Annotated in this window: 100 protein-coding genes, 5 tRNA genes, 4 pseudogenes and 2 riboswitches (2 of these 111 only partly in view); of the genes and pseudogenes, 33 read left to right on the top strand and 76 right to left on the bottom strand. The window is 72.4% G+C overall.

Annotated elements, in window-relative coordinates; translation table 11 throughout:
* Positions 1-1080, bottom strand: partial view of a DAK2 domain-containing protein gene (locus tag GL259_RS27505; RefSeq protein ID WP_159535984.1) — the 5' portion only. The gene continues 810 nt to the left of window position 1, outside the view; the window shows 1080 of its 1890 coding nt (coding positions 1-1080); its start codon is at positions 1078-1080; its stop codon lies off the left edge, out of view.
* Positions 1081-1346: 266 nt separating this feature from the next.
* Here GL259_RS27505 and rpmB point away from each other — a divergent pair, with 266 nt between their 5' ends.
* Entirely contained in the window at positions 1347-1532 is a 186-nt protein-coding gene (rpmB, locus tag GL259_RS27500) for a 50S ribosomal protein L28 (protein WP_003993230.1), read from the top strand.
* Between the two features lie 200 nt (positions 1533-1732).
* Here the strand turns inward: rpmB and thiD are convergent, their stop codons facing one another.
* Both thiD and GL259_RS27490 read right to left on the bottom strand, forming a co-directional pair.
* The gene (gene thiD / locus GL259_RS27495) at positions 1733-2572 is read right to left on the bottom strand and encodes a bifunctional hydroxymethylpyrimidine kinase/phosphomethylpyrimidine kinase (protein WP_159535983.1); all 840 of its coding nucleotides are present in this window, start codon (positions 2570-2572) and stop codon (positions 1733-1735) included.
* A complete protein-coding gene (locus GL259_RS27490) occupies positions 2569-3534 on the bottom strand; it encodes a thiamine-phosphate kinase (protein ID WP_159535982.1) in 966 nt (321 codons plus the stop codon). The genes thiD and GL259_RS27490 overlap by 4 nt, the downstream gene beginning before the upstream one ends.
* A 211-nt stretch (positions 3535-3745) precedes the next feature.
* On the opposite strand from GL259_RS27490, the gene GL259_RS27485 reads away from it, so the two are divergent.
* Positions 3746-3979, top strand: coding sequence for an Lrp/AsnC ligand binding domain-containing protein (locus GL259_RS27485; RefSeq protein WP_037933238.1), 234 nt, complete (start codon positions 3746-3748; stop codon positions 3977-3979).
* Positions 3980-3999: 20 nt separating this feature from the next.
* Entirely contained in the window at positions 4000-4500 is a 501-nt protein-coding gene (locus GL259_RS27480; RefSeq protein ID WP_159535981.1) for a DUF3515 domain-containing protein, read from the top strand.
* A gap of 16 nt (positions 4501-4516) precedes the next feature.
* On the opposite strand, the gene GL259_RS27475 is transcribed toward GL259_RS27480, so the two are convergent.
* The 3 genes from GL259_RS27475 to GL259_RS27465 all read right to left on the bottom strand — a co-directional run bounded on the left by GL259_RS27475 (position 4517) and on the right by GL259_RS27465 (position 7666).
* Positions 4517-5674 carry a D-alanine--D-alanine ligase family protein gene (locus tag GL259_RS27475; protein WP_159535980.1) on the bottom strand — a complete coding sequence of 386 codons (1158 nt, stop codon included), beginning with the start codon at positions 5672-5674 and terminating at the stop codon, positions 4517-4519.
* Between the two features lie 82 nt (positions 5675-5756).
* The gene (locus tag GL259_RS27470; RefSeq protein ID WP_159535979.1) at positions 5757-6767 is read right to left on the bottom strand and encodes an NAD(P)H-dependent glycerol-3-phosphate dehydrogenase; all 1011 of its coding nucleotides are present in this window, start codon (positions 6765-6767) and stop codon (positions 5757-5759) included.
* A complete protein-coding gene (locus tag GL259_RS27465) occupies positions 6764-7666 on the bottom strand; it encodes a lysophospholipid acyltransferase family protein (RefSeq protein WP_159535978.1) in 903 nt (300 codons plus the stop codon). The genes GL259_RS27470 and GL259_RS27465 overlap by 4 nt, the downstream gene beginning before the upstream one ends.
* A 188-nt stretch (positions 7667-7854) precedes the next feature.
* Between GL259_RS27465 and cofC the strand changes: the two genes are divergently transcribed.
* A complete protein-coding gene (cofC, locus tag GL259_RS27460) occupies positions 7855-8493 on the top strand; it encodes a 2-phospho-L-lactate guanylyltransferase (RefSeq protein ID WP_159535977.1) in 639 nt (212 codons plus the stop codon).
* Positions 8494-8502: 9 nt separating this feature from the next.
* Positions 8503-8705 (top strand): annotated as a pseudogene (locus tag GL259_RS27455) (hypothetical protein).
* A 129-nt stretch (positions 8706-8834) separates the two neighbouring features.
* Here GL259_RS27455 and GL259_RS27450 read toward each other — a convergent pair.
* The 4 genes from GL259_RS27450 to leuC form a co-directional block, all read right to left on the bottom strand.
* On the bottom strand, positions 8835-9473 hold the full coding sequence (locus tag GL259_RS27450; RefSeq protein ID WP_159535976.1) for an HU family DNA-binding protein: 639 nt from the start codon (positions 9471-9473) through the stop codon (positions 8835-8837).
* A gap of 136 nt (positions 9474-9609) precedes the next feature.
* Entirely contained in the window at positions 9610-9840 is a 231-nt protein-coding gene (locus GL259_RS27445) for a hypothetical protein (protein ID WP_159535975.1), read from the bottom strand.
* Between the two features lie 276 nt (positions 9841-10116).
* The gene (gene leuD, locus GL259_RS27440) at positions 10117-10710 is read right to left on the bottom strand and encodes a 3-isopropylmalate dehydratase small subunit (RefSeq protein WP_159535974.1); all 594 of its coding nucleotides are present in this window, start codon (positions 10708-10710) and stop codon (positions 10117-10119) included.
* Positions 10711-10716: 6 nt separating this feature from the next.
* Positions 10717-12147 (bottom strand): 3-isopropylmalate dehydratase large subunit, encoded by a 1431-nt coding sequence (gene leuC, locus GL259_RS27435; RefSeq protein WP_159535973.1) that lies wholly within the window; start codon positions 12145-12147, stop codon positions 10717-10719.
* A 195-nt stretch (positions 12148-12342) separates the two neighbouring features.
* Between leuC and ndgR the strand changes: the two genes are divergently transcribed.
* Positions 12343-13056 (top strand): IclR family transcriptional regulator NdgR, encoded by a 714-nt coding sequence (gene ndgR / locus GL259_RS27430; protein ID WP_159535972.1) that lies wholly within the window; start codon positions 12343-12345, stop codon positions 13054-13056.
* Between the two features lie 131 nt (positions 13057-13187).
* Here ndgR and GL259_RS27425 read toward each other — a convergent pair.
* The 9 genes from GL259_RS27425 to GL259_RS27385 form a co-directional block, all read right to left on the bottom strand.
* Positions 13188-13260 (bottom strand) — tRNA-Glu (locus GL259_RS27425).
* A gap of 27 nt (positions 13261-13287) precedes the next feature.
* Positions 13288-13359: transfer RNA gene (locus GL259_RS27420), tRNA-Gln, on the bottom strand.
* A 21-nt stretch (positions 13360-13380) separates the two neighbouring features.
* Positions 13381-13453, bottom strand: a tRNA-Glu gene (locus tag GL259_RS27415).
* Positions 13454-13514: 61 nt separating this feature from the next.
* Positions 13515-13587 (bottom strand) — tRNA-Glu (locus GL259_RS27410).
* Between the two features lie 39 nt (positions 13588-13626).
* A tRNA-Gln gene (locus GL259_RS27405) sits at positions 13627-13698 on the bottom strand.
* Between the two features lie 92 nt (positions 13699-13790).
* Complete coding sequence (locus GL259_RS27400; RefSeq protein ID WP_159535971.1) at positions 13791-14522, bottom strand: HAD family hydrolase; 732 nt, start codon at positions 14520-14522, stop codon at positions 13791-13793.
* A 193-nt stretch (positions 14523-14715) separates the two neighbouring features.
* Positions 14716-16134: a glutamate--tRNA ligase gene (gltX, locus tag GL259_RS27395; RefSeq protein WP_243762393.1), complete on the bottom strand. Its 1419-nt coding sequence runs from the start codon at positions 16132-16134 to the stop codon at positions 14716-14718.
* Positions 16135-16230: 96 nt separating this feature from the next.
* A complete protein-coding gene (locus tag GL259_RS27390) occupies positions 16231-17016 on the bottom strand; it encodes a fumarylacetoacetate hydrolase family protein (RefSeq protein ID WP_159535970.1) in 786 nt (261 codons plus the stop codon).
* Between the two features lie 281 nt (positions 17017-17297).
* Positions 17298-17486, bottom strand: coding sequence for a hypothetical protein (locus tag GL259_RS27385; protein ID WP_166461411.1), 189 nt, complete (start codon positions 17484-17486; stop codon positions 17298-17300).
* A gap of 603 nt (positions 17487-18089) precedes the next feature.
* Between GL259_RS27385 and GL259_RS27380 the strand changes: the two genes are divergently transcribed.
* The 8 genes from GL259_RS27380 (at position 18090) to GL259_RS27345 (ending at position 28622) form a co-directional block, all read left to right on the top strand.
* On the top strand, positions 18090-21821 hold the full coding sequence (locus GL259_RS27380; RefSeq protein WP_159535969.1) for a nitrate- and nitrite sensing domain-containing protein: 3732 nt from the start codon (positions 18090-18092) through the stop codon (positions 21819-21821).
* Between the two features lie 9 nt (positions 21822-21830).
* Entirely contained in the window at positions 21831-22244 is a 414-nt protein-coding gene (locus GL259_RS27375) for a roadblock/LC7 domain-containing protein (RefSeq protein WP_005479910.1), read from the top strand.
* A 111-nt stretch (positions 22245-22355) separates the two neighbouring features.
* Complete coding sequence (locus tag GL259_RS27370; RefSeq protein ID WP_159535968.1) at positions 22356-22751, top strand: DUF742 domain-containing protein; 396 nt, start codon at positions 22356-22358, stop codon at positions 22749-22751.
* Positions 22732-23322, top strand: a complete 591-nt coding sequence (locus GL259_RS27365) for an ATP/GTP-binding protein (protein WP_159535967.1) — start codon at positions 22732-22734, stop codon at positions 23320-23322. The genes GL259_RS27370 and GL259_RS27365 overlap by 20 nt, the downstream gene beginning before the upstream one ends.
* Before the next feature lie 389 nt (positions 23323-23711).
* A complete protein-coding gene (locus tag GL259_RS27360) occupies positions 23712-26969 on the top strand; it encodes a nitrate- and nitrite sensing domain-containing protein (protein ID WP_166461569.1) in 3258 nt (1085 codons plus the stop codon).
* A 10-nt stretch (positions 26970-26979) separates the two neighbouring features.
* Positions 26980-27393, top strand: a complete 414-nt coding sequence (locus tag GL259_RS27355) for a roadblock/LC7 domain-containing protein (protein ID WP_004983065.1) — start codon at positions 26980-26982, stop codon at positions 27391-27393.
* A gap of 94 nt (positions 27394-27487) precedes the next feature.
* The gene (locus GL259_RS27350) at positions 27488-28060 is read left to right on the top strand and encodes a DUF742 domain-containing protein (RefSeq protein WP_159535965.1); all 573 of its coding nucleotides are present in this window, start codon (positions 27488-27490) and stop codon (positions 28058-28060) included.
* A complete protein-coding gene (locus GL259_RS27345; protein ID WP_159535964.1) occupies positions 28041-28622 on the top strand; it encodes an ATP/GTP-binding protein in 582 nt (193 codons plus the stop codon). The genes GL259_RS27350 and GL259_RS27345 overlap by 20 nt, the downstream gene beginning before the upstream one ends.
* Before the next feature lie 182 nt (positions 28623-28804).
* Here the strand turns inward: GL259_RS27345 and GL259_RS27340 are convergent, their stop codons facing one another.
* From GL259_RS27340 to GL259_RS27325, 4 genes are all read right to left on the bottom strand, one after another.
* Positions 28805-28999 (bottom strand): acyl-CoA carboxylase subunit epsilon, encoded by a 195-nt coding sequence (locus tag GL259_RS27340; protein ID WP_159535963.1) that lies wholly within the window; start codon positions 28997-28999, stop codon positions 28805-28807.
* 57 nt (positions 29000-29056) lie between these two features.
* The gene (locus GL259_RS27335; RefSeq protein ID WP_159535962.1) at positions 29057-30640 is read right to left on the bottom strand and encodes an acyl-CoA carboxylase subunit beta; all 1584 of its coding nucleotides are present in this window, start codon (positions 30638-30640) and stop codon (positions 29057-29059) included.
* A 154-nt stretch (positions 30641-30794) separates the two neighbouring features.
* Positions 30795-33074, bottom strand: coding sequence for a polysaccharide lyase 8 family protein (locus tag GL259_RS27330; RefSeq protein WP_159535961.1), 2280 nt, complete (start codon positions 33072-33074; stop codon positions 30795-30797).
* 92 nt (positions 33075-33166) lie between these two features.
* Complete coding sequence (locus tag GL259_RS27325; protein ID WP_159535960.1) at positions 33167-34036, bottom strand: SDR family NAD(P)-dependent oxidoreductase; 870 nt, start codon at positions 34034-34036, stop codon at positions 33167-33169.
* A gap of 328 nt (positions 34037-34364) precedes the next feature.
* Between GL259_RS27325 and hpnR the strand changes: the two genes are divergently transcribed.
* Together hpnR and GL259_RS27315 are read left to right on the top strand one after the other, a co-directional pair.
* Positions 34365-35864: a hopanoid C-3 methylase HpnR gene (hpnR, locus tag GL259_RS27320; protein WP_159535959.1), complete on the top strand. Its 1500-nt coding sequence runs from the start codon at positions 34365-34367 to the stop codon at positions 35862-35864.
* 24 nt (positions 35865-35888) lie between these two features.
* The gene (locus tag GL259_RS27315) at positions 35889-36770 is read left to right on the top strand and encodes a DMT family transporter (protein WP_159535958.1); all 882 of its coding nucleotides are present in this window, start codon (positions 35889-35891) and stop codon (positions 36768-36770) included.
* Positions 36771-36790: 20 nt separating this feature from the next.
* On the opposite strand, the gene GL259_RS27310 is transcribed toward GL259_RS27315, so the two are convergent.
* Positions 36791-38059, bottom strand: a complete 1269-nt coding sequence (locus GL259_RS27310; protein WP_159535957.1) for a glycosyltransferase — start codon at positions 38057-38059, stop codon at positions 36791-36793.
* A gap of 145 nt (positions 38060-38204) precedes the next feature.
* Between GL259_RS27310 and GL259_RS27305 the strand changes: the two genes are divergently transcribed.
* Together GL259_RS27305 and GL259_RS27300 are read left to right on the top strand one after the other, a co-directional pair.
* Positions 38205-38816, top strand: coding sequence for a YceI family protein (locus GL259_RS27305; RefSeq protein ID WP_159535956.1), 612 nt, complete (start codon positions 38205-38207; stop codon positions 38814-38816).
* A gap of 380 nt (positions 38817-39196) precedes the next feature.
* On the top strand, positions 39197-39343 hold the full coding sequence (locus tag GL259_RS27300) for a hypothetical protein (protein ID WP_347814626.1): 147 nt from the start codon (positions 39197-39199) through the stop codon (positions 39341-39343).
* 38 nt (positions 39344-39381) lie between these two features.
* Here GL259_RS27300 and GL259_RS27295 read toward each other — a convergent pair whose 3' ends face one another.
* From GL259_RS27295 to ureA, 9 genes are all read right to left on the bottom strand, one after another.
* Positions 39382-40722, bottom strand: coding sequence for a hypothetical protein (locus GL259_RS27295; protein WP_159535955.1), 1341 nt, complete (start codon positions 40720-40722; stop codon positions 39382-39384).
* A gap of 95 nt (positions 40723-40817) precedes the next feature.
* On the bottom strand, positions 40818-42422 hold the full coding sequence (gene cimA, locus GL259_RS27290; protein ID WP_159535954.1) for a citramalate synthase: 1605 nt from the start codon (positions 42420-42422) through the stop codon (positions 40818-40820).
* 302 nt (positions 42423-42724) lie between these two features.
* The gene (locus GL259_RS27285; RefSeq protein ID WP_159535953.1) at positions 42725-43177 is read right to left on the bottom strand and encodes a PD40 domain-containing protein; all 453 of its coding nucleotides are present in this window, start codon (positions 43175-43177) and stop codon (positions 42725-42727) included.
* Positions 43167-43340, bottom strand: coding sequence for a hypothetical protein (locus tag GL259_RS27280; protein ID WP_159535952.1), 174 nt, complete (start codon positions 43338-43340; stop codon positions 43167-43169). Before GL259_RS27280 ends, GL259_RS27285 begins: the two co-directional genes overlap by 11 nt.
* Before the next feature lie 131 nt (positions 43341-43471).
* A complete protein-coding gene (locus GL259_RS27275; RefSeq protein WP_159539025.1) occupies positions 43472-44017 on the bottom strand; it encodes a TetR/AcrR family transcriptional regulator in 546 nt (181 codons plus the stop codon).
* 53 nt (positions 44018-44070) lie between these two features.
* The gene (locus GL259_RS27270) at positions 44071-44364 is read right to left on the bottom strand and encodes a hypothetical protein (RefSeq protein ID WP_159535951.1); all 294 of its coding nucleotides are present in this window, start codon (positions 44362-44364) and stop codon (positions 44071-44073) included.
* A gap of 9 nt (positions 44365-44373) precedes the next feature.
* The gene (locus tag GL259_RS27265; RefSeq protein WP_159535950.1) at positions 44374-45423 is read right to left on the bottom strand and encodes an agmatine deiminase family protein; all 1050 of its coding nucleotides are present in this window, start codon (positions 45421-45423) and stop codon (positions 44374-44376) included.
* 8 nt (positions 45424-45431) lie between these two features.
* Positions 45432-47102 carry an urease subunit alpha gene (locus GL259_RS27260; protein WP_159535949.1) on the bottom strand — a complete coding sequence of 557 codons (1671 nt, stop codon included), beginning with the start codon at positions 47100-47102 and terminating at the stop codon, positions 45432-45434.
* Positions 47099-47794 (bottom strand): urease subunit gamma, encoded by a 696-nt coding sequence (ureA, locus tag GL259_RS27255; protein WP_159535948.1) that lies wholly within the window; start codon positions 47792-47794, stop codon positions 47099-47101. Before ureA ends, GL259_RS27260 begins: the two co-directional genes overlap by 4 nt.
* Before the next feature lie 143 nt (positions 47795-47937).
* Here ureA and GL259_RS27250 point away from each other — a divergent pair, with 143 nt between their 5' ends.
* The gene (locus tag GL259_RS27250; protein WP_159535947.1) at positions 47938-49398 is read left to right on the top strand and encodes a cytosine permease; all 1461 of its coding nucleotides are present in this window, start codon (positions 47938-47940) and stop codon (positions 49396-49398) included.
* Between the two features lie 74 nt (positions 49399-49472).
* On the opposite strand, the gene GL259_RS27245 is transcribed toward GL259_RS27250, so the two are convergent.
* From GL259_RS27245 to GL259_RS39365, 3 genes are all read right to left on the bottom strand, one after another.
* A complete protein-coding gene (locus GL259_RS27245; RefSeq protein ID WP_159535946.1) occupies positions 49473-50561 on the bottom strand; it encodes a branched-chain amino acid aminotransferase in 1089 nt (362 codons plus the stop codon).
* 250 nt (positions 50562-50811) lie between these two features.
* Positions 50812-51855, bottom strand: coding sequence for a 3-isopropylmalate dehydrogenase (locus GL259_RS27240; RefSeq protein ID WP_159535945.1), 1044 nt, complete (start codon positions 51853-51855; stop codon positions 50812-50814).
* Between the two features lie 69 nt (positions 51856-51924).
* Positions 51925-52053, bottom strand: a complete 129-nt coding sequence (locus GL259_RS39365; protein ID WP_279578634.1) for a hypothetical protein — start codon at positions 52051-52053, stop codon at positions 51925-51927.
* Positions 52054-52446: 393 nt separating this feature from the next.
* On the opposite strand from GL259_RS39365, the gene GL259_RS27230 reads away from it, so the two are divergent.
* Positions 52447-52653 carry a DUF5988 family protein gene (locus tag GL259_RS27230; protein WP_159535943.1) on the top strand — a complete coding sequence of 69 codons (207 nt, stop codon included), beginning with the start codon at positions 52447-52449 and terminating at the stop codon, positions 52651-52653.
* 137 nt (positions 52654-52790) lie between these two features.
* Here the strand turns inward: GL259_RS27230 and pruA are convergent, their stop codons facing one another.
* Positions 52791-54422, bottom strand: a complete 1632-nt coding sequence (gene pruA / locus GL259_RS27225) for an L-glutamate gamma-semialdehyde dehydrogenase (protein ID WP_159535942.1) — start codon at positions 54420-54422, stop codon at positions 52791-52793.
* 51 nt (positions 54423-54473) lie between these two features.
* Positions 54474-55400, bottom strand: a complete 927-nt coding sequence (locus GL259_RS27220; protein WP_159535941.1) for a proline dehydrogenase family protein — start codon at positions 55398-55400, stop codon at positions 54474-54476.
* Positions 55401-55549: 149 nt separating this feature from the next.
* Here GL259_RS27220 and GL259_RS27215 point away from each other — a divergent pair, with 149 nt between their 5' ends.
* Complete coding sequence (locus GL259_RS27215) at positions 55550-56791, top strand: helix-turn-helix domain-containing protein (RefSeq protein WP_159535940.1); 1242 nt, start codon at positions 55550-55552, stop codon at positions 56789-56791.
* Between the two features lie 156 nt (positions 56792-56947).
* On the opposite strand, the gene GL259_RS27210 is transcribed toward GL259_RS27215, so the two are convergent.
* The gene (locus GL259_RS27210) at positions 56948-57529 is read right to left on the bottom strand and encodes a TetR/AcrR family transcriptional regulator (protein ID WP_159535939.1); all 582 of its coding nucleotides are present in this window, start codon (positions 57527-57529) and stop codon (positions 56948-56950) included.
* Between the two features lie 95 nt (positions 57530-57624).
* Between GL259_RS27210 and GL259_RS27205 the strand changes: the two genes are divergently transcribed.
* Entirely contained in the window at positions 57625-59169 is a 1545-nt protein-coding gene (locus tag GL259_RS27205; protein ID WP_208026527.1) for an MFS transporter, read from the top strand.
* A gap of 69 nt (positions 59170-59238) precedes the next feature.
* Here GL259_RS27205 and serA read toward each other — a convergent pair whose 3' ends face one another.
* The 6 genes and pseudogenes from serA to GL259_RS27175 form a co-directional block, all read right to left on the bottom strand.
* Positions 59239-60828: a phosphoglycerate dehydrogenase gene (gene serA / locus GL259_RS27200; RefSeq protein WP_159535937.1), complete on the bottom strand. Its 1590-nt coding sequence runs from the start codon at positions 60826-60828 to the stop codon at positions 59239-59241.
* A gap of 265 nt (positions 60829-61093) precedes the next feature.
* Positions 61094-62092: a ketol-acid reductoisomerase gene (gene ilvC / locus GL259_RS27195; RefSeq protein ID WP_159535936.1), complete on the bottom strand. Its 999-nt coding sequence runs from the start codon at positions 62090-62092 to the stop codon at positions 61094-61096.
* Between the two features lie 119 nt (positions 62093-62211).
* The gene (gene ilvN / locus GL259_RS27190) at positions 62212-62736 is read right to left on the bottom strand and encodes an acetolactate synthase small subunit (RefSeq protein ID WP_030216544.1); all 525 of its coding nucleotides are present in this window, start codon (positions 62734-62736) and stop codon (positions 62212-62214) included.
* 39 nt (positions 62737-62775) lie between these two features.
* Positions 62776-64623, bottom strand: coding sequence for an acetolactate synthase large subunit (locus GL259_RS27185; protein WP_159535935.1), 1848 nt, complete (start codon positions 64621-64623; stop codon positions 62776-62778).
* 230 nt (positions 64624-64853) lie between these two features.
* Positions 64854-67846 (bottom strand): annotated as a pseudogene (locus tag GL259_RS27180) (EAL domain-containing protein).
* A gap of 393 nt (positions 67847-68239) precedes the next feature.
* Positions 68240-69190: a 2-hydroxyacid dehydrogenase gene (locus GL259_RS27175; RefSeq protein WP_159535934.1), complete on the bottom strand. Its 951-nt coding sequence runs from the start codon at positions 69188-69190 to the stop codon at positions 68240-68242.
* Between the two features lie 76 nt (positions 69191-69266).
* Between GL259_RS27175 and GL259_RS27170 the strand changes: the two genes are divergently transcribed.
* Positions 69267-70265, top strand: coding sequence for an aldo/keto reductase (locus GL259_RS27170; RefSeq protein WP_159535933.1), 999 nt, complete (start codon positions 69267-69269; stop codon positions 70263-70265).
* Positions 70266-70402: 137 nt separating this feature from the next.
* The gene (locus GL259_RS27165) at positions 70403-71551 is read left to right on the top strand and encodes a PQQ-dependent sugar dehydrogenase (RefSeq protein WP_159539023.1); all 1149 of its coding nucleotides are present in this window, start codon (positions 70403-70405) and stop codon (positions 71549-71551) included.
* 16 nt (positions 71552-71567) lie between these two features.
* Here the strand turns inward: GL259_RS27165 and GL259_RS27160 are convergent, their stop codons facing one another.
* The 7 genes from GL259_RS27160 to GL259_RS27130 form a co-directional block, all read right to left on the bottom strand.
* On the bottom strand, positions 71568-71774 hold the full coding sequence (locus GL259_RS27160) for a DUF6191 domain-containing protein (RefSeq protein ID WP_159535932.1): 207 nt from the start codon (positions 71772-71774) through the stop codon (positions 71568-71570).
* Positions 71775-71811: 37 nt separating this feature from the next.
* A complete protein-coding gene (locus tag GL259_RS27155) occupies positions 71812-74877 on the bottom strand; it encodes a LuxR family transcriptional regulator (protein WP_159535931.1) in 3066 nt (1021 codons plus the stop codon).
* Between the two features lie 263 nt (positions 74878-75140).
* Entirely contained in the window at positions 75141-75326 is a 186-nt protein-coding gene (locus GL259_RS27150; RefSeq protein WP_159535930.1) for a hypothetical protein, read from the bottom strand.
* Between the two features lie 204 nt (positions 75327-75530).
* Positions 75531-76079: a hypothetical protein gene (locus GL259_RS27145; RefSeq protein ID WP_159535929.1), complete on the bottom strand. Its 549-nt coding sequence runs from the start codon at positions 76077-76079 to the stop codon at positions 75531-75533.
* A gap of 59 nt (positions 76080-76138) precedes the next feature.
* Positions 76139-76708 carry a GNAT family protein gene (locus tag GL259_RS27140; protein ID WP_159535928.1) on the bottom strand — a complete coding sequence of 190 codons (570 nt, stop codon included), beginning with the start codon at positions 76706-76708 and terminating at the stop codon, positions 76139-76141.
* The gene (locus GL259_RS27135; protein ID WP_159535927.1) at positions 76686-78926 is read right to left on the bottom strand and encodes an MMPL family transporter; all 2241 of its coding nucleotides are present in this window, start codon (positions 78924-78926) and stop codon (positions 76686-76688) included. The genes GL259_RS27140 and GL259_RS27135 overlap by 23 nt, the downstream gene beginning before the upstream one ends.
* 247 nt (positions 78927-79173) lie before the next feature.
* The gene (locus GL259_RS27130; protein WP_159535926.1) at positions 79174-79527 is read right to left on the bottom strand and encodes a hypothetical protein; all 354 of its coding nucleotides are present in this window, start codon (positions 79525-79527) and stop codon (positions 79174-79176) included.
* 187 nt (positions 79528-79714) lie between these two features.
* Between GL259_RS27130 and GL259_RS27125 the strand changes: the two are divergent.
* Positions 79715-80526: pseudogene (locus tag GL259_RS27125) on the top strand (methyltransferase domain-containing protein).
* Between the two features lie 71 nt (positions 80527-80597).
* Here the strand turns inward: GL259_RS27125 and gatB are convergent.
* The 10 genes and pseudogenes from gatB to GL259_RS27075 all read right to left on the bottom strand — a co-directional run bounded on the left by gatB (position 80598) and on the right by GL259_RS27075 (position 92378).
* Positions 80598-82112 carry an Asp-tRNA(Asn)/Glu-tRNA(Gln) amidotransferase subunit GatB gene (gatB, locus tag GL259_RS27120; protein ID WP_159535925.1) on the bottom strand — a complete coding sequence of 505 codons (1515 nt, stop codon included), beginning with the start codon at positions 82110-82112 and terminating at the stop codon, positions 80598-80600.
* Between the two features lie 15 nt (positions 82113-82127).
* Positions 82128-82367 carry a hypothetical protein gene (locus GL259_RS27115; RefSeq protein ID WP_159535924.1) on the bottom strand — a complete coding sequence of 80 codons (240 nt, stop codon included), beginning with the start codon at positions 82365-82367 and terminating at the stop codon, positions 82128-82130.
* A complete protein-coding gene (gene gatA, locus GL259_RS27110) occupies positions 82364-83857 on the bottom strand; it encodes an Asp-tRNA(Asn)/Glu-tRNA(Gln) amidotransferase subunit GatA (RefSeq protein WP_159535923.1) in 1494 nt (497 codons plus the stop codon). The genes GL259_RS27115 and gatA overlap by 4 nt, the downstream gene beginning before the upstream one ends.
* Positions 83858-83862: 5 nt before the next feature.
* Positions 83863-84159, bottom strand: coding sequence for an Asp-tRNA(Asn)/Glu-tRNA(Gln) amidotransferase subunit GatC (gene gatC / locus GL259_RS27105; protein WP_031117542.1), 297 nt, complete (start codon positions 84157-84159; stop codon positions 83863-83865).
* A 309-nt stretch (positions 84160-84468) separates the two neighbouring features.
* Entirely contained in the window at positions 84469-86709 is a 2241-nt protein-coding gene (locus GL259_RS27100) for a bifunctional diguanylate cyclase/phosphodiesterase (RefSeq protein ID WP_159535922.1), read from the bottom strand.
* 259 nt (positions 86710-86968) lie between these two features.
* Positions 86969-89163: pseudogene (gene ligA, locus GL259_RS27095) on the bottom strand (NAD-dependent DNA ligase LigA).
* 14 nt (positions 89164-89177) lie between these two features.
* The gene (locus tag GL259_RS27090; RefSeq protein WP_159535921.1) at positions 89178-90179 is read right to left on the bottom strand and encodes a methionine synthase; all 1002 of its coding nucleotides are present in this window, start codon (positions 90177-90179) and stop codon (positions 89178-89180) included.
* A 142-nt stretch (positions 90180-90321) separates the two neighbouring features.
* Positions 90322-91020, bottom strand: coding sequence for an SDR family oxidoreductase (locus GL259_RS27085; protein WP_159535920.1), 699 nt, complete (start codon positions 91018-91020; stop codon positions 90322-90324).
* Positions 91021-91038: 18 nt separating this feature from the next.
* On the bottom strand, positions 91039-91578 hold the full coding sequence (locus tag GL259_RS27080; RefSeq protein ID WP_159535919.1) for a TIGR00730 family Rossman fold protein: 540 nt from the start codon (positions 91576-91578) through the stop codon (positions 91039-91041).
* Positions 91575-92378 carry a class I SAM-dependent methyltransferase gene (locus tag GL259_RS27075; protein WP_159535918.1) on the bottom strand — a complete coding sequence of 268 codons (804 nt, stop codon included), beginning with the start codon at positions 92376-92378 and terminating at the stop codon, positions 91575-91577. Before GL259_RS27075 ends, GL259_RS27080 begins: the two co-directional genes overlap by 4 nt.
* Positions 92379-92452: 74 nt before the next feature.
* Between GL259_RS27075 and GL259_RS27070 the strand changes: the two genes are divergently transcribed.
* Both GL259_RS27070 and GL259_RS27065 read left to right on the top strand, forming a co-directional pair.
* Positions 92453-92776: a DUF427 domain-containing protein gene (locus GL259_RS27070; RefSeq protein WP_159535917.1), complete on the top strand. Its 324-nt coding sequence runs from the start codon at positions 92453-92455 to the stop codon at positions 92774-92776.
* 80 nt (positions 92777-92856) lie between these two features.
* Complete coding sequence (locus GL259_RS27065) at positions 92857-93636, top strand: alpha/beta hydrolase (protein WP_159535916.1); 780 nt, start codon at positions 92857-92859, stop codon at positions 93634-93636.
* Positions 93637-93665: 29 nt separating this feature from the next.
* Here GL259_RS27065 and mnmA read toward each other — a convergent pair whose 3' ends face one another.
* A complete protein-coding gene (gene mnmA / locus GL259_RS27060) occupies positions 93666-94796 on the bottom strand; it encodes a tRNA 2-thiouridine(34) synthase MnmA (protein ID WP_159535915.1) in 1131 nt (376 codons plus the stop codon).
* A gap of 60 nt (positions 94797-94856) precedes the next feature.
* Here mnmA and GL259_RS27055 point away from each other — a divergent pair, with 60 nt between their 5' ends.
* Positions 94857-95528, top strand: coding sequence for a peptidoglycan recognition family protein (locus GL259_RS27055; protein WP_159535914.1), 672 nt, complete (start codon positions 94857-94859; stop codon positions 95526-95528).
* A gap of 85 nt (positions 95529-95613) precedes the next feature.
* A riboswitch (TPP riboswitch) is annotated at positions 95614-95792 on the top strand.
* A 57-nt stretch (positions 95793-95849) separates the two neighbouring features.
* Here the strand turns inward: GL259_RS27055 and GL259_RS27050 are convergent.
* The 3 genes from GL259_RS27050 to GL259_RS27040 form a co-directional block, all read right to left on the bottom strand.
* Positions 95850-97019, bottom strand: coding sequence for a cysteine desulfurase family protein (locus tag GL259_RS27050; RefSeq protein ID WP_159535913.1), 1170 nt, complete (start codon positions 97017-97019; stop codon positions 95850-95852).
* A gap of 87 nt (positions 97020-97106) precedes the next feature.
* Entirely contained in the window at positions 97107-97373 is a 267-nt protein-coding gene (locus GL259_RS27045; RefSeq protein ID WP_159535912.1) for a DUF4190 domain-containing protein, read from the bottom strand.
* 54 nt (positions 97374-97427) lie between these two features.
* Positions 97428-97610, bottom strand: a complete 183-nt coding sequence (locus tag GL259_RS27040; RefSeq protein ID WP_166461410.1) for a hypothetical protein — start codon at positions 97608-97610, stop codon at positions 97428-97430.
* Between the two features lie 99 nt (positions 97611-97709).
* On the opposite strand from GL259_RS27040, the gene GL259_RS27035 reads away from it, so the two are divergent.
* On the top strand, positions 97710-98372 hold the full coding sequence (locus GL259_RS27035) for a TetR family transcriptional regulator (RefSeq protein ID WP_159535911.1): 663 nt from the start codon (positions 97710-97712) through the stop codon (positions 98370-98372).
* Positions 98373-98442: 70 nt separating this feature from the next.
* Here GL259_RS27035 and GL259_RS27030 read toward each other — a convergent pair whose 3' ends face one another.
* From GL259_RS27030 to GL259_RS26985, 10 genes are all read right to left on the bottom strand, one after another.
* On the bottom strand, positions 98443-99303 hold the full coding sequence (locus GL259_RS27030) for a thioesterase family protein (protein ID WP_159535910.1): 861 nt from the start codon (positions 99301-99303) through the stop codon (positions 98443-98445).
* 83 nt (positions 99304-99386) lie between these two features.
* Positions 99387-100043, bottom strand: coding sequence for a trimeric intracellular cation channel family protein (locus GL259_RS27025; protein ID WP_159535909.1), 657 nt, complete (start codon positions 100041-100043; stop codon positions 99387-99389).
* A gap of 121 nt (positions 100044-100164) precedes the next feature.
* The gene (locus GL259_RS27020) at positions 100165-101535 is read right to left on the bottom strand and encodes an oligopeptide/dipeptide ABC transporter ATP-binding protein (protein ID WP_159535908.1); all 1371 of its coding nucleotides are present in this window, start codon (positions 101533-101535) and stop codon (positions 100165-100167) included.
* Entirely contained in the window at positions 101532-102533 is a 1002-nt protein-coding gene (locus tag GL259_RS27015; protein WP_159535907.1) for an ABC transporter ATP-binding protein, read from the bottom strand. Before GL259_RS27015 ends, GL259_RS27020 begins: the two co-directional genes overlap by 4 nt.
* 6 nt (positions 102534-102539) lie before the next feature.
* Entirely contained in the window at positions 102540-103499 is a 960-nt protein-coding gene (locus GL259_RS27010; RefSeq protein WP_159535906.1) for an ABC transporter permease, read from the bottom strand.
* A gap of 1 nt (position 103500) precedes the next feature.
* Entirely contained in the window at positions 103501-104505 is a 1005-nt protein-coding gene (locus GL259_RS27005) for an ABC transporter permease (protein ID WP_159535905.1), read from the bottom strand.
* A 113-nt stretch (positions 104506-104618) separates the two neighbouring features.
* Complete coding sequence (locus tag GL259_RS27000; RefSeq protein ID WP_159535904.1) at positions 104619-106289, bottom strand: ABC transporter substrate-binding protein; 1671 nt, start codon at positions 106287-106289, stop codon at positions 104619-104621.
* 446 nt (positions 106290-106735) lie between these two features.
* A complete protein-coding gene (locus GL259_RS26995; RefSeq protein WP_166461566.1) occupies positions 106736-107524 on the bottom strand; it encodes an enhanced serine sensitivity protein SseB C-terminal domain-containing protein in 789 nt (262 codons plus the stop codon).
* Between the two features lie 171 nt (positions 107525-107695).
* Positions 107696-108466 (bottom strand): enhanced serine sensitivity protein SseB, encoded by a 771-nt coding sequence (locus GL259_RS26990; protein ID WP_159535903.1) that lies wholly within the window; start codon positions 108464-108466, stop codon positions 107696-107698.
* Between the two features lie 66 nt (positions 108467-108532).
* A complete protein-coding gene (locus GL259_RS26985; protein ID WP_159539017.1) occupies positions 108533-109201 on the bottom strand; it encodes an AAA family ATPase in 669 nt (222 codons plus the stop codon).
* A 220-nt stretch (positions 109202-109421) separates the two neighbouring features.
* Positions 109422-109522: riboswitch (glycine riboswitch) on the top strand.
* A gap of 190 nt (positions 109523-109712) precedes the next feature.
* On the opposite strand from GL259_RS26985, the gene gcvT reads away from it, so the two are divergent.
* The 4 genes from gcvT to GL259_RS26965 form a co-directional block, all read left to right on the top strand.
* The gene (gene gcvT, locus GL259_RS26980) at positions 109713-110831 is read left to right on the top strand and encodes a glycine cleavage system aminomethyltransferase GcvT (RefSeq protein WP_159535902.1); all 1119 of its coding nucleotides are present in this window, start codon (positions 109713-109715) and stop codon (positions 110829-110831) included.
* Between the two features lie 124 nt (positions 110832-110955).
* A complete protein-coding gene (gene gcvH / locus GL259_RS26975) occupies positions 110956-111333 on the top strand; it encodes a glycine cleavage system protein GcvH (protein ID WP_159535901.1) in 378 nt (125 codons plus the stop codon).
* 14 nt (positions 111334-111347) lie between these two features.
* Positions 111348-112607 (top strand): serine hydroxymethyltransferase, encoded by a 1260-nt coding sequence (gene glyA / locus GL259_RS26970; protein ID WP_159535900.1) that lies wholly within the window; start codon positions 111348-111350, stop codon positions 112605-112607.
* A 156-nt stretch (positions 112608-112763) separates the two neighbouring features.
* Positions 112764-113433: the 5' end (the start) of an L-serine ammonia-lyase gene (locus GL259_RS26965; protein ID WP_159535899.1), read on the top strand. It continues 698 nt past the right edge of the window; the window shows 670 of its 1368 coding nt (coding positions 1-670); it begins with the start codon at positions 112764-112766; the stop codon falls past the right edge of the window.

Below are 113433 nucleotides of genomic sequence, written 5' to 3'. Positions count from 1 at the left end.
CCCGTCGCCGCCGACCACGACGAGCGAGTCCCCCAGCCCGTCGAGCCGCTCCCGCAGCCGCGCCACGGCCGCGTCGTCGGCCTCCAGGAGATAGATCACCTCGAAGGCGGGCCCGCCGGGCCCCGGGACGGCCCCGCCGTCGGCGCACTCGCCGACCTCGGCGGCGCCCGGGGGGAGAGCGCCCGGCGCCTCCGCGGACGCGCGGCGCTCCTCCGCGTCCTCCGTGTGCCCCGTGTCCCCCGCGTCCTCCGTGTCCCCCGCGCCCTGCGCCTTCCCCGCCGCGCCCTCGGCGGGTACCCCGCCCACGTGGTGCAGGCGCGCGTGCAGCACGGGGTCGGTGGCGCGTACGGAGCCGCTCCACGGGCCGCCCACCGCGGGCATCGCCCGCGGCGCCCGCCCCGTGAACGTCTCCACCAGGGCCGCGAGCACCGCCACCAGTCCCCTGCCGCCCGCGTCCACCACGCCCGCGCGCCGCAGGACGGCCAGCTGGCCCGGCGTCGCGGCGAGGGCCGCGCGGGCGCCCTCGTAGGCCGCGCGCGCCACCGTCCCGCAGTCGCCCTCCGCGCCGCCGGCCGCCTCGGCGGCCGCCGAGGCGACGGTGAGGACCGTGCCCTCGACGGGGTGGGCGACGGCCCGGCGCGCGGAGTCGGCCGCGTGCCGCAGGGCCAGCCGCAGCCCCTGCCCGTCGGCGCGGGCCGCGGCCTCCTCCCCGGCCAGCACCTGGGCCATCCCGCGCAGCAGCTGGGCCAGGATCGTCCCGGAGTTCCCGCGCGCGCCTATCAGCGCCCCGTGCGCCATCGCCCGCAGCGCGTCGGCCAGCGTCGGCCCCCCGCTCACGCCGCCGGGGGTCCCGCCGGGACGCGTGGCGTTCCCCGCCTCGTGCCCCGTGAACACCGCCTCGACCGCCGCGGCCGCCGACTCGACGGTCAGGTAGAGATTGGTACCGGTGTCCCCGTCCGCCACCGGGTAGACGTTGATCGCGTCGATCTCCTCACGCGACCGTCCCAGCGCCTCCAGCGCGAGACCGCACCAGGCACGCACCGCGAGAGCATCGAGGAATGTCTGCGGCACCTGCGCCACCTGCGCCTCCCTGAGCTGCTGGACGTGGCACGCAGCGTAGACCTTGGGGCGTCGCCCACCGGAAGAGGGCCGGGGGCGGGCCCCTGAGCTGCCATGGTAGTTTCGTTCTACGGGCGCAGCCGTTGTATGCTGCTCCGGTTGCCCGATCCGATCGGGCCTCTCCCCTGGCAGCGCCACTCAGATCCTCAGGGCTCCTCGAGTCCTGGATTTCGGTTCCGGCATGCCGGGATCAACCGTAAGTGCATCTGAAGTCTTTGGAGTGACCCGTGGCTGCCAACTGCGACGTCTGCGGCAAGGGGCCGGGCTTCGGCAACAACATCTCGCACTCGCACCGCCGTACGTCCCGCCGCTGGAACCCGAACATCCAGCGTGTGCGTACCGTGGTCGGCGGGACGCCGAAGCGCGTGAACGCCTGCACCTCGTGCATCAAGGCCGGCAAGGTCTCGCGCTGACGCTTCCGCTGAGCGCGCGGCCACAACCGGTTTCGCCGCACAAAGCCGGTCCACCTCGTGTGGGCCGGCTTTTTGCCGTGTCCTGACGGCGGTCCGCGGCCGCACGGGCGCGGCCCGCCCGCGGCCGCCGTCACCACGGGACGCCGGCCGGCCACCGCCGCGACGGGACCTCGGCCGGCTCCGGCCGCCCCCTCGGGACGTCAGCCGGTCCCGGCCGCCCCGTCGCGGGTCCGCCGCCCGAGTTCCCAGCCGTGGTCCACCGGCCCGATGCCGCCGCCCAGGGCGAACCCGGCCGCGATCGCCCCGGTGACGTACTCCTTGGCCTCCGCCACCGCCTCCGGCACCGACCGCCCCTTCGCCAGCTGCGACGCGATCGCCGACGCGAGCGTGCAGCCCGTGCCGTGGGTGTGCCGGTTGTCGTGCCGGGGAGCGCGCAGCCAGTGCTCCCGCGAGCCGTCCGTCAGCAGGTCGACCGCCCGGTCCGCCCCCGCCGCGAGATGGCCGCCCTTGATCACCACCCAGCGCGGCCCGAACGCCAGCACCGCCCGGGCCGCCCGGCGCATGTCGGACTCCGATTCGACCCGCAGGCCCGTGAGTTGCTCCACCTCGTCCAGGTTCGGCGTGGCCACGGTCGCCACCGGCAGCAGTCTGGTCCGTACCGAGTCCAGCGCGGAGGCGGCCAGCAGCGGGTCCCCGTGCTTGGAGACCCCCACCGGATCGACGACCGCCGGCGCGTCCGTGCCGGCGATCAAGTCGGCCACGGCCTCGACGAGTTCGGCGGAGGCCAGCATGCCGGTCTTGACCGCCTGCACGCCGATGTCGTCGACGACGCTGCGGTACTGGGCCCGCACCGCCGCCACGGGAAGCTCCCAGGCTCCCTGCACGCCGAGGGAGTTCTGCGCGGTCACCGCGGTCAGCACGCTCATGCCGTGCACGCCGAGCGCGAGCATCGTCTTCAGGTCGGCCTGGATGCCCGCGCCGCCGCCCGAGTCGGAGCCGGCCACGGTGAGCACCCTGGGCGGGGCGGTCCGGCCGCTCACGACTCGATGTCCCCGAAGTGGTCCCAGCCGCCCTGGGTCGTCCAGGGCGCCCCGTCGACCGTCACCTGGGGCAGCGCCGAGGGGTTGAGCACCTCGCCGATCACCTTCCAGCGGGCGGGCAGCTTCACGTCCGGCGGGAAGGTGGCCACGATCGCGTGGTCCTCTCCCCCGGTCAGCACCCACTGCATGGGGTCGACGCCGACGGCCTGACCGATGTCGTTCATCTGCGAGGGGATGTCGATCGCCCCGGAGCGGATGTCGATGCGCACCTTGCTGGCCTCGGCGATGTGCCCGAGGTCGGCGATCAGCCCGTCGCTCACGTCGCACATCGCGGTGGCGCCCAGCCCGGCGGCGGCCGGACCCGCGTGGTACGGCGGCTCGGGGCGCCGGTGCGCCTCGACGAAGGCGCGCGGCGAGCGGAAACCGCGGGAGAGCACCGCGTACCCGGCCGCGGACCAGCCCAGCCATCCGGTCACCGCGACGAGGTCGCCGGGCTGCGCGCCGGCCCGGGTGACGGGCTCCTGGTTGCGCAGGTCGCCGAGCGCGGTGATCGACACCATGATCGTGTCGCCGCGTACCACGTCACCGCCGACGACCGCGGCGCCCGCGACCTGGCACTCGTCGCGCAGGCCGTCCATCAGCTCCGAGGGCCAGGTGACGGGCAGTTCCGCCGGGACGACCAGGCCGAGCAGCAGCGCGGTCGGCACGGCGCCCATGGCGGCGATGTCGGCGAGGTTCTGCGCGGCGGCCTTGCGGCCGACGTCGTAGGCCGTGGACCAGTCGCGGCGGAAGTGCCGGCCCTCCACCAGGATGTCGGTGCTGGCCACGACCCTGCGGTCGGGCGCGGCGACCACCGCGGCGTCGTCACCGGGGCCGACCCGGACCGCCGGGGTGGTGGTGAGACGGGAGGTGAGCTCCCTGATGAGCCCGAACTCCCCGAGCTCACCAACAGTGCCCTTCATGTCCCTCGCTCCCCTTCTGTCCTGTCCCCGACCGTGCCCGGTCGCGAGCCGTCCGTGCGCTCGTTACGGTCGAAGTGACCGTCAACTTCTCTCGTGCCTGCACCCCGACGCGCAAGGCCCGGTTCCCGCAGGTCTCCCCGCGACGAGCGACGACGCGATACCGTGGCGTTCCTTTTCCCCACATGATCCTCGTGGCCGCCCTGGAGGTTCCGTGGTACAGGCGTACATCCTGATCCAGACGGAGGTCGGCAAAGCGTCGACCGTCGCCGAGCTGATCGGCAAGATCCCTGGAGTCATCCAGGCCGAGGACGTGACCGGACCGTACGACGTGATCGTGCGCGCCCAGGCCGACACCGTCGACGACCTGGGCCGGATGGTGGTGGCGAAGGTCCAGCAGGTGGACGGGATCACCCGTACCCTGACCTGCCCGGTCGTCCATCTGTAGCCCCCGTCTACCCTGTGCCGGTGAACTCCTTCCGTCACCGGCACGCCGTCCTGTCCGCCCTCGCGGTGCTGATCACCGCCGCGGGCTGCTCCTCAGCAGACGACAGCGCGTCCGCGGCGGTTCCCAGCCCGGACGCGAAGGTCACCAAGCTGTGCCAGAACCTGGACGAGGCCCTGCCGGCGAAGGTGGACGGTGAGAGTCGCGACGATCCCGAACCCGCGTCCGAACTGACCGCGGGCTGGGGCGGCGTGGCGATCATACTGCGGTGCGGTGTCGAGCGGCCTCCGAAGATGGCCGACCCCAAGGTGGCCAACGGCCGCGACGCCGACGCGGTGCCGGGCGGGGTGAACGGCGTCGACTGGCTGATGGAGAGGCGGGACGGCGGCACCTACCGCTTCACCACCGCCAACCGCGAGGCGTACGTGGAGGTGGAGGTGACCGGCGGGCGGGACGGCACCGGCGTGCTGATCGACCTCGCCCCGGCCGTCAAGAAGGCGATCCCCGAGGGGATCGCCTTCTGAGGCGTGCGTCCGCCGCTCAGCGCAGTCCGGTGGACCGCCGCAGCGCCGCCTGCACCAGCCGGTCCACCAGCTCCGGGTAGCTCACCCCGGTGGCCTGCCACATCTGCGGGTACATCGAGATCGGCGTGAAGCCGGGCATGGTGTTGATCTCGTTGATCACGAAATCGCCGTCCTCGGTGAGGAAGAAGTCCGCGCGGACCAGTCCCTCGCAGGAGGCCGCCTCGAACGCCTCCACCGCGAGCCGGCGCACCTCGGCCGTCTCCTCCTCGGTCAGCGGCGCGGGCACGATGCCGGGCGTGGAGTCGATGTACTTGGCCTCGAAGTCGTAGTACGCGTGCGCCTCGGGCGGCGGGATCTCGGCGGGCACCGAGGCGCGCGGACCGTCCTCGAACTCCAGCACGCCGCACTCGATCTCGCGGCCGCGCAGCGCCGCCTCGACGAGGATCTTCGGGTCGTGGCGCTGGGCCTCGGCGATCGCCTCGTCCAGGCCGGAGAGGTCGTCGACCTTGGTGATGCCGATCGAGGAGCCGGCCCGCGCGGGCTTCACGAACAGCGGCCACCCGTGCTCGCCGGCGAAGTCGACGATCCTCTTCCGGGCGGCGGACTCGTCCTGCCGCCACTCGCGCGGCCGGATCACCAGGTACGGGCCGACCTTGAGCCCGAAGGAGGTGAACACCCGCTTCATGTACTCCTTGTCCTGGCCGACGGCCGAGGCGAGCACGCCCGAGCCGACGTAGGGGACGCCGGAGAGCTCCAGCAGGCCCTGCAGGGTGCCGTCCTCGCCGTAGGGGCCGTGCAGCACCGGGAAGACCACGTCGACCTCGCCGAGCGCCTTGGGCACCGAACCGGGCTCGCTGTAGACGACTTCGCGGCTGGCGGGGTCGACGGGCAGCACCACACCGCCCTCCGCCGACTCGGCGAGCTGGTCGACGCTGGGGGTGCGGCGATCGGTGATCGCCATGCGTTCCGGCTCGTCGGCCGTGAGAGCCCAGCGGCCGTCCGTGGTGATGCCGATCGGCAGGACGTCGTACCTGGTCCGGTCGATGGCCTTGAGGACGGCTCCGGCGGTCACCACGGAGATCCCGTGTTCGGAGCTGCGCCCGCCGAACACGACGGCCACACGCGGTTTGCGCGGCGGCTGCTCGGGGCTCTGGGGGAGGTTCTCGGTGCTCATATCGCGATGAGAGTACCCGTTGGTAGAGCGGGGAGACAGCGCCCGCAACGCCGCGCGTGGGCCGAACGGAGGGGGTCGTCGCTCAGCGTCGTTCGGGCTTCGCGCTGCGCGACATCAGCTCCTTGACGGCGACCGCGGGGGGCTTGCCCTCGTGCACGATGGAGACGACCGTCTCGGTGAGCGGCATGTCGACGCCGTGCCGGCGGGCCAGATCCAGCACCGACTCGCAGGACTTGACGCCCTCGGCGGTCTGCTTGGTGACCGCGATGGTCTCCTCGAGGGTCATGCCCTTGCCGAGGTTGGTGCCGAAGGTGTGGTTGCGCGACAGCGGCGACGAGCAGGTGGCCACCAGGTCGCCCAGCCCCGCGAGTCCGGAGAAGGTCAGCGGGTCGGCGCCCAGCGCGACCCCGAGCCGGGTGGTCTCGGCGAGGCCGCGGGTGATGAGCGAGCCCTTGGCGTTGTCACCGAGCCCCATGCCGTCCGCGATGCCGACGGCCAGCCCGATCACGTTCTTCACGGCGCCGCCCAGTTCGCAGCCGACGACGTCGGTGTTGGTGTACGGCCGGAAGTACGGCGTGTGGCAGGCGGTCTGGAGCCGCCGGGCGACGGCCTCGTCGGTGCAGGCGACCACGGCGGCGGCCGGCATCCGGGCGGCGATCTCGCGGGCCAGGTTGGGCCCGGTGACCACGGCGATCCGTTCGGGCCCCACCTTGGCGACGTCCTCGATCACCTCGCTCATGCGCATGGCGGAGCCGAGTTCGACGCCCTTCATCAGCGACACGAGGACCGTGCCGGGGGCGAGCAGCGGCGTCCACTCGGCGAGGTTGTCGCGCAGCGTCTGCGAGGGGACGGCGAGGACGGTGAAGTCGGCGTCGCGCGCGGCCTCGGCGGCGTCCGCGGTGGCCCGCACGTTCTCCGGGAGTTCGACTCCGGGCAGGTAGTCGGGGTTGGTGCGGGTGGAGTTGACCGCTTCGGCGAGTTCGGGGCGCCGCCCCCACAGCACGACGTCGCAGCCCGCGTCGGCGAGGACCATGCCGAAGGCCGTGCCCCATGATCCGGTGCCGAAGACGGCCGCCTTGACCGGCTTGCTCACGTGTCCAGCCCCTCTTTCCGCGTGGCGGCCCTGCTCTGTGCCTGTTCCTTGCGAGCCGTCGGCGTTCCCGACGGCCGGTCTGCCTGCGGCTGCGCGTCCGACGGCCGTGTGCCGGCCGGCTCCGCGTCCGACGGCTGCGTGCCGCGCCGTCCCGTCCGCCGCTTCTGCGCCCGGGTCCTGCGGCGCTGTTCGATGCGCTCGCGACGCGGGTCGTAGGGCGTCTCGGGGGCCTTCTCGCCGCGGATCTCCTCCAGCAGGCGGGTGATGGCCGCCATGATCGCCTCGGTCGCCTCCTTGAGCAGTTCCGGGGTCATCTCCCGGTCGTAGAAGCGGTCCAGGTCCACCGGCGGCCCGGCCAGGACCCGGTGGGTCTTGCGCGGCAGGAGGTGGGGCTTCTTGGCGTACGGCGGCAGCAGTTCGTTGGCGCCCCACTGGGCGACCGGGATCACGGGGCACTTGGTCTGCAGCGCGACGCGCGCGGCACCGGTCTTGCCGGTCATGGGCCAGCCGTCCGGGTCGCGGGTGAGAGTGCCCTCGGGGTAGAAGGCGACGCATTCGCCGCGCTCCACCGCGTCGATCGCGGCCCGGAAGGCGCTGAGCGCGTCCGTGCTCTCGCGGTAGACCGGGATCTGCCCGGTGCCGCGCATCGCGGCGCCGACGAATCCCTTGTTGAAAAGCCCGCTCTTCGCCAGGAATCGCGGAACACGTCCGGTGTTGTACTGAAAGTGCGCGTAGGCGAAGGGATCGATGTGCGAATTGTGGTTCACCGCGGTGATAAATCCACCCTCGGCCGGAATGTTCTCCATTCCGCGCCAGTCCCGCTTGAGGAGAACCACCAGCGGCGGTTTGCAGATCACCGCGGCGAAGCGGTACCAGAAGCCGATTCTGCGGCGCGGCACAAGGACACCTTCCTCTTGGTCCTGTCTTTCGTATCACCCCGGGGCCACGGGCTCGGACCGGAGGCCGGGCGGGCCGCACAAGTGTCGCCCCGGGCCACCGGTCTGTCGAGAACACGGTACGCCCCGACTCCTCGGCCACCGGGTGCTCAGGGTGACAATGGCCGCGACAAGAGAGGGACGTAACACTCGTGCAGTGGACCTTGGTGGTGCCCCTGAAGCCGCTGGACCGGGCCAAGAGCAGGCTGTCGGACACCGCGGACGACGGGCTGCGCCCGGGCCTCGCGCTCGCCTTCGCCCAGGACACGGTGGCGGCCGCGCTGGCGTGCCCGGCGGTGCGGGATGTGGTGGTCGTCACGGACGACGCCCGGGCGGGCCGCGCGCTCGGCGCGCTGGGCGCCGGGATCGTCCCCGACGAACCGGGCAGCGGCCTGAACGCCGCTCTCGCCCACGCGGCGGCGGTGGCGCGCGCGTTCCGGCGCGCCGGCCGCGTGGCGGCCCTCAACGCCGATCTCCCGGCGCTCCGCCCGGCGGAATTGGCCCGCGTCCTCGATACGGCCGCCGAATTCCCGCGCGCTTTTCTCGCGGATACCGCCGCGATCGGCACGACCCTGCTGGCCGCGTCCCCGGACCGGGAATTGCGCCCGTGCTTCGGACCCGGTTCCCGGGCCCGGCACCGGGCGTCCGGGGCCGTGGAGCTGTGCCTGGACGCGGTGGATTCCGTGCGGCAGGACGTGGACACCGGCGACGACCTGCGGGCGGCGCTGGCGCTGGGGGTGGGCCCTCACACGGCCGCGGCCGCCGCGCGGTTGCCGGTACCGGAGCAGTAGGCTGCCGCCATGCAGGCCACCGCGTACACCTACGACCCCGTCAGCCGCAGCGGTCAGGTGCTCCTGGACGACGGCACCCCGGTGTCCTTCGACGCTCCGGCGTTCGACGCGGGGGTCTGAGGCTGCTGCGCCCCGGGCAGCGGGTGCGCATCGAGACCGAGGGCGAGGGCGAGGGCCGGCGGATCACGCTGGTGACGCTCCAGACGTTCTGACCGGTCGCCCTCCGGGCGCCGTCCGGCCGTCGGCACCCCGGACACGCCGCGGGCCGGGCTCCCCGTCGGAGTCCGGCCCGGCGCGTGAGTACCGCTTGCCCCCGGCTACTTCTTGCGGGCGGGCCCCGGCTACTTCTTGCGGGCGGTGGTCTTCTTGGCGGTGGTCTTGCGGGCGGTGGACTTCTTCGCGGGCGCCTTCTTGGCCGTCGCCTTCTTCGCCGGGGCCTTCTTGGCGGTCGTCTTCTTCGCGGCGGTGGTCTTGGCGGCCGCCGCGGTCTGGGCGGGCGCCTTCTTCGCGGTGGTCTTCTTGGCCGCCGCCGTCTTGGTGGCGGCCTTCTTCGCCGTCGCCTTCCTGGCCGTCGTGGTCTTCGCCGCACCCGTCGCCTTCTTGGCGGCGGCCTTCTTCCCCGCCGCCTTGGAGATGGTGGGCGGCGGGCCGGAGAGGCTGCCCTTGGGGGCCTTCTTGACGGCGATGTCGTGCTTCGGGAGCTTCTTCGACCCGCTGACCAGGTCCTTGAACCCCTGTCCCGCGCGGAACCGCGGGACGGAGGTCTTCTTGACCCGAACCCGCTCGCCCGTCTGGGGGTTGCGGGCGTAGCGGGCCGGACGGTCGACCTTCTCGAACGAACCGAAACCGGTGACCGAGACCCGGTCACCCGCGACCACCGCGCGGACGATGGCGTCCAGGACCGCGTCGACAGCATCGGCGGCCTGCTGACGACCGCCCATCTTGTCGGCAATCGCTTCTACGAGCTGCGCCTTGTTCACGTCTTCCCCTTCGGAGACATCGCCAGAACGAAAGTGTTCAAGCTTTTTCGCACGTTAGGCAGATATATACCGCAAATCAAACACGAAACGGGCTAATCACCCTTGTGCCGCAACAGACTCGACCGTCCCGACTGGTTCAGCGTTCCTCTTCGGGGAATCGCCCCTCGTCGAGGTCCGCGATGAACCGTTCCAGACGCCTTGCCGCACCGGCGAGATCGTGCTTGGCCGCGGCCGTAATGACCAGCAGCTTCCGGGTCAGCGCCATCCGTACGCCCTCCGGGACTTGCAGTGCGCGCACCCTCGAGTGCGCTTCCTTGAGCCGGACCGCGACCGCCGCATAGAGCTCGAGTTGGCCGTCGTGTCCCATGCACAGATTGTGCCATCTGGGGCGAGTTGTCGCCCGCCCAGGTGGTAACTGTGGCCTCGGACGGTCTTCCCGACACCTGAGGAAGTCGTGGGTACATGACGCACGTACCCCAGCAATCACCTGCGTAACGTGGGAAGTTGAGGGACCCCGAGGCGGCGCGCGCGGCCGGGCGGACGCAGAGACGCCCGTACCCCCGATCGGGCCGATCGGGGGTACGGGCGGGTGTCGGGGGTGGCCGAAAGTCGGCTTCCGGCAGGACTTCGCCTGCGGTAGGCCTCAGGCCGTGAGCGTGCGCGGCTTGAACGACGGACGCCTCGCCTCGTAGGCGGCGATGTCCGCCTCGTTCTGCAGCGTGATGGAGATGTCGTCGAGCCCGTTCAGCAGTCGCCAGCGGGAGTTCTCGTCGAGCTCGAAGGAGGCGGTGACGCCCTCGGCGCGCACCTCGCGGGCCTCGAGGTCGACGGTGATCTCCGCCGTGGGGTCCTCCTCCGTGAGCTCCCACAGCGCGTCCACGATCTTCTGGTCGAGGACCACCGTGAGCAGGCCGTTCTTCAGCGAGTTGCCGCGGAAGATGTCGGCGAAGCGGGAGGAGATCACGGCCTTGAAGCCGTAGTTCTGCAGGGCCCAGACGGCGTGCTCGCGGGAGGAGCCGGTGCCGAAGTCGGGGCCGGCCACCAGCACCGTGGCACCCTGCCGCTCGGGCCGGTTGAGCACGAACTCCGGGTCCTTGCGCCAGGCCTCGAACAGACCGTCCTCGAACCCGTCCCGCGTCACCTTCTTGAGCCAGTGGGCGGGGATGATCTGGTCGGTGTCGACGTTGCTGCGGCGCAGCGGGACGGCCCGGCCGGTGTGGGTGGTGAATGCTTCCATGACTGATCAGACTCCAGCGGGCGTACGGGCGTCGGCTGCGGCGAGGTCGGCCGGGGAGGCCAGGTGGCCGAGGACCGCGGTGGCGGCGGCGACCTGCGGGGACACCAGGTGGGTGCGGCCGCCCTTGCCCTGCCGGCCCTCGAAGTTGCGGTTGGAGGTGGAGGCGGAGCGCTCACCGGGGGCGAGCTGGTCGGGGTTCATGCCCAGGCACATGGAGCAGCCCGCGTGCCGCCACTCGGCGCCGGCCTCCTTGAAGACCACGTCCAGGCCCTCGGAGACGGCCTGCAGACCCACCCGGGCGGAGCCCGGGACGACCAGCATCCGTACGCCGTCGGCGACTTTGCGGCCCTTGATGACGTCCGCCGCGGCGCGCAGGTCCTCGATGCGGCCGTTGGTGCAGGAGCCTACGAAGACGGTGTCGACCTCGATGGAGCGCAGCGGCTGGCCGGCCTCCAACCCCATGTACTCCAGGGCCTTTTCGGCGGCGAGGCGCTCCGAGGCGTCTTCGTACGAAGCGGGGTCGGGGACCGAGGCGGACAGCGGCGCGCCCTGGCCCGGGTTGGTGCCCCAGGTGACGAACGGGGACAGCTCGGCGGCCTCGATGACGACCTCGGCGTCGAACTCGGCGTCCTCGTCCGAGCGCAGCGTCTTCCAGTACGCCACGGCGGCGTCCCAGTCCTCGCCCTGCGGGGCGTGCGGACGGCCCTTGAGGTACTCGAAGGTCGTCTCGTCGGGGGCGATCATGCCCGCGCGGGCGCCGGCCTCGATCGACATGTTGCAGATGGTCATCCGGGCTTCCATCGAGAGCTTCTCGACGGCCTCGCCGCGGTACTCCAGGACGTAGCCCTGGCCGCCGCCGGTGCCGATCCTCGCGATGATCGCCAGGATCAGGTCCTTGGCCGTGACGCCCTCGGGCAGCTCGCCGTTGACCGTGATCGCCATGGTCTTCGGGCGGGTCATCGGCAGCGTCTGGGTGGCCAGCACGTGCTCGACCTGGGAGGTGCCGATGCCGAACGCCAGTCCGCCGAAGGCGCCGTGCGTGGAGGTGTGCGAGTCGCCGCAGACGACGGTCATGCCGGGCTGGGTCAGGCCCAGCTGCGGGCCGACGACGTGCACGACGCCCTGCTCGACGTCGCCCAGCGGGTGCAGCCGGACGCCGAACTCGGCGCAGTTCTTGCGCAGCGTCTCCAGCTGGACCCGGGAGACCGGGTCGGCGATGGGCTTGTCGATGTCGAGGGTCGGGGTGTTGTGGTCCTCGGTGGCGATGGTGAGGTCGAGGCGGCGCACGGTGCGGCCGCTCTTGCGGAGGCCGTCGAAGGCCTGCGGGCTGGTCACCTCGTGCAGCAGGTGCAGATCGATGAAGAGGAGGTCGGGCTCGCCCTCGGCGCGCCGGACGACGTGGTCGTCCCAGACCTTCTCCGCGAGTGTCCTACCCATCGCTGTCCCTCCGGCCGGCACAGGGTGCGCCGGTCCAACTAGATCTGTGGGGAGACGGCGCCCGCACCCCTGATTCCGGGCGTCCGCCGCCAGGCCCGGTGGTCCACGGGCCGCGTTGCTTCCGTGTCTCCAGAGTGGCGGGTTCCACGGAAAATTGAACTTGCGTTTCACAGAGTGAGACGCAAGTATCGTTGCATGGACAACAGTAGCGGCGTCGGCGTTCTGGACAAGGCGGCCCTCGTCCTGAGCGCTCTGGAGTCCGGCCCGGCCACCCTCGCGGGGTTGGTCGGCGCCACCGGACTGGCACGACCCACGGCCCACCGCCTGGCCGTGGCGCTGGAGCACCACCGCCTGGTGGCGCGCGACATGCAGGGCCGCTTCATCCTCGGCCCGCGCCTGGCCGAACTGGCCGCGGCGGCGGGCGAGGACCGCCTGCTCGCCACGGCGGGCCCGGTGCTCACCCACCTGCGCGACGTCACCGGGGAGAGCGCCCAGCTCTACCGCCGCCAGGGCGACATGCGCATCTGCGTCGCCGCGGCGGAGCGCCTGTCGGGCCTCCGGGACACCGTCCCGGTGGGCTCCACGCTGACGATGAAGGCCGGCTCCTCGGCGCAGATCCTGCTCGCCTGGGAGGAGCCGGAGCGGCTGCACCGCGGTCTGCAGGGCGCCCGTTTCACGGCGACGGCCCTGTCGGGCGTGCGGCGCCGCGGCTGGGCCCAGTCGATCGGCGAGCGCGAGCCAGGTGTCGCGTCCGTCTCCGCGCCGGTGCGCGGACCCTCGAACCGCGTGGTGGCCGCCGTCTCCGTCTCCGGTCCCATCGAGCGCCTGACCCGCCACCCGGGCCGGATGCACGCGCAGGCCGTCATCGACGCCGCCACCCGCCTCTCCGAGGCGCTGCGCCGCTCCTGACCCCCGCCCCCGTCGGGAACGGGCCCGCCTCAACGCCGCGGCAGGCCCCTTCCCGGCACGCACCGGAGGTCCGCGCCACCGAGTCCCGGTACGCCGAAGGCCCTCCACCGAGGTGGAGGGCCTTCACTGTGTACCCCCGACCGGATTCGAACCGGCGCTACCGCCTTGAGAGGGCGGCGTGCTAGGCCGCTACACAACGGGGGCGTGGATCATGCGTTTCCGCAGATCCTGCTGGTCTACCTGGACTCGAACCAAGACTAACTGAACCAGAATCAGTCGTGCTGCCAATTACACCATAGACCAATGATGGTTTAGACCAGTCAGTACCCCCGACCGGATTCGAACCGGCGCTACCGCCTTGAGAGGGCGGCGTGCTAGGCCGCTACACAACGGGGGCCCTAGCGATCCTGCATCGAGAACAGCGGGAGCTACCCGACTGTCCCCGCGAGAAGGATCTGTACCCCCGACCGGATTCGAACCGGCGCTACTGCCTTGAGAGGGCAGCGTGCTAGGCCGCTACACAACGGGGGCTTGCGGATGTGATCCGCGGTTGCAGATGAGCTCTGCGAGCTGGCCTACCTGGACTCGAACCAAGACTAACTGAACCAGAATCAGTCGTGCTGCCAATTACACCATAGGCCACTGGAACGCAAGCCCCTGAGGGGGATCTTGTTCTAGTTCTGCGCTGTGGGGTTCCGGCCTTCCGGCCCGCTCCCCTCGGCGCAGGAAGAACATTACCCGAAGGTGGACGGGGCTCCAAAACGAGTATCGGCGGCGAGTATCGCGGGAAGTTCGGCGAGGGACGCGATGCGGCGCGGCCCCACGGGCGGTTCGACGGCCACCCACGCCTTGCCGCGGTCGATCCACACCGACAGCAGCCCGGCCTCGGCGGCGCCCCGGCCGTCGATCTCCGGGTGGTCGCCGACGTACGCGACCTGCTCCGGAGGCAGCGCCAGGGCCTCGCAGGCGGCGAGGAAGGCAGCCGGCTCGGGCTTGGAGACGCCCAGCTCCGCGGCGCACAGGATGGCCTCGAAGCGGTCGTGGACGCCGAGGACGCGCAGCTTGCGGTCCTGGACGTGGAGGCTGGAGTTGGAGAGCACCGCGTGGCGGTGGCTGGAGGCGAGGGCGTCGAGGACGGGCAGCACGTCCGGGAAGAGGCTCCAGGCGGCCTCGTAGTGGACCAGGTAGCGCCGGAACCAGTCGTCCGCCTCGGCGTCGGTCAGGTCCCGGCCCAGGAAGACCCGGGTGCGGTCACGGCGCTGGGTCTCGAAGTCCACCTCCCCCGCGGCGAACCGCGCCCACTGCAGGTCGGTGATCTCCCGCCAGTGCAGCAGCGCCTCCTCCGCGGAGGCGTACCGGGAGAGCAGTCCCTCGGCCAGCAGGTGGGCCCGTATGCCCTCGCGGTCGGCGGTGGTGTAGTCGAAGAGGGTGTCGTCCACGTCCCAGACGACGGCTCGGATCGCCATGCTCCCGACAGTACCGTCGCACCGGCCGGGGCACCCGGGATCGTCCCGGAAGGACACCGGGCCGGGGCGGGTGCCGTCCACGTCCCGGACGGCGGCCCGGATCACCGTGCCGCCGGCCGCCCGGACACGGCGAGGGGGCGCCGGCCGGAAGCCTCCGGGCGGCGCCCCCTCGTCCGTGCGGGCCTCGCGGACCCTACCCGGCGAGCCTCGCCAGGGCCGCGTCGATGCGCGCCAGGGTCTTCTCCCTGCCCAGGACCTCCAGGGACTCGAAGAGCGGCAGGCCGACCGTGCGGCCGGTCACGGCGACGCGGACGGGGGCCTGGGCCTTGCCGAGCTTGAGGCCGTGGGCCTCGCCGGCGGCCAGGACGGCCTCCTTCAGCGACTCGGCGGACGTCCAGTCGGCCGCTTCCAGCTTCTCCCTCGCCGTGCGCAGCAGGGCGTCGCTGCCCTCCTTCATCGCCTTGGTCCAGGACGCCTCGTCGAAGACCGGCTCCGGCAGGAACAGGAAGTCGACGTTGTCCGTGATCTCGGAGAGGACCTTCAGGCGGGTCTGCGCGTGCGGGGCGACGGCCTGCCACCTGGCCTCGTCGAAGTCCTCCGGGGCCCACGGCGCGAAGGGGGCCCTGAGCCAGGGCGCGCAGCGCTCCGCGAAGTCCTTCGCGTCGAGCATGCGGATGTGGTCGGCGTTGATCGCCTCGCACTTCTTCAGGTCGAAGCGGGCCGGGTTGGGCTGCACGTCCGCGACGTCGAAGGCGGCGACCATCTCCTCGATCGAGAAGACGTCCCGGTCGGCGGAGAGCGACCAGCCGAGCAGGGAGAGGTAGTTGAGCAGGCCCTCGGGGAGGAAGCCGCGCTCGCGGTAGAGGTTGAGCGAGGACTGCGGGTCGCGCTTGGAGAGCTTCTTGTTGCCCTCGCCCATGACGTACGGCAGGTGGCCGAACTGCGGGATCCCCTTGGCGACGCCCAGCTCGATCAGCGCCTTGTACAGGGCGATCTGCCGCGGGGTGGAGGAGAGCAGGTCCTCGCCGCGCAGGACGTGGGTGATCTCCATCAGGGCGTCGTCGACCGGGTTGACCAGCGTGTACAGCGGGGCCCCGTTGGCGCGCACGATGCCGTAGTCCGGGACGTTGTCCGGGGTGAAGGTCAGCTCGCCGCGGACCAGGTCCGTGAAGGTGATCGTCTCGTCGGGCATGCGGAAGCGGACGATCGGCTCGCGGCCCTGGGCCCTGTACTCCTCGACCTGGGCCTCGTTCAGGTCGCGGCAGTGGCCGTCGTAGCCGGAGGGCCGGCCGGCGGCGCGGGCGGCCTCGCGGCGGGTGTCCAGCTCCTCCTGGGAGCAGTAGCAGTGGTAGGCGTGGCCGGCGTCCAGGAGCTTGCGGGCGACGTCCTTGTAGATGTCCATGCGCTGCGACTGCCGGTACGGCGCGTGCGGGCCGCCGACCTCGGGGCCCTCGTCCCAGTCGAAGCCGAGCCAGCGCATCGCGTCGAGCAGCTGGGCGTAGGACTCCTCGGAGTCGCGGGCCGCGTCGGTGTCCTCGATGCGGAAGACCAGGGTGCCGCCGTGGTGCTTGGCGAACGCCCAGTTGAACAGGGCGGTGCGGACCAGGCCCACATGGGGGTTACCGGTGGGCGACGGACAGAAACGGACGCGTGGGGGTACCCCCTGTCCGAGCGGGTTCGAGGACTTGGGGAGGGAGTGCCGGATGCGCTAGCCACGCTTGACAACCTTGTTGGTGAGAGTGCCGATGCCTTCGATGGTGACGGCGACCTCGTCGCCGACGTTGAGGGGGCCGACCCCAGCCGGGGTGCCGGTGAGGATGACGTCGCCGGGGAGCAGGGTCATGGCCTCGGAGATGTTGACGACCAGGTCCTCGATGGAGTGGATCATCTCGCTGGTGCGGCCGAGTTGGCGCTGCGCGCCGTTGACCGTGAGCTGGATGGTCAGGTCGCTCGCGGCGGCGACGTCCAGGTCCGTCTCCACCCAGGGGCCGAGCGGGCAGGAGGTGTCGAACCCCTTGGCCCGGGCCCACTGCTTCTCGCGCTTCTGGACGTCGCGCGCGGTGATGTCGTTGGCGCAGGTGTAGCCGAAGATCACGTCCTTGACGCGTTCGCGCGGGACCTCGCGGCACAGCCGGCCGATGACCACGGCCAGCTCGGCCTCGTGGTGCACCTCCTGGGAGAAGGAGGGGTACTGGATCTCGTCGCCGGGGCCGATCACCGACGTGGCGGGCTTGAAGAAGGCGAACGGGGCGTCGGGCACCTCGTTGCCGAGTTCCCGCGCGTGCTCGGCGTAGTTGCGGCCGAAGGCCACCACTTTGTTGGGGAGCACCGGGGGCAGCAGCCTGACCTTGCTCAGCGGGACCTTCGTGCCGGAGAGCTCGAAGTCCGTGAACGGGATGCCCTTGATGATGTCCAGGACGAGCTCGTCCTGCCGGTCGCCCTCGACCGCGCCGAAGGCGACGTTCCCGTCGATGGAGAATCTGGCGATGCGCACGGGATGCTTGGCCCCTTGACTTAGGCGGCTGGAGTCTGACGCTCCAGGCTAACGCGGCACGGCGTCCCGCCCGCGCCCATCACGTGCGCCGCCGCCCGGCGGGCGCCGTCCCCGTGCGCGTGCCGGGGCCGGTCCGCCCCGCGCACGACGAGGGGCGCCCCGGTGAGACCGTGGGCGCCCCTCGTGGTGCGTGGTGGACGGGCTCCGCCGTCCGCGCGCGGCGGCGTTGAGCGATGTGCGGCCGGCGCACGTACTGACCGGTGTGATCGGTGTGATCGGTGTCAGCCGGCGGTGTCGGCCGCGACCGGGACCTCCATGAGGACGGTGCGCCTGGGGTTGGCGGTCTGGGCCGGGAGTTCGACGGAGTGCTCCTGCTGGACCGGCGCCTGCAGTTCGTCGGCGCCGTTCAGGTGCGCCAGCGTGGTGCGTCGCGGGTTGGCGATCTTGTGGAACATCATCGTCGTCTTCACTGTTTACTTGACCCTGTCCTGTGCGCGGCGCCCGCAGGGGTGCGAGGACCCGGTCCGGGCGCGGGTTGTCGGTTTTGCCATCCCTGTAAAGCGTCAGGCTAAACATGCAATTCCCCGGCGGCGGCCTTCGAAGACCGTGATCTACGTGTGAGTTTGCTCACGAATCGATGGACAAATCGGCCAATCCGGCCATACTCCCCGCACCCCGGAAACGGACATTCGGCCCCTGAAGCCACCATTCCGCTCCTGATCATGGCGACTGGGACACCCGGAGCGCGCGACCGGTTCGCGAACATCCGCCCGTTTTGGGCGAGCTCACTTTCCACCCGCGGTGATCCGCCACTCACGTGGTGTCACGTATGTCACGGGTAGACCCACGGGCCTTGTTGGAGATCCTGCACTGTGCTGGAATTCCACGGACCGCCGCAGGATCGAGCCGGCGCGCAGGGGGCGCACAAACGCGCCGAGTGGCGGCGAGACAGGGGGAACCAGCGCCGGTCACTCACGACCACCACGGGGGCGTATTCAGGGCGCTCCTATGACGCCGACACCGTGCCCAGCCGTTCACGCGGAGGGGTGCCTGGTCCAGAGGTTGCGACGCTAGTGCAGGGACGTTTCAAGAGGGATGGCAGCGCTTCGGCGGAGCCGGAGCCGCACGGCGGGACTGGCCCCATGGCCGTCAGCTCCTCGCCCCAGCACGCCCAGAACCAGGGCCCGGCCGCGGCCGGTGACGGCGGTGAACGAACCGGTCGCCCCGGTGCCTCCGGGCCCGCGGGTCCGGACGCCGAGAGGGCGCCGAAGGGCCCGACCGGCCCCGGGCCGCGAATAGCCCTGCGCAACTGGCGCATCTCGACCCGTCTGGTGTCGCTGCTCGCGCTCCCCGTGGTCGCGGCCACCTCGCTGGGCGCGCTGCGCATCAACCAGTCGATGGACGACATCCAGCAGCTCGACAACATGAAGCTGCTGACGGACATGACCAAGCAGGCCACCGAACTGGCCGCCGCGCTCCAGGAGGAGCGCGACCAGTCGGCCGGCCCGCTGGCGCACGGCGGCAAGGCCACCGACTTCACGGTCAAGGGCTACCGCGAGAAGACCGACCGTGCGATGGACAACTTCATCGACAGCTCCGAGGAGATCGACAACGCCGCCAAGGACGGCAACCTCAAGGGCGTCCGCGACAACCTGGTCCAGCTCACCGGCGACCTGGGCGACATCGCGAAGATCCGCAACACGGCCTTCGCCTCGGAGCGGAACTCCACGCAGACCGTCGAGGCCTACCACCGTCTGATCGAGAACCTGATCGACCTCTCGCAGGACATGGCCGAGGCGACCAGCAACCCCGAGATGATCCAGCGCACGCGTGCCCTGGCGTCCTTCTCGGCCGCCAAGGAGTACGCCTCGATCCAGCGCGCGGTCCTCGCGGCGGCCCTGCCGGCCAGCAACACCACCGTCGGCGAGCTCTCCGAGAACGACCGGCTCTACGCCGAGTCGGCGCTGACGAGCCAGAAGTCCGAGATCCGCAGCTTCAAGAGCATCTACGGCGAGATCCCCGCCACCGAGCTGCTCCTGCCGATCGAGGACGGCAACAACACGATCAAGGCCACCGACGAGTACGCCGGGCGTGCCCTGGCCTCGGAGTTCGGCCTCAGGTCGGTGGGCAAGCGGTCCTACCGGGACTGGCTGGACGACAGCTCCACCAAGATCCAGCAGATGAAGAACATCGAGCTGCACCTGCTCGAGGAGATGGAGCAGAAGGCCCGCGAGCTGCGCAGCGCCACCGAGCGCGACGCGATCGTCTCCGGTGTGCTGATCCTGATCGTGCTCGGCGTCTCGCTGGTCGGCGCCTTCGTCGTGGCCCGCTCCATGATCCGCTCGCTGCGCCGGCTGGAGGAGACCGCGACCAAGGTCGCCCAGGAGCGTCTGCCCGAGCTGGTCAAGCAGCTGTCCGAGTCCGACCCGCAGGACGTCGACACGTCCGTGGAGTCGGTCGGTGTGCACTCCCGGGACGAGATCGGCCGAGTGGCCGCGGCCTTCGACGACGTGCACCGCGAGGCGGTCCGCCTCGCCGCCGAGCAGGCCCTGCTGCGGGGCAACGTCAACGCGATGTTCACCAACCTCTCGCGCCGCTCCCAGGGTCTGATCCAGCGCCAGCTGTCGCTGATCTCCGAGCTGGAGTCCCGCGAGGCCGACCCGGACCAGCTGTCCTCGCTGTTCAAGCTGGACCACCTGGCCACGCGTATGCGCCGTAACGGTGAGAACCTGCTGGTCCTCGCGGGTGAGGAGCCCGGCCGCCGGTGGACCCGCCCGGTCCCCCTGGTCGACGTGCTGCGTGCCGCCGCCTCCGAGGTGGAGCAGTACGAGCGCATCGAGCTGGCGTCGGTGCCGAGCACCGAGGTCGCCGGCCGCGTCGTCAACGACCTCGTGCACCTGCTCGCCGAGCTGCTGGAGAACGCGACCTCGTTCTCCTCGCCGCAGACCAAGGTCAAGGTCACCGGTCACGCGCTGCCCGACGGCCGTGTGCTGATCGAGATCCACGACACCGGTATCGGTCTGTCACCGGAGGACCTGGCGGCGATCAACGAGCGGCTCGCCTCGCCGCCCACCGTGGACGTCTCCGTCTCCCGCCGCATGGGTCTGTTCGTGGTCGGCCGTCTGTCGCAGCGCCACGGCATCCGCATCCAGCTGCGCCCGTCCGACTCCGGTGGTACGACCGCGCTGGTCATGCTGCCCGTCGACGTCGCCCAGGGCGGCAAGAAGCCCCAGGGCAAGCCCGGCCAGCCGGGCGCGGGTGGCGGTGGCCCCGCCGCCGCGCAGGCGGCCGCCGGTGCCGCCGCCGCACGGCGCGCCGCCGGTGCCGGCCAGTCCGGTGGCGGTGCCCTCGGCGCCGGTGCGCCCGGCGGCGGCCGGCTCGGCACCGGTCAGGGTCCGCGGGCCGCGCTGCCCGGACGGGACGGCGGCGGCCGGCCCGGTGGGGCCCGGGGCCCGCAGGGCCAGCCGGGCAACTCCACGCCGTCGCTGTTCGACCAGGGTGCTCCCTCCGCGGCGCCGCAGAACCGTCCGGCTCCCGCCGGCGCCGGCTTCGGAGGCCAGGCGCCGGGCGCCCCGCAGGGGACGCAGTCCGCGGGTCCGGGCGCGGCGCAGGACCGGGACGCCTTCGGCGGCGGCCGGGGTCAGGTGCCCCCGCAGCGCGGCAACGGCAACGCCGAGCGCGGCCGTCGTCCGCAGCTCCCGCCGCGCGGTGGTGGTGCGCGCGCCGAGCTGCCCGGCGGTGACCAGCAGCAGCCGCGCGTGCCCAGCTGGAGCGACGAGAACGCCCAGCCGCCGGTCCCGCGCGCCTCGCTGGACACCCCGCGCGGCCACGAGGAGCCGGACGTCTCCCGGACGTCCGCCGTGCCCCGGTTCGACGACCGGCAGGGGCCCGGCTCGACGGCGGAGATCCCCCGGTTCGACGACCGCCAGAACCCCGGCGCGCCCGGTTACGGCGTCCCCGGCGCGGACATCGCGCAGGACACGGGCCAGTACGCCCAGCCCGGCGTGAACGGTGCTCAGAACACGGGCCAGTTCGCCCGCGGCGACGTCTTCGGCGCCCCGCAGGGCTACGACAACGGCTCCACCGGCCAGTACCCGGTGCCGGCCCAGGACAACGGCGCCACGGGGCGGCACTCCCTCCCGCAGCGTCCGGACGCCGCGGACCCGGCCGTCACCGGCCAGTTCGAGCGTCCGCAGGGCAACGGCGCGCACGGTGCCGACCTCGGCGCCCCGCGTCCGCCCGCCCCGCAGCAGCAGCGGCCGGTCCGCCACGAGCCGGACAACGGTGGCGCCGCGCGGGGGCCGGGTGACGGCTGGGCGCTGCCTCCGGCGTCCGGTCCCGGCGACGGGCGCACGCCGCTGTACGACACCCTGGAGACCAACTGGTTCCACGGTGGCGGCGGGCAGGAGCAGGGCAACGGTTCCGCTCCGGCACCGCAGCAACAGCCCCAGCAGTCCCAGCAGTCCCAGCAGCCGCAGGGGCCCACCGGCCCCCAGCGGTCCGCATCCCCCGCCTGGCGCAGCTCGCCCAACGACGAGCTGATCCGGCAGGCCGAACGCGTCCGGCAGCCGGCCGCGGGCGGCGTCACCACCTCCGGCCTGCCGCGCCGGGTGCCCAAGGCGAACCTCGTCCCGGGCACGGCTCAGCAGCAATCGCACCAGAGCGGTCCTCAGGTCTCGCGCGCCCCCGATGACGTGCGCGGCCGGCTGACCAATCTCCGTCGGGGTATCGCGCAGGGTCGTCAGGCCGGCTCCACCCAGACCGGCAGCTTCCCGCAGTACCCCACTCACCAGCAGGAGCGTTAGTTGAGCCCGATGAGCCAGGCGGCACAGAACCTCAACTGGTTGATCACCAACTTCGTGGACAACACCCCCGGGGTGTCCCACACCGTCGTCGTGTCCGCCGACGGACTCCTCCTGGCGATGTCCGAGGGCTTCCCGCGCGATCGCGCGGACCAGCTCGCGGCCGTGGCGTCGGGACTGACCTCCCTGACGGCCGGCGCCTCCCGGATCTTCGAGGGCGGCGACGTCGCCCAGACCGTCGTCGAGATGGAGCGAGGGTTCCTCTTCCTCATGTCCGTCTCGGACGGCTCGTCCCTCGCCGTCCTGGCGCACCCCGAGTGCGACATCGGCCTCGTCGGCTACGAGATGGCACTCCTGGTCGACCGCGCGGGGGCGGTCCTCACCCCGGACCTGCGCGCCGAACTACAAGGAAGTCTGCTCCACTGATCGGCCCCGGCACCACCCGTCTCACCAAATCACCGTCCGGCCGCCACATTCCCCCCACCGGCCCCGTCAGACGGCTTGACTGACCGACTTGCTGTCCCGCCCGGAGGATTCATGACCCCGCCCACCGCCTCTCATGATCCGTACGCGGAGCCGTACGAGGACGAGGGCGACCAGCCGCTGGTCCGTCCCTATGCGATGACCGGCGGCCGGACCAGGCCGCGCTATCAGCTGGCCATCGAGGCACTGATCAGTACGACGGCCGACCCGGCAGCGCTCATGGGGCTCCTCCCGGAGCACCAGCGCATCTGCCATCTGTGCCGTGAGGTGAAGTCGGTCGCCGAGGTGTCGGCGCTGCTCAACATGCCGCTGGGTGTGGCCCGGATCCTGGTGGCGGACCTCGCGGAGGCGGGTCTCGTCGCCATTCACCAGCCGGGCGGCGACGAGACGACCGGCGCCCCGGATGTGACACTGCTCGAAAGGGTGCTCAGTGGACTTCGCAAGCTCTAGCGGCGGGACGGTCTCCGACAGCCGTTCCACCACGTCCGCAAAGATCGTGGTGGCGGGCGGCTTCGGCGTGGGCAAGACCACGTTCGTCGGCGCCGTCTCGGAGATCAACCCGCTGCGCACGGAGGCCGTCATGACGTCTGCTTCGGCGGGCATCGACGACCTCACCCACACCGGGGACAAGACGACCACGACGGTCGCCATGGACTTCGGCCGCATCACGCTCGACCAGGACCTGATCCTGTACCTGTTCGGCACGCCCGGCCAGGACCGCTTCTGGTTCATGTGGGACGACCTGGTGCGCGGCGCCATCGGCGCGGTCGTCCTCGTCGACACCCGCCGGCTGGCCGACTGCTTCCCCGCCGTCGACTACTTCGAGAACAGCGGACTGCCGTTCGTCGTCGCGCTGAACGGCTTCGACGGACAGCAGCCGTACCAGCCCGAAGAGGTGCGCGAGGCACTGCAGATCGGCCCCGACACCCCGATCATCACCACCGACGCCCGCCACCGCGCGGACGCGAAGAGTGCGCTGATCACGCTGGTCGAGCACGCCCTCATGGCGCGCCTCAGGTAGGTCCGGCAGGTCCGGACCGAAAGCCGCGCGCGGCGGTCGCCGCGGACGACGCCCCGGAGCCGGCTGTGTCCTCCGACACGGCCGGCCTCGGTGTTCATAACGTTTCGGCAGAAGAATCGGGCGAGGCCCGACACGCGATGCGGTCGACCGGTACCACTGTGCGCACGATCCTCCGTTCTTTTGGCGGGGGTCGCTCTTTATGACCGTTTTATCTGGGACTCACATCACTCGGATTCCCCGCTCTCCACTGTTTGGAAGAGCGCTGGTCGGCATGCTGGAATGCCTGAACTGCCCAATAGTCAAAGACGTACTCAGTAGTCGATGGCATGCCGGGCTCTGAGACACTGCGGCACAACGTTGGTGCCGACCGCCGAGAGGTTGTTGGTCGAGTGAGGCGAAGCAAGAACAGTCCCGAGCCGTCGGCCCGGGGCAACTTCACCCCGCCGCCGCGCGCAGCGGCGCCCGCCCCCGTACCCGGTGCCGAACCGGCGGCCGCGCCCGCCCCGAGCAGCGGGCGCCTCACCCCGCGCAACTGGCGTGTGACGACCCGGCTGAACGCGATCCTGCTCCTTCCCGTGCTGGTCGGCCTGGTCATGGGCGGCTTCCAGGTGAAGAGCTCGATCGACACCTGGCAGGAGGCCGAGGACGCGGAGAACACCGCGCGCCTGGTGCGGGCCTCCCTCACCTACGCCGACGCCCTCTACAACGAGCGGGACGTCACGGCCGCCCCGCTGCTGCAGAACAAGGGCCAGCAGGACCCCGCCGTCACCAAGGCCCGCGCGGCGACCGACAAGGCCGCCGACGCCTTCGACGAGGCGGCGCAGAACATGCCGGACAAGGCGGGCCTGAAGCGCCGGCTGGACGGGTTCCGCAAGGTCGAGCCGACGCTCACGCAGCTGCGCACGGCCGCCTACACCTCGAAGCTCAAGGGCGGCGTGGACACGGAGGAGGGCTACGTCGCGGTCGCCCACCCCCTGATGGAGTTCGCCAACGAACTCGGTCTCGGCACCGGCAACATCACCAGCTACGGGCGCACGGTCTACGCGATCTCGCTGACCAAGGCGGCGCTGTCGCTGGAGCGTTCCATCGGTATGCACATGCTGGTGAAGCCCGGCCCGACCGACAGCCAGCTCGCCAGCCAGCGCGTCGCCCTCTCCTCCTACGCCTACCTCGAGCGCATCGCCATCGAGGAGTACAAGGGCGGTGGCACCCAGGCCGACACGGACAAGCTGAACCGGCTCGCGCAGGAGATCGAGGCCGACGGCAAGGCCATGGCCCAGGAGGCCGCGCAGAGGGACCCGGACTACGTTCCGCCGCCCGCCAAGCCGGAAACGATGATCGCGGAGCTGGCCAAGCTCGACACCACGGACGCGTCCGCCCGCGTGGAGCTCGCCGGACAGGGCATCAACCCCGAGAACTGGTGGGCGGTGAACACGCTCAAGTTCGACGGTTACCGGCAGATCGAATCGGACCTGGCCGACACCGCGGTGAACGAGGCCGCCCAGATCGCCGACGACGCCCAGCGCGACGCCTTCATCACCGGTGCCGCCGTCGTGGTCGCCCTGCTCGCCGCGTTCATCCTGGCCGGCATGGTGGCCCGCCAGATGAGCCGCTCCATGCGCCAGCTGCGCAACGCCGCCTTCGGCATCGCCGAGCAGCGCCTGCCGATGCTGGTCGACCAGCTCTCCCGCACCGACCCCGGCCGGGTCGACACCCGGGTCACCCCGATCCCGATCACCTCCACGGACGAGATCGGCGAGGTCGCCCGCGCCTTCGACCAGGTCCACCGCGAGGCCGTCCGGCTCGCCGCCGAACAGGCACTGCTGCGGGGCAACATCAACGCGATCTTCACCAACCTGTCGCGCCGCAACCAGTCGCTGATCGAGGGCCAGCTGACCCTGATCACCGACCTGGAGAACAACGAGGCCGACCCGGACCAGCTGGAGAACCTCTTCCGCCTGGACCACCTGGCCACCCGTATGCGCCGCAACGGCGAGAACCTCCTGGTCCTCGCCGGCGAGGAGCCCGGCCGCCGCTGGGACCAGCCGGTCCCGCTGGTCGACGTCCTGCGCGCCGCCTCCTCCGAGGTGGAGCAGTACGAGCGCATCGAGCTGTCCGGCGTCCCCGAGGCCGAGATCCACGGCCGCGCGGTGACCGACCTCGTGCACCTGCTCGCCGAGCTGCTGGAGAACGCCACGACGTTCTCCTCCCCGCAGACCAAGGTCCGCGTCACCGCGACCCGTCTGCCCGACGGCCGCGTGATGATCGAGATCCACGACAAGGGCATCGGTCTGACCGCCGAGGACTTCGCGGACATCAACCACAAGCTGGCCAACCCGCCGACCGTGGACGCCGCGATCTCGCAGCGCATGGGCCTGTTCGTGGTCGGCCGGCTGTCCGACCGGCACGGCATCCGCGTCCAGCTGCGTCCCTCGGGCGAGCAGGCCGGTACGACCTCGCTGGTCATGCTGCCGGACGCGATCACCCACGGTGGCGGCGGCGAGCAGCAGGCGGAGCGCGACGAGTTCACGGTCTCCCAGATCATCCCGGAGCAGAACTTCCGGGGCGAGGACTTCAACCAGCCCCTGCGCACCGCGGCGGAGCTCGGCTTCGACGACAGCCGCTACACGGAGGTCCCGGACGACATACGCGACCTGGACCCGGTCGGCCGTTCCCTGATGCGCGAGGAGCGGCGGGCGGCCCTGGAGGCCCAGGCGCAGCCCGAGTTGACCGCCCCGAACGGCCAGGAGGCCCCCGAGGCGTCCGCGTACCCCGACGAGTTCGCGGCCCCGCAGGGCTACGACAACGGCCAGGGTTACCACGAGGGCCAGGGCTTCGACGGCGGCTACCAGGAGCAGCAGACCTCCGGGTACGACCAGCAGGCGTACGACAACGGGCAGCAGACGGCGTACGGCGAGGACTACTACGCGCCGAACGGCCACCTGCAGCAGAACGACGGCTTCCCGTCGGGCGGCAACTACCCCGGGTCCTCCTACGCGGAGCCGGCCCAGGAGAACCGCCCGGCGGCGGACGCCTCCGGCCCCGAGTCCTTCCCGGCCTTCGCCGACCGGCGCCGTGAGGACGACTGGCCGCAGCAGGACGGCTACCACAACGGCTACCCTGCCCAGTACCCTGCGGATGCCCGGGGAGCGGAATCCTCGCAGGCCGCTGACGCAGGTGAGCGGGACAGCGTAGGCTTCGACCGTCCGGGACCGGCTTCCTCCGAGGGACACGCCCTGACCGACGCCGGGCTTCCCCGCCGCGGATCCACCGCGAGCGGCGCGAACGGCACGGGCGGCGCGCAGCGCGTGGACCAGGAGCCGCCGGCCTCCACTCCGGAGAGCGACGGCGACAACGGCTGGCGTTCGGCGAACGACGAACGCTGGCAGCAGGCCTCGCAGCTCCGGAAGCCCAAGGCGGGCGGAGTGACCTCCTCCGGCCTGCCGCGGCGGGTACCCAAGGCCAACCTGGTCCAGGGTTCCGCCGAAACCACTCCTCAGGGAGGCCCACAGGTCTCCCGCGCCCCGGAGGACGTCCGGGGCAGGCTGAGCAACCTGCGGCGCGGTGTCCAACGAGGCCGCACCGCAGGCAGTGAAACGAACGGCCAGGGCTTCGGTCCTGACAGCACCTACAACCAGGAGCGTTAGTGTGAGCCCGATGAGCCAGGCGGCACAGAACCTGAACTGGTTGATCACCAACTTCGTGGACAACACCCCGGGGGTGTCCCACACGGTGGTGGTCTCCGCCGACGGACTCCTTCTGGCGATGTCCGAAGGCTTCCCCCGCGACCGCGCCGACCAGCTCGCGGCCGTCGCCTCCGGTCTGACGTCTCTGACGGCAGGCGCCTCCCGGATCTTCGAGGGCGGCAGCGTGAACCAGACGGTTGTGGAGATGGAGCGGGGATTCCTCTTCATCATGTCCATTTCCGACGGTTCGTCGCTCGCGGTTCTCGCACATCCGGAGGCGGACATCGGCCTCATTGGGTACGAGATGGCCCTTCTGGTCGACCGGGCCGGTACGGTCCTGACGCCGGACCTCCGCGCGGAGCTCCAGGGGAGCCTTCTCAACTAACAGACGGACGGTGCGCTTCGGCGTCCCGTGGCCGTAAGGTTTCGGGACGCGGCTCCACAGTCATGGGTGCCCGGCACAGTCGGAGGAGGAGAAAGTGGCAACACCCCCAGGCGGTTCGTCTTCGGGCAACTGGTCGTACGGCCCTGCCCAGGGCCAGAACGACGCCGCCCAGAGCGGATACGGCTACCCCTCCGCCCCGGACCACCGGCAGCCGTACGCGCCGCAGGGCCCCGGCCCTTCGCCGTACGACCAGCCGCACGCGCCGCGCGTCCAGCCCGTGCAGCCGCAGCGCCGCACCCCCGAGCCGACGCCCGCCGGGGCGTCGAACAACCCACTGGTGCGTCCGTACGCGATGACGGGCGGCCGCACCAGGCCGCGGTACCAGCTCGCCATCGAGGCACTGGTGCACACCACCGCGCAGCCGCATCAGATGCAGGGCCAGTTGCCCGAGCATCAGCGGATCTGCAACCTCTGCCGAGAAATCAAGTCGGTGGCCGAGATCTCGGCCCTGCTGACCATCCCTCTCGGCGTGGCCAGGATCCTCGTCGCCGACTTGGCGGAGGCGGGACTGGTCGCCATCCATCAGCCCGGCGGCGACGAGAACGCCGGCGGCCAGCCAGACGTGACACTGCTCGAAAGGGTGCTCAGTGGACTTCGCAAGCTCTAGCGGCGGTCCTTCCCGCTCCACCACCTCCGCGAAGATCGTGGTGGCGGGCGGCTTCGGCGTGGGCAAGACCACGTTCGTCGGCGCCGTCTCGGAGATCAACCCGCTGCGCACGGAGGCCGTCATGACGTCTGCTTCGGCGGGCATCGACGACCTCACCCACACCGGGGACAAGACGACCACGACGGTCGCCATGGACTTCGGCCGCATCACGCTCGACCAGGACCTGATCCTGTACCTGTTCGGCACGCCCGGCCAGGACCGCTTCTGGTTCATGTGGGACGACCTGGTGCGCGGCGCCATCGGCGCGGTCGTCCTCGTCGACACCCGCCGGCTGGCCGACTGCTTCCCCGCCGTCGACTACTTCGAGAACAGCGGACTGCCCTTCGTCATCGCCCTCAACGGGTTCGACGGACAGCAGCCGTACCAGCCCGAAGAGGTGCGCGAGGCACTGCAGATCGGCCCCGACACCCCGATCATCACCACCGACGCCCGCCACCGCGCGGACGCCAAGTCGACGCTGATCACGCTCGTGGAGCACGCCCTCATGGCGCGCCTGCGGTAGCGTCCTCACGACTGCGACGGCCCCCGTCCCTCCCTGTGGGAGGAACGGGGGCCGTTCGGTGTTCCCGGCGGTTCCGGCGCCGGTACCGGGACCCGGACGCCCCGGGGTGCGTCCCGCCGGCGGATGACGGAGACGGCCCCGCCCTCCCGTAGGAGGGCGGGGCCGTGTGCGGGTCGAGCGGCTCAGCGCCAGCTGTGCGGGGCGCGGAAACCGGGTTCGCGCTCCAGGCGGCGCCAGCCGGCCTTCGCGCGGCCTCGGTGGACCGGAGCGGTCTCGGCGGGCCGGGCGGCCGCGCGGGCGAGCAGGATCGCCGTGATGGCGGCGACTTCCTCGGGCTCGGCGTGGCCCTTCTCGACGCGGATGTCAGGTGTGCTCATGGGTGTCAGTCTCCCTGGGAGAGGGGTCCGCGGGGTTGCCGCGAGGGGTCCGCCGGGTTACTGGGGCGGGTTGCCGTGCTTGCGGGAGGGCAGGTCGGCGTGCTTGGTCTGGAGCATCGCCAGGGAGCGGATGAGCACCTCGCGGGTCTCGGCGGGGTCGATGACGTCGTCGACCAGGCCGCGCTCGGCCGCGTAGTAGGGGTGCATCAGCTCGGACTTGTACTCCTTGACCATCTTCTGCCGCGTGGCCTCGGGGTCCTCCGCCGAGGCGATCTGCCGGCGGAAGATGACGTTGGCCGCGCCCTCGGCGCCCATCACGGCGATCTCGTTGGTCGGCCAGGCGTAGGTCAGGTCGGCGCCGATGGACTGGGAGTCCATGACGATGTAGGCGCCGCCGTAGGCCTTGCGCAGGATCAGCGAGATCCGCGGCACGGTGGCGTTGCAGTACGCGTACAGCAGCTTGGCGCCGTGGCGGATGATGCCGCCGTGCTCCTGGTCGACGCCCGGCAGGAAGCCGGGCACGTCCAGGAGGGTGAGGATCGGGATGTTGAACGCGTCGCACATCTGCACGAAGCGGGCGGCCTTCTCGGACGCGGCGATGTCCAGCACGCCGGCCAGCGACTGCGGCTGGTTGGCGACGATGCCGACGACCTGGCCGTCCATCCGGGCCAGCGCGCAGATGATGTTGCGCGCCCAGCGCTCGTGGACCTCCAGGTACTCGCCGTCGTCGACGATCTCCTCGATGACCTTGGCCATGTCGTAGGGCCGGTTGCCGTCGGCCGGGACCAGGTCGAGCAGGACGTCGCTGCGGCGGTCGGGCGCGTCCGCGGCCTCCACCCGGGGCGGGTTCTCCCGGTTGTTCTGCGGGAGGAGGGACAGCAGGTAGCGCACCTCGTGGATGCACGTCTCCTCGTCGTCGTAGGCGAAGTGGCACACCCCGGAGGTCTCGGCGTGCACGTCGGCGCCGCCCAGCCCGTTCTGGGTGATCTCCTCGCCGGTGACGGCCTTCACCACGTCGGGGCCGGTGATGAACATCTGCGAGGTGTCGCGGACCATGAACACGAAGTCCGTCAGGGCGGGGCTGTAGGCCGCGCCGCCCGCGCACGGGCCGAGCATCACCGAGATCTGCGGGATCACCCCGGACGCCCTGGTGTTGCGCTGGAAGATGCCGCCGTAGCCGGCCAGCGCCGAGACGCCCTCCTGGATGCGGGCGCCGGCGCCGTCGTTCAGCGACACCAGCGGCGCACCCGCCGCGATGGCCATGTCCATGATCTTGTGGATCTTGGTGGCGTGGGCCTCGCCCAGCGCGCCGCCGAAGATCCTGAAGTCGTGGGCGTAGACGAAGACCGTGCGGCCCTCCACCGTGCCCCAGCCGGTGATCACACCGTCGGTGTACGGCTTCTTCTCCTCCAGACCGAACCCGGTGGCCCGGTGCCGGCGCAACTGCTCCACCTCGCGGAAGGAGCCCGCATCCAGCAGCAGCTCGATGCGCTCGCGCGCGGTCAGCTTGCCCTTGGCGTGCTGTGCCGCCGTCGCCCTCTCGCTCGGTCCGGCCAGCGCCTGCGCACGGATCTCGTGCAGTTCGGCCACGCGTCCGCGCGCGTCGGTCGGCTCACCCGGCGCCTCATCCAAAACGGTCATGTAGTGACCTTACGAAGCCCACCGGGAAATGCGAGCCGTCGACTCCTCACAGTCTCCGGGGTGTTTTCCTGGTGCCACTGAACAGAACCACGGCCGTATGCAGGCGTTCCGACTGCTCAGAGGGCATACGGCTTGTAGAGGTCGCACAAAGCCGTCAACTGAGAGCCACCTCACATCCGTGGGTGGCGCATACCTCCCCAGGGGTGATGCGCAGCCGCAACCGGCGGCCGGTGGCCAGGATTTCCACGGAATCGTCGGCCCGCGACACCCCCCGCACGGGGTGCTCCCAGATGATTTCCAGTGGTTCGCCCGTTCGGGTCGGTTCGCTCACGCAGAGCGTAGCGGCACGACCGCGGCGGCGGACCAGCACGCTCGCGGCCGACGTGGCGGTGAGCGGGCCCGCGGTGCCCGGCTGCCAGAAGTTGGCGGCGGTGAGACCGAGCGGGGGGACGGCGACGGCCTGGCGGGCGCCTTCGTTGGCGAGGATCCGCAGCCGGCGGTGGCCGGCGGCGCGACGGGCGACCTCGGGACGGGAGGCGCCGGGCAGCAGGACGTAGGCGTAGGAGGCCTCGGTGGGATCGGTGCCGTGGTGCAGCCAGAGGGTCTGCCAGCGGCGGGTGCGGCGCTCGGTGGTGCCGGCGGTGTTGATGTCGGACCAGGCGCCGGTGCGGTCCTCGCGCAGGGTCCGCAGGTCGCCGTCGAGGACGAGCCAGCCGCCGTGGCCCTCCAGGTGGGCCCAGCGCGGGCCGCGGGTGAGGACGTGGGTGCCGGACTCCCCCAGGTTGCGGTTGTCGACGACCGTCTCGACCGGGACGCCGTCGGTGCAGGTGATGCCGGCGCCGAGGCAGATCACCGCGTCCGCGGCGCAGAACCAGGACTTGCGGGCCTCGAGGGTCGAGCCGAGGCCCTTGAGGTGCTGGCCGATCGCCGCGTACGCGCCGTCGGTGGTGCCGCCGACCCAGCGCACGTCCGGCCTCGGCTCGCCCCACTCGCCGCCGGCCCGGTCGGGCAGGCGCCGGGTGGAGACGGTGGTCCCGGGCAGGCGGTACCAGTCCACGGTGGGCCAGAACCAGTCCGTGTACTGGTCGCCGCGGCCCGAGACCCACCAGAGGACCATCCCGGCTCCGGTGTGCCAGCCGCGCGGGTTCTCGCCGTTGCCGCATTCGTAGTGGGCGATGCGGTCGCTGGCCATGGCGATGTTCACGGTGAGGCCGGGGTGGCGGTGCACGGCGCGGTCCATGGCGGCGAAGAGCCGGTGCCCGGTGGGTTCGGGTGCGGCGGGCAGCGGTGCGGCGGCGATGGCGTGCAGCCGCGCGAGGTCGGCGACGCCGTACTGGGGCGCGGTCAGGACCGGGGACACGGTGTTCCGCTCGATCCAGCCCTTCACCCGCGCGTGCCAGCGGTCGCGTTCGGCCGGGCCCGCGCTCTCGGCGAGGACCGCGACGGCCGCGATGAGCTGCTGCCCGTGGAAGTGGTCGGAGCGCAGGACGGGCCGGTCGTCGCTCCTGAGGTGACCGCGGCTGACGGCCCGTCCGTTGACGCTGTCCATGACCAGGCCGTCGTGGACGAGCGGGGCGAAGGCGTGCTCCACGCTGTCGAGGACGACGTCCCGGTCGGGGTCCGTGACCTCCCACGCGGACCCGGCGAGCAGTGCGAGGAGCCGGCCGAGGCCGTCGAGCAGGACCTGGCCGTACGTTCCCGAGTAGGCGACCCGGGTGTGCTGGACGAACGAGCCGTCGGCGTGGAGGCCGTCTCCCCGGGTGACGTACGGGAAGACCGGGGAGAGCGCGTCCCGGGCGAGGGCGATCTTCGCGGGGGCACGGCCGAGGACGCCGCGCAGGGCGACGCCGCGGCACAGGTCGACGCGGTTGGCTCCGGTCGAGGTGCCGCAGTAGTCGGCGAGCGCGGAGTCGGGGACGAAGTGGTCCAGGGCCGCGCAGGCGGCGCCGACGCGGTCGGGGCCGGCCTGCTCGTACAGGGCGACGAGGATGTCGGTCAGGGCGCGGGGGCTGCCGATCTGCCATTCCCACCAGTTGCCGTAGCGGGTGGTGCCGGGGTGGTAGACGGTCGCGAAGAGGTGGTCGAGGCCGCGCAGGACGTCCGCGAGCAGCCCCGGGTCGCCGGTGGAACCGGTGCCCTGCTGGACGTACGCCCGGGTCATGGTCCACAGGCGGCCGTAGCTGAGGGTGATGCCGGCGGGAGGGTCGAACGGGTGCCCGGGCCAGAGGGAGCGGGGGGCGGGGTCCATCGCGGCGCGCAGGGAGCGGGCCCGTTCACCGGTCCCGGCCAGACGGGCGGCGTACGGCTCGGCGTCCGGGTCGTATCCCGTGCCGAGGGTGAGGTCGAGCCAGCGCCGGCGGAGGGTGTCGTAGGGGTCGGGCGCGCGGGAGCGGTCGCCGGCGCGACGGCGGAAGGCGCGGCGCTCGGGAGTCATGGCCGTGCCCTCCACCGGTGCGGACGGACGGGTGGGAACCGGGGGGACCCTACCCGGACGGAGGCGCGGTGACGCGCCGCCGGTGGCGCTCCTCACCCGAAGCGGTTCAGGAGCCGGCGGTAGAGGGTGGGGGTGAGGCCGCGTACGCGGCCCGGGAGGGTGAGCCAGGCGGGGACGTAGGCGTCGTCGCGGCCCCGGGAGACCGCGTCCCAGACCGCTCCCGCGACGCTGACGGGCGAGGCGGGGCGGGGACGGGAGCGGTCGTACGGCCGGCCGCGGCGGTCGAAGAAGCGCGTGTCCACGGGGCCGGGCACGACGAGCGTCACCCCCACGCCCGTGCCGCGCAGCTCCTGCCGGAGCGCCTCGGCGAACGCGGCGAGCCCGGCCTTGGCCGCGGAGTACACCGCTTCCTCCCGCACGCCCACGCAGCCGGCCAGCGAGCCGACGAGGACCACCCGGCCCCTGCCGGCCGTCACCATGGAGGGCAGCACCTCCCGTACGAGGTGCAGCGTCGCGTTGAGGTCCAGGAACAGCACCCGGTCGATGTCGGTGTGCGGCATGGCCCGGAACGGCCCCGCCCAGCCGATGCCCGCCCCGGCGACCAGCACGTCGATCCGGCCGGTCTGGCGCAGCGCGGCCTGAGCCAGCAGGCGTGCCCCCTCCGGGGCGGCGAGGTCGGCGGGCAGGAGGACCGCCGAGGTGCCGGACGCCGTCTCCTCCAGCCGGCGCCGGTCCCGTCCGCTGAGCAGCAGGTGCCAGCCCCCGGCGGCGAAGCGCCGCGCCGTGGCCGCGCCGATGCCCGAGGACGCGCCGGTGACGAGGGCGACGGGCCGGCCCGCGGGGGGCGGCGGCCCGTGTCCGCGCGCCGTGGCCGGGGCGGGGGCGGGTGCGGTGGTGTGACGGGCACCGCGTACGGGCTCCACCGGGGGGTCGTAGGTGGAGCCGGAGCCGGTGTGGGTCACGAGTCGGTCTCCCTGCGCTGTCGGTCCGCTCTGGTCTCGTGGTCGCTGCTCTGGTCTCGTGGTCGCTGCGGGGCCTCGTCATCCAGGACACCCCCACTCCGGTGCACCGCGCCAGCGCTGGAGCCGTTCGCCCGGCCCGGTTCCCCCCGGTCCGGCGCGCGTCGCTCGCGGCCTCCCGCGCTCCGCGCGCCGTACGGCGGCACCACCCCTGCGTGCCGCTCGGTGCCGCCATGCGGGTGTACGGGAGGTACGCGGCGCGGGTTGCCGGGATACGAAGGGGAGACCCTTCCGTCTCCGGTTCCGTCCGGCTCCCCGTGGCGAGGTCACCATGCGTCTGCTGCTCGTCCACCCCAGCGCCCTGATGTACTCCGAGATCTTCCTCCGGCTCGAACCGCTGGGCCTGGAGCGGGTCGCGGGCGCCGCCCGTGCGGCCGGCCACGAGGTGCGGGTCGTCGACCTCCAGGTGCTCGGCCTCGGGCGGCTGCGCGACGAGGTGCGGTCCTTCCGCCCGGAGGCGCTCGGCATCTCGCTGAACTACCTGGCGAACATCCCCGAGGCGATCGAGCTGGCGGCGCGGGTGAAGCGGGAGGTGCCGGGCTGCTTCGTCTTCCTCGGCGGGCACAGTGTCTCCTTCGTCGCCGAGGAGGTGCTCGAGCAGGCGCGGGGCGCGGTGGACGCCGTGGTGCGCGGCGAGGGGGAACCGGCGGTGGCGCCCCTGCTGGAGGCGGTGCGCGACGGCGGGGCGGAGGGGGTGCCGGGCATCGTCACGGCCGCCGGGCGCGGGCCCGCTCCGCTGATGCTGCACGGCATCGACACCCCGCTCCCGGCCCGGGACCTGATGCGGAGCCGGCGCCGCTACTTCATCGGCGAGCTCGACCCGTGCGCCTCCGTCGAGTTCACCCGCGGCTGCCCCTGGGACTGCTCGTTCTGCTCGGCGTGGACGTTCTACGGCCGCAGCTACCGCAAGGCGTCGCCGGAGGCGGCGGCGGCGGAACTGGCGGGCATCCGCGAGCCGAACGTGTTCGTCGTGGACGACGTGGCGTTCATCCGGCCGGAGCACGGGGACGCCATCGCCGCGGAGGTGGAGCGGCGCGGCATCCGCAAGCGGTACTACCTGGAGACGCGTGCCGACGTCCTGCTGCGCCACCCGGAGGTGTTCGAGCGGTGGGCGCGGCTGGGGCTGCGCTACATGTTCCTCGGCATGGAGGCGATCGACGCCGAGGGTCTGGACCTGTACCGCAAGCGGGTCAGCCCCGACGAGAACCTGAAGGCACTGGAGACGGCCCGCCGGCTCGGCATCAAGGTCGCCGTCAACCTGATCGTGGACCCGGCCTGGGACGAGGAGCGCTTCCGCGTGGTGCGGGAGTTCGCGCTGGCCGTGCCGGAGATCGTGCACTTCACCGTGATGACGCCGTACCCGGGCACCGAGATCTGGCACACCGAGTCGCGCCGGCTCACCACCCGCGACTACCGCCTCTTCGACATCCAGCACGCGGTGGTGCCCACCACGCTGCCGCTGGAGCGCTTCTACGAGGAGCTGGTGCGCACCCAGGCCGTCATCAACCGCAAGCACCTGGGACTGCGCACGGCCTTCGGCGCGGCGCGCGTGCTCACCCGCAACCTGCTGCACGGGCAGACCAACTTCGCCCGCATGCTGTGGAGGTTCAACCAGGTCTACAACCCGCGCCGGCAACTCGCCGACCACGCCCGGCCGGTGCGCTACGAGCTGCCGCTCCCCCGGCACCTCGACGTCGGCGACCGGCGCGGGCTGTACGTCCACACCCGGGGCTCGACGCAGGGCGCGCCGACCCGGCGGACACCGGACTAGCCGGCCCGGAAGGGCCGTCGTCCCATGGTGGTCGCCGTTCTCGCCTCGCTGGCCGCCGGTGTCTGCTTCGCGGTCGCGGGCGTCCTGCAGCAGTGGGCGGCGGCGGCACGGCCGGACGCGGAGGCGCTCACCGCGCGGCTGCTGGGGCACCTGGCGCGGGACCCGCTGTGGCTGTGCGGGATCGCGCTGGCCGTGGTGGCGTACGGATTCCAGTCGCTGGCGCTGGCGTTCGGGCCGCTGAGCCTGGTGCAGCCGCTGATCGTCGCGGAACTGGTCTTCGCGGTCCCGCTGTCGGCGCGGCTGCACCGGATGCGGCTGGGACCCAGGGAGTGGCTGGGAACGTGCGCGGTGACCGCGGGCCTGGCCCTGGCCCTGCTCTCCGCGCGCCCGCACGGCGGCGACCCGCGGGCGGCCGGCCTGCTCCCCTGGCTGCTGGTCGTCGGCGTGACCGCGGCCGTGGTCTGCGCCGTCCTCGCGGCCGCGCGCGTGCTGACCGGTCCCTGGCGGGCCTCGGCCACGGCGCTCGCCGCCGGGGCGGTCATGGGCACCCAGTCGGTCCTGCTGGCCTCGACCGTGGACCGCCTCCGGCACGGGCTGCTCGCGGCCCTGGCCGCCTGGCAGACGTACGCGCTCGTCGTGGCCAGCGTGGGCGGTCTGCTGCTCATCCAGAGCGCCTTCCAGCAGGGCCCGCTGGCCGCGAGCATGACCGTCCTCGACGCGACGGAACCGGTGGTCGCGGTGACCGTGGGCACGGTGGTGTTCGGCGAGGCGATCCGCACGGGCTGGCCGGTGTCGGCGGCGACGGTGGCGGGACTGGCGCTGGTGGGGGCGGGGATCGTGGCCCTGGACACCTCCCCGGTGGTCATGGCGCTGCACGGGCGGCGCGGGCGGGACCGGACGGCGTGAGCGGGCGCGGGGGCCGGGGCTCACGCCCGCCCGGTCCGCGGGGGGCGGGGGGACCAGACCGGGAGCAGGTCCTCCTCCAGCACGCGGTCCCAGGAGCGGTGGGTGTCCCCGGCCGTGGCCGCGGCCCGTCGCCGTACCTCCTCCCGCACGGCGGGCCGGTCGATCAGCGCGCCCAGGGCGTCCGCCCAGTCCCGGGGGTCGTCGCGGCGGACGACGACGCCGTCCCGGCCGGGTGCGGTCAGCCAGCGGGTGGTGTGCGCGCCCTCGGGCAGGACGACCGCCAGGCCGCACGCCATCGCCTCGGCGACGACGTTGCCGATGGTCTCCGTGCGGGACGGGAAGGCGAAGATGTCGCAGCCCGCGTACACCCGCGCCAGCCGGTCCTGCGGGAGCGGTCCGAGCAGGGTGACGTCCGGGCCGAGCGAGCGGCGCACCGCTTCCGCCTCGGCGCCCGCGCCCGCGACGACCAGGTGCACGGCCCTGTCCCGGGCGCGCAGCAGCCGCACGCTCTCGGTCAGCAGCGGCGCCCCCTTCGTGGCGTCCAGCCTCCCGGCGAACAGCACCAGCGGGCGGTCGGCCGGTACGCCGTACTCGCGCGCCAGCCGGGCGCGGGCGGTGCGGTCGGGCCGGAAGAGGTCGTGGTCGACGCCGCGGCGCAGCAGGGCGACCCGGTGCGGGCCGAGGACGCGGGCGAGTTCCGCGCGCCCCTGCGGGGTCGGGACCAGTACGTGCTCGCAGCTGTCCAGCAGCCGGTCCCGCCGCCGGCTCAGCAGGGTCCGCGCCCCGTCCGCCAGGAGGTCGTCCGTCCGGGGGTGGGGGCCGGGCAGCCACCGGTCGGCCAGATAGCGGGTGTAGACGGAGGCCAGCAGTGGTACGTCGGTGTGCACGGAACCGATGAGCCGGGGCCGCAGGGCGCCCCGCCGGGCCGCACGGCGGCCGAGGCGTACGGCGGTGGTGGCGAAGGCGAAGCTGTGGGTCAGGTGCCAGACGTCGTGCCGGGGCAGCAGGGCGGCGAGCCGCGGGTGGTGCGGCGCGAGGTCGCAGACGTCCTCCGCGCCGTCGGCCGACCGCATCGCCGCCGTGCTGAGCACCGGCCGGAGCATGACGAACCGGACGTGCGGGGCGAGGGGCTCGACCCGCTCCCGGTCGCCGAGGAAGTAGACGGTCAGGTCCACTCCGGTGCCGCCGGGAAGGCGGGCGGCACTCCGCGCGAAGTGCTCCCAGCACTTCACATGGCCGCCGGACGTATCGCGCCGCAGCAGCTCCACCAGGACGGCTACGGAGGGCACGATCAGGCCAGTACCACCCTTCCGGGTGATTCAATCGCGACACCGCCGCCAAAGATGTTGAACCTTGAAGGGAATGGGTCTACGGTGGGTCGCGTTGAAGTAATTGAACATTCAACATGATCTCCCCGCTCCCAGGAGGAACACCATGGGCATCTTCAACCGCAAGCAGGACGAGACCGCGACCGCCACAGGCACCGCCGGCGCGGTGAGCCCGGACCTGGCCGCCCTCACCGGCGAGTACACGATCGACCCGGCGCACACCACGATCGGCTTCGTCGCCCGGCACGCCATGGTCACCAACGTCAAGGGCAGCTTCCACGACTTCACCGGCACGCTGCGCCTCGACGGCGCCGACCCGTCCCACTCGACGGCCACCGTGGACGTGGTGATGGACAGCATCGACACGGGCAACGCCGACCGTGACGGCCACCTGAAGAGCGCGGACTTCTTCAAGACGGACGAGTTCCCGACGATGACGTTCCGCTCCACCGAGGCGGAGGCCCTCGGCGGCGACGACTACCGCATCACCGGTGACCTGACCATCCTGGGCACCACCCGGCCGCTCACCATCGACCTCGAGTTCAACGGCGCCGCGAAGGACCCCTTCGGCAACGAGCGCGTCGGCTTCGAGGGCAAGGCGGAGATCCTGCGCTCCGACTGGGGCCTGACCTGGAACGCGGCGCTGGAGACGGGCGGCTTCCTGGTCTCCGACAAGATCAAGCTGACCTTCGACATCTCGGCGATCAAGCAGGCGTGAAGCGCGCCGCCCTCTCGGGGGCGCCGCAGTCCGCTCACCGCCGCAAGGGCTCCCACGCGACCACCCCGGAACGCGCCCGCCTCCCCTGCGGGAGAGCGGGCGCCCGGCGTGTCCGGGTTCCCCTCCGCCGTGGGAACGGCGCGCCGGCGGCGCGGCACGGCATCATGGTCCGCATGACCGCCGCCGTCACTCCCCCGGGCCCCGAACGGGTCACCGTCGCCGCGTACGAGAACCTTCCGGGATGCCCTCACCCCCGGGCGGCCGTACGCGCTTGACTGCGCGAGCGAGGGATCGACTGGACGCCGTTCCCCGAGGAAGCGCTGCGGTGGGACCTGGCGTGCGGGCCGGACCGCGACGGGCGGTGGCGGGGATGGATCACCGTGACCGTGGACGCGGACGCGCTGCGGCGGCTCGGGCTGCACCCGGACCAGTCGCACTCCGGCACGGGCGGGGCGTCACCACCGGGGTGGTGGCACGCCGCCGGGGAGCGGTACGCGGTGGAGCGCGGGTGGCCGAGCGCCGGCTGACGTACGGCGGGCGGCATCGCGCCGCCCGCTCGCGTCGTTCAGAAGCCGCCGCCGAAATCGCCGCCCCCGCCCCCGCCGCCGAAGTCGCCCCCGCCGAAGCCGCCGCCGAAGTCCCCGCCGTCGAAGTCCGCGCCGGAGACGTCGCCGCCCTCGTAGCCGCCGTACCCGGCGCCGTAGTCGGCCGCGTAGGCGGGGCCGGCCATCATGCCGCCGAGCATCGTGCCGACGAGGAGGCCGGGCAGCAGGCCGCCGCCGAAGTAGCCGCCGGCCCAGGGACCGTAGGCGGGGCCCGCGTCCCAGTAGGGGCGGCGGCCGTAGTCGGTGTCGACCTCGCGGATCATCGGGTCACGGCCGTCGGCGAGGCGGGCCCGGTCGGCCGCGCAGACCGGGACCTCGCGCGCGGCGCCGCCCGGGGGCGTCCAGGTGGCGTCGGCGACCGAAGGGCCGTGGCGCGGGTCGAAGAAGCAGGGCGGGCGGCGCTCCGGCAGCGCCCGGCCCTCGCGGCGCGCGGCGAGCCGGGCGAGGGCGAAGCGGCCGTCCTCCACGGCCTGGGTCACGCCCCGGACGTCCTCCGGCCTGCGGGCCTCGGCCATCAGCCGTTTGGACTGCTCGTAGGCGTCGAGCGCGTGCGCGTAGTCCGTGCGCATCGCGTCGTCCGCGCCGGGCTCGGCGGGGTGGAAGTCGAGGCGGTCGAGTTCCTCGCCGAAGGCGGTGATGTCCTCGTCGACCACGACCCGCAGCTTCTCCAGCGCGGCCCGCTGCTCCTCCTCGTGGCGGCGCCGGTTGCGGCGGGACACGGCGTACACGCCCGCGCCGCCGGCGGCCAGCAGGGCGCCGACGGTGATCAGCCCGCCGACGGGGACGTCGCCGCCCCCTCCGCCGCTCCAGGAGTTCGGCGCCGATCCGCCGATGTTGCGCAGCGCGTCGTCGACGAAGTCGTTCAGCTGGGCCTTGGCGTCGCCCGCGCCCTGCGCGGCCGCGACCAGGTTCTGCACGCCCTGGCGGCTCAGCACGCTGCTGTCGGCGCGCGCGTCGAACTCGTCGCCGAGGCGGATGCCGTACAGGCCGGTGACACCGGTCTCCGTGCGCAGGTTCCGGAAGAGGCCGTCGGCCGGATAACCGGCCGGGAGGACCGCCACGAAGACCGGTTTGTCCGCGTCCTCGATCTTGTCGGCGAGGGCCTCGGCGTCGGACTCCGCCAGGATGCCGGTGGCCTCGGGATCGACGTAGACGGGGCTCTCGCGCAGCGCCTGGGCGACGGTCGAGAGGTCCGTGGCCGCGTGCGCCCCGGGCGCAACGGCCGTCAGCACCGCCAGTGCGGCGGCGATCGGCACGATCAGCAGGCGTACGAGGAGCGTACGCGTCGGCGCGGCCTTCATATGTTCGAAGCTACCCGAATCCGGCCGCAAACGGGCATTCGGTGCGGCGGAGGTTTCCCGGTGACGCCCCGCCGCGCCCGTCGCCCCGACGCCCCCTACGCGGCCGGCTCCACCCCGGCGCGCAGCAGGCCGTAGGTGTACGCGTCCTCCAGGGCCTGCCAGGAGGCGGCGATGACGTTGTCCGCGACGCCCACCGTGGACCACTCCCCCGCCCCGTCGGACGTGGAGATCAGGACCCGGGTGGTGGACTGGGTGCCGTGCTTGCCCTCGAGGATGCGGACCTTGTAGTCGACCAGCTCCAGCTTGGCCAGCTGGGGGTAGATCTTCTCCAGGGCGACGCGCAGGGCGCGGTCGAGGGCGTTGACCGGGCCGTTGCCCTCGGCGGTGGCGACGATGCGCTCGCCCTTGGCCCACAGCTTGACCGTGGCCTCGTTGGCGTGGGTGCCGTCGGGGCGGTCCTCGACGATCGCGCGCCAGGACTCGACGTCGAAGTACTTCAGCGGCCCGCCCTCGGCCTCCGTGCGCAGCAGGAGTTCGAAGGAGGCGTCGGCGGCCTCGTAGGTGTAGCCCTTGAGCTCGCGCTCCTTGACCCGCTCGACGACCCGGCCGACCAGTTCGCGGTCGCCGCCGAGGTCGATGCCGAGCTCCTTGCCCTTGAGCTCGATCGAGGCGCGGCCGGCCATGTCGGACACCAGCATCCGCATGGTGTTGCCGACCTGCTCGGGGTCGATGTGCTGGTACAGGTCCGGGTCGACCTTGATCGCGGAGGCGTGCAGGCCGGCCTTGTGCGCGAAGGCGGAGACGCCGACGTAGGGCTGGTGGGTGGAGGGGGTGAGGTTGACGACCTCGGCGATGGCGTGCGAGATGCGGGTCATCTCGCGCAGCCGGCCCCCGGGCAGGACCTTCTTGCCGTACTTCAGCTCCAGCGCGGCCACGACCGGGAAGAGGTTGGCGTTGCCGACGCGCTCGCCGTAGCCGTTGGCCGTGCACTGCACGTGCGTGGCGCCGGCGTCGACGGCGGCGAGGGTGTTGGCGACCGCGCAGCCGGTGTCGTCCTGGGCGTGGATGCCGAGCCGGGCGCCGGTGTCGGCGAGCACGGTGGAGACCACGGCCTGGATCTGCGCCGGGAGCATGCCGCCGTTGGTGTCGCACAGGACGACGACGTCGGCGCCGGCGCCGGAGGCGGCGCGGACGACCGCCTTCGCGTACTCGGGGTTGGCGCGGTAGCCGTCGAAGAAGTGCTCGCAGTCGACGAAGACCCGGCGGCCCTGTTCCCTGAGGAAGGCCACGGTGTCGCGGACCATCGCCAGGTTCTCGTCCAGGGTGGTGCGCAGGGCGAGTTCGACATGGCGGTCGTGGGACTTCGCGACCAGCGTGATCACCTGGGCGCCGGAGTCGAGGAGCGCCTTGACCTGCGGGTCCTTCTCGGCGGTGGTGCCGGCCCGGCGGGTGGAGCCGAACGCGACCAGCCGGGCGTTCCGGAACTCGATCTCCTGCCGGGCGCGGGCGAAGAACTCGGTGTCCCGCGGGTTCGCACCGGGCCAGCCGCCCTCGATGAAGCCCACGCCGAACTCGTCCAGGTGCCGCGCGATGGCCAGCTTGTCGGCGACCGTGAGGTTGATGCCCTCACGCTGGGCGCCGTCGCGCAGGGTGGTGTCGAAGACGTGGAACGAGTCGTCGAGTTCGCTGGGTGCGGTCATGGTCTGAAGGCTCCTGAGTTGATCTCGGTCTACCGGAATGACCGGTTCCACCGTCCCTCCATGGTCCCTCACGCCCCGTTCCCGGCTGTGGGTGGGCCGGGAAACAGAAAAACCCCTCGCGGGTGCGAGAGGTCTGCGCGCGGGTCGAGGACGACGGTGTCCGCCCGTACGGTGTCGTACGTGCGGTCACTGCGGACCGGCGCGCCTGCTGCCAATAATCGTGGCGAACGAGAGCACGGGGGCAGTCTGGCACAAGCCGCCCCCGTGCTCACCGTCCGTCTCAGGATGCGGGCGGTGGGTACTCAGCGCAGACGGCGGACGAAGACGTCCCGCAGGCCGTTGGTGTCGTCCGGGACCAGGTTGGTGGCCCAGCTCTCGAAGGCCACCACGCGTCCGTCGCGGCTGACCGCGGCGTCCGACCAGGACTGGCTGTCGCTCTCGCCGCCGTCGTGGGCGACGGTCACCCTCCGGTTGACGCCCGTGCGCAGATCGCGGGCGAAGAGCGGACCGCGCGCCGTCTCGCCGGCCACGAGGCCGCTCGCCTCCGAGCGGAAGACGACGTGCCGGCCGTCCTCGCTGATCACCGGCTGCCCGGAGTCGCCGTCCGTCTGCCCGCCGGCCGCGGTGAGCGAGACCCGCTCGGTGGCGCCGGTGCGCAGGTCGCGCAGGAAGACGTCGACCCGGCCGTTGGTGTCCCCCGGCACCAGGTCGTCCGCGTCCGACTCGAAGACGACGTAGCGGCCGTCACCGCTCACCGACGCCGTCCGCGAGTCCGCGGACGCCTGTGCGCCGGTCGCGGGAGACGTTGACGCGCTCGGTCTCCCCCCGCGCCGGCGCGGCGGTCGCGGACAGTGCCGCCGTCACCGCCATCGCCCCCGCGATCACCGCGACGGACGCCCCCCGCATGGCTCTGTGCATGGTTCCCCCCTGCCCCCCGTGCTTCCCCGTGGACGCCGGGCCCCCGGCCCCGCGCCGGGGGCTCCCCCGAGCCAAACGCACCGCCGGGCACCGGGTCAATCCGACGTGTTCAGTACGACCCGGGCGTCGGCTCAGGCGTCCGCGAGGAGGGTTTCGGCGAGGAACTCCCTTACGTGGGAGAGGACTTGAGGCCGGTCCGTGCCGCGCAGGCCGATCGCCACGTGGATGGAGAGGCCGTCGAGCAGGGCACGGAGGCGGGCCGCATGACGGTCGGGGTCGACGCGGCGGAACTCGCCCCGGGAGATGCCCTCGGCCAGCAGCGCCACGAGGTCGCGGTGCCAGGCGCCCTCGATGGCGGCCTGGCGGTCGCGGGCGTCCGCGCCGGCGTTCTGCGAGCGGTTCCAGACCTCCAGCCACAGCGTCCAGTGCGGATCGCGGTGGCCGTCGGGGACGTACAGCTCCACGTAGGCCTCGAGGCGTTCCCGGGCGGTGACGGGCCGGGCGAGCAGGCGGGAGCGCTCGGCGCCGAGGCGGCCCTCGCTCCACTCCAGGGTCCTCAGGAGCAACTCGTCCTTGGAGCGGAAGTAGTAGACCAGGTGGCCGCTGCTCATGCCGACCTCCCGGCCGAGGGCGGCCATGGTCAGCTGTTCCAGGCCGCGCTCGGCGATCATCGCCATGGCGGCGGCGAGGACGTCCTCGCGGGGCGGCGCGGGGGTGCGGCGGCGGGCGGTCACTCGGCGGCCTCCGGCCGCACGGCGTCCGGGACGCACCGGGTCGCGCACATCCGCACGCCGCCGGGCACGGTCCCCCCGTACGCGTCGCGGTCCCCCTCGTGGGGCGCGAACGGGGCCCCGGACGGCCGGGGTTCGGCCGCGCAGGTCCCGCGCGGGGCACCGGGCGGGCCGTGGCGGCGGCCGTCCGGGCCGGGCCGGCCGTACCGGCCCGGGTACCCGGGCATCCCGTCGAGCCGGCGGACCGGCCCGGTCAGCCGTCGGCCGCGGGCCGCGCAGAGCAGTGTGTTCACCCGTCCGTTCTACCGGACCGCCGTCCTGGGCTGCTGCTGGGTGATGCAGTGGATGCCGCCGCCGCCCGCGAAGACGGTGCGCGCGTCGACGAGCGTCACCGTCCGCTCGGGGAAGAGGCGGCGGAAGACGCCGGCGGCGATCTCGTCGCGGGGGTCGTCGAACCCGCAGAGCACCACGCCGCCGTTGCAGAGGTAGTGGTTGATGTAGGAGTAGTCGGCCCAGTGGCCGTCGGCCTCCAGGACGGTCGGGGCGGGCACCTCGACCACCTCCAGGCGGCGGCCCCGCGCGTCGGTGGCGGACTTCAGGACGCCGATGACCTCCTTGCTCACCTCGTGGTCGGGGTGTGCCGGGTCCGGCTGGTGGTGGGCGACGACCACGCCGGGGCGGGCGAACGCGGCCACGATGTCGACGTGGCCGAGGGTGCCGAAGCCGTGCGGGGGGTAGTCGGCGGTGAGCCCGCGCGGCAGCCAGATCGCCTTGCGGGTGCCGAGGTGGGCGTGGATCTCCGCCTCGACCTGCTCCTTCGTCCAGCCGGGGTTGCGCTCGGGACCGAGCTGGACCGTCTCCGTGAGCAGGACGGTGCCCTCGCCGTCGACGTGGAACCCGCCGCCCTCGTTGACGAGCCCCGAGGGGTACGTCCGCGCCCCGGCGAGGTCCGCGACGTGCGCGGCGATCTTCGCGTCGTGCTCCCAGCGGGCCCACTCCTGGGCGCCCCAGCCGTTGAACACCCAGTCGACGGCGGCCAGTGAGCCCCGGCCGTCGGTGAGGAAGGTGGGCCCGATGTCGCGCATCCAGGCGTCGTCGAGGTCCCGCTCCACCGTGTCGATGCCGGGACCGAGCAGCGCCCGCGCCTCGGCGGACTGCCCGGTGCCGCACACCACCGTCACCGGCTCGAACCGGCGGACCGCGCGGGCCACCGACGCCCAGGCGCTCCGGGCGGCGGCCAGCTCCCCGGGGCCGGCGAAGGTGGGGTTGGGGCCGGGCCAGGCCATCCAGGTCCGCTCGTGCGGGGTCCACTCGGCGGGCATGCGGAAGCCGTCGGACGCGGGCGTGTTCATGAGGGTCCTCAGAGGAAGTAGAGGCGGTTGAGGGAGACCGAGTCGGCGGGCTCGGAGCGCAGCGGTTCGCCGTCGAGGGTGACCAGGCCGGTGCGCTGGTCGACGTCGACGGATCCGGTACGGGTGTTGCGGCGCAGGTCGGCCGGGCCGATGCCGCGGGTGCCGCGCACGGCGACCCTTCTCCTGCGGGTCGGCAGCGTGTCGTCGCCCTGGTCCAGGGCGGCCCGCGCGACGAAGGCGACGGAGAGGTCGGCGGGGGTGGCGCCGTGCGCGCCGAACTGCGGCCCCAGCACGAGGGGTTCGCAGGTGTCGGTGGCCGCGTTGGGGTCGCCGGTGACGCCGTACGCCGGGAAGCCCGCCTTCAGCACCAGCTGCGGTTTGGCGCCGAAGTACTCCGGCCGCCACAGCACGATGTCGGCGAGCTTGCCGACCTCCAGGGAGCCGACCTCGTGGGAGAGCCCGTGGGCGATGGCGGGGTTGACGGTCAGTTTGGCCATGTAGCGCAGGACCCGCTCGTTGTCGTCGTCCCCGTCGGCGCCGAACTGGGCCTTCATCTTCCCGGCCATGGCGAAGGTGCGGCGGACCGTCTCGCCGGCGCGGCCCATGCCCTGGGCGTCGGAGGAGGTGATGCCGATGGCGCCCAGGTCGTGCAGGACGTCCTCGGCGCCCATGGTCCCGGCGCGGATGCGGTCGCGGGCCATGGCGGCGTCGCCGGGCAGGTCGGTCTTGAGGTCGTGGACGGAGACGATCATGCCGTAGTGCTCGGCGACCGCGTCCCGGCCGAAGGGCAGGGTGGGGTTGGTGGAGGAGCCGATGACGTTCGGCACGCCCGCCATCTTCAGCACGTTGGGGACGTGTCCGCCGCCGCAGCCCTCGATGTGGAAGGCGTGGATGGTGCGGCCCTCCAGCACGCGGAGGGTGTCCTCGACCGACAGGCACTCGTTCAGCCCGTCGCTGTGCAGGGCGACCTGCACGTCGTGCTCCTCGGCGACGCGCAGCGCGGTGTCCAGGGCGCGGGTGTGGGCGCCCATGTCCTCGTGCACCTTGAACCCGCAGGCGCCGCCCTCGGCGAGCGCCTCGATCAGGGGCGCCCCGTGCGACGACGAGCCCCGGCCGAGGAACCCGATGTTGACGGGCCAGGCGTCGAAGGCGCCGAACGCGTGCCCGAGCGCCCAGGGGGAGTTGACCCCGACGCCCCACACGGGCCCGAACTCCTGCCCGATGATCGTGGTCACCCCGGAGGCGAGCGAGGCCTCCATGATGCGCGGCGACAGCAGGTGGACGTGGGTGTCGACGGCTCCGGCGGTGGCGATCAGCCCTTCGCCGGACACGATGGAGGTGCCGGTGCCGACCACGACGTCCACCCCGTCGAGGGTGTCGGGGTTCCCGGCCCGGCCGATCGCGTGGATCCGGCCCTCGCGGATGCCGATGGACACCTTGCGGATGCCCTGCACGGCGTCGATCACGACGACGTTGCTGATCACGACGTCGCAGGTCTCGCGCACGGCGGCGGCCTTCAGGTGCAGTCCGTCGCGGGCGGTCTTGCCGAAGCCGGCCAGGAACTCGTCGCCGTGGCGCTGGGAGTCGGACTCGACGCGGATCACCAGCCCCGAGTCGCCGAGGCGGACGCGGTCGCCGGCGCGCGGGCCGTGGGTGGCGGCGTACTCGTAGGGGTTCACCGGTCGCCTCCCGGAGCCTTCGCTCCCAGGTATCCGCAGAGGGCGGCCCTGCGCAGGGCCTCCTCCTTCGCTCCCGGCGCGTCCAGCGGCCCGTCGACCAGCCCGGCGAAGCCGATGGCGGTGCGGGCGCCGCCGAGGGGGACGAGCCCCACCTCGACGCTCTCGCCGGGGCCGAAGCGCACCGACGACCCCGCGGGCACCGCGAGGCGCATGCCGTAGGCGCGTTCGCGGTCGAAGTCGAGCCGGGGGTTGGCCTCGAAGAAGTGGAAGTGGGAGGTGACGGAGACGGGCACGGTCGCGGTGTTGGTGACCGTCAGCCGCAGGGCCGCCTCGGGTTCGGCGTGTTCCGGACCCGGCAGCAGGGCGCCCGGGGCGTGTTCCCCGAGGCCGCCGCCGAGGGGGTCGCAGACCACCGCGAGCCGTGAGCCGTCGTCGAAGACCGCCTCGACGTGCACCTCGGTGACCACGTCCGCGACACCCGGCAGCACGTCGTCCGGGCCCAGCACCGACCGGGCGCGCTCGATCGCCTCGGCCAGCCGGGCGCCGTCGCGGGCCGCCTCGCACACCGTGTCGGCGATGAGCGCGGTCGCCTCCGGGACGTTGAGCCTGAGACCGCGCGCCCTGCGGGCCCGGGCCAGCTCGGCGGCCGAGAACAGCAGCAGCCGGTCGCGCTCCGTGGGGGTCAGTCGCACGGCGGGGCACCTCCTTGCCTTCCTCGTTTAGAGCATCACTCTAAACATGAGATTCCCACTTTCCAACCGTTGACTGGACACCAGGGCAACCGTCACATTGAGCGTCGCTCAAAAAACCCGGCGGCAGCCGAAGGAGACCAGCCATGCCGATGGAACAGCGCGGAGTCGACACCATCCCGGAGGAGGAGAGGACCAGCGGGCCACGCGACCTCGTCTCGATCCTGCTGGGCTCCAACCTCTGCCTGGGGGTGATCGTCTTCGGCTGGCTGCCGCCCTCCTTCGGCCTCGGCTGGTGGGCCTCGGTGACCTCGGTGGTCGCGGGCACGGTGGCCGGGACGGCGCTCACCGCGCCGCTGGCGCTCGTCTCCCTGCGCACCGCGACGAACCTGTCCACGTCCTCCGGCGCCCAGTTCGGCGTGCGCGGCCGGCTCGTCGGCTCGGTGGTCGGACTGCTGCTGGCCCTCGGCTACACCGCGCTGACGGTGTGGATCGGCGGTGACGTGATGGTGGGCGTCCTCGGCCGCCTGTCCGGCATGCCGGCGAACGGGGTGTCCTACGGCGTGGTCTACGGGCTGCTCGCGGCGGCGACGGTGGCGGGCGCGGTGTACGGCTACCGGGTGCTGCTCGCGATGTCCCGGGTGCTCGCCCTGGGCATGACGGCCCTGCTGGCGCTCGGCGTGGTCGCCTACGCCCCGCGCTTCACCACCGACGCGCTGCCGGAGGCCGGCGGGTACCTGCTGGGCGGGTTCTGGCAGACCTGGCTGCTCGCCGCCGTGGCCGCCGGACTGTCCGGGCCGGTCGCCTTCATCACCCTGCTCGGCGACTACACCCGCTACGTCTCCCCGGCCCGCCACTCCGCGCGCCGGGTGCTGCGCGCGACCTGGCTGGGGCTGCTGCTGGGCCTGCTGGTGCCGCAGCTGTTCGGCACCTTCACGGCGTACGCGGCCCGCGCGGCCCTGGACTACGCGGGGCCGCTGGTGGACGCCGCCCCCACCTGGTACCTGGTGCCGCTGCTGCTCGCCGCCTCCGCGGGCTCGGTCGGCAACGCGGGGCTGATGCTGTACTCGATGGGCCTGGACCTCGACGCCATCGTGCCGCGCGCCTCCCGCGCGACGGCCACGTACGTCGTCGCCGTGATCGCCACGGCCTGCGTGTTCGCCGGGCACCATCTGTCGACGGCCCAGGACGCGATGACGTCGTTCGTGCTGCTGCTCACCGCGATCGGCACACCGTGGGCCGTGATCACCCTCATCGGCTCCGCCCGCTGCGGCGGGGTCTACGACGCCGACGCGCTCCAGGTCTTCAACCGCCGCGCGCGGGGCGGGGCCTACTGGTACACCGCCGGCTGGAACGTCCCGGCGACGGTGTCCTGGGCGCTCGGCGCGGTCGTCGGCGTGCTGGCCGTGTCCCTGCCGTCGTACGAGGGCCCGCTGCTGGCGCTGACCGGCGGGGTGGACGTCAGCTTCCTGCTGTCGGGGCTGGTGGGAGGCGTGGCGTACGCGGTGCTGCCGCAGCCCCGGGACCGGTCCGGACACGCCCCCGGGCCGGACGCCCCGGACGCCCCGGCCGGTCCGGCGCTCGGGGACGAGGCCGTCCGGGCCTAGGCGCAGGTCCGGGACCCGGGAGGATCCGCGGCGACGGCCCCCGGCGCGGCCGCGGCCGCGCCGGGGACTGCCGGTCAGCCCAGCTCGTGCATCCAGCCGTGCTTGTCCTCGACGGTGCCGCGCTGGATGTCGAGGAGGGCCCGGCGCAGGCGCATGGTGACCTCGCCGGGCTCGCCGCCGCTCTGCTGCCACTCGGCGCCGGCCCGCTTGACGGTGCCGACCGGGGTGATGACGGCGGCCGTGCCGCAGGCGAAGACCTCGGTGAGGCTGCCGTTCTCGGAGTCGCGCTGCCACTGCTCGACGGAGACCCGCTCCTCGACGGCCTCGTACCCGAGGTCGCGGGCGACGGTCAGCAGGGAGTCGCGGGTGACGCCCTCCAGGATGGAACCGCTGAGGGTGGGCGTGACGATCCTGTCGCCGTACACGAAGTACAGGTTCATGCCGCCCAGCTCCTCGACCCAGGTGTGCTCCACGGCGTCGAGGTAGCAGACCTGGTCGCAGCCCTTGGCGGCGGCCTCGGCCTGGGCGAGCAGGGAGGCCGCGTAGTTGCCGCCCGTCTTCGCGTCGCCCATGCCGCCGGGGACGGCGCGGACGCGGTCCTCGGAGACCCAGATGGAGACCGGCTTCACGCCGCCGGGGAAGTAGGCGCCGGCCGGGGAGGCGATGACCAGGAACAGGTACTCGTTGGCGGGCTTGACGCCCAGGCCGACCTCGGTCGCGATCATGAACGGGCGCAGGTAGAGGGACTCCTCGCCGCCGTGCGCCGGCACCCATGCCTTGTCCTGCGTGACCAGGGCGTCGCACGCCTCGATGAACGTCTCGACCGGCAGCTCGGGCATCGCGAGACGGCGGGCGGAGCGCTGGAAGCGCTCGGCGTTCTTCTCCGGGCGGAAGGTGGCGACGGACCCGTCGGGCCGGCGGTAGGCCTTCAGGCCCTCGAAGATCTCCTGGGCGTAGTGCAGGACGGTGGTGGCGGGGTCGAGGGAGATCGGCGCGTACGGAACGAGCTGGCCGTCGTGCCAACCGCGACCCTCGGTCCACTTGATCGTCACCATGTGATCGGTGAAGTGGCGGCCGAACCCGGGGTTGGCCAGGATCGCCTCGCGCTCCGCGTCCGAAAGCGGGTGGGCGGAGGGCTTGAGCTCGATCGTGGGCGTCGTCATGAGTGGTTGTCCTTCACCGGTTGTAGTGACGGGCCGCGCACACGCCCGTACGGCCGTTGGCCAGTGCTGGGACGTCCGAGCATTCCCTCATTCCGCGGCTCCGTGTCCGATTATCGCCCGGGGACGGCGGCGGAAGGAACGGGGTGGATGCGGCCCGGTGGTCGATGGTGGCACCCGGCGGGGACATGCGGAAGCCGCCGGGTGCGGATGCGGCCCGGCGGCTTCGGGGGTGTCGAGGCGGCGCGCCGGGTCAGCCGGCTACTCGTGCGGCGAGCGCGTCGCCGATCTGCGAGGTGCTGCGGGCGGGCAGGCCGCCGCGTTCCGCGAGGTCGGCGGAGACGGCGTCCTCGATGCGGGCCGCCTCGGCGTCGTGGCCGAGGTGGCGCAGGAGGAGGGCGACGGACAGGACCGTGGCGCTGGGGTCGGCCTTGCCCTGGCCGGCGATGTCCGGGGCCGAGCCGTGCACGGGCTCGAACATGGACGGGAACGCGCCGGTGGGGTTGATGTTCCCGCTCGCCGCGACGCCGATGCCGCCGGAGACGGCCGCGGCGAGGTCGGTGATGATGTCGCCGAAGAGGTTGTCGGTGACGATGACGTCGAACCGCTCGGGCTGGGTGACCAGGTAGATGGTCGCGGCGTCGACGTGGATGTAGTCGGTGGTGACCTCGGGGTACTCCTCGGCCACCTTGTTGAAGATGTTCGTCCACAGGTGGCCGGCGAAGGTCAGCACGTTGTTCTTGTGGACCAGCGTGAGCTTCTTGCGCGGGCGGGCCTGGGCGCGGGCGAAGGCGTCGCGGACCACGCGCTCGACGCCGAAGGCCGTGTTCACGGACACCTCGGTGGCGACCTCGTGCGGCGTGCCCTTGCGGATGGTGCCGCCGTTGCCGGTGTACGGGCCCTCGGTGCCCTCGCGGACCACGACGAAGTCGATCTCCGGCTGTCCGGCGAGCGGGGTGGCCACCCCGGGCAGGAGCTTGCTCGGCCGCAGGTTGACGTGGTGGTCGAAGGCGAAGCGGAGCTTGAGCAGGAAACCGCGCTCGAGGACGCCGGAGGGGACGCTGGGGTCCCCGATGGCGCCGAGCAGGATGGCGTCGTGCTGCTTGAGCTCGTCGAGGTCGGCGTCGGTGAGGGTCTCACCGGTGGCGTGGTAGCGCCTGGCGCCGAAGTCGTACTCCTTGGTCTCCAGCTTCACATCCTGCGGAAGGACGGCGGAGAGGACCTTCAGGCCTTCGGCCACGACCTCCTGGCCGATGCCGTCACCGGGGATCACTGCGAGATTGATGCTGCGAGACATGCGGGCACCCTACTCCTCGTCCCATGCTCTGACACACCCGGTCCGGGATGCGGACACCCGCACGGTCGATCAGTGACCGGTGGACCCGCCGTTGTCCCGGCGGTCGAGGGCGCGCTGGAGAGCGGCGGCGGCGTTGCGGCGGTCGGACTCGCTCGCACGGGAGGTGCGGCGGACGCGGCGGACGGTCGTCTCGGACATGGGGCATCGACTCCTTCGACATGCCTGGAGTGCGGGAAGAGGGTGACGAGACGCCGGTTGGGGCGGGGAGCGGGGGCCGCAGGGGTTGCCTGCACGGGGCCCGGCTCACGACCGCCGTTCGCTTGATCGAGCGAGACGTTCGGCTCCTACAAAACTAAGGGAGGACCGCGGCCCTGTCTCCACAATTACTCGGACTTCCTACTATCTGAGACGGCGGAGTGCGTCACACGGCGCCGGCCTGCGGTTCCGCACGCGCGCACGGTTCCCGGACGAGGACGAGGACGAGGACGCGGGCAAGGCGCGGACGGCGGCCGTCCGGCTCCCGGTCGTCCACCCGACTGATCCTCCGCACGGCGTGTGGCACCGGGTTCCGGCCGAGGGAACGGTGAGGTCATGAACGACACGGCCAAGGCACTTCTCGAGGGCGGCCCGCAGGACCTGCCCGAGCGGATCGTCCCGATCACGACACCCGGGGAGGACCTGAAGATCGAGCTGCGCAACGGCTACGAGCACTTCAGGCCCACCGACCGCCGGGCGGACACCCCGGAGGGCAGCCTGCAGGTGTACGAGTGGTGGGAGCGGACGGAGATGCCCGGCTAGGGGCCTTCTGACGGATCTCCGCGGGAGATCCGTCAGAAGGCCCCTGGGTCCGGGAACCGGCGGACGCCGTCGCCGGGCGGACAGGCGGACGGGCCAGGTCGGGGGGGAGACCTGGCCCGTCCGGGATCGGGTGGGCGTCAGCCCATGTGCGGGTACGTGTAGTCGGTCGGCGGGACCAGCGTCTCCTTGATCGCGCGGGTCAGGGTCCAGCGCATCAGGTTCTGCGGGGCGCCGGCCTTGTCGTTGGTGCCGGAGGCACGGCCGCCGCCGAAGGGCTGCTGGCCGACGACGGCGCCGGTCGACTTGTCGTTGATGTAGAAGTTGCCGGCCGCGTAGCGCAGCTTCTCCATCGTGTACGCCGCCGCCGCACGGTCGTTCGCGATGACCGAGCCGGTCAGGGCGTAGTCGGAGACGGACTCCATCTGGGTCAGCATCTCGTCGTACTTGTCGTCCTCGTAGACGTACACCGCGAGGATCGGGCCGAAGTACTCGGTGCGGAAGACCTCGTTCTCCGGGTCGGTGCACTCGATGACGGTCGGGCGGACGAAGTAGCCGACCGAGTCGTCGTAGGAGCCGCCGGCGACGATCGTGCAGGTCTCGTCCTCCTCGGCGCGGTCGATGGCGGCCTTGTTCTTGGCGAAGGCGCGCTCGTCGATGACGGCGCCGATGAAGTTCGACAGGTCGGTGACGTCGCCCATGGCGAGGGCGTCGACCTCGGCGGCGAACTCCTCCTTGAAACCGTCGTTCCAGATCGACGCCGGGATGTACGCGCGCGAGGTGGCGCTGCACTTCTGGCCCTGGTACTCGAAGGCACCGCGGGTCAGGGCGGTCTTGAGGACGGCGCGGTCGGCCGACGGGTGGGCGACCAGGAAGTCCTTGCCGCCGGTCTCGCCGACCAGGCGCGGGTAGGTGCGGTACTTCTCGATGTTGTTGCCGACCGTCTTCCACAGGTACTGGAAGGTCTTGGTCGAGCCGGTGAAGTGGATGCCGGCGAGGTCCCGGTGGGCCAGCGCGACCTCGGAGACCTCGATGCCGTCGCCGGTGACGAGGTTGATGACGCCCTTGGGCAGGCCCGCCTCCTCCAGCAGCCGCATCATCAGCACGGCGGCGTGGGTCTGCGTCGGGGACGGCTTCCAGACCACCACGTTGCCCATCAGGGCGGGGGCGGTGGGCAGGTTGGCGGCGATGGCCGTGAAGTTGAACGGCGTGATCGCGTAGACGAAGCCCTCCAGCGGGCGGTGGTCCAGGCGGTTCCAGACGCCCGGGGAGTTGGCCGGGGGCTGCTCGGCCAGGATCCTGCGGGCGTAGGAGACGTTGAACCGCCAGAAGTCGACCAGCTCGCAGGGGGTGTCGATCTCGGCCTGCTGGGCGGTCTTGGACTGGCCCAGCATGGTGGAGGCGGCCATGGTCTCGCGCCAGGGGCCGGACAGCAGCTCGGCGGCGCGCAGGATGATCGCCGCGCGGTCGTCGAAGGACATCGCGCGCCAGGCCGGGGCCGCGGCGAGGGCGGCGTCGATGGCGTCCTGGGCGTCCTGCCGTGTGGCGTTGGCGTACGTGCCCAGGCGGGCCTTGTGGTTGTGCGGCTGCACGACGTCGAAGCGCTCGCCGCCGCCCATCCGCTTCTCGCCGCCGATGGTGCAGGGCAGGTCGATCGGGTTGTCGGCCAGCTCCCTGAGCTTGGCCTCCAGACGGGCGCGCTCGGGCGAGCCCGGAGCGTAGCCGTGCACCGGCTCGTTGACGGGGGTGGGGACCTGGGTCACAGCGTCCATGGTGTGCGAACTCCTTGTCGTGAGCGGTCTTGCGAGCGTGGCGCGGGCGGCTCAGCCCTTGGTGACCATCGAGCGGACGAAGAAGCGCAGGTTCGCCGGCTTCTCCGCCAGACGGCGCATGAAGTAGCCGTACCAGTCGGTGCCGTAGGCCGTGTAGACGCGCATGCGGTGGCCCTCGGCGGCCAGCCGCAGGTGCTCGTCGCCGCGGATGCCGTACAGCATCTGGAACTCGTACTCGTCGAGCTTTCGCCCGGCGCGGTGGGCGAGCTCCTGGGCGATGGAGATCAGGCGCGGGTCGTGGGACCCGATCATCGGGTAGCCCTCGCCCTCCATCAGCGTCCGCAGGATGCGCACGTACGCCTTGTCGATCTCGTGCTTCTGCTGGTAGGCGACCTCGGCGGGCTCCTTGTAGGCGCCCTTCACCAACCGTACCCGGCTGCCGTTCGCGGCGAGGCGGCGCGCGTCCTCCTCCGTGCGGAAGAGGTAGGCCTGGATGACGCAGCCGGTCTGCGGGAAGTCCTGGCGCAGCTCCTCGTGGATGGCGAACATCGAGTCGAGGGTGGTGTGGTCCTCGGCGTCCAGGGTGACCGTGGTGCCGATCCCGGCGGCGGCCTCGACGACCGGGCGGACGTTCTTCAGGGCCAGCTCGTGGCCGCCCTCCAGCGCCTGGCCGAACATCGACAGCTTGACGGACATCTCCGCGCGGGTGCCGAGCTCCAGCGGCCCCAGCCGGCCGATCAGCTCCAGATAGGCGTCCCGGGCGGCCTCGGCCTGGGCGGGGGTGGTGATGTCCTCGCCGACGACGTCCATCGTCAGCTCCAGGCCCCGTCCGGTGAGTTCGCGGACGATCGGCAGGATCTCGTCGACGGTCTCGCCGGGGATGAAGCGGTCGACGACCTGTTTGGTCACGGGAGCCGCCGAGACCAGGCGTCGCATCCGGTCGCTGCGCGACGCGGCGAGAATCACGGGACCCAGCACGGGGCACCTCCACTTACAAAGCAACAGGGGCCGCGCCCCGGGATCTGGCTTTTCGGGGACGGCACGGAGAACCACCGTGAAACCTAAGGATGACTCCGATCGTCGGCCATCGACAGCTGTCACGCATCCGTGCGGCAGATCTCATACAGATGTATGAAGGCTCCGGGACTTTGGGGGAGAATGCCCGGGTGACGTCGGAACACAGGGGCGACTACCAGGAGCTGGTGGACGAGATCTCGGAGCTGCTCGGCGCTCCGGCGACGCTGGAGAACCGGGACTTCGAGCTGATCGCCTTCGGCGCGTACGACAGCGAGGGCGACCTCGATCCGTCCGCGCTGGACCCGGTGCGCACCCGCTCGATCCTGACCCGCCGCTCGACGGCCGCCGTCCGCGCCTGGTTCGAGGGCTTCGGCATCACGCGGGCGACCGGTCCGGTCCGGATCCCGCGCACCCCGGAGGCGGGTGTGCACCGGGGGCGCATCTGCCTGCCGGCGCGCCATCGGGGAGTCGTCCTCGGGTACGTCTGGCTGCTGGAGGACGAACCGGGGCCCACCGAGCGGCAGCTGGAGGCGGCCATGCGGGTCACGGCCCGGATCGGCGCGCTGCTCGCGGACGAGGCCCAGCACGGCGCCGACCTCTCCCGCGAACTGCGGGCGGTGCTCACCGCCGAGCGGGACTGGCAGCGGGAGATGGCGGTCGCCGAGCTGCGCACCGCCCTCGGCACCCGCGCCGACGGCCCGCACACGGTGGTCTGCGTCGCCCCGTGGCCCTCCTCCGACCCCGAGGACGCGCCCTCGGTCCGCACCGTGCCGGGGGCGGAGGCGCTGTGCGCGCTGCCGTGGGGGGCGACGGCCCGGTCCCTGGCGCTGCTGGTCCGGCTGCGCTCGACGGACGTGCTGACACCGGCGAGGTCGGCGGCGGGACGGCTGCTGGAGAAGGCGGACGGGACGCGGCCCGCCGGACGGTCCGCGCGGCCCCCGGCGCCCGCCGCGGGGATCGCCGCCCCGCGCACCGGGCTCGCGGAGCTGGGCGCCGCCTGGTCGGAGGCGTCGGCGGCGGCCCGGGCGGCGCTCGCCGAGCCACGGCTCGGCCCGGTCGCCGAATGGGCGTCCATCGGACCCTTCCGCCTGCTGACCGCGCTGCCGCCGTCGGCCGTCCGCGATCCCGTGGTGGGGGTGCTGCTCTCCCCCGCCCACCGCGAGCTCGCGCGGACCACCGAGGTCTACCTCGACCGCGCGGGCCAGGCCGGCCGCACGGCCGCCGAGCTGGGCATCCACCGCCAGACCCTGTACTACCGCCTGTCCCGGGTGGAGCAGCTCACGGGGCTGGACCTGGACGACGGCGAGGACCGCCTGCTGCTGCACATGGCCCTGAAGGGCGCGCGCCTCTGACGCGCCGCGAGGCGGCGCCGCGGCCGGTCGCCGTGCCCGGGTTCCCGCCCGCCGGCCTCCAGGACGAGCCGGGCCACGGCCACCTCCTCCTCCGCCACGGCCGCGCGGTCGTGCGGCCCGCCGCGGACCGGGTGGTCGAGGTGCGCGAGGGGCGGATCACCTCCGGGCGGCGGCCTCGACGACCCGGCGCAGCCCGGCGGTCAGCTGCCCGGCCTCGGGGGCGGTGCGCGGGTCGAAGGTCCACTGGGCGATGAGCCCGGTCATCAGGGTCACGTAGAACATGCCGAGGGTGTCCGCGGTCTCGTCGGAGACGTCCTCCTCGCGGCCGCCCATCAGCAGCGGGACCAGTCCCCGCCCGGCCTCACGCTGGGCCGCCGCCAGGTGGTCCCGCACCTCCGGGAGCCGGTCGCCGAGGGCGAGGACCTCCATGCTGAGCCGCCACACCGAGCCGGGCTCCTTCATGGTGCCGATGATGTTCGACCACACCCACTCGAACCGCTCGAGGGAACCGGGTTCGGTGTCGTCCGCGCTCCCGCCGCCCTCGAAGGCGTCGCCCATCCCCTCGACCAGCGAGACGTAGGCCTGCGCGAGCAGCGCGTCCTTGGAGCCGTAGTGGTAGCCGATGGACGCCAGGTTGGTCCCCGACTCCTTGACGATGTCACGCGCCGTCGTGCGCACGAACCCCTTGGCGAGCAGGCAGCGTTTCGCGCCCTCGAGCAGATCCTCACGGTGTCCCATGGCGTCACCCTACCCCGGTCCATACAAGCGTCCCAGACACATGACTTATACAATCGTTCTAGACAGTCGTTTAATACGTGCGTACATTCGCCGCCATGACGAACCCGACGCACCCCGCACCGGCCGTCGCGCGCGCCGGCCGCCGGGAATGGACCGCGCTCGCGGTGCTGATGCTTCCGCTGCTGCTGGTCTCGATGGACGTCTCCGTCCTCTACTTCGCGATCCCCGGGATCAGCGCCGACCTGGAACCGAGCGGCACCCAGCAGCTGTGGATCTTCGACGTCTACGGCTTCGTCCTGGCCGGCCTGCTGATGACCATGGGCTCGCTGGGCGACCGCATCGGCCGCCGCAGGCTCCTGCTGATCGGCGCGGGGGCCTTCGGCACGGCCTCCCTGCTCGCGGCCTACGCGCACACCGCCGAGACGCTGATCGCGGCCCGTGCGCTGCTCGGCATCGGCGGCGCGACCCTGATGCCGTCGACGATGGCGCTGGTCCGCACGATGTTCACCGATCCCTCCCAGCGGGCGAAGGCGATCGGGCTGTGGTCCGGGGTGATGACGGCCGGGATCGCGCTCGGCTCGGTGATGAGCGGCGTCCTCGTCGAGCACTTCTGGTGGGGCTCGGTCTTCCTGGTCAACCTGCCGGCGATGGCCCTGCTGCTGGTCCTCGGCCCGCTGCTGCTCCCCGAGTCGAGGAACCCCTCCCCCGGCCGCTTCGACCTCCTCGGCGTCCCGCTGTCGATGGCGGCGGTGCTCCCGGTGATCTACGGCCTGAAGGAGCTGTCCTCCGAGGGCTGGAACGTCCGGTACGTCGTCTCGATCACCGTCGGCCTGCTGTTCGCGGCGCTCTTCGTGCACCGGCAGCGCACGGCGGCCTCGCCGATGATCCCGCCGGCCCTCTTCCGCGGACACGGCTTCACCCCGGCGGTCGTCCTCAACACGATGTCGGCCTTCGGGATGATGGGCTCGGCCTACTTCACCACCCAGTACCTGCAGTCGGTGCTCGGCAGGAGCGCCCTGGAGGCCGCGCTGTGGAGCCTGCTGCCGTCGGTGCCCATCGGTGCCGCCGCGCCGATCGCCGCGCACCTGGTCCAGCGGGGTGTCGACCGCGCGTACGTCGTGACGGGCGGTTTCCTCGTCGCGGCGGGCGGCTACGGGCTGCTGGCCCTCACCGGTACGGACTCGCTGTGGCTGCTGCTGGTCGCGTGCGGGGTGCTGGCCTGCGGCATCGTCGCCGTCATGTCCCAGCTCACCGACCTGGCCCTGAGCTCGGCCCCGGTGGAGAAGGCGGGGGCGGCGTCCTCGCTGCTGGAGACGGGCACCGAGTTCGGCGGCGCCCTGAGCATGGCCGTCCTCGGCTCCATCGGCGCGGCCGTCTACCGCCACGACATCCCGTCGACGGCCCCGGAGCCGGCCCGGGAGACCCTGGGCGGGGCGCTGGCCGTCGCCGCCGAACTGCCGGGGCGTGCGGGGGACGCCCTGGCGACGGCGGCGCGGGAGGCGTTCACCGGCGGGATGCAGGCTGCGGCGGTCGCGGGGGCGGTGCTGTTGACGGGTTCGGCGGGGCTCGCGGTGGTGCGCCTGCGCGGGATCCGGGTGCGGGAGGAGCCAGCCGCGGAGGCGGAGAAGGCGGCCGTCTGACGGCGGCCACGCGAAAGGCGCCGGGTGACCGAGCGGTGCTCGGTCACCCGGCGCCTTCGTACGGCGGTGTCAGACCAGGTTCACCGAACGCGCGGACGTCGCCCCGATCTCCGAGGCGAGCTCGCCCAGCACCGCGGCGGAGACCGTGTCGTCCACCGTCAGCACGGCGAGCGCCTCCCCGCCGACCGTCGCACGGGCGACCTGCATGCCGGCGATGTTGATGCCCGCCTCGCCGAGGATGCGGCCCACGGTGCCGACGACGCCCGGGCGGTCCTCGTAGCGCAGCACGACCATGTGGTCGGCGAGCGCGAGGTCCACGTCGTAGTCGCCGACCGCGACGAGCTTCTGGACGTGCTTGGGGCCGGCCAGCGTGCCGGAGACCGAGATCTCCTCGCCGTCGGCGAGGGTGCCGCGCACGGTGACCACGTTGCGGTGGTCGGCCGACTCCGAGCTGGTGGTCAGCCGGACCTCGACACCGCGCTCCTGGGCGAACAGCGGCGCGTTGACGTAGGACACCGTCTCGTCGACGACGTCCTCGAAGACGCCCTTGAGCGCGGACAGCTCCAGCACCTTCACGTCGTGCTGGGTGATCTCGCCGTACACCTCGACGTCGAGGCGGACGGCGACCTCGCCGGCGAGCGCGGTGAAGATCCGGCCGAGGCGCTCGGCGAGCGGCAGACCCGGCTTGACGTCCTCGGCGATGACACCGCCCTGGACGTTCACCGCGTCCGGGACCAGCTCACCGGCGAGCGCGAGGCGCACCGAGCGGGCGACGGCGATGCCGGCCTTCTCCTGCGCCTCGTCGGTGGAGGCACCGAGGTGCGGGGTGCACACCACCTGGTCGAACTCGAACAGCGGGGAGTCGGTGCACGGCTCCTTGGCGTACACGTCGAGGCCCGCGCCCGCGACCCGGCCCTCCTTGAGCGCCGAGTACAGGGCCTCCTCGTCGACGATGCCGCCGCGCGCGGCGTTGATGACGCGCACGCCCGGCTTGACCTTGCGCAGTGCCTCCTCGCCGATCAGGCCCAGCGTCTCGGGGGTCTTGGGCAGGTGGACGGTGATGAAGTCGGAGACCTCGAGCAGCTCGTCCAGCGACAGCACCTTCACGCCCATCTGCGCGGCCCGCGCGGGCTGCACGTAGGGGTCGTAGGCGACGACCTTCATGCCGAAGGCGGACATGCGCTGCGCGACGAGGGCGCCGATCCGCCCCAGACCCACGACACCGAGGGTCTTCTCGGCGAGCTCGACGCCCGTGTACTTGCTCCGCTTCCACTCGCCGTTCTTCAGCGCGGCGTTGGCCTGCGGGATGTTGCGCGCGGTGGCGACGATCAGGCCGCAGGCGAGCTCGGCGGCGGTCACGATGTTCGAGGTCGGGGCGTTGACGACCATCACGCCGGCCTTGGTGGCGGCGGAGACGTCGACGTTGTCGAGGCCCACGCCGGCGCGGGCGACGACCTTGAGCTTGCTCGCGGCGGCGATCGCCTCGGCGTCGACCTTGGTGGCGGAGCGGATCAGGATCGCGTCCACGTCGGCGATGGCCGGCAGCAGCTCGGCGCGGTCCGCGCCGTTGCAGTGACGGATCTCGAAGTCCGGACCGAGCGCGTCGACGGTGGCGGGCGACAGCTCTTCAGCGATGAGTACGACGGGTTTCGAGCTCACGTGAGTCCTCACAAGTCCAATGCGGACGGCCGTCCCGACGGCCGCAGGCGGTGGAGGGTTGCTAGCCGCGTGGAAGACGCACGACGCTGTGGGCCTGACGCGTATGTAGTGCAGCAGTGTAGTGGCGCCGGGGGCGTCGTCTTACGCCGCTTCGGAAGGATCACCCGTCCGTGGGAGGACGGGATGGACAACGTCGCACTACCGACGTTACCCCGGGTTCGCCCAAGGGGCCGGGGCGGTTCGCCCCGGCCCCCGGCGACGAGGCTCACGCCTCCTCGTTCACCCAGCTCATGAGCTTGCGCAGCTCCTTGCCGGTGGTCTCCAGGAGGTGCTCGGAGTCCTGCTGCTTGTACGCGTTGTACTTCTTCAGACCGCCGTGGTACTCGTCCATCCACTGCCGCGCGAAGGTGCCGTCCTGGATCTCGGCGAGGACCTTCTTCATCTCGGCCTTGGTGGCGTCGGTGATGATGCGCGGGCCGGTGACGTAGTCGCCCCACTCGGCGGTCTCGGAGATCGACCAGCGCATCTTCTCCAGGCCGCCCTCGTACATGAGGTCCACGATCAGCTTCAGCTCGTGCAGGCACTCGAAGTAGGCGATCTCCGGCTGGTAGCCCGCCTCGGTCAGCGTCTCGAAGCCCGCCTTGACCAGCGCGGCCGTACCGCCGCACAGGACGGCCTGCTCGCCGAAGAGGTCGGTCTCGGTCTCCTCGGTGAAGGTCGTCTTGATGACGCCGGCGCGGGTGCCGCCGATGCCCTTGGCGTAGGACAGGGCCAGCTGGAAGGCGTTGCCGGAGGCGTCCTGCTCGACGGCCGCGATGCAGGGGACGCCGCGGCCCTCCTCGTACTGACGGCGCACCAGGTGGCCCGGGCCCTTGGGGGCGACCATGCAGACGTCCACGCCGGCCGGGGGCTTGATGAAGCCGAAGCGGATGTTGAAGCCGTGGCCGAAGAACAGCGCGTCGCCGTCCTTCAGGTTCGGGGCGATGTGCTCCTCGTAGACCTGGGCCTGGATCGGGTCCGGGACGAGGATCATGATGACGTCGGCCTCGGCGGCGGCCTCGGACGGGCTCACCACGCGCAGGCCCTGCTCCTCGGCCTTGGCCTTGGACCTGGAGCCCTCGTGCAGACCGACGCGCACGTCGACGCCGGAGTCGCGCAGCGACAGGGCGTGGGCGTGGCCCTGGCTGCCGTAACCGATGACCGCGACCTTGCGGCCCTGGATGATGGACAGGTCGGCGTCGGCGTCGTAGAACAGCTCGGCCACTTTGGGTTCTCTCCTTGAGTGCAGGTGTTGCGTCCCACCGTATGACGGTGGGGTGAGGGGAAGGTTCGGAGTCTCGGAATACGAGCGGCCGGCCGTCGGCCGACCGCCCGTTTCTGGTCTCAGGCCGACCGGTCCAGGGCGCGCAGCGACCGGTCGGTGATCGAACGCGCACCGCGTCCGATCGCGATCGTGCCGGACTGGACGAGCTCCTTGATGCCGAAGGGCTCCAGCATCTTGAGCATGGCGGACAGCTTGTCGCTGCTTCCGGTGGCCTCGATGGTGACCGCCTCCGGGGAGACGTCCACGGTCTTGGCGCGGAACAGCTGGACGATCTCGACGATCTGGGAGCGCGTCTCGTTGTCGGCGCGCACCTTCACCAGAACGAGTTCGCGCTGGACCGCCTGCCCGGGTTCGAGCTCGACGATCTTCAGCACGTTGACGAGCTTGTTGAGCTGCTTGGTGACCTGCTCCAGCGGGAACTCCTCCACGCTGACCACGATGGTGATGCGGGAGATGTCGGGGTGCTCGGTGACGCCGACCGCGAGCGAGTCGATGTTGAAGCCGCGGCGGGAGAACAGGGCGGCGATCCGGGCCAGGATGCCGGGGGTGTTCTCCACCAGGACGGAGAGCGTGTGCTTGGACATGGGGCTGCTTCCTTTACCTGTTCGACGTGCCTGCGGCTCTCAGTCGTCCTCGTTGTCGCCGAAGTCGGGGCGGACGTCCCGGGCGGCCATGATCTCGTCGTTGGAGGTGCCGGCGGCGACCATCGGCCACACCATGGCGTCCTCGTGGACGATGAAGTCCACGACGACCGGGCGGTCGTTGATCGAGTTCGCCTCCTCGATGACCTTGTCGAGATCGGCCGGGTCCTCGCAGCGGATGGCGTAGCAGCCCATGGCCTCCGACAGCTTCACGAAGTCGGGGACGCGGGTGCCCCTCGCCTCCGGGTTGACGTCGTCGGGCCCGGAGTGCAGCACCGTGTTGGAGTACCGCTGGTTGTAGAAGAGGGTCTGCCACTGGCGGACCATCCCGAGGGCGCCGTTGTTGATGACCGCGACCTTGATCGGGATGTTGTTCAGGGCGCAGGTGGTGAGCTCCTGGTTGGTCATCTGGAAGCAGCCGTCGCCGTCGATCGCCCAGACGGTGCGCTCGGGCGCGCCGGCCTTGGCGCCCATGGCGGCCGGGACCGCGTAGCCCATGGTTCCGGCGCCGCCGGAGTTCAGCCAGGTGGCGGGCCTGTCGTACGCGATGAAGTGCGCGGCCCACATCTGGTGCTGGCCGACGCCCGCGGCGAAGACCGTGCCTTCGGGCGCCAGTTGCCCGATGCGCTCGATGACCTGCTGCGGGGAGAGCGAGCCGTCCTCGGGCAGGTCGTAGCCGAGCGGGTAGGTCTCGCGCCAGCGGTTGAGGTCGTTCCACCAGGCGGTGTAGTCGCCGCGGTGGCCCTCGGCGTGCTCCTTCTGGACCGCCTGGACGAGGTCGGCGATGACCTCGCGGGCGTCACCGACGATCGGCACGTCGGCGGCGCGGTTCTTGCCGATCTCGGCCGGGTCGATGTCGGCGTGGACGACCTTGGCGTACGGGGCGAAGCTGTCCAGCTTGCCGGTGACGCGGTCGTCGAAGCGGGCGCCGAGGGCGACGATCAGGTCGGCCTTCTGCAGCGCGGTGACGGCGGTGACCGCACCGTGCATGCCCGGCATCCCCACGTGCAGCGGGTGGCTGTCGGGGAACGCGCCGAGCGCCATCAGGGTGGTGGTGACGGGCGCTCCGGTGAGCTCGGCGAGGACCTTCAGCTCGGCGGTGGCGCCGGCCTTGAGGACACCGCCGCCGACGTAGAGGACGGGCCGCCTGGCGCCGGTGATCAGCTTGGCGGCCTCGCGGATCTGCTTGGCGTGCGGCTTGGTGACGGGCCGGTAGCCGGGCAGGTCCATGGTGGGCGGCCAGGAGAAGGTGGTCTTCGCCTGGAGGGCGTCCTTGGCGATGTCGACCAGCACCGGGCCGGGACGGCCGGTGGAGGCGATGTGGAACGCCTGGGCGATGACCCGCGGGATGTCCTCGGCCTTGGTGACGAGGAAGTTGTGCTTGGTGATCGGCATGGTGATGCCGACGATGTCCGCCTCCTGGAAGGCGTCCGTGCCGATCGACGCGGAGGCGACCTGGCCGGTGATCGCGACGAGCGGCACGGAGTCCATGTGCGCGTCGGCGATCGGCGTGACCAGGTTGGTGGCGCCGGGGCCGGAGGTCGCCATGCAGACGCCCACCTTGCCGGTGGCCTGCGCGTAGCCCGTGGCCGCGTGACCGGCGCCCTGCTCGTGCCGGACCAGGACGTGGCGCACCCGGGTGGAGTCCATCAGCGGGTCGTAGGCCGGGAGGATCGCACCGCCGGGAATGCCGAATACCGTGTCGGCGCCGACCTCCTCGAGAGAGCGGATGAGGGACTGCGCACCCGTGACGTGCTCGACGGGGGCGGACTGTCCTCCGGATCGGGGCCGCGGCTGCGGGTGAGGGGCCCCGGTGGCCTGCTCGGTCATCGGCATTCTCTTCTCGATGCTGAGGGTTTTTGCGAGGTTCGTGCGACTTACGCGTGCTGTTCGGCAGGTGCCTGTGCAACAAAAAACCCCTCGTGCCGTAAGGCAAGCGAGGGGAGCGCGCCGGGTGGTGGTCGCTGAGCGGTCGAGGCTCAGCGTCAGCCGACGCGCTGTCCAAGTACGAGAATTCGGGTGCGCATGGCACTGACCCTCCCCCCGGCACGCATCCACTGTCAAGTGGGTGGGACGGGAGTCTCATCATGTGAGCGGAGGGCCGTACCGCCACGGAGTACGGCGGTCACTCCCGCGGAGTACACCCCGGACCTCCCACCGGCGAACACGGGTTCGGCCGGTCCGTGCGGCACCGGATACCGCCCGGTGGCCAGCGCCCGGCGCAGCCGGTACTCGTCCAGCGGTCCGGAGAAGGCCGCGCCCTGGCCGTGCGTGCAGCCCATCGCGCGCAGGGCCACGGCCTGCTCGGGCAGGTCCACTCCGTCGGCCACGGACTGCATCCCGAGGTCGGAGGCGATGCGCAGCAGCCCGCTGGTGATCTTGTGCAGCCGGGCGGACTCCACCACGCCGTCGACCAGACCGCGGTCGAGCTTCAGTACGTCGACGGGAAGCCGCCGGAGGGCCGTGATCGCCGCGTAGCCGCTGCCGAAGCCGTCGAGGGCGATCCGGACGCCGACCCGCCTGAGCGCGGCCAGGCGGCGCTCCAGCTCGTCCAGACCGACCCGGGGGTCGGTGTCGGCCAGCTCGATGACCAGGGATCCGGGCGGCAGCCCGTGCCGGGTGAGCAGGGCCTCGATCGAGCCGAGCGGCAGCGACCGGTCCAGCAGCCGGCGCGCGCCGAGCCGGACGGCCACGGGCACCGACAGGCCGGTCGCGTGCCGTTCGGCGGCCTGCTCCACGGCCTCCTCCAGCACCCACCGGCCCAGCTCGGCGGTCTTCTCGCCGTCCTCGGCCGCCCGCAGGAACTCCGCCGGGCTGAAGAGCACCCCCTGGGAGGAGCGCCAGCGCGCCTGGGCGCAGACCGATGTGATCCGGCCGTCCTCCAGGCACACCACCGGCTGGTGCAGCAGCGAGAACTCGCCGTCGTGCAACGCCGCGCGCAGCCGTGTGGCCAGCTCCGCCCTGCGGACGACGTCCTGCTGCATCTGCGGCCGGTACAGCTCCACGCGGCCCTTGCCCGCGGCCTTGGCCCGGTACATGGCGAGGTCGGCGTTGCGCAGCAACTCGCCCGCCCCGATGCCGGGTTCGGCGAAGGCGACGCCGATGGAGGCGTTGACGCGGACATCGTTGCCGTCGATGGGGTAGGGCTGGGAGAGGGTCGCTCTGAGCCGGTCGGCGAGTTCCAGGATGTGGCGCTCCCGGGCGTCCCGGTCGCGGACGCCGTCCCCGACGATCAGGGCCGCGAACTCGTCGCCGCCCAGCCGGGAGGCGGTGTCGCCCTTGCGGACCGCCTCCTGCAGCCTGCGGGCGGCCTGGACGAGCAGTTCGTCCCCGGCCTGGTGGCCGATCGTGTCGTTGACGCCCTTGAAGCCGTCGAGGTCGATGAAGAGCACGGCCGTGCCCCTCAGGGCGGCTCCGCGGTCGGAGGCGCGGCGGCCGGACAGCGCCTGCTGGACCCGCCGGGTGAACAGGGCGCGGTTGGGCAGGTCGGTGAGCGGGTCGTGCTCCGCGTTGTGCTGGAGCTGCGCCTGCAGCCGCACTCTTTCGGTGACGTCGCGGCTGTTGAAGATGAGGCCGCCGTGGTGCCGGTTGACGGTCGACTCGACGTTGAGCCAGCCGCCGTCGCCGGAGCGGAAACGGCACTCGATGCGCGTGGTGGGTTCCTCGGCCGAGTCGGCGGCGAGGAAGCGGCGCACCTCGTGCACGACGCAGCCCAGGTCCTCCGGGTGGATGAGGTGGGCCAGTTCCGTGCCCACCAGCTCCTCCGCGGGCGGCCGTACACCCCGGCGGCGGCCGGGGAGACGTAGCGGAGGACGCCGCTGGGCGCGGCGATCATGATGACGTCGCTGGAGCCCTGCACCAGGGAGCGGAAGTGGTTCTCCTGCTGCGCCAGTTCCTGGGTGAGGGTGATGTTGTCGAGCAGCATGATGCCCTGGCGCACGACGAGCGCGAGCACCACCGTCCCCCCGGTGATCAGGACGACGCGGTCGACGCTGCGGCCGTTGAGGACGTTGTAGAGGATCCCCAGGGTGCACACGGCCGCGGCGAGGTACGGCGCGAGGGCGGCGAGGGAACCGGCGATGGGGCGGGCGGCCGTATACCGGCCGTGCTCGGTGCCGGGCGCGGGCGGACGGTCGGGGTCCGGGCCGCCGCGCCACCCGGGCAGGTGCTCGCGGACCACGCGCGTGTGCTCCTCGCCCTCGGGCCGGCCGTCGCGGGGCGCGGTCCACGGGGCGTACGCCAGGAGCAGCGAGCCGGCGAACCAGCCCGCGTCGAGCAGTTGCCCGGAGCGGTAGCTGCTGTGCACCAGCGGCGAGGTGAACAGGGCGTCGCACATGACGGTCAGCGCCAGCGCGCCGATCGCGGTGTTGACCGCGGAGCGGTTGACCGCCGAACGCCGGAAGTGCAGCGCCAGCACCATGCTGACCAGGACGATGTCGAGCAGCGGGTAGGCCAGCGACAGCGCGGTGTGCGCCACGTCCGGGCCCTCGGCCTGCGCGGCCTGGGCGAGCGCGAGGCTCCACGCCAGGGTGAGCAGGGAGCCGCCGATCAGCCAGGCGTCCAGCGCGAGACAGACCCAGCCGGCCTTGGTCACGGGCCGTTTGGCGAGCACCAGCAGGCCCACGATGGCGGGCGGCGCGAAGCACAGGAAGAACAGGTCGGCGTAGCTGGGGCTGGGCACCGGGAGCCCGAGGACCACCTCGTACCACCCCCAGACCAGGTTGCCCAGGGAGGCCATGGCCGACGAGAGGCCGAACAGCAGCCAGGCGGGCCGGAACCGGACGCGCGGGCTGCGGGCGTAGACGAAACAGGACACGGCGGCGGCCGCCGCCGCGGCGCTCAGCCCGAAGTCGCCCATGACGAGGGCGAGTCGATCCGAGCCCCAGCCGAACGCGGCACCGACGGCGTAGGACGCGCAGACGAGGGCGAGGACGAGCTGCGCGAGCGGACCGGGCCGGCGGTCGGCGACCGGTGCGCGGGGCGGCAGCGCCTCCTGGGCGGGCTGCGGCAGCACCGCCCCCTCGAGCGTGGACGTGGGGGTGGGTGCGCTCACCGGCACCTCCCGGTCCGCGCCGCGCCCGGGTCCCTGGTCCCCTGCTGCACCGGGTGGGCATGCCTCCCGCGGCCGGTGCGCCCGCGGTGGTGCGGCAGGGGGCCGTCGTGACGGCCGCGGTGATGACCGCGGCCGCGCGCGGCCGCGCCCCACGGTCGACGCCGACGGCTCCGCCGCGTCGGATCGCTCGTCCAAAGGCCGTGCATCGCCCGTCGCCCCCCTTGCCCATCCGCAATGTCCATCCCCGGCGCCGTCGGTCAGCGGCGCAACCCCTGTCGGGACGATACACCAGTTTCGTCACTCAGGGACATAAGATCTCTACTCTCCGTAACGATCACCTGACGTACGAGTACCCACCGCGCCCGAAAGGTTGCGGGCGGTACTCGAAGCGGATCACGAGGATTCCGCTCCCGTCACCAGGATCACGTTGCCGAGCTCCTCCCGGTTCAGGAAACGGTGCAACTGGTCCACCAGCAGGCGCGCGGCGCGCGGCAGGAAGGCGGAGGTGGGTCCGCCCACGTGCGGGCTGATGAGGACGCCCGGCGCCCGCCACAGGGGATGGTCCGCCGGCAGCGGCTCGGGGTCCGTCACGTCGAGGGCCGCGGTGATGCGGCCGCTCTCCACCTCCGTGAGCAGGGCCTTGGTGTCGACGACGGCCCCGCGGGCCACGTTCACGAGCAGGGCGCCGTCCTTCATCCGGGCCAGGAAACCCGCGTCCACGAGGTGGCGGGTGGCCTCGGTCAGCGGGGTGGAGAGGACGACGACGTCCGCCTCCCGGAGCAGGGAGGGGAGTTCGGTGAGCGGGTGCACCGGACCGCGCGCCGTGGTGCGCGCAGAGCGCGCGACGCGCGCCACCCGCGCGACCTCGAAGGGAACGAGCCGGTCCTCGATGGCCGCGCCGATCGAGCCGTACCCCACGATGAGCACGTTCTTGTCGGCGAGCGCCGGCCGGAACCCGCCGCGCCACTCCCCCCTGTCCTGGGCCCGCACGAAATCGGGGATGCCGCGCAGGGAGGCGAGGATCAGCGCCAGCGTGAGCTCCGCGGTGCTGGCCTCGTGCACTCCGCGCGCGTTGCACAGCCGTACCCCGGCGGGCAGGTGCCTCAGGCCCGGCTCCACGTGGTCGGTGCCGGCCGAGAGGGTCTGCACCACCCGCACGGAACGCATCAGCGGCATCGGCCGCACGCCGACCCCGCCGGGCTTCATGTAGGGCACGACGTAGAAGACGCAGTCGGCCGGGTCCGCGGGGAAGTCCTCGCCGCCGTCCCAGAAGCGGTAGGCCGGCCCTTCGGGAAGGCCCTCGATCTCGTCCGGCGGGATGGGGAGCCACACGTCAGCAGTCATGGTCCGGAGGCTAGTTCAGGAGTCCGCGGGCGCAGAGGTTAGGTTGGGGGAGCGGGAGAGGGAGGGTCACGACCAGGTGGAGCGCAGGACGATCGGTGCGGCGGCGCTCGCGGTGGGGGCCGTCGGACTCGGGTGCATGCCGATGAGCTGGGCCTACAGCACCTCCCGGCAGCGCGGCGAGGAGTCGCTCAGGGCGGTGCACCGGGCGCTGGACCTGGGCTCGACGCTCCTGGACACCGCCGACATGTACGGCCCGTTCACCAACGAGCTGCTGCTCGGGCGGGTGCTGAAGGAGCGGCGCTCCGACGCCTTCGTGTCCACGAAGGCCGGCCTGCTGGTGGGCGACCAGCACATCGTGGCCAACGGCCGTCCCGGATACGTGAGGAGGGCCTGCGACGCGTCGCTGCGCCGGCTCCAGACCGACGTCATCGACCTGTACCAGTTGCACCGCGCCGACCCGGAGGTCCCGATCGAGGAGACCTGGGGCGCGATGGCGGACCTCGTGCGGGCCGGGAAGGTACGGGCGCTGGGGCTGTGCGCGGTCGGGGCGCGCTCGGCCCGGCGGCCGGGGGCGCGGCTGCACGACGCGACGATCCGGCAGCTGGAGCGGGTGCAGCAGGTCTTCCCGGTGAGCGCGGTCGAGGCCGAGCTGTCGGTGTGGTCGCCCGAGGCGCTGGAGACGCTGCTGCCGTGGTGCGAGAGCCGGGGCATCGGTTTCCTGGCCGCGATGCCCCTGGGCAACGGCTTCCTGACCGGCACGCTCACGCCCGGCGTGGGCTTCGAGCCGGACGACCTGCGCGCCCGCCACCCCCGGTTCACGGCCGAGATGATGGCCGCGAACCAGCCGATCGTGGTCGGTCTGCGCCGCGTCGCCCGCCGCCACGGCGAGCACGTCACCCCGGCCCAGGTGGCCCTGGCCTGGGTGCTGACCCGGGGCCGCCACGTGGTCCCGGTCCCGGGCGCCAAGCGGGAGCGGTGGGTCGCGGAGAACGCGGCGGCGGCCGGGCTGCGCCTGACGGAGCGGGACCTCGCGGAGATCGCGGAACTGCCCGCGGCGCAGGGGTCGTGGGACTGAGCCGCGGACCGGGTCCGGCGCCGGACCGCGCGGACCGCGGGCCGGAGTGCGCGTGATCGGCAACCCTGGAGGCGCGAGCGGTGTATGACAGGGGGAGACCCCCGCGTCGAAGGGACAAGATCGTGCAACGACGAGCCGTGACGGCCCTGCTGGCCGCCGCCGCGCTCCTGCTCACGGCCGGCTGCTCCTCCGACGACGGAGGATCGCCGGGCAGGGACGACAGCGCCTCCCCGACCGGTACGAGGACGCCGTCGTCGTCGCCGGAGCGGACCGCCGGGCAGACGCCCCCCGCCAAGGGCTCGGTGAAGGTGCTCCGCACGGTCGCCACGGGCCTGAGCACTCCCTGGGGCCTGGCCCCGCTGGGCGACGGCGACCTGCTGGTGTCCTCCCGGGACGAGGCGACGATCACGCGGATCGACGGGAGGACCGGCGAGAAGACGGAGCTGGGCGAGGTGCCGGGGGTGTCGCCGTCCGGCGAGGGCGGCCTCCTCGGCATCGCGCTCTCCCCGGAGTACGCCTCGGACCGCATGGTCTACGCCTACTTCACCTCGGCCTCCGACAACCGCGTCGTCCGCATGCTGTACGACGAGCGCAAGCCCCCCGGCGAGCAACTGGGCGCGCCCGACACGGTCTTCCGGGGCATTCCCAAGGGGGTGATCCACAACGGCGGCCGGATCGCCTTCGGCCCGGACCGGATGCTGTACGTGGGCACGGGCGAGAGCGGTGACACGGGCCTGTCCCAGGACAGGGACTCGCTGGGCGGCAAGATCCTGCGGCTGACCCCGGAGGGCGAGCCCGCTCCGGGCAACCCGTTCCCCGGCTCCCCGGTGTACTCGTACGGCCACCGCAATGTGCAGGGCCTGGCCTGGGACCGCCGGCAGCGGCTGTTCGCCTCGGAGTTCGGCCAGAACACCTGGGACGAGCTGAACGCGATCGCGCCGGGCGACAACTACGGCTGGCCCGAGGCGGAGGGCCGGTCCGAGGAGGACGGCTTCCACGACCCGGTCGACCAGTGGAGCACGGACGAGGCCTCGCCCAGCGGCATCGCCCACGCCGAGGGCTCGGTCTGGATGGCGGGCCTGCGCGGTCAGCGCCTGTGGCGCATACCGCTGAAGGGCACCGAGGCCTCGGCGGACCCGCAGGCCTTCCTGGAGGGCGAGTACGGCCGGCTGCGCACGGTGGTCGCGGCGGGCGACGACAAGCTGTGGCTGGTCACCAGCAACACGGACGGCCGCGGCGACCCGGAGGACGGCGACGACCGGATCCTGGAGCTGCAGGTGAGCTGAGCCGGGCGGTGGGGCCTCAGTCCGCGGCCGTCGCCCCCTCGTCCGGCGCATCCGGCTCGTCCGGCGCCGCCGGGCGTACGACCACCTTCCCGGAGGCGAGGTCTATCGGCCCGCGTCCCGGGTCGGCATCGCCGACGTCCTCGCGGGTCAGCTCCAGCCGGTTCTGTTCGTCGCGGGTGTGCCTGCGGCCGGGAGCGAACAGTTCCTCGAAGGCGTTGAACATCGCTCCCCTTTCCAGGGCCGCGTGGGTGACACGGCCATTATCCCGCCGCCTGCCGCTTCCCGGCCTCCGCCGGGAACAGGTCCAGCCGGTGGGCCACCGCCGCCGCCTCCCCGCGGCCGGAGACGCCCAGCTTGGCGAGGATGTTGGAGACGTGGACGCTGGCCGTCTTCGGCGAGATGAACAGTTCCTCGGCGATACGGCGGTTGGTGTGGCCGGCGGCCACCAGCCGCAGGACGTCGCGCTCCCGGCCGGTGAGACCGAGGGCGTCGGCCGGATCGGCGGGAGCGGCCGGGGCCGGCACCCGGGCGGCCGGGTTCAGGACGAGGCGGGCGCGCCGGGCCAGCAGTCCGACCGACCGGGCCAGCGGGCCGGCGCCGAGGTGGTCGGCGACGGCCCGGGACAGCCGGAGCAGTTCCGTGGCACGGGCGCGCTCGTCGTCGCCCGCGCCGGAGGCGAGCAGCGCCTCGGCGAGCCGGAACCGGACGCGCGCGAGGTCGTAGGGCCGCCCCAGCGGTTCCACGGCGGCGACGGCGGCGCTCCACTCCCCCGGCGCGGGCACGCCCTCGGCCCGCAGCAGCTCGGCGCGCAGCCAGACGTCGTACGCCTGCCACACCGGTACGCCGGTCGTCAGGGTCCTGGCCGCCTTGCGGAGGCGTTCGAGGATCTGCGGGCGGCCGGGTTCGGTGGCCGGGTCGCCGTAGGCGTCGGCCTCGGCGGCCGCGGCGGCGAGCAGCAGGGGCCAGCCGTAGCGCTGGGTGCCGGGCGGGAGGCCGGCGTCGAGGGCGGTGAGCAGTTCGGCCCGGGCGTCGGGGAGGCGGCCCTCGGCGGCGGCGATGCCGAGGGCGACCCAGGTCATCGGAAGGGCGTACTGCGGCATCGGGTCGTGCGTGCCGAAGAAGGTCCGGGCGTCGCGGAGACGGCGGGCCGCCTCGACCAGGTCCCCCCGGTCGTAGGCGAGGTGTGCCAGGCGGATCGAGCCCCCGGCGCGCGGCTTGGCGCTCTGCTCCAGACGCTGCGCGTCGGCCGCGGCCTCGGCCGCCTCGTCCCAGCGGCCGAGGGAGTGGAGGGATTCGGCGAGGTTGCCCCACACCCAGCCCTCGGAGTCCAGCAGGCCGAGCCCGCGGGTGACCCGGATGCCCTCGCGCAGGAGCGCGGCCGCCTCCTGGGAGCGGCCGACGCCCTCGAGGACGGAGGGGAGGTTCACATGGCTGCGGCCCACCACCGTGTCCACGCCGAGTTCGGTCGCCCGGTCCTTGACCTCGTACATCTCCGCGAGGCCGGCCTCGATGTCGCCGGCGTCGACCATCAGGCCGCCGAGGGTGAGGCGGGCGTTGAGCTCGATGTCGTGGGCGCCGACCATGCGCGCGTACTCGACGGCGCGTTCGGCGGCGGCCATGGCCTCCGGGCCGGGCCGGTGCAGCATCGACCAGGCGGCGGCGGAGGCGAGCACCTGGGCGTGCACCTCGGAGGGCGGCAGGCCGCGCACCAGGTCCTGTGCGGTGGCGAGCTCCGCCCAGCCGTCGCCGCGGGCGAGGGACTGGGTCAGCCGGGAGCGCTGTTCCCAGAACCAGGCGGCGCGCAGGGGGTCGGGGTCCTCCTCCAGGAGGCGCAGCGCCCGTTTGGTGATCTTCATGGCGCGTTCGCGTTCCCCGCAGAGCCGTCCGGCGACGGCGGCCTCGGCCATCAGGTCGAGGAAGCGCAGGGGGGCCGTCTCCGGATCGCAGCCGCAGGGCGGATAGGCCTCGGCGTAGCCGGCGGGGCGCAGGGTGGCGCGGACGTCGTCGGGGACGGAGTCCCACAGTTCCATCGCCCTCTCGAGCAGGCGCAGCTGCTCGGAGTGGGCGTGGCGCCGGCGCGCCTCGACGGAGGCGTCGAGCACGGCGGGCAGCGCCTTGGCCGCGTCGTGCGCGTGGTACCAGTAGCTGGCCAGGCGGGTCACGCGCTCGTCGGCCGGCACCAGGGCGGGGTCGGCCTCCAGCGCCTCGGCGTAGCGGCGGTTGAGGCGGGAGCGTTCGCCGGGCAGCAGGTCGTCGCTGACGGCCTCGCGGACCAGGGAGTGGCGGAAGCGGTAGCCGTCGCGGTCGGGCGCGGGGCTGAGGATGCTGGCGTTGACGCCGGCGCGCAGGGCCTCGATGAGGTCGTCCTCGGTGAGCCGGGTGACGGCGGCGAGCAGCCGGTACTCGACGATGGAGCCGCCCTCGGCGGCGATCCGGGCGACGCTCTGGGCGCTCTCCGGCAGTCCCTCGACCCGGACCAGGAGCAGGTCGCGCAGCGAGTCGGTGAGTCCGGTGCAGCAGCCGCCCTGGGCGGCGACGGCGAGTTCCTCGACGAAGAAGGCGTTGCCGTCGGAGCGCTCGAAGATCTGGTCGACGCTGTCGGGTTCGGGTTCCCGGGCGAGGATGCCGGCGATCTGCCGGCCGACCTCGTCGCGGTTGAAGCGGCCGAGTTCGACGCGCCGGACCGTGCGCAACCGGTCCAGCTCGGCGAGGAGCGGACGCAGGGGGTGCCGGCGGTGGATGTCGTCGGAGCGGTAGGTGGCGAGGACGACGAGGCGGCCGGTGCGCAGGGTGCGGAAGAGGTAGGCGAGCAGGTGGCGGGTGGAGGCGTCGGCCCAGTGCAGGTCCTCCAGGGCGAGGACGACGGTGTGTTCGGCGGCGACGCGTTCCAGCAGCCGGGCGGTGAGTTCGAAGAGGCGGGCCATGCCCTGTTCGTCCCGGCGGGCCTCGCGGGCGGCGGCGGTGCCGAGCTCGGGCAGCAGGTGGGCGAGTTCCTCCTCCTGTCCCGCGGCAGCCGCGGCGAGCTCGGCGGGCAGGTCGCGGCGCAGCCGGCGCAGGGCGGTGGAGAAGGGGGCGAAGGGCAGTCCGTCGGCGCCGATCTCGACGCAGCCGCCGAGCGCGACGACCGCGCCGCGGCGGCGCGCCGCCGCGGCGAACTCCTCGAGGAGGCGGGTCTTGCCGACGCCGGCCTCACCGCCGATCAGCAGCGCCTGCGGTTCGCCCGGGCCGTCGGCGGCCCGGGCGAGCGCGTCGTTCAGCGTGTCGAGCTCAGCGGTGCGGCCGACGAACACGGGACTGACGGACTTGGTCTCCACGGCCCCGAGCATCGCACGCGGCTCCGGCGGACGGGCACCGCTTTTCGCACCGGAACCCGGTTCCGGCGCACCTCCCGCGACCCGCCCCGCACCGGGCCGCGACGCGCCACCGGGTCTCGTCCCGGCACCGGTTCCCGCGGGGACGGACTCCGGCGGGCGGCGTGCGCACGCGGCAGGCGCCGGGGCGCCCGCGGCCCGGGGACGGCGGCCCTCCCCCGTGCGGCCGCCGTCCCGGGGGCGGCGGCCGGTGCCGCCGCCGTCCCCCGCGTCCGGGCTCATGCGGCCCGGATGAACCGGTCGCGGCGGTCGCGGCGGGTATGGCTCTCGGGACCGGCGTCCCGTGCGGCGGCCTCGCGGCGGGCGGCGCGGCGGAGGCGGCCGGCCTCACGGGCCTGCCGCTCCTGCCCGGCCCGGCGGACGAGGTCTTCGTGGCGGAACTGCTGGAACCGGTACTCGAACATGGCGTGATCTCCTGGAGGAATCGGTGTCGGACATCGCTTTCCGCGATGCCTCCACCCTCGTCCGCGAGGCGGCCCGGCCGCATCGGGAGAGTTCCGCATCTTCGGCGGCCCGGAGGGCCTTAGACGTGCGGGAGGGGCCTTAGGGCGTCCATGAGCACCTCACGGACGCCCTAAGGCCCCCCGGCTTCCCGGCGACGCACCGGCTCAGCTCGCGGCGGGCAGGCCCAGCAGCACGTCGGTGTACTTGAGGACGGCCAGCAGCAGCCCGACGACGCCGAGCGAGACGCCCGCCCAGGCGACCGACCTGGTCCAGGCCGCCTGCGTCCGGCCCGGGGCGCCGAACGCGGGCCGGACGAGCACCACCACGCCGACGATCAGCGCGGTCAGCGCGAACAGGCCGGCCCACAGCGCACTGGTGCGCCACGCGTCGCCGTACACCTCCGCGACCTGCGTCGCGACACTCGCGTCGGCGGCCGTCTCCAGCTGGCCGATGAGGGTCTCGCGCGCGGCGGCCACCGTGCCCGGCCAGCTGCCGGTGAGCGAGACGACGCCGAGCGCGGCGGAGACGACCGCGGCGGCGCCCTGCCCGGCTCCGGAGGCGTTCCCCTTCCCGGATCCGGGTTCCGGTTCCGTGTCCGGCTCCGGTTCCGTGTCCGCCCCGGCCCCGGGGGCCTCGGCGGCGTCCGACGCCTCCTTGTCGCGCCCGGGGCCGACGGCCCCGGTCCTGTTCTCGTCCACTGTCCTGGTTCCCATGTCCCGCACCGTACGGACGCCGTCTGAGAGTCAGCTCAACGGCCGCTGCGGGCGGCCGCTCACCGGCCGTCGGACGCGGCCCGCGCCGCACGCCACTCGGGGGCCAGGACGGACCACACCTCCAGGTCGTGCCGTACACCGCGGTGGAGGTGGGCCTCGCGCCGCACTCCGTCCCGGGTCATGCCGAGCCGACGGGCGACGTCGACGCTCGCCCGGTTCCCGGCGGCGGCGACCCACTCGACCCGGTGGATGCCGCGCTGCTCGACCGCCCAGTCGATAAGCACCCGCATCGCGCGCGTGACGAGCCCGCGGCCGGTGGCGGCGGGCTCCAGCCAGCAGCCGACCTCGCAGCTGCCGTTCGCCGCGTCGAAGTTCAGCGTGAGCACCCCGCCCACCAGCGTGCCGTCCAGCCACAGTCCGTGCAGCGAGGCCGTGTCGGCCGCGCGCCAGTCGGCGTACCGCTGGAGCACCTCACGGGCCCCGGCCGGGTCGGTGGCCTTGGAACCGAAGGGGACGTACCGGTTGATGAACTCCCGGCCCCGGTCCAGGTGGGCGAGGAACTCCTCGGCGTGCCAGGGTTCCAGGGGACGCAGTTCGGCTCCGTCGTCACCCAGTCGTATCGCGTACATCCCGCTGCTGCTCCTCCTCGGCGAGCACGTCCGCCGCCTCGGCGTCCGTGGCGGCGGACAGCCTCTCATGGCCGGCACGGGCCTCGGGCGGCTCGATGCTGATCCGCGGCAGGATCCGGTCCAGCGAGCGCGGCAGCCACCAGTTGGCGCCGCCGAGCAGGTGCATCAGGGCGGGGACGAGCAGGGTGCGCAGCACGAAGGCGTCGAGGGCGACGGCCGCGGCGAGCGCGATGCCGAACATGGCGATCACGCGGTCACCGCTGAGGACGAAGGCCAGGAAGACCGAGATCATGATCACGGCCGCGGAGTTGATCACCCGGCCGGTCTCCGCGAGGCCGACGCGGACGGCGCGCCGGTTGTCGCCGGTCTCCAGCCACTCCTCGTACATCCGGCTCACCAGGAAGACCTGGTAGTCCATGGAGAGCCCGAAGAGGACCGACACCATGATCACGGGCAGGAAGGGCTCGATGGGGCCCGCCCGGCCGAGGCCGAGCAGTTCGCTGCCCCAGCCCCACTGGAAGATCGCCACGACGACGCCGAAGGCGGCGGCGACGGCGGCCACGTTCATCACGGCGGCCTTCAGCGGTATGCCTATGGACCGGAAGGCGAGCAGGAGCAGCAGACAGCCCAGGCCGATCACCACGCCGACGAAGAGGGGCAGCTTGGCGACGATGACGTCGGCGAAGTCGTCGTAGCCGGCCGTCACGCCGCCGACCCGCACGTCGAGCGAGGTCCCCGTCTCGGCCCGGGGCAGCACGTCGGCGCGCAGCCGGTCGACCAGGTCACTGGTCCGCTCGGACTGCGGGGAGGACTCCGGTACGACGGTGAGGTGGGCGGTGCCGCCGCCCGCGCCGTAGGTCACCGGGGAGACCGACGCGACGCCGTCGGTCCCGCGCAGGGTGGTGCCGAGGTTGTCCAGGGCGAGCCGGTCCTCGGCGCCGCCGACCTCGGTGACCAGGGTGAGGGGACCGTTCACGCCCGGGCCGAAGCCCTCGGCGAGGAGGTCGTAGGCCTGGCGGGTGGTGGACGTCTCCGGGTCGTTGCCCTGGTCGGAGGTGCCCAGGTGGAGGGAGAGGGTGGGCAGCGCGAGGACGGCCATGACGACCACCGCGATCGCGCCGAGCAGCTTGGGGTGGCGCTCCACGAACGCCGACCAGCGGGCGGCGAACCCGGTCGGCAGCTCCGGCTCGGGCCCGTGCTCGGCCAGCCGGCGGCGCTCGCGGCGGCTGAGCGCGCGCATGCCGATGAGCGACAGCAGGGCGGGCAGCAGGGTGACGGAGGCGGCGACGGTCAGCACCACCGTGAGCGAGGCGGCGACGGCGACGCCGTTGAGGAAGTTCAGCCGGAGGATCAGCATGCCCAGCAGGGCGATGCAAACGGTGGCACCCGCGAACACGACCGCGCGTCCGGTGGTGGCGACGGCGTTCGCGGCGGCCTCGGCGACGGTGAGGCCGCGCTTCAGTCCGCGCCGGTGCCGGGTGACGATGAACAGCGCGTAGTCGATGCCGACGCCGAGCCCGATCAGCATGCCGAGCATGGGCGCGAAGTCGGCGACGGTCATGAGGTGCCCGAGCAGCACGGTCCCCGCGTAGGCGGTGCCGACGCCGACCAGGGCGGTGGCTATGGGCAGCAGCGAGGCGGCGAGCGAGCCGAAGGCGAGGAAGAGGACCACGGCGGCGACCAGCACACCGACGACCTCGGCGATGTGTCCGCCGGAGGACTCGCCGGGATCGACGGCGCCGCCGCCCACCTCGACGCGGAGTCCGTCGGCCTCGGCGGCCTTGGCCGTCCGCACCACGGCGGCGGCCTCGCCCTCGTCGACGTCCTCGGGCCGGGCGTCGAAGGTGACCGTGGCGTACGCCGTGCGGCCGTCCGCGCTGATCCGGCCCGCGCCGTCGTACGGGCCGGTCACGGCGGCGACGCCGGGCAGCTCCTCGATCCGGTCCAGGGTGCGGCGCACGGTCTGCTCGACGTCGGCGGCCCTGACGGTGCCGGACGAGGTGTGCCAGACCACGGTGCCGCTGTCGCCGCCGAGCCCGGGGAAGCCCTCCCGCAGCAGCTCGGTGGCGCGCCCGGACTCGGTGCCGGGGACCTCGTAGTCGTTCGAGTAGGCGGAGCCGGAGGCCACGGCGGCCGCGGCGGTTCCGCCCAGGGCGAGAAGCCACAGCAGAACGGTGATCAGACGGCGTTGGACACACCAGCGTGCGAGGGCTGCCACGAACGTGCTCCCGGAGTGACTGCGTGTGGATCTTCGAGCGGGAACAGCCGGGCATGGCCGAACTGCCCGCAAAGAACGCATGAGCAATGCCATGTCACTGTTGCAGGAGAAAATGATCGTTTGTCGTGTTCGTGGGCTTGTTCACAGGAGTGGGAGGCAACTCACACGACGATCGCACCGGCTCGGCGGCCGGGGGTGGCGCTCCTCACCCGAACCGGGCTCCCGACCGGGAACTCTCCGGGGCCGTTCAGTCGAACTGGTCCCCCAGCGCCATGGTCATGAGCCCCGCGACCAGCAGCCACAGCGCCCTGCGGGTACGCCCGCGGGACCCCAGGAGGGCTGCGAGGGCGCAGACGGCGGCTCCGCAGGCGTAGGCGACCGGGACGAGGACCGGTGCGGGGCCGGTGAGGCGGAGCAGCGCCGCGGCCGCCCCCGCCAGGGCCAGCACGGCCCCGGCGCCGGCCGCGGCCCACCGGGCCCGCCGCGCCTCCTCCCCGCCGTCGGTGTCCTCCGGGCCCGGGGTGCCCTCCGGATCCCGGGCGTCCTCCGGGTCCTCGGCGTGAGTGTCCGGAGGCGTGTCGGAATCAGCGCGTCCACTCATGGCGCGGGAGCGTAGCGCCTCGGTCCCGGAAACCCGGGTGCGGGGGCGCACGACCGCCTGTTAGCGTCCGTCGGTCCGATGTTCCGCGGCAGCCCGCCGCCGGCCGAAGCAGGTGCTTTGATGACTGTCCGTCCGGTCTCCGACGCGACCCCTTCCCTCTTCACGGCCTCAAGGAGCCCGTTCACCGATGTCGGACCTCACCTCGCACACCCCGCACGACGACCTCGCTAGCCGCATCGCCCTGCCCCGGTACCCGCGCAGCAGCGCCTACGACGCCCGCTGGGCCGTCGACAACCAGATGGGCCCGCACGCCCTGTGGCTGCTGGAGTGGCTCGCCCCGGCCCTCGGCCTCGAGGCCCTGCGCCCCGGCGCACGCGTGCTCGACCTGGGCTGCGGACGCGCCATGACGTCGATCTTCCTGGCCAGGGAGTACGACGTCCAGGTCACCGCGGCCGACCTGTGGATCAAGCCGGACGAGAACGCGCGCCGCATCGCCGAGGCGGGCGTCGCCGACCGGGTGCTGCCGGTCCTCGCCGAGGCGCACGACCTGCCCTTCGGGAGGAGAGCTTCGACGCGATCGTCTCCGTCGACGCGTACCAGTACTTCGGCACCGACGATCTGTACCTGCCGACGCTGACCCGGCTGCTGAAGCCCGGCGGGCGGATCGGTGTCGTCGTCCCGGCGATGCCCGAGGAGATCGAGGGCAGCGAACCGCCGGAGCACCTGAAGCCCTTCTGGGACCCCGCGTTCTGGTGCTTCCACAGCCCTGCCTGGTGGCGCCGCCACTGGACCCGCAGCGGGGCCGTGGAGGTCGAGGCGGCCGACTGGCTGCCGGACGGCTGGCGGGAGTGGCTGCTGTGGTGCGACGTCGTCGCCGAGGAGAGCACGGAGGAGTTCCACGTGCGGATGAGCCGGGAGAGCGCGCGGATGCTGCGCGCGGACCGGGGCCGCACGCTGGGCTTCGCCCGTGTGGTGGGGCGCCGGCCCCTGAGCGCGTGATCCGCCCCTGACACGGCGCACCGGGGGGACGCATCGGACCCGATGCGTCCCCCCGGTGCGTTCCGGGGGACTCAGCCCTCGTCGACGCCCAGCTTCTGGAGGATCAGCTCCTTCACGCGGGCCGCGTCCGCCTGGCCGCGCGTGGCCTTCATGACCGCGCCGACCAGCGCACCGGCCGCGGCCACCTTGCCGCCGCGGATCTTGTCCGCGATGGCCGGGTTGCCGGCGATGGCCTCGTCCACGGCCGCGGTGAGCGCGCCCTCGTCCGAGACGACCTTCAGGCCGCGCTTGTCGACGACCTCGTCCGGGGTGCCCTCGCCCGCGAGCACACCCTCGATGACCTGACGGGCCAGCTTGTCGTTCAGGTCACCGGAGGCCACCAGCGCGGTCACCCGGGCGACCTGCTCCGGAGTGATCGCCAGCTCGTCCAGGGCCTTGCCCGACTCGTTGGCGCTGCGGGCCAGCTCGCCCATCCACCACTTGCGGGCGGAGGCCGCGTCGGCACCGGCGTCGATCGTGGCGACGATCAGGTCCAGCGCACCGGCGTTGAGGATCGCCTGCATGTCGGTGGCGGACACGCCCCACTCCTCGCGGAGCCGGTTGCGGCGCACCAGCGGCAGCTCGGGCAGCCCGGCGCGGATCTCCTCGACCCACTCGCGGGACGGGGCGACCGGGACCAGGTCGGGCTCCGGGAAGTACCGGTAGTCCTCGGCCTCCTCCTTCACGCGGCCCGAGGTCGTGGACCCCGTGTCCTCGTGGAAGTGCCGGGTCTCCTGCACGATCGTGCCGCCGCCGCTCAGCACGGCCGCGTGCCGCTGGATCTCGAAGCGCGCGGCGCGCTCCACGGACCGCAGCGAGTTCACGTTCTTCGTCTCGGAACGCGTACCGAACTTGTCGGCGCCCTTCGGCATCAGCGACAGGTTCACGTCGCAGCGCATCTGGCCCATCTCCATCCGGGCCTCGGACACGCCGAGCGCCCGGATGAGCTCGCGCAGCTCGCGGACGTAGGCCCGCGCGACCTCGGGGGCGCGCTCGCCGGCGCCGGTGATCGGCTTGGTGACGATCTCGATGAGCGGGATGCCGGCGCGGTTGTAGTCGAGCAGGGAGTGGGACGCGCCGTGGATGCGGCCGGTGGCGCCGCCGACGTGCGTCGACTTGCCGGTGTCCTCCTCCATGTGGGCGCGCTCGATCTCCACGCGGAAGGTCTCGCCGTCCTCCAGCTGCACGTCGAGGTAGCCGTCGAAGGCGATCGGCTCGTCGTACTGGGAGGTCTGGAAGTTCTTCGGCATGTCCGGATAGAAGTAGTTCTTCCGGGCGAAGCGGCACCACTCGGCGATCTCGCAGTTGAGCGCGAGACCGATCTTGATCGCCGACTCGACGCCGGTCGCGTTGACGACCGGGAGCGCGCCGGGCAGGCCGAGGCAGACCGGGCAGGTCTGGGTGTTCGGGTCGGCGCCGAGCGCCGTCGAGCAGCCGCAGAACATCTTGGTCTTGGTGCCGAGTTCGACATGGACCTCGAGGCCCATGACGGGGTCGTACGACGCGAGCGCGTCCTCGTACGACACCAGGTCGGTCGTGGTGGTCACGGTGAAACTTCCCTCTCAGCCCAGCAGGACGTCGTCGTCGCCCAGCCGCTTCAGCTCGCGGTAGAGGATGGCGAGGCCGGTGACGATCGCGGCGGCGGACACGGTGGCGTCGATCAGGACCAGGGTGTCCTGCTCGGCGCGGGCCTTCTTCAGCCGCTTGGCGACCCCGATCGCGCCGAACGCGGTGGCGGCCATGGACAGGTACGTACCGGACCGGGACTTCTTGAAGCCCTTGGCCTTGGTCAGTGCACTCACAGCGACGGAGCCTCCTCGAGCAGCGGGTGGCCCCACTTTTCCACGAAGGCGGCCTCGACGGCGGCACCCACCTTGTAGAGGCGGTCGTCCTTCATGACCGGGGCGATGATCTGCAGTCCGACCGGCAGGTTGTCCTCCGGCGCGAGGCCGCAGGGCAGGGACATGGCGGCGTTGCCGGCCAGGTTGGTCGGGATGGTGCACAGGTCGGCGAGGTACATCGCCATCGGGTCGTCGGCGCGCTCGCCGATCGCGAAGGCGGTGGTCGGGGTCGTCGGGGAGACGATCACGTCGACCCGCTCGAACGCCTTGTCGAAGTCCTGCTTGATCAGTGTGCGGACCTTCTGGGCGCTGCCGTAGTACGCGTCGTAGTAGCCGGAGCTGAGCGCGTAGGTGCCGAGCATGATGCGGCGCTTGACCTCGGGGCCGAAGCCGGCCTCGCGGGTCAGGGAGGTGACCTCCTCGGCGGAGTGCGCGCCGTCGTCGCCGGTGCGCAGGCCGTAGCGCAGGCCGTCGAAGCGGGCGAGGTTGGAGGAGCACTCGGACGGGGCGATCAGGTAGTACGCCGAGAGGGCCAGGTCGAAGGACGGGCAGTCCAGCTCGACGATCTCGGCGCCGAGCTCCCTGAGCAGCTCGACGGACTCGTCGAAGCGCTGGATGACGCCGGCCTGGTAGCCCTCGCCGCGGAACTGCTTGACGACGCCGACGCGCATGCCCTCGACGCTGCCGTTGCGGGCGGCCTCGACGACCGGCGGGACCGGCTCGTCGATGGAGGTGGAGTCGAGCGGGTCGTGTCCGGCGATCACCTCGTGCAGCAGGGCCGCGTCCAGGACCGTGCGGGCGCAGGGGCCGCCCTGGTCGAGGGAGGAGGAGAACGCCACCATGCCGTAGCGGGACACCGCGCCGTACGTCGGCTTCACGCCGACGGTGCCGGTGACGGCGGCCGGCTGGCGGATGGAGCCGCCGGTGTCGGTGCCGATGGCGAGGGGGGCCTGGAAGGAGGCGAGCGCGGCGCTCGACCCGCCGCCGGAACCGCCGGGGATCCGGGTCAGGTCCCAGGGGTTGCCGGTCGGCCCGTAGGCGCTGTTCTCCGTGCTGGACCCCATGGCGAACTCGTCCATGTTGGTCTTGCCGAGGATGACGACGTCGGCGGCCTTGAGGCGCTTGGTGAGCGTCGCGTCGTACGGCGGGATCCAGCCTTCGAGGATCTTCGAACCGACGGTGGTCGGGATGCCCTCGGTGGTGAAGATGTCCTTGAGCGCGAGGGGCACGCCGGCCAGCGGGCCGAGCTTCTCGCCGCGCTCGCGCTTGGCGTCGACGGCACGGGCCTGGGCGAGGGCGCCCTCGCGGTCGACGTGCAGGAAGGCGTGCACCTTCTCGTCGACGGCCTCGATGCGGGCCAGGTGCGCCTCGGTGACCTCGACGGCCGTGAGCTCGCCGGAGGCGATCCTCGCGGCGGTCTCGGCGGCCGTGAGCTTGATGATGTCCGTCATGGGATTCAGTCCTCCCCCAGGATCTGCGGCACCTTGAAACGCTGCTGCTCCTGGGCCGGGGCGCCGGAGAGCGCCTGCTCGGGGGTGAGCGAGGGACGGACCTCGTCCGGCCGCATGACGTTCGTCAGCGGGAGCGGGTGCGAGGTCGGCGGTACGTCTTGGTCGGCGACCTCGCTGACGCGGGCCACCGCGCCGATGATGTCGTCCAGCTGGCCTGCGAAGTGGTCGAGCTCTTCGGGCTTCAGCTCCAGACGCGCCAGCCGGGCGAGGTGGGCGACCTCCTCGCGCGTGATGCCAGGCATGCAGCGATCCTCTGGGGTGAGTGTGTGTGGTTTGGCCCAATCCTATGGGGCGGGAGGCCGTGCCCGTGAAACGGTTCGCCCGGGGCCGCGCGGGAGGGCCCGCCGGCGGCCCGACGGCCGGCGGCGCCCCGCGGCTCCCGGGACCCCGGGGCCGCTTCCCGCGGCAGCCGCCCGGACGGCGGAGCGCACGGGGGGCCGCACCGGCGGGACCTCCTCCCGCGGGGCCGCGCACGCCGCGGGCCCCGGGGACGCCGTACGCCGACGGCGGAGTCCTCGGACTCCTTCGTCCCCGCGCCGGGGACGGGGGCGTCAGCCGACCCGCCCCGTGTCGTCCCCCGCGGCGGCGGGCAGTGCCGCCGCCGGGCGCTGCCAGCCGCGGGAGCCGCGGGCCAGGAGCCAGGCCGTGGTCTCCTCGGGCGGCATCGCGGCCGCGACCAGCCAGCCCTGGACCGCGTCGCAGCCGAGGTCGCGCAGGCGCTCCCAGGTCTCGTCGTCCTCGACGCCCTCGGCGACGACGAGCAGGCCGAGCGAGTGGGCGAGGTCGACGGTGCAGCGCACGATCTCGGCGTCCTCGGTGTCGACGGCCAGCCGGGCCACGAAGGAGCGGTCGATCTTCAGCTCGCTGACCGGCAGCCGCCGCAGGTGCACCAGGGAGGAGTAACCGGTGCCGAAGTCGTCCAGGGACATCTTCACGCCGTGCCCGGTCAGGGCGTTCAGGGTGTCGGCGGCGCGCTGCGGGTCCTCCAGGAGGACGTGCTCGGTGATCTCCAGCTGGAGGGCTCCCGCCGGGACACCGTGCCGGGCCAGCCGGGCCGCGACGGAGCCGGCGAAGCCGGGGATGTGGACGTCGCGCGGGGAGACGTTGACCGCGACCGGCACGAACAGGCCCTGCGCGCGCCACTCGGCGACCTGCCCGAGCGCGGTCTCCAGCACGTACTCGGTGAGGTGCGGCATCAGCCCCGAGGACTCGGCGATCGCTATGAACTCGTCCGGCGGCACCTTGCCCCGCTCCGGGTGCACCCACCGGACCAGGGCCTCCAGGCCCGCGACCTGGCCGTCGAAGCGGACCTTGGGCTGGTAGTGGAGCTGGACCTCGTGGGCGTCCAGGGCCCGGCGCAGATCGCCCAGCAGTCCGAGCCGGTCGGGGGTGTTGGAGTCGCGCTTGGACTCGTAGACCTCGACGCCGGTGCGGTCCCGCTTGGCCTGGTACATCGCCACGTCCGCCCGCCGCAGCAGCCCCTCCGCGTCGACCGCGTGGTCGGGGAAGACCGCGACGCCCGCGCTCGCCTCCAGGACGAGGGTGAGGCCGTCGAGGTCGAGCGGGGAGCTGAGGGCCGCGACCAGGCCGCGGGCGACGCGGGTCGCGGACGTCGTGGAGTCCGCGACGGGCAGTAAGACGGCGAACTCGTCACCGCCCAGCCGCGCGGCCTCCGCCCCGCGCGGCAGGGCCGCCCTCAGCCGGTCGGCGATCTGGAGCAGCAGCCGGTCGCCGGCGAGATGACCGAGGGTGTCGTTGACCGACCGGAAACGGTCGAGGTCGATCAGCACCAGGGCGGCGCGGGCGTCGATGCGCTCGGCGTCGTCGAGCGCGGTCCAGATGCGCTCCAGCAGCCACTGCCGGTTGGGCAGTCCGGTCAGCGGGTCGCGCAGCTGCTCCTCCGCCCGGGCGCGGGCGATCCACAGGGTGGAGTCGAGGGCGATCAGCGGAATGGAGAACAGCGGCAGCAGCACCGGCTCGGCGACCGCGACGACACACACCAGGGGCGCTATGCCGAGCAGGGCGACCGCGACCAGGCCCTGTCTGACCAGTGCGGTGCGGGCGACGGTGGGGAGGCCGGCGCGCGGCGCGTGCAGGTACCAGAACAGGGAACGGGTCACCGCGAGGTACGCGGCGGCGACCAGCACCACGCCGGGAGCGGTGTAGAGCGTCCAACTGTCCGGGGTGGAGGGGGACTCCACGGACGGTACGGAGCCGAAGGCGGCCAGCACCAGGGCACCGGTGCCGATGCCGAGCAGGTCCACCGCGCCGTGCAGGACGCCCTGCCGCCAGCGGCCCCTGCGGGCCACGCCGACCAGCACCACGACGGTGAGGCTGACCATGCCGGCCGGAACCCAGCCGTACAGCAGCAGCACGGCGAGGGTGAGGGCGGCGCCCGAGCCGGTGCCGCCCCACCAGCGGGAGCGGCCCAGCATCACCAGGTGGCCGACGACGATCCCGGTCAGCACGGCCAGGGACCAGCCGACGGTCCCGGACGGGAAGAGCGCGTGGCCGCCGGTGAACGCCCGCAGGAAGCCGGCGCCCAGCACGAAGCCGGCCGCCGCGACGACCGCCGTGGGCAACGCGGGCCAGGACGGGTGCCGTTCCGTCTCCGCCTCGGACAGTCCGGGGCCGTGCCCGGCGCCGGCCGCGTCCGCGGTGCCCGCCGCGGTGCGCCCCCGCGTGCCCGGCCGCCCCGCGGGCCGTCCGTCCCCGCGGCCGCGCCGCCACACGACCGGCATGCGGCGCAGGCGCAGCCGTGAGCCCGGGGCGGCGCTCTCGGTCGGTTCCATTCCCGTCCCTCTCACAGCCGGCGGTGCCCACGCCACGCGGCCCGATGCCCGACAACCCTCAGCGGCTCCGCGGTGGAAAGCCCTTCCCCGCGCCCTTCACGAGTGCGGGGTTGCCCCGACCGCAGCTGGGCACGGCAGGCGCACATCTCAACAGTAGGCCGCAGAAGGCTTCCACGGGCACCGGTCGCCGACGGTTGCCCGAATGCGCCCCAGCCACCCGTATGCATCTGATATGCGCCGATCGGGCGGTCTTCAACCGCTACTCCTCGGCCGAAAGGGCGACCTCCGCCGCGGCCTGCGCGCCTTGTGCCAGGAGGACTTCGAATCCCTCCTCGTTCAGGACCGGCACCTTGAGCTGCATCGCTTTGTCGTATTTCGACCCGGGGTTGTCACCCACGACGACGAAGGACGTCTTCTTCGAGACCGAACCGGTCACCTTCGCCCCCCGGCTCTGCAGCGCCTCCTTCGCGCCATCCCGGGTGAAACGCTCCAGGGTGCCGGTCACGACGACGGTGAGCCCTTCCAGCGGACGCGGGCCCTCGTCCCCCCGGACCCCTCGTCCTCCATCCGGACACCGGCCGCCTTCCACTTGCGGATGATCTCGCGGTGCCAGTCCTCGGCGAACCACTGCTTGACCGCGGCGGCGACGGTCTCACCGACGCCCTCGGTGTTCCTGAGCTCCTCCTCCGACGCCTCGTCGATGCGGTCGATGGAGCGGAACTCACGGGCCAGCGCCTCGGCCGCGACGGGGCCGACATGACGGATGGACAGACTGGTCAGGAGACGGGCGAGCGGGCGCTCCTTGGCCGCCGCGATGTTCTCCAGCATCGCGAGCGCGTTCTTCTTCGGCTTGCCCTCCTGGTTGGCGAAGACCGTGGCGATCTTCTCCTCGCCGGTCTTCGGGTCGCGCTTGGGCAGACCGCTGTCCTGGTCCAGCACGTACGCCTTGATGGGCAGCAGCTGCTCGACGGTGAGGTCGAACAGGTCGCCCTCGTCCTTCAGCGGCGGGTCCGCGGGCTCCAGCGGCCCCGTGAGCGCGGCGGCGGCGACATAGCCGAAGTGCTCGATGTCCAGCGCCTTGCGGCCGGCGAGGTAGAACAGGCGCTCCCGCAACTGGGCCGGGCAGGTACGGGCGTTGGGGCAGCGCAGGTCGACGTCGCCCTCCTTCATCGCCTTCAGCGGCGTCCCGCACTCGGGGCACTCGGCCGGCATCACGAACTCCCGCTCGCTGCCGTCGCGCAGGTCGGCGACCGGTCCGAGGATCTCCGGGATCACGTCACCGGCCTTGCGCAGCACCACCGTGTCGCCGATGAGGATGCCCTTGGCCTTGACCACGTCCTGGTTGTGCAGCGTGGCGAACTCCACCTCGGAGCCCGCCACGTGGACCGGCTCGACCTGGGCGTACGGCGTGACCCGGCCCGTACGGCCCACGCCCACGCGGATGTTGACCAGCTTGGTGTTGACCTCCTCGGGCGCGTACTTGTACGCGATGGCCCAGCGCGGGGCGCGCGCCGTGGAGCCGAGCCGTCCCTGGAGGCGGATCTCGTCGAGCTTGACGACGACGCCGTCGATCTCGTGCTCCACGGAGTGGCGGTGCTCGCCGTAGTGCGCGATGAACTCCCGTACGCCGTGGAGGCCGTCGACCACCCTGTTGTGCCCGGAGGTCGGCAGGCCCCAGGTCCTGAGGAGGTCGTACGCCTCGGAGAGGCGGGTCATGCCGTCGAAGCCCTCCAGGGCGCCGATGCCGTGGACCACCATGTGCAGCGGGCGGGTGGCGGTGACGCGCGGGTCCTTCTGGCGCAGCGAACCGGCCGCCGCGTTGCGGGGGTTGGCGAAGGGCTTGTCACCGGCCTCCACCAGACGGCGGTTGAGCCCCTCGAACTTGTCCATCGGGAAGTAGACCTCGCCGCGGATCTCCACGAGGTCGGGCACCTCGTCGCCCTTCAGGCGGTCCGGGATCTCGGCGATGGTGCGGACGTTGGGCGTGATGTCCTCGCCGGTGCGGCCGTCGCCGCGGGTCGCCGCGCGGACGAGCCGGCCGCGTTCGTAGGTGAGGTTGACGGCGAGGCCGTCGACCTTCAGCTCGCACAGGAAGTGGTACTCCTGCTCGCCCAGTTCCCGCTGGATGCGCTCCACCCAGGCGGCGAGGTCGTCGTCGTTGAAGGTGTTGTCGAGGGAGAGCATGCGCGAGCGGTGCTCGACGGACGTGAACTCCGTCTCGTACGACCCGGCGACCTTCTGGGTCGGCGAGTCGGGGGTGCGCAGCTCGGGGTGCTCCTCCTCCAGCGCCTCCAGCTCGCGCAGCAGCCGGTCGAACTCGGCGTCGCTGATGACGGGGGCGTCGTTCACGTAGTACCGGAAGCGGTGCTCCTCGATCTGCTCAGCGAGCTGTGCGTGCTTCTCCCGTGCCTCGGCGGGCACGCTCGTCGTCTCCGCCTGCTGGTCGCCGGCCACCGTGTGTCCTCCCGTTACTCAGGGTTGTCCGCGAGGGATCTCGCCGCCCGGACGCAGTGGGCGTAGGCCGTGCGCGCGTACTCCGGGGAGGCCCCCGCGAGTCCGCACGCCGGGGTGAGGGTGACCGTCTCCGGGAGGAGACCCGGCCGCAGCCCCAGCCTGCGCCACAGTGTCCTGACCCCCATGACGCTACCGGCAGGGTCTGACAACGGGGCGTCGGTCCCCGGGACGACACCGGCGAACAGCCGGGTGCCGCTCTCCACCGCCTCCCCGATCGCCTCGTCGTCACGCTCGGTGAGGAGGGAGAAGTCGAACGAGACCGCCGCCGCGCCCGCCCGGCGCAGCAGGGCGAACGGGACGTCCGGCGCGCACGAGTGGACCACGACGGGCCCGCCGTCGTGCACCCCGACGACGTCCCGGAGTGCGGCCTCGACGATCTGCCGGTCCACCGCGCGGTGGGTGCGGTAGCCGCTGGCGGTCCGCACCCGTCCGCGCAGGACGGCGGTGAGGGAGGGCTCGTCGAGCTGGAGGACGGGCCGCGCGCCGGGCACGCGCCGCCGCACCTCGGCGAGGTGCAGGCGCAGCCCCTCGGCGAGGGAGGCGGCGAGGTCGCGGCAGGCGCCCGGGTCGGACAGGGCGGCCTCGCCGTTCCTGAGCTCGAGGCCCGCGGCGAGCGTCCACGGCCCCACCGCCTGCACCTTCAGCGGCCCCTCGTAGTCCTGCGTGAACTCCTCCAGCGCGTCGAGGTCCTCGCCGAGCCAGGAGCGGGCCCGCCTGGTGTCCCGCCCCGGCCGGTCCCCGATCCGCCAGCCGCTGGGCTCCACGCGCGCGTACAGCTCGACGAGCATCCCGGCGGTCCGGCCGATCATGTCGGCGCCGGGGCCGCGGGCGGGCAGTTCGGGGAGGTGCGGGAAGTCCTCGAAGCTTCCGGTGGCGGTCTTGGCGGCCTCTCGGGCGTCCCCGCCCGGCAGGGAGCCGATGCCGGTGGCGGGACCGAAGCGAAGGTTGTCGTTCACGGGTGAAGCGTACGCAGGGGCGGCCGGGGGTGCCTCGCCCCGCCGCCCCTTCCCTTCCCCGGGCTCCCGGCTTCGCTTCGGCGGGGGACCCGGCGGCCGGCCCCGCGCGGGCCTCGTCCCCGAACGCCGGGCGGGCCGGGGATCACCGTCCCGGGCGCACCGTCAGGTCGTTGACCTCCGCGTCCCGGGGCAGGTCCAGGGCCATCACGATGGTCGTGGCGACCGACTCGGGGTCGATCCACCTGCCGGGGTCGTAGTCCTTGCCCTCCTGCCGGTGGACCTTGGCCTGCATGGGGCTCGCGGTGCGGCCGGGGTAGACGGAGGTGACGCGGACGCCGTTCGCGTGCTCCTCGTGGCGCAGGGAGTCGGCGAGGGCCTTCAGACCGTGCTTGGAGGCCGCGTACGCGGACCAGTCGGCGTGGGCGTTCAGACCGGCGCCGGAGTTGACGAAGACCACGTGTCCGCGGCTCGTGCGGAGCTGGGGCAGGAAGTGCCGGGTCAGCTCGGCGGGGGCGATCAGGTTGACGTTGAGCTGGTGGCGCCAGGTCTTCGGGGTGAGCTCGCCGACCGGTCCGAGGTCCACCACGCCGGCGATGTGCAGCAGGGAGTCGACCCGGTCCGGGAGCGACTGGTGGGAGAAGGCCCAGCTGAGCCGGTCGGGGTCCGCCAGGTCGCCGACGAGGGTGCGGGCGCCGGGGAACCGGGCCGCCAGTTCCTTCGCGCGGCCCGCGTCCCGCGCGTGCAGCACGAGCTCGTCCCCGCGCGCGTGCAGGCGGCGGGCGACGGCCGCGCCGATGCCGGAGCCGGCCCCGGTGATCACATGTGTAGCCATGCCCGCCATGCTCGCATCACCGCGCGGTCACTCCACGCCCAGGCTCTCCTCCAGATAGGCCAGCGCGCCCACCGGCTCCTCGGCGAAGAACACCAGGTCGGCCAGCGGGCGGGGCAGGAAGCCCTCGTCCTCCATGCGGCGGAACTGCTCCTTGAGCCCGTCGTAGAAGCCCGCGGTGTTGAGCAGGACCACCGGCTTGTCGGTGTGCCCGTGCTTCTTCAGCTCCAGGATCTCGGTCGCCTCGTCGAGGGTGCCGGTGCCGCCCACCATGATCACCACCGCCTCGGCCTTCTCCAGCAGCAGCCTCTTGCGCTCGGCGAGGTCCTTCGCGATCACCATCTCGTCGACGCCGTCGCGCGCCTTCGCGGCGAGGAACTCCACGGAGACGCCGCAGAGCCGGCCGCCCGCCTCCTGCACCCCGTCGGCGACGACCTTCATCAGACCGACGTCCGAGCCGCCCCAGACGAGCGTGTGCCCGCCCTTGCCCAGGAGCCGGGCGAAGTCCCGCGCGGGGCCCGTGTAGCGGTCGTCGAGGTCGGCGGCGGAGAGGAAGACGCAGATGTTCACGGACCCACAGTACGGGCCCGGTCGGACATCGCGGTCAGCCGCATCTTCGACTGCTTGTGCGGCAGCTCCTCCCAGTCGTCCATGAACCGCGCCGCCAGGCCGTGCTCCGCGGCCAGTTCCGCCAGCGTCCGGGTCCGGTAGTAGAAGTCCTCGTGCAGCACCTGGTGCTCCTCGCCCTCCGTGCGGTCGAAGGTGAAGTCGAAGAACCCGCCGGGCGCGAGCACCCTCCCGACGTGCGCGAAGCACTCCTCGATGACCTGCCGGGGCGAGTGCGAGAACACGCTGTGCGCGTGCACCACGTCGAAGTGGCCGTCGGGCAGGAAGGCGAGGGTGAGGTCGTCGGCGAGGGTGAGGTAGGGCATCTTGGCCTGGAGTCCGTCGCGCACGACGGTGTCCTGGGCGGCGAGCAGGATGTCCGGAGAGATGTCGATGCCGTAGTAGTGGCCGGGTTCCAGGTGGTCGATGAACAGGCGCCCCGCGCGGAGGTTGCCGCAGCCGATCTCCAGCATCCGGTGGTGCGGCTCCAGACCGTGCCGCAGCAGGTAGTCGAACTGCATCCGGCCGATGCGCGCCCACTGCTCGCGCGAGGGGTTGTGGCCGACCGCGGCCTCGGCGCTGCGGGCCGTGTCGGAGGCCATCACCGCGCGGTAGTAGGCGATGTGGTCGCGGTGGAGCAGCCGCAGGCAGGCGTCGCGCAGCGCGCGCCGCGCGTGGGCGGGCACGCGCCGCGGGTGGCGCAGGGCGTACCGGGCCCGGTGGGTGAGGGTGCCGCGGTTGCTGCGGGTGTCCTTGGCTCCCATGGGGCCTCCTCGGGAAGAACTACGCTTCAGCGTGCGCTGTAACCGCTGAGTCGGCTACCCGAGGAGGAGCGATCGTGACCACAGGCCACCGCATCACCATCGAGTCCGCGGACCGGCACGTGCGCGTGGTGCACGGCGAGCAGGTGCTGGCCCGGAGCGACCGGGCGCTGGTGCTGAGGGAGACGGGCTGTCCGGACCGGTACTACATCCCGCCGGAGGACGTGCGGCTCGACCTGCTGACGCCTTCCGGGACGCACACGCACTGCCCCTTCAAGGGCACCGCGTCCTACTGGTCGCTGCCGGACGCGGCCGACCTGGTCTGGGCGTACCCGGACCCGAAGCCGGACGTCGCGCGGATCAAGGACCACCTCTGCTTCTACGAGGTGGAAGTGTCGTGATCGCGTAGAAGGGTCGCGATCGGCGGACGCGCCGTCCGCCTCAGCGACGAATTCCGCGCCGTGCGGCAGTCTGGTGCGACATGGACAAGAACATCCTTTCGCGCGACGGAACCTCCCTCGGGTACGAGAGCGCCGGGCGGGGTTCCGTGGTCGTCCTCGTGAGCGGTGCGATGTCGACCGGGGCCACGGTGGCGCCGCTGGCCGCGCCGCTCTCGGAGCGGTTCCGGGTCGTCGTGTACGACCGCCGGGGCCGCGGCTCGAGCGGGGACACCGCGCCGTACGCGGTGGAGCGCGAGGTCGAGGACCTGGCGGCGCTGATCGAGGCCGTGGGCGGCGAGGCGTCGCTGTACGGCGTCTCCTCGGGCGGCGCGCTGGCGCTCCGGGCGGCGGCGGGCGGGCTGCCGGTGCGCCACGTCGCCGTGTACGAGACGCCGTACGCGATGTCCGGGAAGGACCTGGAGGAGCGCGCGCGGTACACCGAGCGGCTGACGGCGGCGCTCGCCGAGGGGCGGCGCGGGGACGCGGTGGAGCTCTTCCTGCGGCTGACCGGACTGGACGAGTCGGTGATCCAGGGCGCCCGGCAGTCCTCCCTGTGGGCCGGGATGGAGACGCTCGCGCCGAGCCTCGCGTACGACGACGCCGTCATGGGCGACGGGAGCGTCCCCCGGGAGCTGCTGTCGTCGATCCGCGTGCCGGTGCTGGCGATCGCGGGCGACGGGAGCCCGGCGTGGATGCGCGAGGCCGCGCGGGCGATCGCGGACGCGGTCCCCGGGGGCGCGTACCGCGTCCTGGAGGGCCAGACCCACATGGCCGACCCGGACGTCCTGGCACCGGTACTGGCGGAGTTCTTCGCGCGGTGAGCGGGCGCCGGGCCGGGGCCCGGACGGTGTCAGGCCACGCCCGCCGCCGCCCGCACCGTCGACGCGATGGTCGCCGAGCCGACCACGCGCGTGCCGTCGTACAGCACGATCGCCTGGCCGGGCGCGACGCCGCGGACGGGCTCGGCGAAGCTGACCCTGAGCTCGCCGTCGACGAGTTCCGCCGTCACCGCGGTCTCGCCGCCGTGGGCGCGCAGCTGGGCGGTGTAGGTGCCGGGGCCCTCCGGGGCGGCGCCGCACCAGCGGGGCCTGATCGCGGTCAGGGCGGTGACGTCCAGGGAGGCCGCCGGGCCGACGGTGACCGTGTTGGTCACCGGGGAGATGTCGAGGACGTAGCGCGGCTTGCCGTCGGGGGCGGGCGTGCCGATCCGCAGGCCCTTGCGCTGGCCGATGGTGAAGCCGTACGCGCCCTCGTGCGTGCCGACCTTGGCGCCGGACTCGTCGACGATGTCGCCCTCGGCCCTGCCGAGGCGGTTCGCGAGGAAGCCCTGGGTGTCGCCGTCGGCGATGAAGCAGATGTCGTGCGAGTCGGGCTTCTTGGCGACGGCGAGTCCGCGGCGCTCGGCCTCCGCGCGGATCTGCTCCTTGGTGGTGACCGTGTCGCCGAGCGGGAACATCGCGTGGGCGAGCTGGCGGTCGTCGAGCACGCCGAGGACGTAGCTCTGGTCCTTGGCCATGTCCGAGGCGCGGTGCAGCTCGCGCGTGCCGTCCTCGCGCAGGACCACCTTGGCGTAGTGGCCGGTGCAGACGGCGTCGAAGCCGAGCGCGAGCGCCTTGTCCAGCAGCGCGGCGAACTTGATCTTCTCGTTGCAGCGCAGGCAGGGGTTCGGGGTGCGGCCGGCCTCGTACTCGGCGACGAAGTCCTCGACGACGTCCTCGCGGAAGCGGTCGGCGAGGTCCCACACGTAGAACGGGATGCCGATGACGTCGGCGGCACGGCGGGCGTCGCGCGAGTCCTCGATGGTGCAACAGCCCCGCGCGCCGGTACGGAACGACTGCGGGTTCGCGGAGAGCGCGAGGTGGACGCCGGTCACGTCGTGGCCCGCCTCGGCCGCGCGGGCGGCGGCGACGGCGGAGTCGACCCCGCCGGACATGGCGGCCAGGACGCGGAGGGAGCGGGAGGGCTGCGGGGTGTCAGTCATAACCCTTCCAGGGTACGGGGGCGCGGGAACCTGGGCCGCCGGGTATCCGTTCACGATCACATGGGGGCGAGAAGAGCAGCCAAGGGCGGGGACCGGGACCGGCGCATCGGGCGGCGGGCCCTGATCGTGGGCGGGGTGGCGGCCGCGGCGGGCACGGCGGCGCTGGCGCGCGACGAGCTGGGGCGCCTGTGGTGGCGCGTGCCGGGAGTGGAGAAGCCGCGCGAGCAGGGCGCGGTGGACTTCGCGGGCGCGCGCTGGGTGGCGGCCTCGGACGCCAACTGGCGCCGCGCGGACCGGCCGGACGACTACGGCGTCGACATGGTGATCGTCCATGTCACCCAGGGCAGCTTCGACAGCGCGGTGCGGGCGTTCCAGGACCCGGGGCACCAGGCGGCCGCGCACTACGTCGTCGGCCAGGACGGCCGCGTCGCGCAGATGATCCGCGAGCTGGACGTGGCCTACCACGCGGGCAACCGCGACTACAACGAGCGCAGCGTCGGCATCGAGCACGAGGGGTTCGTGGACCGGCCGCAGGACTTCACGGACGAGATGTACGAGGCCTCGGCGCGGCTCACCGCGCGCATATGCGCGCGGTACGACATCCCGGTGGACCGGGAGCACATCATCGGCCACGTCGAGGTGCCGGGCACGGACCACACCGACCCGGGCCCGCACTGGGACTGGGACCGGTACATGGAGCTCGTGCGTCGGGCGCGCACGGGGACGGCCTGAGACCGCCGCCCCGAAAATCGGGCGAAAAAATCCCCTTCACCCCCTTCCATCCGGAAACGGGCGTCCTATCCTGGAAACAGGCCTACGGGACGAGTGAGGGAGTTCGACCGGAGTAGCCGACTCCGGCGAGAGGCTTCGGCTTCCGCTGGTGCCGACGTCGACGGTCGGGCTGAGAGGCCGGAAGGTCGCAGTACAGGGCCGGAAGGCGACCCCTAGTCACCTGATCCGGGTCATACCGGCGAAGGGAACCCGTCTCGTAGGTCGTCGTCGTGCCCGGGGGCGGGTCGTTGCCGTGTCCGGAGGAAACCGGACCCCTCGCCCCTAGGTCAGCCCCGCCGCCCGGGCCCGCTCCACCGCCGGTCCGATGGCCTTGGCGAGGGCCTCCACGTCGGCCTCCGTGGACGTGTGGCCGAGGGAGAAGCGCAGGGTGCCGCGGGCCAGGTCGGGGTCGGTGCCGGTGGCCAGCAGGACGTGGCTGGGCTGGGCGACGCCGGCGGTGCAGGCGGATCCGGTGGAGCACTCGATGCCCTGGGCGTCGAGCAGCAGGAGCAGGGAGTCGCCCTCGCAGCCGGGGAAGGTGAAGTGGGCGTTGGCCGGAAGCCGCCCCCCGGGCGCGGGGTCACCGCCGAGGACGGCGTCCGGGACGGCCTCGCGGACCGCGGCGACCAGTCCGTCGCGCAGGGCGCCTATCTCGCGGGCGAACCACTCCTGCTGCTCGGCGGCCAGCCGCCCGGCGACGGCGAAGGAGGCGATCGCGGGCACGTCCAGCGTGCCGGAGCGCACATGGCGCTCCTGGCCGCCGCCGTGCAGGACGGGCACGGGGGTGTGCTCCCGGCCCAGGACCAGCGCGCCGATGCCGTACGGGCCGCCGATCTTGTGACCGGACAGCGTCATCGCGGCGAGCCCGGAGGCGGCGAAGTCCACCGGCACCTGACCGAAGGCCTGGACCGCGTCGGAGTGCAGCGGAACACCGAACTCCGCGGCGACCTCGGCGAGTTCGCGGACCGGCAGGACGGTCCCGATCTCGTTGTTGGCCCACATGACCGTGGCGAGGGCGACGTCGTCGGGGTTGCGGGCGATGGCCTCGCGCAGGGCGTCCGGGTGGACCCGGCCGTGCGCGTCGACCGGCAGGTACTCGACGGTGGCGCCCTCGTGCTCGTCGAGCCAGTGGACGGCGTCGAGGACGGCGTGGTGCTCGACGGGGCTGGCCAGGACCCGGCTGCGGGCCGGGTCCGCGTCGCGGCGGGACCAGTACAGGCCCTTCACGGCGAGGTTGTCGGCCTCGGTGCCGCCGGAGGTGAAGACCACCTCGCTGGGGCGGGCGCCGAGGGCTTCGGCGAGGGTCTCGCGGGCCTCCTCGACGGTGCGGCGGGCCCGGCGGCCGGCCGCGTGGAGGGAGGAGGCGTTGCCGGTGACGCCCAGGTGCGCGGTGAGCGCCTCGACCGCCTCGGGAAGCATCGGGGTGGTCGCGGCGTGGTCGAGGTAAGCCATGGTGGGGCCGATTCTACGGGCCCCGGCGCATCGGCTCCGGGTCGCGGTCGGCGCGGCCGGCCCGACCGGCCGGAACACGAGGCCGGCTCAGAAGCTCCACGAGACCGTCTGGTCCGCCTGGACGAACACCGCCAGGACCACCAGGTCGGCCACGCCGAGGCCGAGCCCCAGGAGAGCGCGGCCGCGGCGGGCGGTGCCCCGCCACAGCGCCACGCCCGCCAGCGCGATGGCGATCGGGCCGAGGAGGACGTTGAGGACGAGCAGGCCCAGCAGGCCCAGGACGAACGACGCGACGGCCATGCCGTCGGCGTCCCGGAGACCGGTGCGGCGGTTCGCCGGTGCGGTGAGCTGCATGGTGATCTACTCCCACGGTCGGGACGGTCGGGGGACGGGCGGCCCTGCGGAGGATCAGCGCGCCGAGGTGCCGCGTCCGCGGCCGTGGCGCTCGCGCAGGGCGAAGACGCCGAGCCAGACGGCGATCACGGCGCCCGCGGCGACGGAGAAGGAGAGCGGCGCGTGGGCCACGGCGCCCAGGACCACGCCGAACAGCAGGAGGGCGGCGACGAGGAACAGCATGAGTCGGATCCCCACGTTTCGGTGAACGGTTCTGATGACACTTGTTCACTGACTACCTAGTCTAGCGCGCGGTATGCCTTTCCAATTCCGGAGAACAGTTGTTAACTGCATGGTATGAGTCACACCCTCGGCATCCGGCAGGCCCAGAAGCAGAAGACCCGGCGGGCACTCCTCGACGCGGCCCTGGAACTGCTCGAGGGGCAGAGTCTGAGCAGCCTGGGCCTGCGTGAGGTCACCCGTGCCGCGGGGGTCGCCCCGACCGCCTTCTACCGGCACTTCCGCTCCATCGCGGACCTGGGTGTGGCACTGGTCGAGGAGGCGCTGGGCAGCCTGCACCCGACGATCCGGACGACGGTGTCCACGGCCGGCGACAGCGAGGAACGCATCGCGCGCGCCGTCGAACTGATCGCCGGTCACGTGGACGCGTACCCCGCACACGTCCGTTTCATCGCCCGGGAGCGGCACGGCGGGGTCCGGCCGGTCCGGGAGGCGATACGCGGGCAACTCGCCCGGTTCGCGGGGGAGGTCGGGGAGGCGCTGGCCGAGGACCCGGTCTCCGCGGGCTGGAGCGAGGGCGACCGGCTGATGCTGGCCCAGCTCTACGTCGACCAGATGCTCGTCACGGCCTCGCTCCTCCTGGAGGCGTCGGAGGCGGAGGCGGCCCCCGGGGAGCGGGAGCGCGTGACGCGGCTGGCGACCCGTCAGCTGCGGCTGATCAGCATCGGCCGCCGGCACTGGCTCGACGAACCGGCCGGAAACAGCCGTACCCCCACATGACGACGGCCGCCCCGTGAGCGGGGCGGCCGTGGCGCGAACTCGCCGGAAGGGCCGGCCGACGTCGTGCGGTTCAGCCCAGGCGCACGCGCGCGAGCTGGCGGGACTGGGCCACCAGCCGGTCGGCGCTGTCCCAGACCTCGGCGTCCTCCTCCAGGAAGCCGCCGGCCAGGTTGCGGGTGGTGATCGACACGCGCAGCGGGCCCGGCGCCGGGCGGCAGCGCACGTGCACCGTCAGCTCCACGGTGGGAACCCAGCCGGAGAGCCCGAGCTCGAAGGCGGTCGGCGGCAGCGCGTCCACCGCGAGGAGCAGCGAGAGGGGGTCGTGGTCGCGGCCGTCGGCGAGCCCGAACCAGGCCCGCATCTCCCCCTTGCCGGAGGGCTGCCCGAGCGCCCAGCCCAGGGTCGACGGGTCGAGCTTGAGCATCAGCCGGTCGGCGATGGCGGAGCTGCCCTCGACCGGGGCGGGCCCGTCCTCGGGGCCGAAGCACTGCTCCATCGGCGGGATCGCGGGCGGCTCGGCCGTGGTGCGGACGTCGTCGGGGAGGGAGTCCAGGTCGCCGTAGGAGGCGAGGACGCGGATGCGCTCGACCTCCCGGCCGTGCTCGTCCCGCTGGAACAGGGACGCCTGACCGGTCGACAGGGTCCGTCCGGTGCGCACGGTCTCGGTGCGGACGACCGCGGGGCCGGGCTGGGAGGCGGTCAGGTAGTGCGCGGAGATGGTGAACGGGTCGGGGTGCGGCAGGGCGTCCGCGAGCGCGCGGCCCAGGACGGCCAGCAGATAGCCGCCGTTGACGGCGTTGATGATCGTCCAGCCGGCGGAGAGGTCGATGTCGTAGACGCCGGGGGCGCGCGGCGTCACCGCGGTGTCGCGGTCGAACTCACTGGCACCGATCGTGGCCCGGGTGGCCGGGGCGGAGGCTGCTTCTGGCATGGCTGAACAGTACAAGAAGTAATTACTAAGCGGTAGCTTTTGACTGGGCGCTCGAGTGAAATCCGCGTGATGACCCGGGGGCGCTACTCCTCGCGGACCGCCGAACGCCGGTGCCAGGCGCGAGGCGCCCGCCAGTGGTAGCGCATCGCGAGCAGCCGCAGCACGAAGGCCGTGATCGCGGCGAGGCTGCTGGTCATCGCGTTCAGCGCGTCGTAGCGCAGGCACAGCGCGACCATGGCGGCGCCGACCGTGGCCGGGACCGCGTACAGGTCGCGGTCCCAGCGCAGCAGCGAGGGCACCTCGTTGGCGAGCACGTCGCGCAGCACGCCGCCGCCCACCGCGGTGGCCAGGCCCAGACAGGCGGAGGCGGTCAGGCCGAGCCCGTAGTCGTACGCCTTGGTCGTGCCGACGACGCAGAACAGGCCGAGGCCGGCCGCGTCGAAGACGTTGACGGCGGTCTGAATGCGCTCCACGTGCGGGTGGAAGCAGAAGACCAGGGCCGTCGCGAGCAGCGGGGTGAGGAAGTACCCCAGGTCCGTGAAGGCGGCGGGCGGTACGGCGCCAATGACCAGGTCACGGAAGAGCCCGCCGCCCAGGGCGGTGACCTCCGCGAGGACGGCGATGCCGAAGACGTCGAAGTTCTTGCGGACGGCCAGCAGGGCGCCGGAGATCGCGAAGACGAAGATGCCGATCAGGTCGAGCAGGTGCAGGACGGACGGACTGAACAGTTGCTGGAGCACCCTTACATTCTTGCGCAGCAAGAACCCCTCGCCTTGCAAAGCAAGGCGAGGGGTGGGGTGAGCTTGCTGCCCGGGACCCGTCGGACGGCGTCCCGGGCTTCGGCGGAGGTCCGGCGGCCTGTTACACGGCCTTCTCGGTCTCCTCGGTCTCCTCGGCCTTCTCGGCCTTCCCGGTCTTGTCGGCCTTGTCAGCCTTGTCGGGCTCGCCGGCCTTCTCGGCCTCGTCGGCCTTCTCGGCGTCCTCGGCGTCCTCGGCGTCCTCGGCCTTCTCGACCTCGCCGGCCTTCTCAGCCTCGTCGGCGTCCTCGGCCTTCTCGACCTCGCCGGCCTTCTCAGCGTCCTCCGCCGGCTCCGTCTTGTTCTCCGGCTCCGGCGTGTTCTCCTGCTCCGGCGGTCCGGGCTGCTCCGGTACCGTCGCCGTCCCGGTCTCCTCGGACACCGGGTTGTCGTCCACTCCCTCGCGCGTCGCCGCCACGACCTCGCCCGTGGTCCGCCGCAGCGTCCCGGCCGCGATCTCCTCGGCGTAGTGGCAGGCCACCCGGTGGCCGCCGCCGATGTCCCGCAGCTGCGGCCGCTCGGTGGAGCACCGCTCGGCCTGGGCCCAGGGGCAGCGGGTGTGGAAGCGGCAGCCGGCGGGCGGGTTCGCCGGGGAGGGCAGGTCGCCGGTGAGCAGGATGCGCTCGCGGCGGTCCTCCACCTCCGGGTCCGGCACCGGCACGGCCGACATCAGCGCCTTGGTGTACGGGTGCTTCGGCTCGGCGTACAGCGCGTCGCTCGGCGCCTCCTCGACCAGCGAGCCCAGGTACATCACGCCGATCGTGTCGGAGATGTGCCGGACCACCGCGAGGTCGTGGGCGATCACGACGTACGTCAGGCCGAGTTCCTCCTGGAGCTCCTCCAGCAGGTTGATGACCTGGGCCTGGACCGACACGTCGAGCGCGGAGACCGGCTCGTCGCAGATGATCACGTCCGGTTCCAGGACGAGGGCGCGGGCGATGCCGATGCGCTGGCGCTGGCCGCCGGAGAACTCGTGCGGGTAGCGGGAGAGCGCGTTGGAGGGCAGGCCGACCTTGTCCAGGATCGCCTTGATCTTCTCCCGGCGCTCCTCCTGGTCCTTGCCGATGCCGTGGGCGACCATGCCCTCGGACAGGATCGACTCGATGTTCTGCCGGGGGTTGAGCGAGCCCAGCGGGTCCTGGAAGACCATCTGGAGCCGGCGCCGGAAGCGGCGCATCTCCTCGCCCGGCAGCTTCGCCAGGTCGGTGCCGTCGAGGACGACCGAGCCCTCGGTGATGTCCACCAGCCGCAGCACCGACCGCCCCAGGGTGGTCTTGCCGCAGCCGGACTCGCCGACCAGGCCGTAGGTCTCACCGGCCTCGACCTTCAGGGACACCCCGTCCACGGCGTAGACGTGGCCGACCGTGCGGTCGAACAGGACGCCCTTCTTGATGGGGAAGTGGACCTTGACGCCGTCCAGTTCGAGCAGGCTCATGCGGGGACCTCCTCGGCCTTCGCGTCGTCGAGTACGGGGTTGACGCACCGCACCTGGTGACCGGCCGTGCGCTCCTCGGTGAGCTGCGGGGTGCCGGTCAGGCAGCCCATCTCGTACCGGTCGCAGCGGGGCGCGAAGGCGCAGCCGTCGGCCCAGGCGATGCGGTCGTTGATGGAGCCGCGGATCGGGTTGAGGGGCTCGCCCCGGGGGGCGTCCAGACGCGGGATGGAACCCAGCAGTCCGTGCGCGTAGGGGTGGGTGGGGTGGGCGAACAGCTCGCGGCGTCCGGCGGACTCCACGACCTTGCCCGCGTAGAGCACGTTGACCTGGTCGCACAGGCCGGCGACCACGCCGAGGTCGTGGGTGATCATCAGCAGGGCGGTGCCCTCCTGGTCCACGAGTTCCTTGAGCAGTTCCAGGATCTGCGCCTGGATCGTCACGTCGAGGGCCGTGGTGGGCTCGTCGGCGATGAGCATGCGCGGGGCACAGGCCACCGCCATGGCGATCAGCGCGCGCTGGCGCATGCCGCCGGAGAGCTGGTGCGGGTACTCCTTGAGCCGCCGGGTCGGGTCGGGGATGCCGACCCGGTCCAGCAGGTGGGCGGCCTCCTTGCGGGCGGCCTCGCCCTTCATCCCGCGGTGGCGCTCGAGGATCTCGGTGACCTGCACGCCGACCGGCACGACCGGGTTGAGCGAGGACAGCGGGTCCTGGAAGATCATCGCCATCTTGCTGCCGCGCAGGTCGCGGCGGGCGGACGGGTTCATGGTGAACAGGTCCGTGCCGTCGAATTCGGCACGGCCGCCGATCGTGACGCCCTTGTCCGGGAGCAGGCCCATCAGGGCCAGGGAGGTGACGGACTTCCCGCAGCCGGACTCGCCGACCAGGCCCACGACCTGGCCCTGGTCGACCTCGAAGGAGACGCCGTCGACCGCCCGGGACTCCTTGCGGCCGCGGCCGCCGAAGGTGACGGTCAGTTCGTCGACAGTGAGCAGAGACATGGTGGTTCAGCCCCTCAGCTTCGGGTCGAGGGCTTCCCGCATGGCCTCGCCGAGGAGGGTGAAGCCGAGGGCGGTGATGATGATGCCGACGGCGGGGTAGACCGCCATCAACGGCGCGTTGTCGAAGAAGCGCTGCGCCTGGGTGAGCATGACGCCCCACTCGGGGATGGCCGGGTCGGGGTTGCCCAGGCCCAGGTAGGACAGGGCGGCCGCCTCGATGATCGCGGTGGCCAGGGAGAGCGTGGCCTGCACGATCACCGGGCTGAGCGAGTTGGGGACGATCTGCGAGATCACGATGCGCCGCTTGCGCACGCCCAGGGACTTGGCCGCGAGCACGTAGTCCGCCCCGCCCTGCGCCAGCATGGAGCCGCGCAACAGCCGTGCGAACACCGGGATCTGGACGACACCCACGGCGATCATCACCGTGGTCAGCGACTGTCCCATGACGGCGGCGATGGACACGGCCAGCAGCAGCGAGGGCAGCGCCAGCATCATGTCGATGAACCGCATGATGACGGAGTCGACGCGCTTTCCGGTGTCGCCGCCCAGGGTGGCGAAGGCGCCGGAGAGGCCGCCGATCAGGAAGCCGATGATCAGGCCGATCAGCGTGGCGACGACACCGACGAGCAGCGTCTGGCGGGCGCCGACCAGCATGCGGGAGAACATGTCCCGGCCGAGGTGGTCGAGCCCGAACCAGTTCTCGCCGCGCGGGCCGACGAACTCGCCCCGGTTGGGGAAGACCTCGTTCCGCCAGGTCTGGACGGTCGGGGAGTACGGGGCGAGGTAGGGCCCGACGACCGCGAGGACGACGAACAGGGCGATGATGATCGCACCGATGATCGCCATCTTGCTGCGCCTCAGGCGGCGGAAGGCCTCCCGCCACAGGCTGGCGCCGGTGCTGGTCTCCTTGGTCGCGGTCAGTTCCGCGAGGCGCTGGATCTTGTCGGTCTTGGTGGCGACACTCATGTCAGTGCACCCGCACTCTCGGGTCGATGAGGCTGTACGCCAGGTCCACCAGCAGGTTGATCAGGACGTACACCAGCGCGATGAACATGATGAACCCGACGAGCACGGGGTAGTCGCGGGCGTCGATCGCGGTCCGGATGAAGGAGCCGATGCCGCCGAAGGAGAACACCGACTCGGTCAGGACCGCGCCGGACAGCAGGGAGCCCGTGAGCAGGCCGACCGCGGTCACCACGGGGAGCAGCGCGTTGCGCATCACGTGCCGGTTGCGGACGACGCCCCGCTTGAGGCCCTTGGCCTCGGCGGTGCGGACGTAGTCCTCGTCCTGCACCTCGAGGACGCTGGCGCGGGTCATGCGCACGATGACCGCGAGCGGGATGGAGGCCAGGGCGATGGAGGGCAGGATCAGGTGCATGATCGCGTCCCAGGAGGCGTCGAACTCCCCGGTGAGGATGCCGTCCAGGACGGCGAATCCGGTCACGCTGGTGGCGTCGATGCCGGTGTCCTGGCGTCCGTAGCTGGGGAAGATCCCGAGTTCGACGGCGAAGACGCCCTTGAGGATCAGGGCGAGGAAGAAGACCGGGATGCAGATGCCGACGAGCGAGCCGGAGACGGCGGTGACGTCGAGCCAGCCGCCGCGGTTGCGGGCGGCGAAGTAACCGAGCGGGACGCCGACGGCCACGGCGATGAGGATCGCGAGGAGGGACAGCTCCACGGTCGCGGGGAAGCGCAGGACGAACTCGTCCCACACCGGCTGCCCGGTCTGGGTGGACGTGCCCAGGTCGAGCTCGACGATGCGCTTGAGGAAGCGCCAGTACTGGACGTAGACGGGCTGGTCCAGCCCGAGCGCACGGTTGATGCGCGCCACTTCGGCCTCGGTGGCCTTCTCCCCCAGGATCGCTGAGGCGGGCCCTCCGGGCAGCCGGTCGAGCCACAGGAAGAGCAGAACCGACAGGCCGAGCAGCGTGGGTATGAGCTGGAGCAGTCTTCGTACGACGAGACGCAGCACCCCGCATGCCCCTTTCTTGCGTGATGTCTTACATGAATGGACCCGCCCGGCCGCCGAGTTGCGACGGCCGGGCGGACCCCCCGTTCTTGCTTGTTCTTCTGCCGACTACGCGCTTACTTGAAGGAGGCCTCGGCGAAGACTTCCTGCGTCAGCGGGGAGACGTTCGGCGGGTTGACGTTCTTGGCGAACGCGATGGCCGGCGGGGAGGAGGAGATCGGGACGCCCGGCAGGTAGTCCATGATGACCTCGTTGGCCTTCTGGTAGGCCGCGACGCGCTCCTCGGCCTTGCCCATCTTCGAGCCGGCCTTCACGGCGTCGAAGACCTTCTTGTCCTTGAAGCCCCACTGCTTGTCGTACTCGGCGAACCAGGTGCCGATGAAGTTGTAGCCGTCGTTGAAGTCACCGGTCCAGCCGAGCATGTGCAGGTCGCAGGAGCCCGCCTCGGTGGCGTCCAGGTAGTCCGGGGCCCACTTCATGGCCTTCGGCGTGACGGTGATGCCGGCCTTCTCCAGGTCGGACTTCATCAGCTCGAACAGGTCCTGCGGGGCAGGCATGTACGGGCGGGTGACCTCGGTCGGGTAGCAGAACTCGACCTTGAGCTTCTGCTCGCCGGCCTTCTTGAGGAGGCTCTTGGCCTTGGCGGTGTCGTACGGGTACTTCGTGACGTTCTTGGAGTAGCCCGCGATCGTGTCCGGCATGAACTGGTCGGCGACCTTGCCGCCCTCGGGCAGCTGGGTCTTGACCAGGTTCTCCTTGTCGATCGCCTGCGCGATGGCCTGGCGGACTTCCTTCTTCTTGAGGGCCTTGTTGGCGCCCTGGCTCATGCCCACGTAGAAGAGGTTGAAGACGCCACGGGTCGGGACGACGTAGCCCTGGTCCTCGAGGGTCTTGACGTCGGCCGGGGCGACGAGGTCGTAGCCGTCGATGTCACCGGCCTGGAGCGCCTGGCGGCGGCCCTCCTCGGTGTCGATGGTGCGGAAGACCAGGTTCTTGATCTTCGCCTTCTCGCCCCAGTAGTCGTCGAAGCGCTCGAGGGAGACTTCCTTGTTGCCCTTGTTCCACTTGACGATCTTGTACGGGCCGGTGCCGGCGACCGTGCCGGCCTCCTGGCTGTACTTGGGGTACGTGATGGCGTCGCCCTTGGCGGACGCGTCCTGCTTCTTGTACTCCTCGATGGCCTTCGGCGAGTGGATCGCCAGGGCCTGGAGCGAGAAGCCGCCGGGGAGGTTGGCGGAGGGCTTCTTGACCTCGATGACGGCGGTGTGCTCGTCCTTCGCGGTGCAGGACTTGTAGTTCGCCTCCGGCGTCTCCTTGTCCTCGTTCTTCTTGAAGCCGCCCATGATGGTCTGCCAGTAGTAGGAGACCGCGCTGGACTGGTAGGTGCCCGTCCAGTTGAACCAGTGGTCGTAGTTGGCGCAGACGGCCGCGGCGTTGAACGCCTCGCCGTCGTGGAACTTCACGCCCTTGCGGAGGTTGAAGGTCCAGACGGTGCCCTTGTCGTTGCTGGACCAGGTCTCGGCGAGGCCGCCGACCAGCTTGGTCCCGCCGGACTCGTGCTCGAGGAGGGCCTCGAACGCCTGTCGCGTCACGCGGAAGGTTTCACCGTCGCTCGCGAGGGCAGGGTCCAGGGAACCCGGGTCACCTGCACCGGCGAAGACGAAGGTGTCCTTGTCGCCGCCGTCCTTGCTCTTGTTGTCCCGCTCGCTGGAGCAGCCCGTGGCGATCAGACCGACCGCCACCGCGGCCGTGATCGCCCGAGCGGCTCGGGACTTGATTATGCGCATATTGGGGCCACTCCGGGTCCGCTATGTGGATGCACTTTGACCGGCCGAACACTACAGACGTTCACAGGTGGTCAGGAACAGTCCGGATAGCGGTGATACCTACCTGAGATCTGAACAGTTGACATAAGGGGCGGTTCAGGCGTTCCGCCGACAGGAGTTAACCCGCCCGACACACAAGGCGCCTCCCCAAGTGCCGTTCAAGGGACGCCAGAAGGCGTGAAGGGCGGGTGAAACCGCAGGTGACAGGCGGTCAGCGAGAAGTAGCTGAGCGCGCATGGCCGAAAATCTGACGCGAAATCAGCGCCGGGCGGCGGGACGGGCGGACCGCGCCGCGCCCGTGTCCACTTCGTGGACACGGTGACGCTGAGTCAACACGGACAGGCACGGACGGGCGCGGGCGGGCACGGCCGGGCCGGCCGCACCGGGCTGCGGCGGACGCGGCCCGGTCAGCGCCGGTGCGCGGGCGGGTGGCCGTAGCCCGAGGTGGGGGGCGGAACGGCGCCGTGCGCCTCGCGGTCGTAGAACGGCCGGGAGTTGGCGCGCAGCCACATCGCGACCGGGTCGTGCTCGTCGGACATCGCGACGGTCGACACGGGCAGCCCGTCCGGGACGGCCCCGAGGGACTGCTGCATCATGGCGCGCACCGCGTCGACGGCCGGCGGCGAGGTGTCGTACACGTCGAGGCCGATGGCGAGGTAGGGCGCGCCCAACGCGGGCTGCACCCAGGCGCGGCGCAGCGCGCGGACGGCCGGGGTGCGGTGGGCGTTCTGCGCGAGCAGGGCGTAGAACTGCGGGATCTCGATGCCGGGCTCGGACAGCCTGAGCGGCCCGGCGGGCTGGCGGTCCAGGCCGGTGGCGATGCGGCGCAGGTCCAGCCAGGGGATGCCCACTCCGCCGCCCGGGGCGTGCGGGTTGAGCCAGAGTCCGTAGTGGTCGGGATAGAGCGCGCGGGCCACGTCGAGGCCGTCGACGACCTCGTAGGACCGGCTCCAGCCGCTGGCCGACAGCTCCTGGGCGGAGGTGACGCAGGGCGCGTAGCCGAGGCCGTCCACCTCCATGTTCCCGTACTGGGCGTCCGGGGAGCCGGCCTGGCCGTGCCACAGCAGCATCCAGACCTGACCGGTGGAGGGGGTGGCGAGCGCGCGCAGCAACGCCTCGTAGGCGTCGTAACGCCCGGGCGTCACCTGGCGCAGCATGTGCTCGACCTGCCCGGCCGCCGCGGTGCCAGCGCTCACTTGTATCGCCCCTCCGTACAACACCTCGCCAGCCAATGAACCTAGCTTAAGCCGCCCGCGGCCCGGCGACCGCTGTCCGTACGGCACGCGGGCCGGCCGGGCCGGCGGACGCCGGTACCGCTCAGCCGGGCCGCCGAAGCGGGCGGGGGCGGTTGCGGGCGGGGCGCGGGATCACACGGCGCGCTGGTAGAAGGGGCGGACCCGCTCGCGCATCCAGTCGCCCACCGGGTCCTGCGCCACGTCCAGCAGGACCAGGTTGACCGGCCACTTCACCGCCGTCCGGCCCAGCGCGCGGCCGAGCGCGTCCATCGGCAGGGTCCGCAGGTCCCCCTCGTCCCACCGGGACAGCTCCACGCCGACGAACAGCACCGGGTCGGCCGTCTCGATCGCGGCGAGGCACCGGCGGGCGGTGGCCACCACTCCCGTGGTCTCGAACTCCGCCGAGGCGGCGGCGAGGAAGTCCACCGGGTCGTCCTGCCAGTCGGGCTCGAACAGCCGGACCCGGCCGCCGGCCGCCGGACCGTCCAGCGGGGTGCGCCCGGCCCGGCACAGCTCCGCCACGGCGGGCGGCGGCAGCGGGATGCCGACCACGCCGCCGGGGTTCACCGCGATCCCCGCCTGCGGCGGCAGGCCGCGCGCGAACTCCACGGCCGGTGCGACGGTGTACGACATGTGGGAGCCGACGACCTGGCGGAACTGCTCCTCGGAGCTGAACACCGGGACGTACGCCTGACCGTCGAGCTCCATCGTGGGCAGGTCGAGCGGGCCGCTGTGCGGGCCGCCGCCGTTCGGCAGGGGGACCCAGACGAAGCTGCGGCCCAGCACCTCGACGATCCGGCCTCCCGCCGAGGGGACTCCGAGGGAGGCGGAGAGCACCTCCTCCAGCTCGTTTCCTGGCCATCCGCCGTGCGGGTGGGGTTGTGTCTGCGCCGGGAAGTCCATCTGCCTACCGCCTGCCTGGAACCACTGCTGTGGCTCACAGGCTAACCGCTGCCGCGGCACGGCCGATCAGCCGGCGAAGCCGATGCGGCGCAGCGCGTTCGCCGCGTCCCGGTCGATCAGGACCGCCGAGGCGCAGCCGGCGGGCGGCTCGCCCCGCTCCACCGCCCGCAGCAGCCGGTCGCTCGCCGCGCGGTGCCGCAGGAACGCGTACCGGGAGACGCCCCGGCCCCGCTCGCGCTGACCGTCCAGGGCCTGCTGCGGGGCGACGTCCAGGAGCAGCAGGTGCAGGCGGGCGCCCCGGCGCCGGGCCTCGCGGGCCAGCCAGCGGCGCACCCACTCCTGCGTGCCGCAGTCGTGCACGACCACTCCGCCTCCCGCGCGCAGGGTCCTGCGCAGCCCGGCGTAGTGGGCGAGGCGGACCAGCGGGCGGTAGAGCGCGTACGGCAGGAGGCGCGGCATGCGGCGGTCCCAGCGGTCACGGGTGTCCTGGGAGTCGACGCGGGTGCCGCGCACCGCGCGCCGCATCAGTGTGGACTTGCCGCTGCCGGGCAGTCCGGTGACCACGACGAGGTCGTGGGCCCCGAACAGCAGGGCGTGCGGGCTGCCGCCGGCCCGCCCGCGCAGGTCCCGGACGACCGGAGCCGGCAGCGCGCCGCGGGCCTCCCGAGCCAGAGCGGCCGGCTGGTCGGGCAGCGCGACACCCGTGGCGGTGGCACACGCCGTGGTCCTGTTCACCGTGATCGTCCTCCCCTGGGGCCAGGTACGGAGTCCCATCCCCGTTGAGTGTAAAGAGAAGGTAATACCGAAGCCTCTCGTTTCCGTCCGTTTTCCGAAACAGCCCTGTCACAGCCCACCGTCACCGCCCGCGCACCCTGTGCACACCCGGTGAAGGGTCCCCCTGCCGCGCCCCGGCGATGCGTGCAATGATGGGCGCGCCAACTGCATACCGGCCGTTTGAATCCGCGCGGGAGAGTCCCCGGCACCGTTTGCCGCCGGGGCGCCGAAGGAGCAAGTCCCTCCCTTGAATCTCTCAGGCCCCGATACCGCGCGGGCGAGGCACATCTGAAAAGCGGGCCGCTGCGGCAGTACGTCAGCGGCCCCACCCAAGGTGCAAGCCGTGGTCCCTCCCCTGTGCGGACGGTCATGGCGAACCTCTCAGGTTCCGATGACAGATGGGGAGGAACGTCCTCGCCCTCCCCGCGCCCGGCTCGGCCCGCGCGGGTCCCTCGCCCTGGGAGACCGACCGATGAGCAGTACCGAACTCCGCCGGACCGCGCTCGATGCGCTGCATCGTTCGCTCGGCGCGACGATGACCGACTTCGCCGGCTGGGACATGCCCCTGCGCTACGGCTCCGAGCGCGACGAGCACAACGCCGTGCGCACCAGGGCCGGTCTCTTCGACCTCTCGCACATGGGCGAGATCGGCGTCACCGGCCCGCAGGCGGCCGCGCTCCTCGACCACGCCCTGGTCGGCAACATCGGGGGCGTCAAGCCCGGCCGCGCCCGCTACACCATGATCTGCCGCGAGGACGGCGGCATCCTGGACGACCTGATCGTCTACCGGCTCGGCGAGACCGAGTACATGGTGGTCGCCAACGCCTCCAACGCCCGGACCGTGCTCGACGCGCTCGTCGAGCGCTCGGCCGGCTTCGACGCCGAGGTCCGCGACGACCGCGACGCGTACGCGCTGCTGGCCGTGCAGGGCCCCGAGTCCCCCGCGATCCTGAAGTCCCTCACCGACGCCGACCTGGACGGCCTGAAGTACTACGCCGGCCTGCCCGGCACCGTCGCCGGCGTCCCCGCGCTCATCGCCCGCACCGGCTACACCGGCGAGGACGGCTTCGAGCTGTTCGTGAAGCCCGAGCACGCGGTCGGGCTGTGGCAGGCGCTGACCGAGGCGGGCAAGGACGCGGGCCTGGTCCCGTGCGGGCTGTCCTGCCGGGACACGCTGCGCCTGGAGGCGGGCATGCCGCTGTACGGGCACGAGCTGACCACCTCCCTGACGCCCTTCGACGCCGGTCTGGGCCGGGTGGTGAAGTTCGAGAAGGAGGGCGACTTCGTGGGCCGCGCCGCCCTGGCCGAGGCCGCCGCACGCGCCGAGCAGAACCCGCCGCGCGTCCTGGTCGGCCTGGTCGCCGAGGGCCGCCGGGTCCCGCGCGCCGGGTACCCGGTCGTCGCCGGCGGCGAGGTGATCGGCGAGGTCACCTCGGGCGCGCCCTCCCCGACGCTGGGCAAGCCGATCGCGATGGCGTACGTCGACGCGGCGCACGCGGCGCCGGGCACCGAGGGCGTCGGCGTGGACATCCGCGGCAGCCACGAGCCGTACGAGGTCGTGGCACTGCCGTTCTACAAGCGGCAGAAGTGACACCGCCGTGGACCGCCCCCGGGCGGTCCGCGGCGGGTGAGCCGGGCCCGTCGTGCCTGCTCACCCGTGTTTCCCGCAGTCCTTCAGTCATCACCAGTCCCCCGCGTACAGGAGAATTCAGGCCATGAGCAACCCCCAGCAGCTGCGTTACAGCAAGGAGCACGAGTGGCTGTCGGCCGCCGAGGACGGCGTGTCGACGGTCGGCATCACGGAGCACGCGGCCAACGCGCTCGGCGACGTGGTCTTCGTCCAGCTCCCCGAGGTCGGTGACACCGTGACCGCGGGCGAGACCTGCGGCGAACTGGAGTCCACCAAGTCGGTCAGCGACCTGTACTCCCCGGTCAGCGGTGAGATCACCGAGGTGAACGAGGACGTCGTCAACGACCCGTCGCTGGTGAACTCCGCCCCCCTCGAGGGCGGCTGGCTGTTCAAGGTGCGCGTCACCGACGAGCCGGACGACCTGCTCACCGCCGCCGAGTACGACGCCCACATCGCGGGCTGAGGAGCCGTAGCCGCATGTCGCTTCTGAACACGCCCCTGCACGAGCTCGACCCGGCCGTCGCCGCCGCGGTCGACGCCGAGCTGCGGCGCCAGCAGTCCACCCTCGAGATGATCGCCTCGGAGAACTTCGCCCCGGTCGCGGTCATGGAGGCCCAGGGCTCGGTCCTCACCAACAAGTACGCCGAGGGCTACCCCGGCCGCCGCTACTACGGCGGCTGCGAGCACGTCGACGTGATCGAGCAGATCGCCATCGACCGGGTCAAGGAGCTCTTCGGCGCCGAGCACGCCAACGTGCAGCCGCACTCGGGCGCGCAGGCCAACGCCGCCGCGATGTTCGCGCTGCTCAAGCCCGGTGACACGATCATGGGCCTGAACCTCGCGCACGGCGGGCACCTGACCCACGGCATGAAGATCAACTTCTCCGGCAAGCTCTACGACGTGGTCGCGTACCACGTCGGTGACGACGGCCGGGTCGACATGGCCGAGGTCGAGCGCCTCGCCAAGGAGAGCAGGCCGAAGCTGATCGTCGCCGGCTGGTCGGCGTACCCGCGCCAGCTGGACTTCGCCGCGTTCCGCCGGATCGCGGACGAGGTCGGCGCGTACCTCATGGTCGACATGGCGCACTTCGCCGGCCTGGTGGCCGCGGGCCTGCACCCGAACCCGATCCCGCACGCCCACGTGGTGACGACGACCACGCACAAGACGCTGGGCGGCCCGCGCGGCGGTGTGATCCTCTCCACGGCCGAACTGGCCAAGAAGATCAACTCCGCGGTCTTCCCCGGCCAGCAGGGCGGTCCGCTGGAGCACGTGATCGCCGCCAAGGCGGTCGCCTTCAAGGTCTGCGCCTCCGAGGACTTCAAGGAGCGGCAGCGCCGCACCCTGGAGGGCGCCCGCATCCTGGCCGAGCGCCTGGTCGAGGACGACGTCAGGGCCGTGGGCGTGGACGTGCTGTCCGGCGGCACGGACGTGCACCTGGTCCTGGTCGACCTGCGCGACTCCGAGCTGGACGGCCAGCAGGCCGAGGACCGGCTGCACGAGGTCGGCATCACCGTCAACCGCAACGCGATCCCGAACGACCCGCGTCCGCCGATGGTCACCTCGGGCCTGCGCATCGGCACGCCCGCCCTGGCCACCCGCGGTTTCACGGCCGAGGACTTCGCGGAGGTCGCGGACGTGATCGCCGAGGCGCTGAAGCCGTCCTACGACGTGGAGGCACTCCGGGCCCGGGTGACGGCACTCGCCGAGAAGCACCCGCTGTACCCCGGTCTGTCGTAATTCCGTACGCTTCCATTCGTACGGACATCCGGGGCATCGCGCACACTGGGTCGGTGGGCGCGGTGCCCCGCACCATGAACCGCACCGACGGTCCCCCCTGTTTCCGAACCACCCCTCCGGCGGACAGCGCCGTCCGCCGAACCCCTAGGAGTCCCCGTGGCCATCTCGGTCTTCGACCTGTTCTCGATCGGCATCGGCCCGTCCAGCTCGCACACGGTCGGCCCGATGCGGGCGGCCCGCATGTTCGCCCGGCGGCTGCACAACGAGGACCTGCTGGGCTCCGTCGCCTCGGTCCGGGCCGAACTGTACGGCTCCCTCGGCGCCACCGGCCACGGCCACGGCACGCCCAAGGCGGTCCTGCTGGGCCTGGAGGGCGACTCGCCCCGGACGGTGGACGTGGAGTCGGCCGACGAGCGGGTGGAGAAGATCAAGGAGGGCGGGCGGATCCGCCTGCTCGGCGAGCACGAGATCGCCTTCTCCTTCGACGACGACATGGTGCTGCACCGCCGCAAGGCGCTCCCCTACCACGCCAACGGCATGACGCTGTGGGCGTACGACGCCTCCGGCGCGGAGCTGCTGACGAAGACGTACTACTCGGTGGGCGGCGGTTTCGTCGTCGACGAGGACGCGGTGGGCGCGGACCGCATCAAGCTGGACGACACGGTCCTGAAGTACCCCTTCCGCACGGGTGACGAGCTGCTGCGCCTGACCAAGGAGACGGGCCTGTCCATCTCCGCCCTGATGCTGGAGAACGAGCGCGCCTGGCGGAGCGAGGAGGAGATCCGCGAGGGCCTGCTGGAGATCTGGCGGGTGATGCGGGCGTGCG

Source organism: Streptomyces sp. Tu 3180, assembly GCF_009852415.1.
In the GTDB taxonomy this organism is placed as follows: Bacteria; Actinomycetota; Actinomycetes; order Streptomycetales; family Streptomycetaceae; genus Streptomyces.
This window is presented reverse-complemented; position numbering and strand designations above follow the sequence as displayed.

Bases quoted from the DNA above. Each gene is read 5' to 3' on its own strand.
- GL259_RS27315 (WP_159535958.1), top strand. From the start codon at position 35,889: ATGGTGGTCGCCGTTCTCGCCTCGCTGGCCGCCGGTGTCTGCTTCGCG.
- GL259_RS27020 (WP_159535908.1), bottom strand. From the start codon at position 101,535: ATGAGCCTGCTCGAACTGGACGGCGTCAAGGTCCACTTCCCCATCAAG.
- GL259_RS27305 (WP_159535956.1), top strand. From the start codon at position 38,205: ATGGGCATCTTCAACCGCAAGCAGGACGAGACCGCGACCGCCACAGGC.
- GL259_RS27160 (WP_159535932.1), bottom strand. From the start codon at position 71,774: ATGTTCAACGCCTTCGAGGAACTGTTCGCTCCCGGCCGCAGGCACACC.
- GL259_RS27035 (WP_159535911.1), top strand. From the start codon at position 97,710: ATGAGTCACACCCTCGGCATCCGGCAGGCCCAGAAGCAGAAGACCCGG.
- cimA (WP_159535954.1), bottom strand. From the start codon at position 42,422: ATGACCGCACCCAGCGAACTCGACGACTCGTTCCACGTCTTCGACACC.
- GL259_RS27140 (WP_159535928.1), bottom strand. From the start codon at position 76,708: ATGTACGCGATACGACTGGGTGACGACGGAGCCGAACTGCGTCCCCTG.
- GL259_RS27245 (WP_159535946.1), bottom strand. From the start codon at position 50,561: ATGACGACGCCCACGATCGAGCTCAAGCCCTCCGCCCACCCGCTTTCG.
- GL259_RS27065 (WP_159535916.1), top strand. From the start codon at position 92,857: ATGGACAAGAACATCCTTTCGCGCGACGGAACCTCCCTCGGGTACGAG.
- GL259_RS27340 (WP_159535963.1), bottom strand. From the start codon at position 28,999: ATGAGCACACCTGACATCCGCGTCGAGAAGGGCCACGCCGAGCCCGAG.
- GL259_RS27000 (WP_159535904.1), bottom strand. From the start codon at position 106,289: ATGCGCATAATCAAGTCCCGAGCCGCTCGGGCGATCACGGCCGCGGTG.
- GL259_RS27330 (WP_159535961.1), bottom strand. From the start codon at position 33,074: ATGACTCCCGAGCGCCGCGCCTTCCGCCGTCGCGCCGGCGACCGCTCC.
- GL259_RS27355 (WP_004983065.1), top strand. From the start codon at position 26,980: ATGAGCCAGGCGGCACAGAACCTGAACTGGTTGATCACCAACTTCGTG.
- GL259_RS27230 (WP_159535943.1), top strand. From the start codon at position 52,447: ATGAACGACACGGCCAAGGCACTTCTCGAGGGCGGCCCGCAGGACCTG.
- gcvH (WP_159535901.1), top strand. From the start codon at position 110,956: ATGAGCAACCCCCAGCAGCTGCGTTACAGCAAGGAGCACGAGTGGCTG.
- leuD (WP_159535974.1), bottom strand. From the start codon at position 10,710: ATGGAAGCATTCACCACCCACACCGGCCGGGCCGTCCCGCTGCGCCGC.
- GL259_RS27335 (WP_159535962.1), bottom strand. From the start codon at position 30,640: ATGACCGTTTTGGATGAGGCGCCGGGTGAGCCGACCGACGCGCGCGGA.
- pruA (WP_159535942.1), bottom strand. From the start codon at position 54,422: ATGGACGCTGTGACCCAGGTCCCCACCCCCGTCAACGAGCCGGTGCAC.
- GL259_RS27215 (WP_159535940.1), top strand. From the start codon at position 55,550: ATGTATGAAGGCTCCGGGACTTTGGGGGAGAATGCCCGGGTGACGTCG.
- GL259_RS27250 (WP_159535947.1), top strand. From the start codon at position 47,938: ATGCCGATGGAACAGCGCGGAGTCGACACCATCCCGGAGGAGGAGAGG.
- GL259_RS27400 (WP_159535971.1), bottom strand. From the start codon at position 14,522: ATGGCGATCCGAGCCGTCGTCTGGGACGTGGACGACACCCTCTTCGAC.
- GL259_RS27155 (WP_159535931.1), bottom strand. From the start codon at position 74,877: ATGCTCGGGGCCGTGGAGACCAAGTCCGTCAGTCCCGTGTTCGTCGGC.
- GL259_RS27085 (WP_159535920.1), bottom strand. From the start codon at position 91,020: ATGGCGGGCATGGCTACACATGTGATCACCGGGGCCGGCTCCGGCATC.
- GL259_RS27205 (WP_208026527.1), top strand. From the start codon at position 57,625: ATGACGAACCCGACGCACCCCGCACCGGCCGTCGCGCGCGCCGGCCGC.
- GL259_RS27295 (WP_159535955.1), bottom strand. From the start codon at position 40,722: ATGAAGGCCGCGCCGACGCGTACGCTCCTCGTACGCCTGCTGATCGTG.
- GL259_RS27150 (WP_159535930.1), bottom strand. From the start codon at position 75,326: ATGTTCGAGTACCGGTTCCAGCAGTTCCGCCACGAAGACCTCGTCCGC.
- GL259_RS27100 (WP_159535922.1), bottom strand. From the start codon at position 86,709: ATGGAACCGACCGAGAGCGCCGCCCCGGGCTCACGGCTGCGCCTGCGC.
- GL259_RS27370 (WP_159535968.1), top strand. From the start codon at position 22,356: ATGACCCCGCCCACCGCCTCTCATGATCCGTACGCGGAGCCGTACGAG.
- GL259_RS27490 (WP_159535982.1), bottom strand. From the start codon at position 3,534: ATGAAGGGCACTGTTGGTGAGCTCGGGGAGTTCGGGCTCATCAGGGAG.
- GL259_RS27375 (WP_005479910.1), top strand. From the start codon at position 21,831: ATGAGCCAGGCGGCACAGAACCTCAACTGGTTGATCACCAACTTCGTG.
- GL259_RS27265 (WP_159535950.1), bottom strand. From the start codon at position 45,423: ATGAACACGCCCGCGTCCGACGGCTTCCGCATGCCCGCCGAGTGGACC.
- GL259_RS27475 (WP_159535980.1), bottom strand. From the start codon at position 5,674: ATGAGCACCGAGAACCTCCCCCAGAGCCCCGAGCAGCCGCCGCGCAAA.
- hpnR (WP_159535959.1), top strand. From the start codon at position 34,365: ATGCGTCTGCTGCTCGTCCACCCCAGCGCCCTGATGTACTCCGAGATC.
- GL259_RS39365 (WP_279578634.1), bottom strand. From the start codon at position 52,053: ATGTCCGAGACGACCGTCCGCCGCGTCCGCCGCACCTCCCGTGCGAGC.
- gatA (WP_159535923.1), bottom strand. From the start codon at position 83,857: ATGACGGACATCATCAAGCTCACGGCCGCCGAGACCGCCGCGAGGATC.
- GL259_RS27185 (WP_159535935.1), bottom strand. From the start codon at position 64,623: ATGACCGAGCAGGCCACCGGGGCCCCTCACCCGCAGCCGCGGCCCCGA.
- mnmA (WP_159535915.1), bottom strand. From the start codon at position 94,796: ATGACTGACACCCCGCAGCCCTCCCGCTCCCTCCGCGTCCTGGCCGCC.
- GL259_RS26990 (WP_159535903.1), bottom strand. From the start codon at position 108,466: ATGGACTTCCCGGCGCAGACACAACCCCACCCGCACGGCGGATGGCCA.
- GL259_RS27275 (WP_159539025.1), bottom strand. From the start codon at position 44,017: ATGGCGATGATCGCCGAGCGCGGCCTGGAACAGCTGACCATGGCCGCC.
- gatC (WP_031117542.1), bottom strand. From the start codon at position 84,159: ATGCCTGGCATCACGCGCGAGGAGGTCGCCCACCTCGCCCGGCTGGCG.
- GL259_RS27130 (WP_159535926.1), bottom strand. From the start codon at position 79,527: ATGAGTGGACGCGCTGATTCCGACACGCCTCCGGACACTCACGCCGAG.
- GL259_RS27445 (WP_159535975.1), bottom strand. From the start codon at position 9,840: ATGGGACACGACGGCCAACTCGAGCTCTATGCGGCGGTCGCGGTCCGG.
- glyA (WP_159535900.1), top strand. From the start codon at position 111,348: ATGTCGCTTCTGAACACGCCCCTGCACGAGCTCGACCCGGCCGTCGCC.
- GL259_RS27045 (WP_159535912.1), bottom strand. From the start codon at position 97,373: ATGCAGCTCACCGCACCGGCGAACCGCCGCACCGGTCTCCGGGACGCC.
- GL259_RS27015 (WP_159535907.1), bottom strand. From the start codon at position 102,533: ATGTCTCTGCTCACTGTCGACGAACTGACCGTCACCTTCGGCGGCCGC.
- GL259_RS27280 (WP_159535952.1), bottom strand. From the start codon at position 43,340: ATGCACAGAGCCATGCGGGGGGCGTCCGTCGCGGTGATCGCGGGGGCG.
- GL259_RS27050 (WP_159535913.1), bottom strand. From the start codon at position 97,019: ATGGCTTACCTCGACCACGCCGCGACCACCCCGATGCTTCCCGAGGCG.
- GL259_RS27210 (WP_159535939.1), bottom strand. From the start codon at position 57,529: ATGGGACACCGTGAGGATCTGCTCGAGGGCGCGAAACGCTGCCTGCTC.
- GL259_RS27075 (WP_159535918.1), bottom strand. From the start codon at position 92,378: ATGGGAGCCAAGGACACCCGCAGCAACCGCGGCACCCTCACCCACCGG.
- ilvN (WP_030216544.1), bottom strand. From the start codon at position 62,736: ATGTCCAAGCACACGCTCTCCGTCCTGGTGGAGAACACCCCCGGCATC.
- GL259_RS27055 (WP_159535914.1), top strand. From the start codon at position 94,857: ATGGGGGCGAGAAGAGCAGCCAAGGGCGGGGACCGGGACCGGCGCATC.
- leuC (WP_159535973.1), bottom strand. From the start codon at position 12,147: ATGGGTAGGACACTCGCGGAGAAGGTCTGGGACGACCACGTCGTCCGG.
- ndgR (WP_159535972.1), top strand. From the start codon at position 12,343: ATGGACAACAGTAGCGGCGTCGGCGTTCTGGACAAGGCGGCCCTCGTC.
- GL259_RS27145 (WP_159535929.1), bottom strand. From the start codon at position 76,079: ATGGGAACCAGGACAGTGGACGAGAACAGGACCGGGGCCGTCGGCCCC.
- gcvT (WP_159535902.1), top strand. From the start codon at position 109,713: ATGAGCAGTACCGAACTCCGCCGGACCGCGCTCGATGCGCTGCATCGT.
- GL259_RS27240 (WP_159535945.1), bottom strand. From the start codon at position 51,855: ATGTCTCGCAGCATCAATCTCGCAGTGATCCCCGGTGACGGCATCGGC.
- GL259_RS27030 (WP_159535910.1), bottom strand. From the start codon at position 99,303: ATGCCAGAAGCAGCCTCCGCCCCGGCCACCCGGGCCACGATCGGTGCC.
- GL259_RS27010 (WP_159535906.1), bottom strand. From the start codon at position 103,499: ATGAGTGTCGCCACCAAGACCGACAAGATCCAGCGCCTCGCGGAACTG.
- GL259_RS27175 (WP_159535934.1), bottom strand. From the start codon at position 69,190: ATGACTGCTGACGTGTGGCTCCCCATCCCGCCGGACGAGATCGAGGGC.